Source organism: Streptomyces sp. NPDC026515 (assembly GCF_055567595.1).
In genome coordinates, this window is the sequence record NZ_JBVHQD010000005.1 from 112,616 (window position 1) to 222,971 (window position 110,356).

Sequence of the window (110,356 nt, forward strand, 5' to 3'; positions counted from 1 at the left end):
TCCGGGACCAACACGGTCGCCTTCCGCATCCAGCCCAACGATCCGGACAAGAACCTCACCATGGGCTGGATCGACTGGCTCCAGCCGCCGCCCGACCAGAACATGGGCATCGTCCGTGACGTCGTGGTCCGGCGCGGCGGATCGGTCGCGCTGCGCGACGCGCACGTGGTCACCGAGCTGGCGGTGCCCTCCCTGGCGACGGCCGACCTGACGGTGAAGGCCGAGGCCCGCAACGATTCGGACCGGCCGGTCACCGCCGAGGTCTCCGGCACGGTCGCCGGAGTGGCCGTGTCCAGGTCGGTCGCGCTCGCCGCGCACCAGACCAAGACCGTCACCTTCACCCCCGCCGACGTGCCGGGACTGCACCTCACCTCCCCGAAGGTGTGGTGGCCGGCCGGCATGGGCGGTCAGCCGCTGTACGACCTCGATCTCACCGCCTCGGTCGCCGGCACGGCCTCGGACACCGCGCACGAACGCTTCGGCGTCCGTGACGTGCGGGCACCGCTGAACTCCGACGGCGCACGCCAGTACTCGGTCAACGGCCGCAGGCTGCTGATCAAGGGCGGCGGCTGGTCACCGGACGAGTTCCTGCGCTGGGACCGGACCTATGCCGAGGACCGGCTGAAGTACGCGCTCGACCTCGGGCTCAACGCCATCCGGCTGGAAGGGCACATCGAGCCGGACGAGTTCTTCGACCTCGCCGACCGGTACGGCATCCTCACCCTGCCCGGCTGGGAGTGCTGCGACAAGTGGGAGGGGCAGGTCAACGGCGACGGCGAGCGCGGCGAGAAGTGGACGGCCGCCGACTACCCGGTCGCACAGGCCTCCATGGCCGCCGAAGCCGCCCGGCTGCGGGACCACCCGAGCGTCGTCTCCTTCCTGATCGGCAGCGACTTCGCACCCGACGCGAAGATCGAGAAGCTCTACCTGGACGCCTTGGACGCGGCCGACTGGTCCGTCCCGGTGATCTCCGCCGCCTCCGACAACTCCACTCCGCAGCTGGGCAGTTCAGGCATGAAGATGACCGGGCCCTACGACTGGATCCCGCCGAACTACTGGTACGCCAAGCGGGAGGGCGGCGCCACCGGCTTCAACTCCGAGACCAGCGCGGGCCCGGACATCCCCACCCTGGACACCCTGCGCCGCATGATGACCCCGGCCGAGCTCGACACCCTCTGGAAGAACCCGGACCTCAAGCAGTACCACCGCTCCCCGTCCCCGGTCTTCGGCACCCTCAAGGTCTACGACGACGCCCTCACCGGCCGGTACGGCGCCCCGAAGAGCCTCACCGACTACGTCCGCAAGGCGCAGCTCGCCCAGTACGAGAACGTCCGGGCCCAGTACGAGGCGTACGGACGCAACCAGACCGACGCCGCGGCGCCGTCCACGGGGGTCGTGTACTGGATGTTCAACAGCGGCTGGACGTCCCTGCACTGGCAACTGATGGACCGTTATCTCGATCAGGGCGGTGCCTACTTCGGCGCGAAGAAGGCCAACGAGCCGCTGCACGTGCAGTACTCCTACGACGACCGCACGGTGGCCGTGGTGAACAACCGGCACGCCGCGGCGTCCGGCCTCACCGCGCGAGTGACGCTCTTCGACCCCGACGGAACGCAGCGGTACGACAAGTCGGTCGCCGGTGTCTCGGTCAAGGGCGACGGCGCGCACACCACGGCGCTCACCCTGCCGGCGTCGGTGAGCGGACTGCCGTCCACGTACCTGGCGCGGCTGGTCCTGACCGACGCGGCCGGCCACGAGGTGAGCCGCAACGTCTACTGGCTCTCCACCAGGGCCGACTCCCTCGACTGGGCGAAGACCGACTGGTGGCACACCCCGACGACCGGCTACGCGGACCTGAAGGGGCTGGCGTCGATGGCCCGGGTGCCGGTCACGGCGACGGCGTCGACGACGCAGGCCGACGGCACGTCCACCACCACGGTCACCGTCCGCAACACGGGAACCGGGAGGACTCCGGCCCTGCTGACGGACGTCCATCTGGTCGACGCGGACGGCAGGCCCGTGCTGCCGGTCCGGTGGTCGGACAACGAGGTGAGCCTGTGGCCGGGCGAGTCGGCGACCGTGACGGCCACCTACCGCACAGCCGACCTGCACGGCTCGGATCCCCGGGTGCGGGTCTCCGGCTGGAACGCGCTGGAGCGGACGGTTCCGGCAGCCGCGCCGGAACCGTCCGCCGGGATCAGCTCACGTTGAGCGCGGTGTCGTCGACGACGAACGACGTCTGGAGGGTCGACCCCTCGGCACCGGAGAACTTGATGGTGGCCGTGGTGCCGGCCAGGGAGGAGACGTCGAAGCTCTTCAGGACGTATCCGGAAGCCGCGTTGAGATTGGAGTACGTGGCCAGGGTGGTGGATCCGGCGGTCACCGTCAGCTTGTCGTAGGCGGTGCTGGTGGTGGTCTCCGCGGTGTCCACGTGGAGATAGAAACTGAGCGTCGCGGAGCAGCCGGACGGGATGGTCACCGACTGGGACAGGGTGTCGGTGTGGGCCGATCCGTAACCGTCGAGCCAGGCCTTGTACGAGCCGGTGCGGGCGGTCTCGCCGCTGGAGTTGGTGATGACCCCGCTGCTGCCGGTCCAGGTGGTGTTGCCGGACTCGAAGCCGGGGTTGCCGAGCAGCTGGGCCGCGGTGCAGGTGCCGCCACCGCCTCCGCCGCCGCCACCGCTGCTGCCGCCCCCGGCGAGCCAGGCGGTGGCGTTCAGGGCGAGCGCCGCGTCGGTGGCGCCGCTGTCGTTCCAGCCGTCGTACAGCGTGTTGCCGGACTGGCCGGTGCCGTCGTCGACGGGTGAGGTGTCGCCCCAGAAGGCCACGCGTCCGCTGCCGAAGGTGCTGGTGGCGAAGAAGGCGCCGGTGTTGCCGGAGTAACCGCTGCGGTAGAGCAGGCCCTTGACGGCGGAGTTGTCCGACGGCTTCAGGGTCGCCGTCGTCCCGTCGGCGATCAGGCTCTTGGTGACGGTCCCGAAGGATCCGTGCAGCACCGGGTTGGTGCTGTCGCTGATCGCCGCCGGGTAGCCGGAGCTGATGTCGAGCGTGTCGATCGAGAAACCGAACGGGTCGGTCGAGTCGACGCTGTTGTTCGTCATCAGGTCGTTGAAGATCTCGACGGCGTCGTAGCCGTCGTTGTTGCGGTCGGCGCCGGTGTGGTCGGAGACCATGAACAGGCCCCCGCCGTTCTTCACGAAGTTCATGATGGCCGTCTTCTCGGCGGTCGTGAACAGCGTGTTGGGCTCGGGCAGCACCAGCGCGTCGAAGTTCGACAGGTCGGTGGTCGACGAACCGCCGTACGCCAGCGCGCTGGTGGCGGTCTTGAGGCTGTAGCTGCCGGTCTTCTGGAGGGCGACGCCCCAGGACGACAGGGCTCCGGTCCAGTCCGTCTCCGAGGAGGGCGAGGAGTCCTGGGAGAGCGGGTCGGGCTTGCTGGTGGAGATGATCCAGTCCGCGTTGCCGGCCTCCTCGGCGTGCCCGTCGTCGAACAGGACGCGGTAGGTGGTGGCCGCGTGGGCGGGGGCGGCCGCGGTGCCGATCTGGAGGGCGGCTCCCGCGGCGAACAGGGCGAACCCGGCCAGGGCGGTGGTGATTCTGTGGCGGGATCTGCTGGATCCGGACATCCGGCGAACCTCCATGAGGGGGTGGGGTTGAGGCGGTGGGGGCGCCAACTCTTCGCGCGTAGAACCTGGTTGAGATTTCTACACGCGTCGACTCATTGAAAGGTACATGGCATGTCTGATCGATGAACAGAAAACCGCTGTAACAACCGGAGGAGACTGCGCGTGCATCGAGCGGGCAGATTTGACTCAGCGGGGCATCGACGAAGAGGGGCGGACATGGAGATCTCGGGCATCATCAGTGCCATCATCATCGGTATCATCATCGGTGTGCTGGGGCGCCTGGTCGTCCCCGGCCGCCAGCACATCGGCATTCTGCTGACCATCGTCGTCGGTGTCGTGGCGGCGCTGCTGGGGTCGGCGATCGCGGCCGGTTTCGGCGTGGCGGACACCAAGGGGCCGGACTGGATCGAGTGGTTCATCCAGATCGCGCTGGCGGCAGTGGGAGTGGCGGCACTCGACCGGTCCAGGGGCCGCCGCTGAGCCCGGGGCTCCCCGCCTTCGGCCACGCACGCCCCGTCCTGCGGCCCGCCGCACAGCGAGCGGCGAGGCCGCGGCGGACACCGGAAGAACACTCCGGGGCGGCCGCGGGGACGACCCCTGCCGGTCGCCCCGCGGCCGCACCACCGCCAGGTACCCGACGAGGCGGTCCCGGTTGCGGGCCAGGCAGTCGATCCGGGCCTGGACGCGCTCGCGCTCGACGTGCCCGCTCAGCAGCGCGGCCGCCCCCGGGGTCACGCACTCGCGCGGCGGATGGATCTGCCCGGGCCCGGCGGGATACGGCAGGATCCGGGTCACCCGCCTTCCGGTCGACCGGTACCCGCGGGCCACGTTGCTCACCCCGCTGGCGCTGTTCGCCTCCGTACTGCTGGTGCTCGGCCGGTACGCCGGCACGCCCGTCGTGCTGGTCGGCGCCGTCGCCCCGTGGGGCGTGGCCTTCGGCGGGGCACCCACCCTGATCCAGACGGCGCTGCTGGGCGCCTCGGGACCCGCCGGCGCCGAGGCCGCGACCTCGCTGCAGACCACCGTCCACAACACGGGCGAGGCCGCCGGCTCCCTGGTCGGCGGCCTCGCCCTGGACCGGTTCGGCCCGGCAGCGCTGCCCTGGGCCGCGCTGCCGCCGGTCCCGGTCGCGCTCGCGGTCGTCGCGCTGGGCCGCCGGTACGCCTTCCCGGGCGGCCGGCCCGGAACGGCACGCGGCGGCACGTCGGTTCAGCCGAGTTCGAGCGTCGTCACCCCGAAGACCCGCTCCAGGGCGTAGTCGCGGACCGGGCCCGTGTACATCCGGGCGGTCTCGAAGGAGGGGGTGAATCCGGCCTCTTCGGCGAGGGCGACACCCACCGTGCTGGTCTCGGGCACGTCGACGGCGACCTGACGGCCGGCCGCCTCGGCCATGAGCGCGGTGAACAGGGCGCGGGCGTCCTCGGCGGTGTCGGCGAACAGGGGGCCGACGCGCAGACAGTCGTGGCCGGGGCGGATCACGCCGTAGCCGGTGAGGCGGTCGCCGTCGTGGCGGACGAAGGCCCGGTGGCCGGTGGCGGTCAGCCAGGCGGCCAGGAACCGCGGCCGGTCGGCCGGACAGCAGACGCCGTCGTACGCCGTGACGGCCGGCAGGTCGGCGGCGCGTGCCGGGCGGACCCCCGCGGGGATCCCGGCGACCGGGGCGCAACCCACGAACCGGGCGGTGCGGTAGGCCAGTTCGAAGCCCGACCGGCGGTAGTTGTCCTGCTGGGCCACCACCCCGTCGAGACCCACCGTACGAGTGCCGGCGTGCGCCAGGGCGGTCTTCCAGGTGGCAAGGCCGTGGCCCTGGCCGCGCAGGTCAGGGCGGACCAGGTACCAGCCGAGGAACGCGTAGTGGGCGTCGTAGTTGACGACGGAGACGGCCGACACCGGCGTGCCGTCGACCCGGCCGATGAAGAACCCTCCGGGGTCCTGGGCGAAGAAGGCGGGGAGGTCCGACAGCCCGGGATTCCAGCCCTCGTCCACGGCCCAGCCGCGGACCACGGGCCAGTCCTCGGGCATGGCCTGGGTGACGACGAGGTCCTGGGGGGCCGGGGAGGTCATCGACGGGCTCCGTTCTGAGGTGAGGGGGCGCACGGGCGCGGCAGGCGGCGCCGCGCCCGCAGCATCCTTCCCGATCACCGGGCCCGGCACCACGCCGGGATCAAGTCGTCCGAAGGCCCGGCGGGGCCCGTCGGCGGGCTTGTCGACGGGGGCGGTCCGCCAGGACGCGCGCACGGCACCGGCCCCACCGGTCGGGGTCCCGCGGGGCCCGCACGCACGGATCCCGGCGAGCCGCCTCGGCGGCTCGCCGGAGGGTCAGCGCGTGCGGCCCGTGCGGAAACGCCGGTGCAGGACGGTTCCTGCGACCAGCAGCGCCGCGCTGCCCGCGACGGCGGCACCCGTGAGGTCCGCCCCGGTGTGGGCCAGCGTGCCCGCCGCGACCGACGGTGCGGCGGAGGAGTCGGCCTTGGGACCGGGGTGGGTCTTGACCGGGGTGGGGGGCGGCGTGCTCGGCGGCTCCGTGGTCGGGGTCTCACCGGAGGTGTTCACGGAGGTGTTGCCGGTGGCCGGATTGAGCGCCCCGACCACGTTCACGCTGTTGCCGCTCACGTTCACCGGAAGGTCGACCGGCAACTGGACGCCGTTGCCGGAGAGCACCCCGGGCGAGTCCTCCTCGGCGCCCCGCGCCGAGGCGCCGCCGGTCGTGGGGCCACCGGTCGTGGCGCCACCGGTCGTGGCCGAGTCGCCGCCGATGTTCTCACAGGTGTTGCCGGCCGCCGGATTCAGGAGCCCCACCACGTTCACGGTGTTCCCGCACACGTTCACCGGGACGTGCACCGGCAGCTGAATGCCGTTGCCGGAGATCACTCCGGGCGAGCCGTCCGCGACGCCGTCCGCGCCGGCGTCGGCCCAGGACGGGGCCGCGAAGGCCATCGCACCGGAGGCGGCGGCGACGGCGATCACACCGTTTCGGGTAACCCGCTTCATAGGTTCCCTGCCTTCCAGACATTGTTGCGGGCGGTCGCCCGCACCTTCTAAAACGGGGATACGCCGTCCGAGTTATGGCTTATCTACATTTAACCCAATCGAGTGACATCGATATCGAACTCGGGGCAAAACCCTGTAGGGAACCTGAAGCCGATGATCATGCCCGGGTACGGCAGTCCGCTCCGGCCCGCTCGCCGGGAGGCGTACCCGCCAGGACCCGCTTATGGTCGTCGAAAGCCCTGATTCCGGTCCGCCACGGAGCGTCCCTGGAGGCCCTCGATGCCGGCCATGCCCCCTAACCGGCCCGCCGCGCGTCGCTGCGCCGGAGCCGGAGCCGTCGCGCTGGCCCTGATCGGCGCCGGGCTTCCCGCGACCGCCACGGCGATCGGCAACGAGCCGGACCTGAGCCGCTTCTACCGGCAGAAGGCCCACTGGACGGCGTGCGAGGACGGGGCGCTGCCCAAGGACATGCAGTGTGCCCGGGTGACCGTCCCGCTCGACTACGCGAAGCCGGCCGAGGGCACCATCGACCTGGCGCTGTCCCGTTACCGGGCGACCGGGAAGTCGCGGGGCTCGGTGCTGCTGAACTTCGGCGGCCCCGGCGGTTCGGGCGTCACCGGGCTCGGGCTCGACGGCAAGGACTTCCTGAGCCTGACCAACGGCTACGACGTGGTCGGCTTCGATCCGCGCGGGGTCGGCCGCTCCTCCCCCGTCAGCTGCGGCGACGGCCTCGACGACCCCTCGGCGGACGCCGGCGCCCAGAAGCTCCCCGACGTCGCCCATCCGCAGGCCCTGATGAAGACTCTCGAGCAGCTGACGGTCCGGTGCACCGAGCACTCCGGCCCCGTGCTGGCCCACATAGGCACCGTGAACGCCTCCCGGGACCTGGACGTCATCCGCCAGTCGCTCGGCGACAAGAAGCTGAACTATCTCGGGTTCTCCTACGGCACCAAGCTCGGCGCGGTGTACGCGGCACAGTTCCCGGACAAGGTGGGCCGCATGGCCCTGGACGGTGTGGACACGCTGACCGAGTCGATGGCCGAGCAGGGAGTGGCGGGCGCCCAGGGGCAGCAGACGGCGCTGGACGACTTCCTCGACTGGTGCGTCACCGACCTGGGGTGCCCGTTCGGGCAGGACCGGCGCAAGGCCGGGGAGGCGGTGGTGGAACTGGTGCGCTCGCTGGACGAGAACCCGGTGCCGTCCGACTTCGGCGGTCCCTTCACCGGTCAGGACCTGGTGGGCGCCATCGTCCAGGCACTGTACAGCAGGGACCAGTGGTCGCTGCTGCAGCGGGCGCTGGCCTCCCTGATCGAGGACGGTGACACCCGGGGGGCGCAGAACATCGCGTCGGGCGGCTACGCCCTGCCGGTCGGGCAGCCGCGCGGCAGCGGGCCGGTCGGCAGCGCCGGCATCCCCGTGGACAACCTGTCGGCCGCACTGATGGCGATCACCTGCGCCGACGACCCCGATCGGCCGAGCGCCCGGCAGGTCGCCCGGGACGTCGACCGGCTCCGCGAGGAGTACCAGCAGGCCTCCCCGGTCTTCGGCCGGTTCCGCCTCACCCAGGTACTGCTCTGCTACGGACGGCCGCGTGGCACGGACTTCATCCGCGACGAGGTGAAGGACGTGCCGACGGCCCCGATCCTGCTGGTGGGCACGCGCGGCGACCCGGCGACGCCGTACCGCTGGGCGGTCGAGACGGCGAAGCGCCTCGGGCCGTCGGCCGTGGTGCTGGACAACAGGAGCGACGGCCACACCGGCTACACGTCCTCCACCTGCGTGCACGGCAAGGTCGACGACTTCCTGCTGTACGGCACGCTGCCGGCCGACGGCAGCTCCTGCCCGGCGGACGGCACCCGCGCCGGCTCGTCGGGCTGAGCCTCAGGACAGGGTGAGGTCGGGGGCGTAGAGGTCGAGCCAGTGGGCCAGGTCGAGGGTGCGTTCCAGGCCGCGCCGGGCGCCCTGTCCGTTGAGCCCGGTCCGGTGGGCCGCGCGGTCCGCCTTCTCGCGGTCGACGAGGTCGAAGACCCGGTGGCCGGGCTGGGCCAGCAGGTCCTTGACCTGGTCCTGGAGGGCACGGCCGTACTCCGGGTCCTGGGTGGACGGGTAGGGGCTCTTGACCCGGTCGTACACGGACTGCGGCAGGACGTCCCTGGTGGCCTCGCGCAGCAGGGTCTTCTCACGGCCGTCGAAGGACTTCAGTGCCCAGGGCGCGTTGTAGACGTACTCGACCAGCCGGTGATCGCAGAACGGCACCCGGACCTCCAGGCCGACGGCCATGCTCATCCGGTCCTTGCGGTCGAGCAGCATGCGGACGAAACGGGTGAGGTGCAGATAGCTCATCCGGCGCATCCGGAACTCGAAGTCGCTCTCGCCGTCGAGGCGTTGGACGCCGGTGACGGCGGAGCGGTAGCCGTCGGCGATGTACGACTCCAGATCGAGGGACTTGGTGAGGTCCGTGCGCAGTACGTCGGTGTCGTCGCCGAAGTGCCGGCCGGCCAGGTAGAGCCAGGGGAAGGTGTCGGCCGTGCGGGCGTCCTCGTCGAAGAACTGCAGGTAGCCACCGAACACCTCGTCGGCGGACTCTCCGGACAGCGCGACGGTGGACTGGTCGCGGACGGCCCGGAAGAGCAGCAGGAGCGAGGCGTCCATGTCCCCGAACCCGGCCGGCAGGTCACGGGCCTGGATCACCCGCTCGCGGACGGCGGGGTCGGCGAGGCTGTTCACATCCAGGACGATGTCCTGGTGGTCGGTGCGGGCGAGCCGTGCCACGTCGTGCACGAACGGCGTGTCGGGGGTGGAGCGCAGCTCGTCGGCGACGAAGTTGTCGGTCTGGCCGACGAAGTCGACGGCGAAACTGCGGACCTTCTCGCCCTGCACGGCGAGCTGTTGGGCGGCCAGCGCGGTCATGGCGGAGGAGTCGAGGCCGCCGGAGAGCAGGGTGCAGCGGGGCACGTCGGCGACCAGCTGGCGGCGCACGACGTCGTCGAGGAGCTCGCGGACGGTGGCGACGGTGGTGTCACGGTCGTCGGCGTGCGGACGCGTCTCCAGCCGCCAGTAGGTCCGGGTGCGCAGTCCGCGCCGGTCGACGGTGACGACGGTGCCGGGCTCCACCTCGCGCATGCCCTCCCACACGGCGTGCCCGGGGGTCTTGACCATGGTGAACAGTTCACGCAGCCCGTCCAGGCCGACCCGGGGGCGGATCAGCGGGTTGGCCAGGATCGCCTTCGGCTCGGAGCCGAACAGGACGCCGTCCGGGGTCGGGTAGAGGTAGAACGGCTTGATGCCCATGCGGTCGCGGATCATCACGAGCTTGTCGTGCCGGCCGTCCCAGACCGCGAAGGCGTACATGCCGTTCAGCCGCTCGGCGACGGCGTCCCCCCACTCCACGTAGCCCCGCAGTACCACCTCGGTGTCGGAGTCGGTGGTGAACCGGTGTCCGCGGTCGGCGAGTTCGCGGCGCAGCTCGGTGAAGTTGTAGGCCTCGCCGGAGTAGACCATCGCGACGGTGCCGTCCGGGGTGCGGACGGTCATGGGCTGGCGGCCGCCGGGCAGGTCGATGATCGCGAGCCGGCGGTGGCCCAGAGCGGCGGGGCCCTCGCTCCAGGTACCCCGGTCGTCGGGGCCGCGACAGGCCATGGTCTCCGTCATTGCATCCAATGCGTGCGTCTCGGTGGTGAGGTCACGGTCGAAGGAGACCCAGCCGGTGATGCCACACATGCGTTACCTCCTGCTGCCGGTCTGCCGGGCGACATGCGCCAACCTGCGATTCCGCGGCGGAGCCGATTGCCCGAGCGAACCACTTGTATTCAGCACCTATATATCGAGCGTGCGCCCCGCACCCGGCCCGGTCAACCTCGCCGTAACACGGACGGCTGCCCCTGCTCACCCTTTCGGCCGCGCTTTGCCCGCCCGAGGCCCGCGACGGCGCTCCGCACCGGGCTCCGGCCGCAAGAACAGGCCAACTGCAAAATGTTCGCCAAACGGAACCGGCGCCCCGGTTTTCACCGGGGCGCCGGTCATCGGCCGTCGTCGCGTCCTCGCGTCACTCCGCCGTCGTCACGAACCGGTCCAGCACCGCCGTCAGCTCGGCCGGCCGCTCCACGGGGAGCTCATGGCCCGCGTCGATGATCCGGACCTCGGCGTCCGGGCAGGCCTTGGCCATCCGCAGCATCTGTCCGACCGGCAACTGGATGTCGTGATAGCCGTGCACCATCAGGGTGGGCGCGGTGATCTCCGGCGCCCGGTCCAGGACGTCGAAGGCCCGCATGGCGCCGTACAGCGTCATCACCACCTCTCGCGGGGTGTCCGCCGACGCGCGGACGTATGCGCGGATCTCGTCACGCGGGTGGCCGGGGGCGAAGGCGCGCTGGATGTTGGCCGCGACGAACAGCTTGAAGGGGACCAGGGTGGAGGCCGCCATCAGCAGACCGCGGCCGCGGCTGTACGTCATCCGGCCGATGGAGTTGACCAGCACCATCCGCTCGATCCGCCCGGGGTGGGTGAGCGCGAGGGTCTGGGAGATCATGCCGCCCATGGAGTGGCCGACGGGGACGAAACGATCCACTCCGAGATGGTCGAGCAGGGCGACGACGTCCTGGGAGAGTGCCTCGATCGTCTTCACCCCCGCTCCCGTGCTCTCGCCGTGACCGCGAAGGTCGAGGCGTATCACCCGGCGGCTCTCGCCGAAGTGGGCCATCTGGTGGTCCCAGCGGTGCCGGTCGGCGGTCCAGCCGTGGATGAACACCAGGGGCGCGGCGGCGCCGTCCCGGGGGCCCTCGTCGTCGTACGTCAGCGTCGCTCCGTCGACTTCGAGCTGCGGCATGGGGCCTCCTGGGGCGCGATCCGGTTACTGGCCGGTACGGTAACCGGAGCCCCCGGCCGCCGTCATCGGGCAGCCGGCCTCAACACGGTTACGGCGTGCGTTTGATGGCCGCCACGGCCGCGTCGGCGTCGGCCGCGGACACCGCGAGCCGGGCGAAGGGGGCGGACGGCTCCAGGTCGACCAGGACGACCGGGCCGTGTTCGTGGACGGCGACGAAGTCCGTCCCGCCCGGGTACCGCCAGGCGCCGACGCAGAACCGGTCGGGCCGGAAGTGACCGGGGTGCGGTTCGCCGCGCAGCACCCGCCACCAGTCGGGCTCCACCGAGGCCCCGCGCACCTGTGCGAGCGGCACCCGCACTCCGCGGCGGTGGGCGAGCAGCCGCTCCCACCCTCCCAGACGCACGACCACCTCGTCACCGTCGACGCTCAGCCGGGCCATCGCGCTCACCTCCGGGTGAATCCCACTGAGGCTTATTACCCCAAATGCCGCAATGGCGAATCGGTCCTATGGTGCTGGTATGGAGCACGCACTCAGTCCTTCGACCCTCGCCGAGCTGCGCCGCCCGCGCCCCTACCCCGCCGTCTCGGTGCTGACGCCGACGCACCGCCGCGAGCCCGACAACGCACAGGATCCGGTCCGGCTGCGCAATGTCGTGGCCGAGGCGAAGAAGCAGCTGGAGACCGATCCCGCGGTCACCCGGGAGCGGCGCAGCGACGTCTTCGACCAGCTCGACCGGGCCCTCGCCGAGATCGATCTGGCGCACGCCGAGGACGGTCTGGTGATCTTCGCCGCGCCAGGTGAGCACCAGGTGTGGTCGCTGGCCCGCAGTGTGCCCGAGCGCGTGGTGCTCTCGGACACCTTCCTCACCCGCAACCTGGTCTCGGCCCGGGCCGCCGAGCGGCCGTTCTGGGTGCTGTCGATCTCGGCCGACCGCGTCACGCTGTGGAACGGCGGGGTCGACCGGGTCACCGAGAGCCGGGCCGGCGGCTTCCCGTTGTCCCGCGGCCAGGAGAACTTCGACGCCGAGCGGCTGCAGCGCATCGGCGACACGCCCAGCATCTTCCGCGACGAGGACACCAAGCGTTTCCTGCGGGACGCGGACACCCTGATGGCCGCCCTGCTGCGGGAGGAGCCGCGGCGCCTCTACATCACCGGTGAGCAGGCCGCGCTGTCCCTGTGGGAGGAGTTCGGCAACGTCGCCAGGCACAGCATCCCCGTGCAGCACGGTGGCCTCACGCACGCCGGCCCGGAGGCCGTGTGGCAGGTGATAGGGCCTCTGCTGGACGCGGACTCGCGCCGCAACACCGCTTCGGTGACCCGGGAACTGGAATCGGCACGCGGTCACAAGACGTTCGCGGCCGGCGTCGACGAGGTCTGGCAGAGCGCCCGCGAGGGCCGTGTCCGGCTCCTGGCCGTCGAGGAGAACTACCGCACGACCGTCCGCGACGACGGCGACCACCTGGTCCCGGCCGCGAGCGGCGACCTCGACTCCCGCGACGACATCGTGGACGAGATCGTCGAGCAGTGCCTGGAGACCGGTGCCGACGTCCGCTTCGTGCCGGACGGCACCCTGGACGACGAGAACGGCATCGCCGGGGTGCTCCGCTACTGACGCTCCGGTACTGACGGTCCCGCTCCCCCGGCCGACGTCTACGCTCTACAGCGTGATCGTCGGCCGAGAGGGAGTGAAGGCGTGGCTGAGCTGCTGGGCGTCGCGGTGCTGGGTGCCGGACACATGGGTGCCGACCACATACGCCGACTCGACCAAGTGGTCAGTGGCGCACGGGTGGCTGCTGTCGCGGATCCCGACCTGGACCGCGCCAAGGAAGCGGTGGCCGGTCTGGACGGGGTCACCGTCCACGCCGATCCGCTGGCCGCCCTGGACGCACCCGGTGTCGAGGCCGTGCTGATCGCCTCGCCCGGCCCGGCGCACGAGGAGCCGCTGCTCGCGGCCTTCGGCCGCGGGCTGCCGGTGCTGTGCGAGAAGCCCATGGTGCCGGACTCCACCGGTGCGCTCCGGGTCGTGGAGGCCGAAGCAGGGCTCGGCCGACGACTGGCGCAGATCGGGTTCATGCGCCGCTACGACGCCGAGTACCGGCGCCTGAAAGCACTGCTGGACGGCGGCGGCCTGGGGCGGCCGCTGATGCTGCACTGCACGCACCGCAACGTGTCCTCGCCGCCCGGCTTCACCAGCGCCATGCTGATCAACAGCTCGGTCTCGCACGAGATCGACGCGGCCCGCTGGCTGCTCGGCCAGGAGCTGACCGCGGTGACCGTGCTGCGGCCGCGGCCCTCCGCCGGTGCCCCCGAGGGGCTCATCGACCCGCAGCTGGTGCTCTTCGAGACCGACGGCGGTGCCCTCGTCGACGTCGAGGTGTTCGTCAACTGCGGCTTCGGCTACCAGGTGCGCTGCGAGGCGGTCTGCGAGCGGGGCAGCGCCCGCATCGGCGAGGACCACACCATGCTGGTCACCTCGGCGGGCGCCGCCCGCGAGGAGGTGCCCCAGGACTATCTGGTGCGGTTCGCCGACGCCTACGACCGCGAGGTGCAGTCCTGGGTGGACGCCACCCGGCAGGGCCGGGTCACCGGCCCGAGCGTCTGGGACGGCTACGCGTCCTCCGTGGTCGCCGAGGCCGGGGTCCGGGCGCTGGAGTCCGGCGGCCGTACGGCCGTCGAACTCGCCCCACGCCCGGACCTGTACGCCGGGGACGTCAGCCGCTGACGCTCGCCGAGCCCGTCTCCAGGTGGCCGGTGAACCGGCGCGACCAGGTCGCGTCGGAGTCCACCGTGACGGTGAAGTCGTACCAGCCGTCCTGGTGGGCAACCGCGTTGAAGTAGTCCTCGGCCGAGGCACCGGCGGCCACCTGGTAGGTCCAGGGGCCGTCGGTGCGGTAGTTGTTCGCGGTGATGGTGAACCTCACCGACGCGGAGCCCGAGTTGGTCATCTTGAACCAGACCGCGAGTTTGCCGGTCCCGGGCTCCACGGTGTAACGGGTGCTCACCTCGGCCGACTTGCCGGCCTTGGTGGCATCACCCTGGAAGCGGCGCAGGAAGCGGTTGGGACCGACCATGCTCAGGTCGTACTTCCCGGCGCCGTACCCCGTGCCGATGTTGAAGGAGTCGGAGGCGGTGCCGCCCGCGGCCACCGTGTACTGCCAGGGCGTGGTGTCCCGGTAGGCGTTCGGGTGGATGGAGAAGTGCGCGGAGCGGGTCGCCGGGGTGCCCTGGTTGGCCATGGTGAACCAGGCGAGGATCTTGCCGGCGGTGCCGAACTCCAGGTGGTCCAGGTATCCGTTGGGCTGGTAGGGCAGCGCACGGGCCGGGCGGGTGCCGGGCTCCTGGGCGGGCAGGGCGTTGGTGGTGGGTACCGGGTTGGGCAGCGGACCGCAGGTGGAGAGGCCGATGACGCCGGTCGCGGGCAGCGTCACGGCGCCGGGGACCGGGTGGGCGAAGTCGAAGACGCCGGTCAGGTCGCCGCTCACCGAGCGCCGCCAGTCGCTGATGTTGGGGCACTTCGCGGGCTTGCCGAGGGCGGTGGTCCAGGTCTCCAGGAAGCGCAGCACCGAGGTGTGCTCGAAGACCTCGGAGGAGACCCAGCCGCCCCGCGTCCAGGGCGAGACGACGATCATCGGAACGCGGAAACCGAAGCCGTACGGCACCCCGTTCAGGAACTCACCGGCCGTGCCGGCCGGCGGCGACGGGGGTGGTACGTGGTCGAAGAAGCCGTCGTTCTCGTCGTAGTTGAGGAACAGGACGGTCGAGTCGAAGACGTCCTCGTCGGCGGCGAGCGCCTGGTAGACCAGGTTGACGAAGTGGGCCCCGTCGCCGGGCGGGGCGTAGGGGTGCTCGGAGAAGGCCTGGTCGGCGACCACCCACGAGACCTGCGGGAGGGTACCCGCGAGGACGTCGGCCTTGATGGCGGCGGCGATGTCGTCGGGGGTGGAGCCCGTCACCTTCGGGACCGAGGCCATGCCCCGGTCGTACAGCGGGTTGCCCGCCTTGGCGCCCGCGAAGTTCTTGAAGTAGGCGCAGCCGTTGTCCCCGTAGTTGTCCTGGGCGTTCTGGTAGACCTTCCAGGTCACTCCGGCGTTCTGCAGGGCCTCGGCGTAGTTCTGCCAGGTCAGCCCGGACTCGTCGCCGCCGTCGTAGCTGGCGGAGTCGACCTTGCCGCTCCACAGGTAGGTGCGGTTGGGGCCGGTGGCGCTGAGGGTGGAGCAGAAGTAGGCGTCGCAGACCGTGTAGTTGTCGGCGAGCGCGTAGTGGAAGGGGATGTCGGACCGGTCCAGGTAGCCGAGGGACCGTACGTTGCCGACTCCCGCGACCCAGTTGTCGAGGCGGCCCTTGTTCCAGGCGGAGTGCTGGGAGGACCAGGAGTGCGGCAGGTCGCCGTTGCACTGGGCCAGGGTCTCGCCGGTCTGGCCGCCGGCGGCGGGGGTGGCGCTGAGCTTCCAGGGATACTGGCGGCCCGGCCCGTTGGGCTGGTTGAAGACCGGGTAACCGCCGCTCAGGGTGACGCCGCTGCGGTCCGCGAAGCCGCGGACGCCCTTGAGCCGCCCGAAGTAGTGGTCGAAACTGCGGTTCTCCTGCATCAGGACGACCACGTGCCGTACGTCCGAGATCGTGCCGGTCGCCGCGCTCTGGGCCGCGGCCGCCGTCCGTGGGCCGGCGGCGCCGACCGCCATGCCCGCCGCCACGGAAGCGCCCAGCCCCACGAAGCCTCTTCGGCTGATCGGTGTCATTCGCCCCGTCCTCGTCACGGGTGTGCTCCGGTGGCACACCACGCGCCAGGGTGCACGGGGTATCCGTCAGGCTCCGTTCCGGGGCGGTGAGGCGGGAGTGAACAACACAGGAAGGACGTGCCGTCTGAGCCGGATCCGGCTCACACACCGCCGAACAACGCGCTCAGACCCCGCTCCACGACCGCGTCGACGTCCTCCTCCCCCGGCGCCACCACCTCGTGGCTGCGCTGCAGAAAACGCACGAGCGCCTGAGTGTCGAACTGGAGCAGGGCGAGCCCGTGCGGCGAGTGGAACTCCACGGCCGTACGGCCCCGGCCGCAGGGCCAGATGTGCACGTCCCCGCGCCCGGCGGGGACATCGAGACCCTGGTCCAGCAGCGAGCGCGCGAAGGTCCAGGTGACCTCCTCGCCCCCGAGGGTGACCTCGGCCGGGAAGTCGATGAACACGGCGAGCGGATCACCGGAGGTGTACCGGAGCGTGGCGGGCACCGGCACCTCCTGGTCCTCGGCGGTGATCAGCCGGGCGCGAGCGGGTTGCTCGAAAGTGATGTCCATGCCTGTAGGACTCCACAGGTGCCCCTCGCATGACGCGAAATCCGGACAGAGTTGCCGCGGGTGGCCGAGACCGCGACACTGTGCACGCCGACGCGTCGAACAGTCGCCCGAGCGCGATACGCAGGCCCCCCGAAGTAGGCCAAGTCGCGTAGTCGTCCTACGCCTTGCGCCACCAGGTCGCGTACACCTTTCATAGTGGTCCACCAGGCAGTGGGGACTCTGACATATGCCAGAAGCACCACCGTATCGGGTGTTGCCAAATCCCTTACGGGGCGTCGCAGGCTGTGCCACAGTCGTAACCGGTCCCCCGCCCGCTCTGGCCGTACCGTCCCCGCATCGGAGTGCGTCATGCCGTCCCATGTCTCCGCGGACCGCCCCGCCGCCCAGCCGCCCGGGCGCGGCTCGGTCGAGGCGTTGATATCGCAGACGCGGCGGCTCAGGGGTGACGTGGACGCCGTGCGGCGGGACACCCGCGGCGACGGTTCGGACCCCCGCGACCGCTGGCAGCGCGCACTGTACGACCTGGCGCTCCATCAGCTCAACGACCTGGACGAGCACTTGGCGCAGCTGCGGGACGGCCCCGCGCCGCCACCACCCGTCCCGGACGCCGCGCCGGAGCACCGGTCCGCTCCCGCCGATCTCCCGCACGGTTCGCTGCTCAGCCGGGTCGGCAGCGCGGAGTGGAACCTCCTGACGGACGAGGCCAGTTGGTCCGGTGAGCTCTACCAGATCCTCGGCCGCGACCCGGCCGCGCCCGCGCTCACCCTCGACGAACTGCCCGCCGTGGTCCTGGACGAGGACCGGCCCGGGCTGACCGAGATGGTGACCGCCTGCCTGGTCGACGCCAAGCCGATCGACGGCGAGTTCCGCGTCCTGCGGCCCGACGGAACCGTGCGGACCGTGCACATGATGGGCGAGCCCGTCCTCGGCGGCGACGGCAGCACCGCCTCGATGTGGGCGGTGCTACGGGACGTCAGCGAACTGCGCCGCAGCCAGCGCACGGTGCGCGAGACCCGCGACTCGCTGCGTCGACACCACCCGGTGGACCGGAACCAGCAGCGGCTCGCGACCGAGCTTCGGGTGGCCGTGGTACCGGCGGGACGCGGTGCGCCGCGGCCGCCACGCCATGCGACGGGCGCTCTCGACGTCGCCGGCCGCCACCTGCCGGCCGGGGCCGGCGCTCAGCTCGGTGGCGACTGGTACGACGCGCTGGACCTGTCCGACGGCGACACGCTGCTCAGCGTCGGTGACCTCACCGGGCACGGTGTCGCCGTCGCCTCGGGCATGACGATGCTGTTGGGCGCCGTACGCGGCATGGCGATGGCCGGCACCCAGCCGGGACAACTCATGTCCCTGTTGAACCAGTTGCTCGACACGACCGTGCAACCCGCACTCGGCAGCGCCGTCTGCTGCCGCTACCGCCCCGAGACCCGCACCCTGGCCTGGGCACAGGCAGGACACCCCGCCCCGCTGCTGTTCCGCGACGGGACGGGGTGCGTGCTGAACGCGCCGGACGGCGTCCTGCTCGGCGCCACCTCGGGAGCCGGCTACGGGCAGGCCGAAGTGACCCTGGAACCGGGCGACCTGCTCCTGCTGCACACCGACGGGCTGTTGCCCGGGCACAGTGCGGCGGACTCCCTGGACCGTCTCCTCGGCCTGTCCCCGCGGTTCGGGCAGGCACCCACCGCCCAGGACTGTGTCAGGGCCGTGCTCGAGGAGTTCGGCGAGACCGAGCGCGAGGACGAGGCCTGCGTGCTCATCGCCAAGGTGAGTGAATAAGGTAAGGGCGGTCGGCCACCCCGGATCAACCAGTGTCCGGTCGCGCACCGGCCCCTATGCCTGTGCGCTGTTGTTCGTCCCCCTGTTCCTGGGCTTGGGCAGCGCGAGCTTGATCTCGTCCCGCAGGTCCTGGATCCGCGGGTAGCTGGAGTACTCGGCGGTGAGCCGGTACATCTGCCGCAGCCGGTCCCAGGTGCGGTGCGAGGAGTTCGATCCCATCGACACCAGGGCCAACCGGGCGTAGTGGCCGGCCTGCTCGGGGTCGTCCGCGATGAAGCAGGCGGAGGCCATGGAGAGGAAGTCGAAGATCTTCGACCGCTCCTGCTTGCTGTCGGCCCTGAGGGCCAGGGCCTTCTCCGCGTAGTGCCGGGCGTGCACGGCCGCGCTCGGGTCGTGGTCGGCCAGCGTGCGGTAGGCCAGAGCCTGCATACCGTACAGATCCGCCTCGTTGAACATCTGCATCCAGCTCGGCGGCGGCACGTCGCTGCGGTCCGAGACGAACAGGCTCTCCGCCTGGCCGAGGGTACGGCGCATCGCCTGGCCCTTGCCCATCGACGCCTGCGCCCACGCCTCGATGGTGTGGAACATCGCCTGGGTGCGCGGCAGCACCTCCTGACCCGAGCCCGACTGGGCGAGTTTCATCAGGTCGAGTGCCTCGTCGGGCCGGCCGATGTGCACCATCTGGCGAGCCGCTCTGGAGAGCGCCTCCCCGGCACGCGGCCGGTCACCGCCCTCACGGGCCGCGTGGGCGGCGATGACGAAGTACTTCTGGGCCGTGGGTTCCAGGCCGATGTCGTGCGACATCCAGCCGGCGAGCACGGCGAGGTTGGCGGCGACGCCCCACAGGCGCCGCTGGAGATGGTCGGGGTGACGGTAGGCGAGCATGCCGCCCACCTCGTTGAGCTGTCCCACCACGGCCTTGCGCTGCAGCCCGCCACCGCGGGCCGCGTCCCAGGCACGGAACACCTCTACGGAGCGCTCCAGTTCCTCGATCTCCTCGGATCCGATGGGGGCGGCCTCGTAGCGGTCGAACCCAGCGGGGTCGGCGTGCAGGGGGTCGTCGAGGACGGGGGCGTCGGCCTTCAGGGTGGGGTCGGTGTGCAGCCAGTCGTACATGGCGCTGCTGAGTACGGATCCCGCGGTGAGCGCGGCACCCGCGCCCACCAAGCCGCGTCGGTTGAGCATGAGGTCCATTCCCGTGAATTCGGTGAGGACCGCGGCGGTTCGTTCGGGCGCCCACGGCATGCCGTCGGGATGTTCCGCCATCCCGCCGTCCGGCCGTTTTCCCGTACGCCCGTGCCGTACCAGACCGAGGTCCTCGATGGTCACGACACGGCCGAGACGCTCGGTGAACAGGACCGCCAGCACCCGCGGCACCGGATCGCGCGGGATCTCTCCCGTGTCGATCCACCGCCGCACCCGGGAGGTGTCGGTCGACAGCTGGGGGTGGCCCATGGCCGCCGCCTGCCGGTTGACCAGCCTCGCGAGTTCGCCCTTGGACCAGCCGGCCAGGCCGAACAGGTCCGAGAGACGGGTGTTGGATTGTCCGCTCACGTCAAGCCCCCAGGTTCTCGGCTGAGTTGACAGTAGCCCCGGGCAGGTTGCCGGGCGACTATTCGCCACGGTTCGCCAGGGTGCGCCAGATGGTGTGCCACTGGGCGACGGGTGTCAGGTAGGAACGCGCCATCCCGACCCGGTCGCCACTCCACGGGCTCACTCCCCAGGGTGTGTCCGGGCGGCCGGGACGGGTGGGCGCCGAGGACCTCTCGCAGGACTTCTCAGGCAGGCACCGCAGGTACACGAAGGGATCTGTATCGCCCATGTACGCAGCATCGTCCTCCGTGTCCGCTCCGCCCCGGACGCTGCGCCCCCGCCCGGCGGGCAGCGGACCCTATCTCGACCCCGCGCGCACCGGGGCCGCCGTACCGGTCGTGGGCCGGCCACGGCGCGTCCCGGTTCCGGGCACCCAACCGCTCAGCGGGAGGCTGGACTTGTCCGGTCCCCAGGGCGCACAGCTGCGCACCGCCATCGCGTCGGTGCACCGGATCTGCCCGGAGTTCGCTCCGGTGCAGGTGCTGCGCCGCTCCGGACGGTCCGTGATCCTCGTCGGGACGACGGGGCGCAGCACGGCCGTGGCCAAGTGTCTACTGGACCACTCCCCCGCCTGGGCGGAGCGGAGCCGTCACGAAATAGCCGCATACCGTTCGTTCGTCCGGCAGCGGCCTCCGATCCGGGTGCCGCGGCTGATCGCGGCGGACCCGGACAACTGCACGCTGGTGATCGAGCGGATGCCCGGCCGGGTGGCGGCGGTCCAGCGGCACCCGGTGGAGGCTCCGCCCCGGGCGGACATCCGGGCCGCCCTGGGCGCGATCTGCCGGCTGAACGCCTGGCGGCCCCCGGCGGGCACCTTCGGCGCCCCCGTGGACTACGCGGCCCGTATCTCCCGGTACCACGAGCTGGGTCTGCTCACCGACCGCGACATGGGTGACCTGCAGAAGCTGGTGCACGGCATCGCGGTCGCGGCGGGCCGGCAGGGTATGGGCCAGTTCTGCCACGGCGACGCCCTGCTGTCGAACATCCTGCTGTCGCCGGCCGGTCCGGTGCTGGTGGACTGGGAGCACGCGGGCTGGTACCTGCCGGGGTACGACCTGGCGACGCTCTGGTCGGTTCTCGGGGACGCTCCGGTGGCGCGTCGTCAGATCAGTCAGATCGCCCAGTCGGCGGGGCCCGCGTCCCGGGACGCCTTCCTGGTGAACCTGATGCTGGTCCTCACCCGGGAGATCCGGACCTACGAGACCGCCGTGCAGCGTTCGATGCACGAGACGGCCCCGGCGGCACCGGGTTCGGCCCACCCGGGTGCCGCGCCGACCGGCGAGGAACAGCGGCTGCTGCTCCGGCGGCTGCACGACGACTGCCAGCTGGCCCGCCGGGCCGTGCGCGCGGCGGTCGGCACTCGCTGACGGGGACGAGGATCCGCGGTGCGCTCAGGACAATCGCGCACCGCGGATTTCTCGGACGGTCGTACCGTTCACTGGTGTACGCCACTGACGCCGCGCAGGCCGGGAGCCTCCGGCGCGAAACTCCCACGGTCATCGCATGACATGGGAATTCTCCGCCTTCTGGGCATGATTGACGGATCGTCGGCAAGCCGGTACCACTGAGCCACGCTCAGCCCCGCACGCCCCGCCGCGCTCGATCGCCCCAGGAGGCCGCATTGCGAGGATCCGTCACCGACCCAGCGCCCACCCACGGCGGCAGACATACGCGCAGGGCGGCGGCCGCAGCCGTCGGCTCCGCCGCCCTGCTGCTGCCGTTGCTGGGTGCCGCTCCGCCACCCGGCGAGAGCGCGTCGTCCGTCGGCCTGCTCCAGCGTGCGTTCGCGTCCGCCGCCACCGAGTACCACGTGCCGCCGAACGTTCTGCTGGCCGTCTCCTATCTCCAGTCCCGCTGGGACACCCACGGCGGCGCACCGAGTGTGACGGGCGGTTACGGCCCCATGCACCTCACCGACGCGCACACCGCGCTGGCCACCACCACCGAGCACTTCGCGGACGGCACCGAGGACGCGCGCGGCGACAGCGCCCGCCCGGCCCTGCACCCCGGCGTCAAGGTGCCGGCGAACTCCGCGCTCCCGGCGCGCCTGAAGACCCTCGTCCGGGCCGCCGGGCTGACCGGAATCCCGGCGGCGCGACTGCGCACCGACCCGGCCGCGAACGTGGCCGGCGGCGCCGCGCTGCTCGCGTCCGCGCAGCGGTCCCTGCACCAGCCGCTCAGCGCCGACCCGGCCGACTGGTACGGCGCGATCGCCCGTTTCTCCGGCGCCGACGACGCGGCGACCGCGGCGGCGTACGCCAACGACGTGTTCGACGTCCTCCACACCGGCGAGCAGCGCGTCACGGACGAGGGTCAGGTCGTCGCCCTCGCCGCCCGGCCGGATCTGAAGGCCGACACCGCACAGCTGAAGCTGACCGGGCTGCGCACCGTGGCGGCGGACGACACCGAATGCCCGACAACGGTGTCGTGCGAATGGATTCCGGCGCCCTACGAGGAGTTCGGGGACAACGACTACGGCAACCACGACCTCGGGGACCGGCCGGCCGCGCAGAGCATCAGGTACATCGTCATCCATGACACGGAGGGCGCCTGGGACGGGACCATCAACCTGATCCAGGACCCGACCTATGTGTCCTGGAACTACACCATCCGTTCGACCGACGGTCTGATCGCCCAGCACGTCAAGGCGAAGGACGTGGCCTGGCACGCGGGTAACTGGTACATCAACGCCAAGTCGATCGGCATCGAGCACGAGGGCTTCCTCGCGGCGCCGGACTCCTGGTACACGGAGGCGATGTACCGGTCGTCGGCCCGGCTGGTGAAGTACCTGACCACCGAGTACGGCATCCCGCTGGACCGGCAGCACATCCTCGGCCACGACACCGTGCCCGGGCCGACCACCTCCACGATCCCCGGGATGCACACCGACCCCGGCCCGTTCTGGGACTGGCGGCACTACTTCGAGCTGCTGGACCACCCCTTCAAGCGCACGGCGGGCAAGAAGGGCGGTGTGGTGACGATCCTGCCGGACTACGCCACCAACCAGCCGGTGTACACCGGCTGCGTCACCAGCGGCCAGCCGTGCGCCGCGCACGGTTCCAGTGAGGTGCGGCTGTACTCCGACCACGACGAGAACTCGGCCCTGATCGAGGACATCGGCCTCGGCAGGACTCCGACGGCCGACGTGAACGATCTCTCCTCGCGGGTCTCCACCGGTCAGCAGTACGCGGTGGCGGACACCTGGGGCGACTGGACGGCGATCTGGTACCTCGGGCAGAAGGCCTGGTTCAGGAACCCGGCGAAGGCGCCGACGGCGGTGACCGCCACGGGGCTGGTCGTGACGCCGAAGGCGGGCCTGACGAGCGTCCCGGTGTACGGCCGCGCCTATCCGGAGGCGGCCGCCTACCCCTCCGGGGTACCCGCGCAGGCGGTGTCGCCGCTGCCGTACACCATCCCGGCGGGCCAGGAGTACGTGGTCGGTGACGTGCTGCGGGGCGAGTACTACTACGCGGTCACGATCGACACCGCCTCGCACCGGGTCGTGGTCGGCAAGGACCTGTACTACGAGATCCAGTACGGCCACCGGATCGAGTTCGTCCGCGCGGCCGACGTGACCGTGGCGCCGGCCAGCCGGTGGGCACGGAGGTAACCCTCGTCAGCCCTGCTGGAACAGCTCCGCCGGGAGCGGTTTCAGCAGGGCGTACAGGTCGTCCGTGATCGGGCGGTCCCAGGCGGCGATGGTCACGAGGACGCCGTCGCTGCGGTCGAACTGGACGCAGGAGATCCGGCTCTCGGAGAGCTTGAGGCGGCGCACGATCAGCAGGTTGTCGCCCTGCAGCACCGGCATGTCCTCGGTGCCGGCGACGGTGACGTCCTCGTCGTTCTCCAGCGCGAGCAGGAGCTGGCCGACCTCGAAGGGGACCTCGTCCTCCGCGACCTCGCGGGCCGGCGAGCCCTCCGGGAGGTTGCCGATGATCATCGCGGGGCCACGGCCGCCGAAGAGGTCGTAACGCAGGAAGACGCCCTGGCAGGTGCCGTCGGGGGCGGGCAGCAGCCCGGCGCCGAGGTTGCCGGGCCAGTCGCCCGGGTCCATGGCCAGAACGTCGAAGTCGGGGCCGGCGGGAGTGGCGCTGCGGCGACGGAGGAACGACATGCGGTCCATGGTACGGGGCCGCGGGGCTTTCCCGGCCGCCGCGCGTCCTCGGGCCGTCAGGAGAAGTGGACGTCGCCCCGACCGATGCTCACCGTGACGTGATCATGATCGGGTCGTCCGTCGGTCCCGCTTGGCACGCGCGGCGCCCGACCGGGAACTTGATGCCGTCCGACTCCTCGATGCCGGTGGCGTACGCGGCGGCCGCGAGGCCGCCGGCGATGTCCACGTGGTGGTCGTGCCGCCTGCGGGGCAGGTCGTCCCCGAAGCAGAAGTCCTGGACCGTGCGGTGGCTCGCGACGGCGTCCGGGAACGTGGCCCGCGGACCGCGCCGCCGCTCGGCCGGCGATTCGGCCCAGGGCCCCTCGTCCTCCACGGCCACGCCGTCCGTGATCACGAAGAAGGGTGTGGTCAGGTGCGTCCACGGCGCGGAGCCGTTGAAGCAGGCGCGGTCCAGCGGAACCCGGGGGGTGTCCAGGACGTGCCCGGACGACGATGTGCGCGGGTCGAGGCGCTCGGCCACGACCGTGCCGCCGCTCCGCGTGATCGCCACCCGGCCGGTCGCGAAGTCGGTGTGCGGTCCGGTCGAGCCGAAGGGTTCACCGACGCCCGTTCCTCACGCAGGCCGACCGTCGTCCGGCGCGGCCGCAGGTCCTGGGGAGGATCCTTGGACGCGAAGAGTCCGCCCTCGCTGACGAGGCTGGCGGTCGCGGTCGTCAGCCGCTCCCAGCACCGCACGCCGCTGTGCGCGTCGAGAACCTCCGCGAGCGGACCGCTCGTGCTCCCTCCTCGACCCCCAGGCGGACACGACCACGTTCCGACGAAACGCACCGTCCCGCGTTCCGCGCCGCCCGCGGACGGCGCGGAGCACCAGGACCCGTCCGGCGGATCACGTCGCGGACGCGGGGCCCGCCGCGCCCTCCCCCGGAGGGGACCCCCGGCGGCGTTGCCGTCGGTCGCCGACGTCCTGCGGCCTTCGGCCGGGAGGTGCCCCCACCGCGCTGCCGCCCTCCTCAACCCTGCAGCCGGCCGCGCCGGGCCCCGCTCACCGGCGCTGACGAAGCAGCGTCGACCTCCCGCGACCTGATCCGCCGGACAGGCCCTGGTTCTAGAGTGCCGCCGTCTCCGTCGCCGCAAGTTCGGCTCGTGCCTCGTCCGCCAGGCCGTCCGCATGGCATCGCTCGGCCGTCTCCAGGCCCCTGCGGAGGTGGCCGGCGTCGCGGAGTTCCCGGCCCAGGGACACCTGCGCGCAAGCAAGTTCGTAGGCCGCCGGGGACCGTTCCAGGTGAGCCACCGCTTCCTTCAGGTAGGCCAGGCGTGCCGGGCCACTCGTGACCTCCGCGGCGGTGCGCAGGGCCTGGCCGATCGCCGACGGGGCGCCGAACTGGCGGGCGCGGCCGACCGCTTCCAGGGCCGTGGCCAAGGCACGGTCGGGTGCGTCGTGGCTCTCGGCGCGGGCCAGGTGGAGCTGCCAGGGGCACCACGCGGGGTTGCGGATCCCGCGTGGTTCCAGGCGGCGGCCCGCTGCCGAGAGCTCGGCGGCGGCGTCCCGGGTGAGGCCACGCGCGAGAAGCAGTTCCCCGTAGACCGTCTGGGCGTCGGGGAAGACCACCGCGGCCGGGAACGGCTCGTGGAAGGAGTGGTCCTCGGCGACCCGGGTGGCCTCGTCGGTGCGGCCGCGGGCGAGCAGGGTCTGTACGAGGGTGCCGACCGCGTACCAGAGGGCGGGGGCGCCGGGGCCGACGCGTTCGGCGAGGCGCAGTCCGGAGCGGACCAGGTCCTCGGCCTCGGCGAGGCGGCCGCGCCGGTAGCGGACGTAGCCGTGAAGCGTGTAGCCGAAGGAGAGGTGCGCCCCGCGCCAGCCCTGGCGTTCGAAGTCGGCGGTGCCGGTGGCGAAGAGTTCCTCGGTGCGATCGGGCCGGTCGGCGTACATGAAGGCGAGGGCGACCAGCACGGGCACCTCGAAACCGCGGTCCGACTCGGCCCAGCCGAGACCGCCCGCGAGGGCGCGCTCGGCGTGGTGGAGCGCGACGTCGGCGGGTTCGCCGCGCTGCACCGCGTCCCAGGTGCGCAGGCCGATGATGTACCGCTCGGTGAGGTCGCGGCCCTGGAGCCGGTCGGCGAGCCGGGCCAGCCGCCGGGAGCGGGAGGGGTGGTCGGGTTCGTCGGCGCGGAAGGCGTCCCACATGAACTGTTCGGAGAGCATCCGCAGCCGGACCCGGGCGTCGCCGGTCAATCGGATCTCACGGGCCAGGGTCTCGGAGGCATCGGCGAGCCGGTCGCTGTGGGCGAGGACCTGGGAGAGCCGGTAGACGATGTTCTGGCGCAGCCCGGGTTCGGCGATGGGTTCGGCGAGGGCCGCGCGCAGGTGGTTGACGGTGGTGGCGGGTTCGGTCAGCAGGGAGGCGCTGCCGAGTTCGTAGAGGACGGCGGCACGGTCCTTGGCGGCCGGGGGCTCTCGCAGGGCCCGGGCGAGGAAGCGGCAGGCGGCGTCGGGGGCGCCGGCCCGCAGGGTCTCGCCGGCGGCGGCACGCAGCCGCTGGACGACCCAGGGGTCGCCCTCGGGGTGGGTCTCCAGGAGGTGCCGGGCGGCGGTGGCCGCGGCCTGGCCGTCGTCGGTGACGCACCAGGCGGCCTGGCCGTGCAGGGCGACCCGGACGCCGGGCGGGATGGCCCGGTAGACGGCGGTGGCGATCAGCGGGTGGACGAACTCCAGGGTCTCGACGCCGGTCAGGACGCGGACGCCGCGCAGGGCGTCGGCGGCGTCGGCGGCCTCTTCCTGGCCGAGGCCGGCCACGGCGGCGGCGAGTACGGGATGGATCTCGGTGCCGAGCACGGCGCAGGCCCAGGCGAACCGGACGGTGGAGGGGCCGAGGCGTTCCAGCCGCGCGATCAGCCCGCTTCCCTTGACGGCGGCGGCGAGGTCGCGCAGCAGGGGTGCGCCCGCCTCGGTGGGGTCGAGGCCGCGGTCGTGGACCTTGGCCGTCAGTTCGACGGCCTCGAAGGGGTTACCGGCGGTGACGGCCCAGCACTCGTGGCAGAAGGCGTCGTCGGCGTCCGCGCCGAGGCTCTCGCGGACCAGTCCGGCCACGGCGTCGGCGCTGAGCGGTTCCAGGTCGTGCGGGCGGCCGCCGGCCCGGCCGGGCAGTCCCCGCAACAACTCGGCGTGGTCGGGGAGTTCGTCTGGCCGGTAGGCGACGACGACGAGCAGCGGGAGCTGCTCGGCGCGGGGCGCGAACGCGGCGAGCCAGCCGAGGGATTCGGGGTCGGCCCAGTGTGCGTCGTCGAGGACCAGGACCACCGGCGCCTGGCGCACCACGAGGTGGGTGAGCACCCAGTCAAGGCCGTCGCGCAGGCCCTGCAGGTCCGGCGGGGCACCCTCGGTGGGGGCGCACAGGCCCAGGGCGGGGCCGACGATGTCGTACCAACTGCCCAGTGAGGCGCGGAGTTCGGCCTCCGGTGCGCCGGCGAGGCGGGGCTGCAGGAGCTGGCGGGCGACATGGAAGGCGACGCGCTGCTCCTGGTCGCCGCCGCGGGCGGAGAGCACGGTGCAGCCCTGTGCGGCCGCACGGCGGCGGACCTCGGTGAGGAGCGTGGTCTTGCCGATGCCGGCCCGCCCGGCGAAGGCGAGCAGCGCGCCGAGCGGCCGGTCGACCGGATCCGCGCCGTCCGCGCCCAGGCCGGTGAGTTCGGCCAACGCCTCGTCGACGACAGCGAGTTCGCTCTCACGTTCGTAGAGCGTCCGCTGGTTCCGAAGCATCCGCTGTCCCATGACCACCCCCCGCCACGGTGATGCGCGAGCGCGGGGAGCGGGCGCGCACCGTGGCTTGCAGGCAGCTCAGCGTACGCCTGATGAGCGTGATCCGCTCCCTACTGACGGTTACTGACCCAGGGGCTTGACAGGACACTTCAGGACCCTTCGGACGGCGCCGGGGGGATCACCGCGATCGGGCTCGCCGCGTGCAGGAGGACGGCCTGCGTGACCGAACCCAGCATGCGGGCGGGTGCCGACAGGCGCCGTCGATGCCGCCCCACGACGACCAGTTCGGCGTCCTTCGAAGCGGCGACCAGAGCCCCGGCCGCGTCGCCGGGGAGCGCGAGGGCCTCGGCGGACACGTCCGGGTGCTCCTTGAGGTACGGGGCGAGGAAGCCCTCGGCGAGCGTGCGGGTCTCCTGCTCGACCTCGTCCTGGTCGACGGCCGACGGGGCGAGTTCCCCGGCCGTGGCCCAGAACCGGACCGGCCACGGGTAGGCGGCGACCACCTGGAGACGGGCGCCGTGCCGGGCGGCCTCCGCGAAGGCGAACGCGAGGGTGGCGTCGTCGGGGCTGTCCACGTCCACGCCGACCACGACCCGGGGCCCGGACCGGGCGGGGAACTCGTCGGGGACCTCGCGCCCCGGCCGGGGCACCACGACCACCGGGCACCGGGCGTCGCGGGCGGCGGCCATGCCGTTGGAGCCCAGGATGAGGCTGGCGAAGCCGCCTCGGCCCCGGGATCCCAGCACCAGCAGCTGGGCGTCGGCGCCCAGTTCGGGCAGCAGTGCGGTGGGGGCGCCCTCCATGGCGACGTACTCGGCGGCCGGTCCCGCGCTCCCGGCGGCCAGCCGGTCGCGGACCTGGTCGAGGACGGGGTCGCCGGCCTCGTCGGGCTCTCCGGCGACCATGACGTCCGGCTGTCCCCAGGCGGCGTACTGGCGCACGTGCACCACCCGCAGGGGCACGTCCCGTCGCCGGGCCGCGTCGCGGGCCCAGTCCAGGGCGCGCAGGCTGTCGTCCGAACCGTCCACCGCGGCGATGACCGGCGCAGTGCTCATCGTTGCTCACCTCCGGAATGCGACCTTCCCTGTCCGGGGCCAGCCTGTCTCAGGCGGCGGCCCCGGAAGGGCGCTGCTGGTCACGTGTCCGGAAATCCTTGCGGAACACCCCCCGGTTCACCTCTCTGCCGCGGAACCGGGGGCGGCGCTCAGGTCAGGTCGAACTCGCCCTCCCGGGCCCCCGACACGAAGGCGCCCCATTCGGCGGGGGTGAAGATGAGGGAAGGGCTCTGCGGGCGGCCGCTGTTGCGCATCGCGATGAATCCCTCGACAAAGGCGATCTGGACATCCCCCAGGCCACGGCTGCTGGACTGCCACTCGGCCCCGCTGAGGTCCAGCTCCGGCTTCTCCCAGCCCAGTACCGGCTGCTGCTGGATGGTGCTCTCGGCCACGTCCGTGCTCCTCCCGAATACGTCGTCCGCGGCCAGCCTAGCTTTCGGTTCCGGCACTCAACAGGCCACGTGAGGGGGTCCTTTCAGGAGTCGGGCGCCACGGCGCCTACCAGCCACATCGAGAAGAACTGGGAGCCGCCGCCGTAGGCGTGCCCGAGCACCTTGCGGGCCCCGTCCACCTGGTGTTCTCCGGCAAGGCCGCGGACCTGGAGGGCGGCCTCGGCGAAGCGGATCATGCCGGAGGCACCGATCGGATTGGTGGAGAGCACTCCGCCCGACATGTTGACGGGGAGGTCCCCGTCGAGTTCGGTGACACCCGATTCGGTGAGTTTCCAGCCTTCGCCCTCCTCGGCGAAGCCGAGGTTCTCCAGCCACATCGGCTCGTACCAGGAGAACGGTACGTACATCTCGACGGCGTCGATGTCCCGGCGCGGGTCGGCGACACCGGCCTGGCGGTAGACGTCGGCCGCGCAGTCCTTCCCGGCCTGCGGCGAGACGGCGTCCTTGCCCGCGAACAGGGTGGGTTCGCTGCGCATGGCGCCGCCCAGCATCCAGGCGGGTGGCTTCGGCGAGCGCGCCGCGCCGGCCCGGTCGGTGAGGACCATGGCGCAGGCCCCGTCCGAGGAGGGGCAGGTCTCCGAGTAGCGGATGGGGTCCCACAGCATGGGGGACGCCTGGACCTTCTCCAGGGTGATGTCGTGTTCGTGGAGGTGGGCGTAGGGGTTCTTGAGCGCGTTGCGGCGGTCCTTGTAGGCGACCAGCGAGCCGACGGTGTCGGGGGCGCCGCTGCGCCGCATGTAGGCCCGCACGTGGGGGGCGAAGAAACCGCCCGCGCCCGCCAGCAGCGGCTGCTGGAAGGGGATGGGCAGGGACAGCCCCCACATGGCGTTGGACTCGGACTGCTTTTCGAAGGCGAGGGTGAGGACGGTGGAGTGGACGCGGGCGGCGACGAGGTTGGCGGCGACCAGTGCCGTGGAGCCGCCGACGGACCCCGCTGTGTGGACCCGCAACATGGGTTTGCCGACCGCCCCGAGCGCGTCCGCCAGGTACAGCTCGGGCATCATCACGCCCTCGAAGAAGTCGGGCGCCTTGCCTATGACGACGGCATCGATGTCGGCCCAGTCCAGTCCGGCGTCGTCGAGGGCGCGTCGCGCGGCCTCCCGGACGAGCCCGGCGATCGACACGTCCCGCCGGGCCGCCACGTGTTTGGTCTGGCCGACCCCTACGACGGCCACGGGCTCCTTGCTCATCGCGGTTCCCCTTCGAGTACGGCGACCAGGTTCTGCTGCAGACAGGGCCCGGAGGTGGCATGCGCGAGGGCACGGTCGGAGTCGCCGCGGTGGATGCGGGCGGCGGCCTCGCCGATCCGGACCAGCCCCGCGGCCATGATCGGGTTGGCGGCGAGGGCCCCGCCGGACGGGTTCACCCGTACCTCGTCGCCGAGCCGCAGCGCCTTGCGGAGCACCACCTCCTGCGAGCTGAACGGCGCGTGCAGCTCCGCGGTGTCGACGGGCCGTCGGAAGGCGCCGGCCCGCTCGGCGGCGAGCCGCACCGAGGGGGCGTCGGTCAGGTCGCGGACGCCGAGGCCGTGCGCCTCGATCCGGTGGTCGATGCCCCGGATCCAGGCGGGCCGGGAGCACAGCTGACGGGCCCGCTCCCCGGCCGCGAGGATCACCGCGGCGGCCCCGTCACCGATGGGCGGGCAGTCGCCGGTGCGCAGCGGCCGGACCAGGTAGTCCCCCTGCGGTACCGAACCCCGCAGCTGGGCGTGGGGGTTGGCCTCGGCGTCCGCCCGGCTGCGGGCGCCGACCGCGGCCAGCGCCGGCTCGTCGGTCTCGCCCGCGTCGATGAGGGCCTGCGCCTGGAGCGCGGCGAGGGCGACGGAGTCCGGCCAGAGCGGGGCCAGGTAGTAGGGGTCGAGCTGGCGGGTGAGGACGTCCCGGACCGAGCCGGGTGAGGACTTGCCGTACGAGTAGACGAGCGCGGTGTCCGCGTCCCCGGTGAGCAGCTTGGTCCACGCCTCGTACAGCGCCCAGGCGCCGTCCATCTCGACGTGCGACTCGGAGATCGGCGGCCACGCGCCGACGCCGTCGAGGGCGAGGGTGAAGGAGAAGGCGCGGCCGGCCAGGTAGTCGCTGGAGCCGGAGCAGGTGAAGCCGATGTCGGCGGTGCGCAGGCCGGTCTGTTCGAGTACGTCGTGCAGCACCGGCATGAGCATCTCCACCTCGGAGAGCTCCTCGCTGGTGCGCCGGTGGCCGGTCTGCGCGAAGGCGACGACCGCGATGTCCCGGACGCCGGTTGCTTCCTCCCAGGTCACAGCAGCTCCCTGTAGGTGTCGTAGTCGGCGTCGGGTTCGCCGGTGGGCCGGTAGTGGTCGGGGTAGCGGGCTCCCTCGGTCCACACCGGTTCGACCCTGAGGCCCATCCGCACCTGGTCGTAGGGGATGCCGCCGATCCGGCCGTGCAGGGCGAGGCCTGCGCCGTCGAGGGCGATGTGGCCGTAGACGTAGGGCACCTCGATGTCGAGGTTCTTGGCCTTGATGTTGACGATGCAGAACGTGGTGACGGTGCCGCGGGGACCCACTTCGACCTGTTCCGTCGTGGCCACCCCGCAGGTGGGGCAGGCACCCCTGGGCGGGACGTACACCTTCGCGCAGGAGGGGCAGCGTTCGCCGTAGGTCCGCCGGGTGGACAGTGCCTCGATGTAGGCGGCCTGGGCGCGGCCCGGCGAGTAGGTGTAGTCGAGCCGGGCGTGGGCGACGATGCCGTGCACGGCGTCCTCGAACTCGCCGCCGTGCCCGGCCGGTTCGGCGGCCTCGCCGTCATGGGGCTCGAAGCAGGCGATGTCGGTGATGGCGCCCGACCGCTCCCCGGCCCAGCGGACGCGGACCCGCATGCCGGTGCGGACGGCCTCGGGGCCCGGGGCGTCCAGGGCGTGCAGCAGGGCGGTGTCGGCGCCGTCGAGGCGGACCAGGACCCAGGCGAAGGGGGTGTCCAGGGGCTGGCCGCGGCGGGGTTCGTGGTTCCAGGCCCAGGTGGTGACCGTGCCGGTGGGCGCGACCTCGACCAGGTCGCGGATCTCCTCGGCGGTGACCGGGTCGTACTCGACGGGCGGGACGAGGACGCGGCCGTCGCCGGTCCGCACGCCGAGGACGACGCGTTCGCGCAGTCCGGTGAGGAAGGCGCTCTGGACCGGGCCGAGGGAGCGGGTGAAGGGGAACTCGACGACGAGGGGGGCTCTGAGGACTTCGGGCATCGGGGCTGCCTCCTTGACGGGGTCGGTGTGCGGCGCCCTCGAAAGGGGCGCGGGGCTGCACCACGTGCGGCGCGGCCGGCCACGGGCGGCCCGCGGTGTCCGGACCGCCGCACCCGGCACGGCTCTACGCGCGCTTGTACTCAGGTGTCCGCTTCTCCGCGAACGCCCGCGCGCCCTCCTTCGCGTCCGCGGTGTCGAACACCGGCCAGCCCCGCGTCAGCTCCGCGGCGAGTCCGTCGGTCTCCGTCATCTCCGCCGTCTCGTACACCGACGCCTTGACCGCCTCTACCGCCAGCGGCCCGCACGCGTTGATCTGTTCGGCGATCTCCAGGGCCTTGCCGAGGGCGCCGCCGTCCGGGACGACATGGCCGACGAGCCCGATGGCTGCGGCCTCGCGGGCGGTGTACGGCCGTCCGGTGAGCAGCATCTCCAGGGCATGGGTGCGTGGGATCTGGCGTTGCAGCCGGACCGTGGAGCCGCCGATCGGGAAGAGACCGCGTCTCACCTCGAACAGGCCGAAGGTCGCGGACTCCCCCGCGACCCGGATGTCGGTGCCCTGGAGGATCTCGGTGCCGCCGGCCACGCAGTAGCCCTCGACGGCGGCGATCACCGGTTTGCGCGGGCGATGATGGCGCAGCATCGCCTTCCAGTGCAGGTCCGGGTCGGCCTTGAGCCGGTCGCGGTGCCCCTCGCCCGCCATGCCCGCTCCGGCCAGCGCCTTGAGGTCCATTCCGGCGCAGAAGGCGCCACCGGCTCCGGTGAGCACGACGGAGCGGACCGTGTCGTCCTCGTCGGCCTCGATCCAGCCGTCGTACAGGCCCACGAGCATGGAGATCGAGAGCGCGTTCTTGGCCTCGGGCCTGTCGAGCGTGAGCACCAGTGTGGCGCCCTCGCGCCGTACGGTGAGGTGTTCTGTCCCACCCATGGACCTCTCCCCTCTGCCGGAACGAGAACAGGTTGCAGTAGGGCGGGAGGCACTTCAAGGGTTTTCTGACAGACAGTCAGATTTCTTCGCGCGAACCCTTCCCACTTGCCGCACCCTTTGCTCTGATGACCGGCGAACCGACAAGTGCGCCTTTCTTCGCCATGGTTGCCGGGGTCAGGAGGAGCGGTGGAGTACAACCTTGCCGATCTGTTCGAGTCGGTCGTCGACGTGGCCGCGGACCGCGAGGCGCTCGTGTACCTCGACCACCCCGGCACCGGCGCGGAGCGCCGGCTGACCTACGCGGAGCTGGACGCGGCCGCCAACCGGATCGGCCACCATCTGGCCGACAGCGGGATCCGCCCCGGCGAGCATCTCGGACTGCACCTCTACAACGGGGTCGAGTACCTCCAGACGGTGCTCGGGTGCCTGAAGGCGCGGATCGTGCCGGTCAATGTCAACTACCGTTACGTCGAGGAGGAGTTGGCGTACCTCTATCAGGATGCCGACCTGGTCGCGCTGGTCTTCGACGCGGAGTTCGACGACCGGGTGGCGGCGGCGCTGCCGCGGGCGCCGAAGCTGCGGCACCTGGTGCGGGTGGGCGAGTCGGAATCGGGCCCCAAGGCCGTGTCCTTCGCGGAGGCAGAGGCGGCGGGGTCGCCCGAACGGGGGTTCCCGGCGCGTTCGGCGGACGACCAGTTCATCATCTACACCGGCGGCACGACCGGGCTGCCCAAGGGCGTGATGTGGCGTCAGGAGGACCTTTTCTTCGCCGGGCTGGGAGGCGGTGCGCCGACCGGTGAGCCGGTGCGGCGGCCCGAGGAGCTGGCGGAGCGGGTCGCGGCGGGTGGCACGGGGATCACCTTCTTCCCCACTCCCCCGCTGATGCACGGCACGTCGACGCTCACCACCTTCATCGGATTCAACTTCGGGCAACGGGTGGTCATCCACCGCAAGTTCGTGCCCGAGGAGGTGCTGCGGACCGTTGAGAGGGAGAAGGTCACCAGCATGTCGCTGGTCGGCGACGCGATGCTGCGCCCGCTGATCGACGCCCTGAAGGGGCCGCTGAAGGGTACCGACTGCTCCTCCATGTTCAGTGTCTCCTCCTCCGGCGCGATCCTCTCCGAGACGGTGCGCCGGCAGTTCAGCGAACTCGTCCCGAACTGCATGCTGCTGAACAACTTCGGGTCCTCCGAGTCCGGCTTCAACGGCACCGCGACGAACGACTCCGGAGCCGGCAGCCGGTTCCGGGTCCGGGTGAACTCCTGTACGCAGGTGGTCGATCCGGTGACCCGCGAGCCGGTGGCGGCGGGCGAGACCGGCCGGGTCGCACAGTGCGGCCATGTTCCGCTCGGCTACTACAACGACCCGCGGAAAACGGCCGAGACCTTCTTCGAGAAGGACGGCCGGCGCTGGGTGCTCCTCGGCGACATGGGCACGGTCGACGCGGACGGCGTCGTCACGGTGCTCGGCCGGGGCTCGCAGTGCATCAACACCGGGGGCGAGAAGGTGTACCCGGAGGAGGTCGAGCAGGCGCTGAAGTCCCACCCGGACGTGTACGACGCGTTGGTGGCCGGGGTCCCGGACGCCCAGTGGGGCAACCACGTGGCGGCCGTGGTGCAGCTGCGCGAGGGCGCAGGCCGGCCCTCCCTCACGGACATCCAGACCCACTGCCGCACCCAGCTGGCCGGATACAAGATCCCCCGCCAGCTGGTGATCGCCGAGTCCATCCAGCGGTCGCCCAGCGGCAAGGCGGACTACCGGTGGGCGCGGGAGGTGGCGGTGGCCGCCGACCGGTAGGACGCGGAGCACCGCCGGAGGCCGAGGGCGGGCTCTTGAGGGCGGCCGGCCGGGCAGGTGAGCACGGCTCAGGCGTCCAGGAAGCCGACGGTACGGCGGACGAACTCCTCGGGGTCGTCGAGCCAGGGGTAGTGCGCGGCCCCGGGCTGCACGGTGACCTCGGCGTCCGGGAAGGCCTCGGCGGCACGCCGGACCAGTGCGGGGCTGGGCCCGCCGTCGAGTTCGCCCGCGTACAGCAGGACGGGGGCGGTGAGGGCGCGCAGGGCGGTCCGGGTGGCGTCGGGTGTGAAGCCTCCGTCGGCGAAGAAGCGGTCTCCGGCCGCGTCGTTGGTCTGTTCCGCGGCGGCCGCGTCATGGGCCCGGGCGATGTCGTCCCAGCGGCCGTAGAAGAAGGGCATGAACGCCTCGTCGAAGTCGCCGGTGCCGTGCAGCCAGGCCTCCAGACCCGGGTACGCCGTGCCGAACCAGGGCTCCCGGGCCCGCAGCCGGGCTGCCGCCAGCCGTTCCTCCGGGGTGGTCCGCAGGCCGAGGGCCGAGGGGTTGCCGGTGATCAGCGCGAGCCGCCGTACCCGGTGCGGCCGGGCCGCCGCGTACAGGATCGCCAGGCTCGCACCCGCCGAGTGCGACAGTACGTCCATGTGGTCGAGCCCCATGTGGACGCGCAACATCTCCACGTCGTCGACCTGTTGGTCGCAGCGGTAGGACGCCGGGTCGGCGGGCACCGCGGAGTCGCCGGTCCCGCGCAGATCGAGCAGGATCAGCCTGCGGTGGGCTGTCAGCCCGCCCAGCTCCCCGAGGTAGGCGGAGGCGCGCATGGGCCCGCCGGGCAGCACGACGAGTGGTTCGCCCTCGCCTCGGACGTGGTACGCGAGGCGGGTCCCGTCCCCCGCGGTGAAGCTGGGCATGACACTGATCATGGGGTACGGCGGTGCCGTGCCGCAACGGGGTCCGGCCGGCGGCGGCCGGGGAGCGGCCGGGTCAGACGGACGCGGCCGGCTTGGTCACCCGGAACGCGAACTGGCCGCAGAACGTGAGCTTGCGCAGGTTCACCAGGGCCGTGTGCCGCCCGCTCTTGCGTCCCCAGGTGTCGATCTCCGTGTTGAGCGGCGACTCCTCCTGCCAGAAGCGGCCGTACTCCTTTTTCCGAGCGGATTGGTAGGTGCGCATGATCAGGGTCACGCCGTCCAGCGAGGGCCGGATCTCCTCCATGGCCAGCCCGGCCTCCTCCACCAGCACCCGGAAGCCGTACGGCGTGTAGTTCCACAGGCTGAAGGAGTGGTAGGGCTCGAACTGGGAGGTGCTGCCGATGAACAGTCCGCCGGGACGCAGTACCCGGCCCACCTCCGCGAGCAGCTCCCGGGGACGGGCGACGTGCTCGAAGACCTGGTGCGAGTAGACCAGCGGCACGGCGCCGGAGCGGAACGGCATGTTGACGCCGTCGAAGTACACCACCGGGTCGCCGCCGGGCGAGCGCTGTGCGGCCTCCGGGGAGTCCCGGATGTCGAGCCCCACCCACCGCACGTGGGGGGCGTGCCGGCGGAAGAGCCCGGCGGAGGTGCCGCGCCCGCACCCGAGGTCGACCACCCGGTCCGGGGCCCGTGGCGAGCTCATGGCCTCGTCGAGGTAGTAGCGGGAGGTGACCTGGCGGGCGTGGTCGTCGGGGATGCAGTCGTGCATGAGTTCCCAGAGGGTCGACATGCACCCACGCTACGGAGGCGGCGTGGCCCGGGCCACATCCGGGCGGGGGTTCGGCGCGGCCGTCATCCCTTGGGACGAACGCGGCGGCGCGGACGGCTGTGCCGGGCGGCTGATACCGGACAGGTCACGGACGGCCACGCTGTTGCGGTCGGCGACGGTACGGCCGAGCGCGTGGTACGGCCACAGCCCGCCGGCCTGCCGTCGGCTGCGCTCGTTCCACTCCAGGGCCTCGGTGTGACGGGCCCGGAAGAAGTTGAGGGCGTAGCCGCCGGAGTGGATCCGCAGCAGGAAGAACCCGCCGGGGTACTCCCTCGCGGCACCGACCTCCTGCAGGGTCACCTGGGGTGCGCGGGCCACGTGGGTACGCTTGTTGCGGTGGGTGTGGCCGGCATGGTGGAGGAACACACCCGGGGCCGCGGCGTAGGCCCGCAGGATCGCACGGGCCTGGCGGCGGTCGAGACGCTGTCCGGGGCTCACCGGGAAGAGGGCGTCCCGGACGGTGAGCGGATGGTGTCCGAAGACCACGGTGGGCTGTTCCCGGCGGGCCCGCAGCCGGCGCCGGAACCAGGACAGTTGCTCGGCGCCGAGACCGCCCGCGTCACCCCCCGTTCCCGCGTTTGTCGTAGGTGTCGAGACCGGTGATCCGCAGCCCGCCCACCTCGTGCTCGAAGTAGCCGGGACCGTCCGGCGGGCCGAAGGCACGGTTGAAGGTGTCGCCCTCCTCGGTGGTGCGGTCGTGGTTGCCGCGGACCACGAAGTAGTCCCGCCGATGGCTGCCGAAACCGTCCAGGATCCGTCTGGCCTCCGCCAGGCCGGCCGGTCCGCCGCCGGCGGAGATGTCACCGGCGGCCAGCAGCAGTTGGGCGCCGCGGCTGTGGGCCTCGTCGAGCACGGCGCCGGTCATGAGCGCCGGGTGGGCGGTGAGCCCGGCCCGCTGGGCAACTCCGCGCAGGAAGGGCGCGCCGGCCACCAGCCCGGCGACGGTCTCGCCGATGTGCAGGTCGTTGCAGAGGGCGACGGACAGCAGGTGGCGGCCGGGCGGCGGCTGCGGGGTGGTGAAGGAGTAGGGGCCGCCGGGCGAGCCGAGGCCGTGCCGGGAGGTGCCGGCCGCGTTGCCGCGCACCAGGTGCAGCGCGGTGGGGGGGCGGGCACGCCTCGGGAGCGGGCCTGGTAATAGTACGTCTGGCCCGGCTCCAGGCCGGTGAGTTCGACATGGTGGTGCGCGGTGGGGCGGTCCTCGCCCGCGGTGCGGTTCAGGTGCGCGGGGTGGGTGCCGTAGCGGACCTCGCCCTCCGTGACGGCGGGCAGCATGCGGCCGGTGCCGTCGTCGGTGCCGGGCAGGGCGGTGTGCCAGGTGATAACGGCGCGGTCCTCGGTGAGGGTGACCAGTTCCAGGTGGACGGCGGCGAGGGAACGGTGGCGGACCCGAGCAGGGCGGGTGCGAGCAGCAGAGCGGAGCGCAGCATCTCGCAGGGGCCAAGAACGCCCGCGAGTGCGCCGAGGGGGACGGGGAGACAGCAGCGCATGTCTGCCAGGGCGTGTTGCGAAAGTCCCGTCGTTCGCCCGAAGGGCGGGCCGTGCGGCGTCAGGCGCGTGCTCCCGGCGTGCCGGGCGGAAGTCCTCGTACGGGATGTACTCGGGCTTTCGCCCGGTGCGGCGAGCGGGCGTGCACGGCGTCGCACGGCAGACGGGACTTTCGCAACACGCCCTAGGTGCACGCCACCGGTGAACGGCGGAGGTGGTGCAGGAGGCCGCGCGAGGTGGGGAACCGGACGTCTTGGGTGCTCACGAGGCCTCACCGAACCGCTGCCGCAGCTCCCGCTTCAGGATCTTCCCGCTGGCGTTGCGGGGCAGCGCGTCCACGAACACCACTCGCTTGGGCGCCTTGAAGGCGGGGATCTTCTCCCGCACGTGGGCGATCAGCTCGGCCTCGCCGACCTCGCCGCGGGCCACGACGACCGCCGTGACCGCCTCGATCCACCGCTCGTCGGGCAGGCCGATCACCGCGGCCTCGGCGACGGCCTCGTGGGTGTAGAGCGCGTCCTCGACCTGCCGGGAGGCGACCAGTACGCCACCGGAGTTGATGACGTCCTTCACCCGGTCGACGATGGTGAGGAAGCCGTGGGCGTCGCGCACGGCGAGGTCGCCGGAGTGGAACCAGCCGTCGCGGAAGGCCTCCTGGGTCTCCTCGGGCTTCTCCCAGTACCCCTCGCACAACTGCGGGGACCGGTAGACGATTTCGCCGGGCGTGCCGTCGGGCACGTCCTGCCCGTCCTCACCGACCACCCGCGCCTCCACGAACAGCACGGTACGGCCGCAGGAGTCCAGCCGCCCCTTGTGCTCCTCGGGCGCCAGGACGGTGGCCAGCGGCCCGATCTCGCTCTGCCCGAAGCAGTTGAACAGGGCCAGTTGCGGCAGCCGTTCGCGCAGCCGCTCCAGGACCGGCACCGGCATGATCGACGCACCGTAGTAGGCCTTGCGCAGTCCGCCCAGGTCGCGGGAGCCGAAGTCGGGCCGGTTGGACAGCCCGATCCACACGGTGGGAGGCGCGAAGAGGCTGTCCACCCGCCCGGTCTCGATCAGGTCGAAGAGGGTGTCACCGTCCGGGCCGTCCAGGACGATGTTGGTCGCGCCGACCGCCAGGTAGGGCAGCAGGAACACGTGCATCTGGGCGGAGTGGTAGAGCGGCAGCGCGTGCGCGGGACGGTCCCCGGCGCTCAGGTCGAGGGCGGCGATCGCGCTCAGGTACTCGTGCACCAGCGCCCGGTGGGTCATCATGGCGCCCTTGGGCAGCGCCGTGGTGCCCGAGGTGTAGAGCAACTGCACCAGGTCCTCGGTACGCGGTTCGGGACCGTCGTACGGCGGCGCGTCGGCGAGCCGGGCGAGGAGCGAGCCCTCGGCGTCCCGCAGCGGCAGCACCCGTGCCCCGTCCGGGAGCCGTCCGGCGAGGTCGGGGTCGGCGAGCACCAGTGAGCTGCCCGACTGGCCCACGATGTAGGCGAGGTCGTCACCGGTCAGGTTCTGGTTGACCGGCACGTGCACGAGGCCGGCCCGGGCGCAGGCGAGGAACGTGATCAGGTAGGCGTCCGAGTTGTGCCCGTAGGTACCGACCCGGTCGCCGCGGGTGAGGCCCTGGCCGAGCAGGACGCTCGCCGCCCGCGAGACGGCGTCGTCGAGTTCCCCGTACGTCCACCGGCGGTCGCCGTACTCCAGCGCCACCCGTGCGGGGGTGCGCCGGGCGCTGCGCCGCAGCACCCCGTCAACCGTGCTGCCCTGTCCCTGCGTCATGACTCATGATCCTCGGTCCGTCACCGGGAGAGGTCAAGCACCGTCGCACCCCGCACGCCCGCAGCCGGGCCCAACCGCTCCGTACGGCAACGACGTTGGGAGACACATTGCGCACCACCCGCGCGAGACGGCTGCTCGTCGCAGCCGTCGCCCTGCTCACCGCCTCGGCCGCGTTACCGGCCGCGGCGGCCGATCGGCCCGCCCGTCAGGACCGTCCCTCGCACGGCTCCCTGTCCGCCGTCATCCGCTACACCGAGTACGGCATCCCGCACATCCTCGCCGGGGACTACGCCGCCCTGGGCTTCGGCACCGGCTGGGCGCAGGCGGGCGACCAGGTCCGCACCCTCGCCAACGGCTTCGCGACCGTGCGCGGCGACCGCTCGCGCTTCTTCGGTGCCACCGCGGCCACCGACCTGTCGCTCTCCTCGGCCGGGGACAACCTCTCCAGCGACCTTCCGGGGCGTACGGCAGTCCGGCACGGTGGAGGGGCTGCTCACCGGACCGGCGCCGCTGGGCCCGAGCCGGCAGGTGAAGGACCTGATGCGGGGATTCGCCGCCGGGTACAACACCTGGCTGGCGCGGCACCGGATCACCGACCCGGCCTGCGCGGGCGCCGCCTGGGTGCGGCCGGTCACCACGCTGGACGTGGCCACCCGTTACTACGCACTCTCCGTGCTGGGCGGCCAGGGCGGCGCCGTGGACGAGATCACCGCCGCGGCGCCGCCCACCGGCGCGGTGCCCGAACGGGGAGTGGACGCCAAGGCCCTGATCAAGGCCGTACAGGACCGTTCCGCGACCTCCGACATGGGATCGAACGCGGTCGCCTTCGGCGGCGCCACCACCGCGAACGGCCGTGGTCTGCTGCTGGGCAACCCGCACTACCCGTGGCAGGGCGGACGCCGGTGCTGGCAGTCGCAGCAGACCATCCCGGGCGAACTGAACGTGGCCGACGCGTCCCCGCGAGCCGGCCTCGCCGGATTCCTGGAGGACCATTCGCGCCGGCATCTCTGAGGCCGTCGGCCGGCGCGGTGCTCACACCGGGCGGGTGCGGCCCTGCCAGTACGGGTCGCGCAGACGCCGCTTGTACAGCTTGCCGTTGGGGTCGCGGGGCATCTCCGTGATGAAGTCGACGGTCCTGGGCCGCTTGTAGCCGGCGAGCTGTTCCGCGCAGTGGGCGAGGAGGGCGGCGGCCAGTTCCGGGCCGGGTTCGTGTCCCGGGGCGGCTTCCACCACGGCCTTGACCTCCTCGCCCCAGTCGTCGTGCGGGATGCCGAAGGCGGCCGCGTCGGCGACGGCGGGATGGGAGAGGAGCGCCGACTCGATCTCGGCGGGGTAGATGTTGACGCCACCGGAGATGATCATGTCGATCTTGCGGTCGCGCAGGAAGAGGTAACCGTCCTCGTCGAGGTAGCCGAGGTCACCGACGGTGAAGAAGTCGCCGATGCGGTTCTTCTCCGTCTTGGCCTCGTCCTTGTGGTAGGAGAAGCCGCCGGTGTTCATCTTCATGTAGACGGTGCCGAGTTCACCGGGCGGCAGCCGGTTGCCGTCGTCGTCGAAGACCGCGAGCTCGCTGATCGGCCAGGCCTTGCCGACCGTACCCGGCTTCTTCAGCCAGTCCTCGGCCGTGGCGAAGGCGCCGCCGCCCTCGCTGGCCGCGTAGTACTCCTCGACGCTGGGTCCCCACCAGTCGAGCATCGCCCGTTTGACGTGGTACGGGCAGGGAGCGGCGCCGTGGATGGCGTGCCGCATGGAGGAGACGTCGTAGCGGGCGCGTACCTGTTCGGGGAGGGCGAGCAGGCGGTGGAACTGGGTGGGGACCATATGGGTGTGGGTGCAGCGGTGTGCGTCGATCAGGCGGAGCATCTCCTCGGGGGTCCACTTGTCCATGAGGACCAGGCGGTGGCCGATGTGGAGGGACGCGCCCGCGAACTGCAGGACGGCCGTGTGGTAGAGCGGCGAGCAGACCAGGTGGACGTTGTCGCCGAAGGGCTGGATGCCGAAGATGCCGAGGAAGCCGCCGAGGTAGGCCGCCTCGGGGAGCCGGCCGGGCAGCGGGCGGCGGATGCCGCGGGGGCGGCCGGTGGTGCCCGAGGTGTAGTTCATGACCCAGCCGAGCTCGCGGTCGGCGGGGGCCGACTCGGGCTGCCCGTCGAGGAGTTCGGCGTAGGGCCGGAAGCCCTCGATCGCGCCGACGGCGTAACGACGGGTGCCGGGGAGGCCGGCCTCGTCGGCGGCCTGGCGGACGGGGCCGGCGAAGCGTTCGTGGGCGAGCAGCACCTTGGCGCCGGAGTCCGCGACGATCCAGGCGATCTCGGGGCCGACGAAGTGGTGGTTGACGGGGACGAGGTAGAGACCTGCCTGGCTGGCGGCCAGGTAGGCGGCGAAGAACTCGGGCCCGTTGGGCAGGACGACCGCGAAGGCGTCGCCGCGCTCCAGGCCCGCGGCACGCAGCCCGTGGACGAGTCGGTTGGCTGCGGCGTGCAGGCGGCCGGCGGTCCATTCCTCGCCGTCGGGTGCGACGAGCACGGTGCGGTCGGGCTCGCCGGTGGCCTGGGCCCAGAATCCGGCGGGGGGCGTGCTGGTCACTTGGCGCTCCTTCCGGCGATGCGGTTGATGCGGTCGACGGCCCGCTCGAAGCCGCGGGTGAGGTCGTCGAAGACGGCCTGGACGCTGCGCTCGCTGGTCATGCGGCCGACGATCTGGCCGACGGGGGTGCCCAGCAGGGGCTCGACCTCGTACTTCTGGATGCGGGAGACGGCCTCGGCGACCAGCAGGCCCTGGAGCGGCATGGGGAGGGTGCCGGGGCCGGCCGGGTCGTCCCAGGCGTCGGTCCACTCGGTGCGCAGCTGGCGTGCGGGTTTCCCGGTCAGGGCGCGGGAGCGGACCGTGTCCCCGGAGCCGGCGGCGAGCAGTTTGCGGGTCACGGCGGGCGAGGAGAGGTCGGCCTCCGTGACCGTCAGCCATAGGGAGCCCAGCCACACACCCTGGGCGCCGAGGCTCAGTGCGGCAGCCACCTGCCGGCCGCTGCCGATGCCGCCCGCGGCCAGCACGGGCAGGGGTGCGACGGCGTCGACGACCTCCGGGGTGAGCACCATGGTGGCGATCTCGCCGGTGTGGCCGCCGGCCTCGTAGCCCTGTGCCACGACGACGTCGATGCCGGCGTCGCGGTGCTTGACGGCGTGCCGGGCGCTGCCCGCGAGCGCGGCGACCAGGACGTCCCTGTCGTGGGCGCGGTCGACGACGTCGGCGGGCGGGGAGCCGAGGGCGTTGGCGAGCAGCCGGATCGGGTAGTCGAAAGCGACGTCGAGCTGGGTGCGGGCGACCTGCTCCATCCAGCCGGTGATCCGCCACCCGGAGGCCTCGCCGTCGGCCAGTTGGGGCACCCCGTACTTGGCGAGGGTGTCCCGCACGAACTGCCTGTGCCCGTCCGGGATCATCGCCTCGACGTCGGCCTCGCTGACGTTCTCCACCTTCTTGGCGGGCATCACGACATCGAGCCCGTACGGCTTGCCGTCGACGTGCGCCTCGATCCAGTCGAGGTCGCGTTTGAGGTCGTCGGGGGCGGTGTAGCGGACCGCGCCGAGCACTCCGAACCCGCCGGCCCGGCTGATGGCCGCGGCGACGGCGGGGAACGGCGTGAAGCCGAAGACGGCGTGCTCGACTCCCAGGGTCTTGCTCAGCTCCGTCTGCATGGGCGCAGGATGCCGCAGTCGACCGCCCGACGGAAGAGCTTTTCTGATGCTCCGTCAGATTTCTGTCACGCCGGATTGCCGCACGGTCCGCGGTTCGGGCGGGGCGCCCCTCACTCCGCCTCCAGCACCGCCATCGCCGCGTTGTGTCCGGGCACCCCGCTCACCCCTCCCCCGCGTACCGCGCCCGCCCCGCACAGCAGGACGTTGGCGTGCCGGGTCTCCACTCCCCAGCGGCCGGAGCCCTCTTGCAGGTAGGGCCAGGAGAGGTCGCGGTGGAAGATGTTGCCGCCGGGCAGACGCAGGTCGCGTTCGAGGTCGAGGGGGGTCTTCGCCTCGATGCAGGGGCGGCCGTCCGCGTCGAGGGCCAGACAGTCGACGAGGGGTTCGGCGAGATGGGCGTCGAGCTGGGCGACGGTGGACTTCAGGAGTTCCGCGCGCACCCCGTCGTTGTCGGCGGCGAAGAGCCGGGCGGGAGTGTGCAGGCCGAAGAGGGTGAGCGTCTGGTAGCCGCGTTCGACCAGGTCGCGGCCGAGGATCGTGGGGTCCGTCAGGGAGTGGCAGTAGATCTCCGAGGGCGGTGCGCTGGGGAGCCGGCCGGCCGCCGCCTCGGCGTGGGCGGTGGCCAGCTGCTCATAGCCCTCGGCGATGTGGAAGGTGCCGGAGAACGCCTCGCGCGGGTCCACGGCGGTGTCGCGCAGCCGGGGCAGCCGCTTCAGCAGCATGTTCACCTTGAGCTGAGCGCCCTCGGCGGGCTCCGGGGCCGGGTCGCCGGTGAGGGCGGCGAGCTCCTGCGGGGCGGCGTTGACCAGGACGTGCCGGGCGGCGACGACGCCCTCGCCGTCGGCGGTGCGGTAGGCGATCTCGGCGGACCGGCCGTCCGTCTCGATCCGTACCGCCTCGTGTCCGGTGGCGAGCACCGCGCCCGCCGAGCGCGCGGCCCCGGCCAGTGCGTCGGTGAGGGCGCCCATGCCACCGACCGGCACGTCCCAGGCGCCCGTGCCACCGCCGATGACGTGGTAGAGGAAGCAGCGGTTCTGCCGCAGCGAGGGGTCATGGGCGTCGGCGAACGTGCCGATCAGCGCGTCGGTGAGCACCACCCCGCGCACCAGGTCGTCCGTGAAGTTCTCCTCGACGGCGACCCCGATCGGCTCCTCGAACAGGGCCTTCCAGGCCGCCTCGTCGTCGATCCGGCGGCGCAGCTCCTCGCGCGAGGGCAGCGGATCGGTGAGTGTCGGGAAGACGCGCTCGGCGACCCGGCCGGTCATGCCGTAGAACCGCTGCCAGGCCTGGTACTCCTGCTTGCCGCCGGTCAGCCGTCCGAACGCCTCACGGATGCGCCGTTCGCCGCCGCCGATCAGCAGTCCGGTGGGCCGGCCGGCGCGCTCCACCGGGGTGTACGACGAGATGGTGCGGCCGCGGACCCGGAAGTCCAGGCCCAGGTCGCGGACGATCTTCCTGGGCAGCAGGCTGACGAGGTAGGAGTAGCGCGACAACCGCGCGTCGACGCCGGCGAAGGGGCGGGTCGAGACGGCGGCGCCCCCGGTGCGGGCCAGTCGCTCCAGCACCAGTACGGTACGCCCGGCCCGGGCCAGATAGGCCGCCGCGACCAGGCCGTTGTGGCCGCCGCCGACGATGACGGTGTCGTAGGTCCTGGATGGTTCGGTGGCTGGGGGCATGGTTCTTCGTAACACATGATGATCTAGCCAGGTAAGAGGCGTGCCGGTTCGCCCCGCCCGGAGGGCCGTTCGGACAGTACGGGTGGGTGCGCGGCCGGTCGAGCCGACGCGGTGGATCCGCACACCGGCGGGGCGCCGAGTTCCTCGCCTCGGGTCACATCTGTCCGCTCGAAGCCCGCTGTTGTCTCAGTACCGCGACCCTCCGGTACAGCCGCACCGCCTCCGCGCCCCGCCCCAACTGCTCCAGACAGTGTGCCTCGTCGTTCCTGCTGGCCAGGGTGTCCGGGTGGTCCGGGCCGAGGACGCGTTCGCGTGCGCCGGCCACGCGCCGGTACTCGGTCAGTGCGTCCGCCCAGCGTCCCAGCCAGCCCAGGCCGACCGCGACCTCCCGGCGGCTGACCAGGGTGTCGGGGTGGTCGGGGCCGAGGACCTGTTCCCGGATCGCACACACGTCCCGGGATTCCGCGAGGGCCTCCTCCCAGCGCGCGAGCCGGCCCAGGTTGACGCCGAGACCGTGGCGGGCGCGCAGGGTCTCAGGGTGGGCGGGACCCTGGACACGGGTACGGTCGTCGATCAGCGCACGGTAGAGGGTGAGCGCGTCGGCGCTGCGGCCCAGGCGGCCGAGACTGATGCCCACCTCGTAGCGGGCGGCGAGGGTGTCGGGGTGATCGGGGCCAAGGGCCCGTGAGCGTGCCTCGGCAACCTCGCGGTAGGTCCCGAGCGCTTCTTCCCATCGCCCCAACTGACCCAGCGTGTGGGCGACTTCGTGACGGGTGACCAGGGTGTCGGGGTGCTGCGGGCCGAGGACCCGCGCCCGGGCGAGGGCCACGTCGTGGGCCATGCGGTACGAGTCTTCCGGGCGGCCCAGTCTGCTCAGGTTGAAGGCGAGGTTGTGACGGCAGCGCAGGGTGTCGGGATGGTCCGGGCCCATCAGCCGCCGCCGGTCGGCGAGTACGGCCGTGTATGCCTGGTGGGCTTCGAAGTGACGGCCCAACTGTCCCAGCACGTAGCCGATTTCCTGGCGGGCGGCGAGAGTGTCGGGGTGGTCGGCGCCGAGGCCGCGCTCCCGGGCGCGGGCGACCTCGGTGTACTCGCGCAGGGCGTCGGCGGCGCGGCCGGTGCGGCTGAGGGCGAAGGCGGTCTCGTAGCGGCTGGCGAGGGTGTCAGGGTGGTCGGGGCCGAGGAGGCGGGCGCGCTCGGCGGCGACCGCGCGGTGCACCTCACCGGCCTCGGTCCAGCGCCCGAGCCGCCCGAGACTGAGTCCGGCGTTGTGCCGGGCGGCCAGGGCGGTGACGGCCTCCGGTCCGGGAGCCGGGTGCACGGGGAGGGGATCGGGGGTGACTGCCGCCGGGCGGGTCGTCCACACACCCCTGAGCCCGGCCGCGGGATCGGGCGGGGTGGTGCGCAGGCCGGTGCCGGCCGCCTTGTGGCCGGTGGTCATGGAGCGGGTCCAGGACGGCAGCCGGGGCTCGCGGAACCCCGTGTCCGGGGGCCGGAGCCGGGGCTGTGCGGTGACGACGGTGGGGACGTACGTGGGCGTCGTACGCCCGGAGGTGATTCGCAGGCCCAACTCCTTCGCGTCGCAAGGCCGTTGTTCGGGGCGTTTGGCCAGCAGGTCCAGGACGACCTGCTCGAACCAGCCGGGCAGTTCGGCACGGTGGTCACGGGGCGGCGCGGGTGGGGTGTCGCGGTGGCCGATCAGGATCGCCCAGGCGTCGGCGAGGTCGAACGGCGGGGCCCCGGTGGCGATCTCGTACAGCACGCAGCCCAGGGAGTACAGGTCGCTGCGCTGGTCGACCTCGGTGCCGCCGATCTGTTCCGGTGACATGTAGTGCGGGGTGCCCATCGCGATGCCGGTGCCGGTCAGCCGGGAGGTGAGGCCGATGTCGTGGCCGAGGCGGGCGATGCCGAAGTCGCAGAGCTTCACCGTGCCGTCGGTGAGCCGCATGATGTTGGCGGGTTTCAGGTCCCGGTGCACGATGCCCTGTTGGTGGGTGTGGGCGAGGGCGGCGGCGACCTGCTCGGCGATGTCGACGACGTCGCCGACGGGCAGCGGATGGTGCTTGTTGTCCTCCAGGAGCTGGCTCAGGTTGCGGCCGTCCAGCAGCTCCATCACGAGGTAGAGGATGCCGTCGTGATCGCCGAAGTCGTGGACGACGGTCACCCCGCGGTGGGAAAGGGCGGCGGCCACTCTCGCCTCGCGGCGGAACCGTTCACGCAGGACGCGGGCGAACGCCTGGTCGTGGTGCGGGCCCAGCGGCTTGAGGCACTTGAGGGCGACCTGCCGCCCGAGGGACTCGTCACGGGCCCGCCACACCTCGCCCATCCCGCCCCGCCCGATCAGGTCGAGCAGCCGGTACCGCCCGTGGACCAGCCTGGTGTCAGCCATCGCGTGCCGCCGCCCCCCGTCGCTACAGCTCCGCCCTCCTTCGGGGGACGCCGTCAAGGTGCGGCCGCGCCGAACCGGGCCGTTCCGTGACACACCCCCCGGTCGTCCAGTATGGCGGGCTAATGCCCGACTTTGTATGGTGCCGGGCGCGCGTCCGGGCCGAGCCTCGCCATGGCGCGCAGGATGTGTTTGGGCGGCAGTTGCCAGCGCAGACGTGCGGGAACACAGCGCAGCAGGGTGCCGGCGGCGCGCAGCCGCCGGGTCACGACGGCGGGTTCGGGGGCCGGTCTGCCGTACAGCTCGTGGGCGTACGGCGGCAGAGAGGCGTACGCCAGGTGGGCCACGCGCCGCCACAGCACCTCACGCGCGGGCATCAGGAGGGGGTGCGTCGGCGGGCGGAGCAGGAAGTCGTCCACGGCGCGTGCGTCCGCTCCGGCGGCGAGCAGCGGCCGTGCGGTGAGGAAGTAGGCGGCCATGTCCGCCCGGTCGGCCGGTACGGCCGCGGGGTCCAGGCCCACCAGGCGGGCGCTGACCCGGTGCTCGGCGAGGTAGCGGTCGGCCTGGGCGTCGGTGAGGGGAAAGCCGGAGCGGCGCAGGACGTGCAGGTACGAGTCGATCTCCGCGCAGTGCACCCACAGCAGCAGCTCGGGGTCGTCGACGCCGTACCGCTCGCCGGTCTCCGGGTCGGTCGCGCCCAGCATGCTGTGGATCTTCCGGACCCGGGCCCCGGCCCGTTCGGCGGCCTCCGTCGTGCCGTAGGTCGTCGTGCCGACGAAGTCCGCGGTCCGCAGCAGCCGGCCCCAGGCGTCCTTGCGGAAGTCGGAGTTCGCCATCACGCCGCGCACCGCGCGCGGGTGCAGGGCCTGGAGGTAGAGCGCGCGGATGCCGGCGACCCACATCATCGGATCGCCGTGCACCTGCCAGGTCACGGAGTCCGAGGTGAACAGCCCGGGATCGGCCTCCATGACCGCAGACTAACGCCGGACCCGCGGCATCCCCAGTCCGATCCACGAGATGATCTCCCGCTGGATCTCGTTGTTGCCGCCGCCGAAGGTGAAGATGACCGCCGAGCGGTAGCCGCGTTCCAGGTCGCCGTGGAGGACCGCGCCGGCCGAGCCCTCCTTCAGCGGGCCCGCCGCACCGGCGATCTCCATCAGCCAGGCGTAGGCGTCGCGGCGGGCCTCGGAGCCGTAGACCTTGACGGCGGAGGCGTCCTGCGGGGTGAGAGTGCCCTCCTGGACGGCGGTCACCATCTGCCAGTTCAGCAGCTTCATGGCGTCGAGGCGGGCGTGGGTGCGGGCGAGGTTGCGGCGCACCCAGGGCAGGTCGACGACGCGGCGGCCGTCGGCGAGCTTGGTCTCCATGGCCCAGCGCTGGACGTCGTGCAGGGCGCGGATGGCCATGGTGCCGTGGGCGGCGAGGGTGACCCGCTCGTGGTTGAGCTGGTTGGTGATCAGCCGCCAGCCCTGGTTCTCCTCGCCGACCCGGCGGGAGACGGGGACCCGGATGTTCTCGTAGTAGCTGGCGGTGGTGTCGTGCGAGGCGAGGGTGTTGATCACGGTGCAGGAGTAGCCGGGGTCGGAGGTCGGCACCAGGAGCATGGTGATGCCCTTGTGCGGCGGGGCCCCGGGGTCGGTACGGGTGGCCAGCCAGACCCAGTCGGCGGTGTCGCCGTTGGTGGTCCAGATCTTCTGGCCGTCGACCACGTACTGGTCGCCGTCCCGGACGGCCCGGGTCTTCAACGCGGCCAGGTCGGTGCCGGCGTCGGGCTCGCTGTAGCCGATGGCGAAGTCGATCTCGCCGGACAGGATACGCGGCAGGAAGTACGCCTTCTGCTCGTCCGTGCCGTACCGCATGATCGTCGGGCCGACCGTGTTCAGCGCCATCAGCGGGAGGGGTACGCCCGCCTGGGCGGCCTCGTCGAAGAAGATGAACTGTTCCATCGCGGTCAGCCCACGGCCGCCGTACTCCTTCGGCCAGCCGACGCCGAGCCAGCCGTCCGTGCCCAGCCGGCGGACCGTCTCCCGGTAGAAGCGTTTCTGCGCGGCCGGGTCGGCATAGCGGGCGTAGGCGTTGTCCGGCACCAGGCCGGCGAAGTAGGCGCGCAGTTCGGTGCGCAGCCGCTGCTGCTCGGGCGTGTGGTCGAGGTGCACGGCGCCTCCAGGCTCCCCACGGGCGGTCCTGACGGCGCACACCGTAGAACGTGTTCCAGAAATTGGGAATGGCGACGCCGTGCGTGACGCGGTCCGTGCGCGTCGGCCGCGGCGGACTCCCGCCCCGCCCCGGCTCCGTACGCCGCTCGGGGGCGCAGACGAGGGCCCCGATCCGGGAGGTGCCCCGGGCGCTACGCTGTGCCAGGTCCGTCGAGGAAGCGAAGCAGTACGGCGGCCTCGGCGCGGAGCCGCGCGGCCCGGTCGGCGTGCGCGGGTACCGTCAACCGCGCCGCGACCGAGAGACGTTCGGCGGCCTCGGCGCGCACGACGTCCTCCACACCGCGCTCGCTGAGTTCACACCGGACGGCTTCGGTGGCGCCGGCGCCGACGGGCGACTGCTCAAGGGCCACGCCACGGAGTGCGGCCTCGTCCACGGGCACCGCCTCGGCGTTGTCCAGCGCCGCCAGCGTCGCGCGCAGAGCGCTCACCGCGACCCTGTCACGGGCGCGCATCGCTTCCGGCAGTGCTTGACGCATACGAAGACGCAAAGACATGCCGGTGACCCTATGGCCGCACCCATGGAGCCACAACGCGACGTGTGCGCGGCACCGCACCGGCCGCCCGGCCGAGGGCTACACCTGCGAACCGCGGTGAGCCGCCGTCGGTTCGGTCAGCGACTTGAACATGTGCACGTCCGCATGTCCGCCGGGGATGCCCAGCGTGCGGCCGGTCTCGGCGTAACCGTGGCGCTGGTAGAAACCGGGGGCCTGGAACGTGAAGGAGGACACGGCCACGCGATCGCAGCCGCGCCGCCGGGCTTCCTCCTCGGCGGCCCTGAGGATCTTGCCGCCCCAGCCGTCCTCGCGGCTGTCCTCGCGCACCCACAGCATCGCGATCCCGCACAGCCCGCCCCAGGCCGTTCCCTGCTCGGTCACCCCCGTGGCGGCCGCGTTGAACGCGGTGAGCCCCTCGTCCAGCCGCTTGTTGAGCTCGGTGTCACGCTCACCGACGGTCAGGGCCGGGCCACTTCCATGATCATCAATCATGGCGCGGAGTATGCCAGTCCGCCCGGCTCCGCGTCCGTCCCCGGCACGGGCGGCCACCCACGCGCGCTTCGACGGCAGGCCCGCGGGTGCATCACCCCCTTCGCGGCAGCCTCCAGCCGTTCCGTCAACTGCGCAGGTCACGCGAGGAATCCCGTGAGCCGGCCGGAGACCGGAGCCGGCTCCACGGCACCGGCGGACCTGCGCCTGCCGGAGTCCGTCGAGGCCGCCGCGCTCCGTCACGCGATCTTCCGGGTGCCCGTCTGCACCGCGTGCCGGCCGGCCAGCTCCCGCGCCGGGTGGGCCTCCACCGGGCCAGGAGCTGGTCATGACGCAACCGTGGGACCGGAGCCCGCAGCGGCAGACCGACCTCGTCCGGCTGCTCGGCCCGGACGCCGCCACCACGACCCGTACCGTCCGGCGGCGGGAGAACGCCGGCTTCGTGCGCCGGTGTCCCTGTTCCGAGGCCGGCGGCCCACCGTCATCGAGCCGACGGCGCCCGGCAACGCCCTGCGCGGTGAGGTGGAGAAGGTCCGGACGGACCTGGAGGCCGGCGTCGCCGAAGGCATGACGACGGCCCGGCAGGCGGAGGCCGTCGGCGTCCTGGACCGCATCGAGGCGAGTCTCGTCCGCGCCTGGCCGCAGCAGGGCCGTCCAGGCTCGGCGCGCACGCCGCGGCGTGGACGGGCGGCCTCCGACGGTGGGGGGACCCGCCGTCGGCGTGCCCGTCAGCGTGCGAACGCGAGGTCCGCGGTGGCGGCCGGCGTACGGCGGGCGGCGACGCGGTCCAGTACGTACTGGACCGCGAGGCACCCCAGACCCCAGGCGGCCAGGGTCGCGACGGCACCGGTGAGATGCGCGTCGTGGAAGTAGGCGGCGCCCCGGAGTCCGCGTACCGCCGCGGCCGGCGGCAGGATCGAGGCGAGCGGGGAGAGCCAGGAGGGCAGGAAGGTGGTCGGCAGGATGCCGCCGGAGGTGGCGTTGCCGAGGATCAGCAGCACCACGGAGGCGACCGGCATGCCGAGCGGCCCGAACACCCGCAGCAGCACTCCGGCGGCCGCGGCGGCCGCCCAGGCCAGCAGGCCCACCACGAGGGTGACCACCGCGAACGGGGCGGGCAGCGCGCTCAGGGCGGTGTGCGCGATCAGCGCCACCATCAGGCCGGAGGCGGCCGCGAAGACCAGCATCGAGGCGACGCGGACGGCCAGCCGCAGGCGTGGTGCGATCTGGTACGAGGAGACGGCGAAGAGGAAGCCCGCGAGTACGACGCCGAAGGCGGCGTAGAACACCGACAGTCCGCGGGAGTCCCCCGCCACCAGGGGCAGTACGTCCTTGACGGGAAGCGGCCTGCCGACCGCACCGGTCAGCGCCATGTCGAGGCTGGAGACCGTCGACGGCCCCTCCGCGCCGGCGACCAGCAGGCGGGTGCCCCGGCCGTCGGCGACCAGGGCGGCCGGCACCTCGTCGTGGGTGACGGCCCGGCGGGCGGCCGCCGCGTCCGGATAACGGTAGAAGGTGTATCCGTCCGGGGCCTCGTTGTTGAGGGCGAGTTCGGTGTGCGCGGCCACCTTGTCGGAGGCGGCGATGCCCACGGGCTGGTGGCGGGCCGAGGGGGCGTGGAAGGCCGCGAGGTACACGGCGACGAATACGGTGCCTATCGCCAGCGCGGTGAGCACCGGCACGAGTACCGCCTTCCGGGCGCCGGCCGCCGCCGCGAGCACCGGGACGGGCAGGCCGGGTTCGGTGTCGACCAGCGCGTGCCTGGCGTGCCGTACGTGATCGACGGCGGGCTTGGTGGGCGGGGCGTACGGGGCCGCCGGGGGCGGCATGCTGACGGAGGGCTGGATGCCGTGGTGCATGGAACGAGCTTTCCGGGATCGGGCGGGACGCGGGAGCTTCGCGGCCTGCGGCGGACGTGGTCGGTGTGCGGGGCGGATTCGTCGGTGTCGCTTCGGGCTGCCGTCCGCCTGGGGCATCCCGCCGTCCTGGAAGCTGGAGGAAGGTCAGCCGGCTAGAACATCCCGCCGTCGAGCCGCAGCGTGCGGCCCGTCATGTAGGCCGCGTCGGCGGAGGCCAGGAAGGCGTATCCGGCGGCGATCTCGGAGGGCTCCGCCAGCCGCCGCAGCGCGACGCCGACCTTGAGCCACTCGGACAGATCCTGCTTCCCGGCCAGGTCGGGGTGCAGGTAGTTCGCGCCGTTCTCGCGTGCCATGTCCGTGGCGGTGCCGCCCGGCGCGATGGCGTTGACGGCGATGCCCCTGCGTCCGAGTTCCGCGGAGAGGTTCAGGACCATCGACTCCACCGCCGCCTTGCTCGCGGCGTACAGCGTGTGCCCGAAGAACGCCTTCGACGCGCTCACCGACGAGGTCAGCACGATCCGGCCGCCTTCGCCCAGGTGGGCGGCGGCGTGCTGGACGGCGAACAGCTGCCCGCGGGTGTTGACCGCGAAGATCCGGTCGAAGTCCGCGGGCGTGATGTTCTCCAGCGCGTCGAAGTGCTCGACACCGGCGCAGGACGCGAGCACGTCCAGCCGGCCGAAGTCGGCGACCGCCCGCTCGATCAGCGCCGCGGTCTGCTCCGGGTCGGCGACGTCGGCCCGGACGGCGACGGCCGGGCCACCGCCGTCGACCAGCTCGGCGACCAGGGCGGCCGCGGCCTCCTCGTGCCCCCGGTAGCCGATGGCCACCGCCGCGCCCTCGCGCACCAGTCGCCTGGCGACAGCGGCGCCGATGCCACGGCTGCCGCCGGTGACGACCGCCACCTTGCCTTCGAATCGTGCCTTCTGCGCGGGTGACACCACTGCTCTTCTCCCAGGGAAAGGGGGCGGCTGTCTCAGTGGGCGACGGCCGTACCGCCCGGGCCCGGCGGGAGGCATGCACCGCGCCCGGGGCGTACGCGTCCGGCCGCCGCCGGTCTGCGACGGCATCACCACCGTAACATCAAGTGCAGTAAATCCTTCGTTTAATGCCTCACAGGAGTCCGCCTGACGTAACCTCGACGCGTCGGCCCGTAATGATCAAGGCCGGTCGGTACGGCCAGGAAAGGACGGGCTCACGGTGGCTCCCCGCACCCCAGGCGACCGCACCGGACCGCGACTGCGGGCGGACGCGGCCCGCAACCGGGCACAGATCCTGGCCGCCGCACGGACCGCCTTCCGCGAACTGGGCACCGCGGCACCCCTGGACGAGATCGCCCGCCGGGCCGGCGTGAACATCGCCACGCTCTACCGCCGCTTCCCCGATCGTGACGCCCTCGTCCAGCAGGTCGTCCTCGACGGATTCGCGGCGGTGGCCGAGGCCGCCCGCCGCGCCCTGGAAACCGCCCCGCAGGATCCCCTGGCGGCCGTCGAGGGGTTCCTGCTCCGCCTGGTCGACGAACGCGACACCCTCGTCCTCCCCCTGATCGGCGGACCGGTCGCCACCAGCCCCGAAGCGGTCGACCTCCAGGGCCGGATCGCCCCGCTCCTCGACGAGGTGCTCGCTCACGCCCGCTCCAGGGGAGCGATCCGGCCCGACGTCACGCACATGGACCTGATCACCACCGGGGCGCTGGTCTGCCGCCCCATGCCGTACCTGCCCGCGGAGCAGGCCAAGGCCCTGGCCACCCGCCATGTGCGCATCTTCGTCGACGGCCTGCGCCCGAGCGACGCCCGCCCGTTGCCGCCCACACCCACGCACCAGGACATCACCGTCCATCTTCACCGGGACACGAAGGGCCGCTGAGCCCCTCGCCGGCCCGGACCTGCCCACCCGCCCGCCAAGGGCCTTCGCGCCCGGGATCGACGGCGGGTCCCCGCATTAAGGTCAGGGGCATGACGCCACTTCTCGCCGGCAGTGCCTTCGACTCGCTCCGCCTCGACGCCGTGCCCGACCAGGAGGCGTTGCGCCGGGTGTACGACCACCCCAGCGACGCGGCCGTACGCAAACAGATGACCGAACTCACCGAACCGACCCGGCAGTTGATCGGCCTGTCGTCGCTGGTCCTGGTCGCCAGCGCGGATGCCGGGGGCAACTGTGACGTCTCCCCGCGCGGCGGTCCCGCCGGTTTCGTCGCCGTCCTTGACGCACGGACGGTGGCGATACCGGACGCGACCGGCAACAAGCGTCTGGACACCCTGCAGAACGTCGTCGCCACCGGGCGGGCCGGGCTGCTGTTCGTCATCCCGGGGCGCACCACGACACTCCGGGTCAACGGCCGGGCCTGCGTCTCCACCCGCCCGGAGCTGCTGTCGCAGCTGACCGCCGTGGGCAGGCCGCCGGCCAGCGCGCTGGTGGTGGGTATCAAGGAGGTCTACCCGCACTGCCCCAAGTCACTGCTGCGCGGCGGGGTCTGGAAGCCGGAACAGTGGCTCCCGGCGGACGCCCAGCCGACCTCGGCCGAGGTGACACTGGCTCAGCTGCGGATGCCGGAACTGACGATCGCGGACATCGAACAGACGGAGGCGGATTCGCTCAAGTACCGGTACGAGTGACGGACCGACCGGCGAGCGCCTGGATTCAGGCCAGTACCGCCATGAACTCCGTGCAGGCCACGGCGCATGCCCGGCACGCGGCCGCACTCTTCTCGGCCCCGGGGCGGGCGTCGAAGGCCTGCGCGCACTGGAGGCAGATCGTCCGGCACCACTCCAGCTGGACGCGCAGGCCCACCTCGTCCTGGACGTTCTCCTCGGCCAGCGCCCGGCAGGTCGCGTCGCACACCTCGGCGCACATGATGCCCGTACGGCGCACCCGCTCCAGCTCGACCGTTCCCTCCGGATCGAACACGCTGGCACCCAGCGCGCACAGCCGAGCACACTCCGTGCACGCCTGCGCGCACGCGAAACGGTCCTCAAGGTATCCGTACAGCTCCTGCTGGGAAGTCGTCGGCGTCATGCACTGCGAGTTGCCCCGGCCCGGACCGGCAAACCCGGCACCGCACGGCGCGGGAACGCCGGGACGAACGGCCGAGCGGCGGCCAGGGGCCTCGTCCAACGCCCCCGCGGGGTCGGGCCGTGACGGTCCGGGTCGTGTCCGCCCGCACCGTGTCCGTCCATGCCGTGAGCGAGGACACATCCCGGAATTCGAGGGGCCCCTCATGTTAGCCTTGACGCATGAGTCACCAGCACGTCCTGTCCGCCTCCCAGGCGCCGGCGAAGCCGCTGCGCCGGGACGCGCAGCGCAACAGGGACGCGATCGTGGCCGCCGCCCGCAAGGCGTTCGCCGAACAGGGACTGGAAGCGTCCCTCGAAGGTGTCGCCCGCGAGGCGGGCGTCGCGATCGGGACGCTCTACCGGCACTTCCCCCGCAGACTCGACCTGGTCGAGGAGCTCTTCACCGCGAAGTTCACGGATCTGCTGGCCTCAGCCGAAGAGGCCGCGGCCATGGACGACGCCTGGGAAGGGTTCTGCCACTACCTGGAGAAGCTCTGCGAACTGCAGGCCTGCAACCGCGCCTTCAACGACCTGGCCTCGGCCCGGCTGCCGGTTCACGCCCTCGGCCGGGGGATGTTCGAGCGCGCCCAGGAGCTGGGCGCCCAGATCTTCCGCAACGCCCAGGAGCAGGACCTCCTGCGCGAGGACGTCACCCCGGAGGACATCGCCTTCGTGATCTGGTCCCAGGCCGGGATCATCCGGGCCACCCGGGCCGTCGCCCCCAACGCCTGGCGACGCCACCTCCATCTGCTGCTCGACGGGTTCCGCGCCCAGTGTGCCCACGCGCTGCCGGAGCCTCCGCTGACCCCCCGGCAGATCGACCAGACCCTCACCACCGTCGAGTGTCCCGAAGAGGAGTGCCGCGAGTGCCAGGAGGAGACCTGAGCCGCGGCGGCTGAGGCCGCCGGCCGACAGGGACGACACGAAGCGGGCCCGGTGCCGAAGTCGGCACCGGGCCCGCTCTCGCCCCAAGGAGGCGGTCAGCTTCCCGCCAGCATTTGGGCCAGCTCCGCGTCCAGGTCGAACCGGTCCGCCTCGGACCCCGGCAGCACCACGGACCACGTCTCGCGCAGGAAGGACTGCACGTCCCGCGCGGGGAACGTGAGCAGGGCCGATCCCGCGGGTGCCCGCAGGGCGACGAACACCACCTCGCGGCCCGAGGCGACGGCCGGCCACATGTGCACGTCTCCGCACTGCCCCGTGCGCTCGCTCAGGGCCTGCGCCAGCATGTCGCGGCTGAAGAACCACTCGACCGTCCCGTCCTGGCCCGGCGGGTGGAAGACGGTGCGGACGGCGTAGGGGTCGTCCGTCTCGTAGCGCAGTGCCGCGCGCATCGACACCGACACGTCGTGTGACAGAACGAGCTCCACGGGCACCTCGTACGCCACGGTTCTGACCGATCTCACTGTCCCTCTCTCCCGCGTCCGGCTCGCCCGGCACCGCGATGGTCCCCCCAGCGCTTCGGAGCCGGTCCGGCGCCGGCCCGGCGTGCGGTCGGTTTGACGCGTCGCAACGACGGGCCCCCGGCCACGGCGTTGCGGCCCGTCAAACCGACCGTGTCGGCCTGCGGCCGCATCAGTGCTGGTGCAGGGTCCAGGCGACCTGGTCCAGGTACCAGCGCTCGGCGCTGATGCCGGTCCGCGCCGTCGCCTGCTCCTGCAGGCGGTGGCGCCCCCCGCCGTATCCGTCCTCGCGGTGGCTGACACGGTCGCCGCCGGCGGCGAAGGCCACAGCCGCGGACTGCGCGTGCCGCGAGGGTTCCGAGGCCGCCGCCGACGCCGGACCGACGGCTGCTCCGAGAACGGCTCCGCCGGCCAGGGCCGTAGAAGCGACTGCGATCGAGACGCGCTTGATCCACGTGTTCATGGTCGTTCCTTGTCATTGTCCGTGCTGCGCGGCGCTTCCGAGGGGGTGGCCGCCGCGGTCTTTCGCCGAGCTGGGAGAGAAATCCTGAGGGGGTCCTCATGTTCGGCGTTGCCCAGCGTACTCGAGGGGGGCCTCATGTTTGCGGTGAAGCCCGTCACAGCGGCGACCGGCCGATACGGCCGTCACACAATGCGTCCGGTTCATACCGTTATGGGTGGGGTATCCCTCTGCTATGAGCACCGTATCGATGGAGCAGCTGGCCGCTCCGAGCGGCCTTTTGAGTCTTGGGCTGTTCGTGGTGGCCGTGGCCGTACTGGCGATGCTCGCCGGCGGCTTCTGGCTGGGCAACCGCGTCAAGTACCACGAGTCGCCCCGCCCGCGCCCCGATGAGCAGCCGAAACTGCCACCGGAGGGCGCGGTCCACGAGATCCGGGAGAACCGCGAGTCGGAGGAGATCCCCCGGATGCCCAAGGGCGGCCGTCCACTCACTCCCTACGAGCTGAGCAATCAGCAGACCAGGCCGAGCACGTCGACGGACCGACCGCGCTGGAGCAAGGGCAGCAGCGGCTCGTTCGGCGGTGGCGGGCTCGGCGCCCACTGACTGCGCGCCCCCTGAGCGAACGGCTCAACGGCCCGCGTCGAGACGTCCGACGTGGGCCACGTTGCGCAGATCCTCGGCGTCCTGGCTCGGCGTCGCCGTGAACCAGGCGTCGAGGATCTCCTTGAGCACCGGCTGCGAGATCAGGCGCAGGCTCAGGGCGAGGACATTGGCGTCGTTCCAGCGGCGGGCGCCGTCGGCGGTGTACGCGTCCGCGCACAGGGCGGCGCGGACGCCCGCCACCTTGTTCGCGGCGATCGAGGCACCCGTGCCGGTCCAGCAGCAGACGACCGCCTGGTCGGCAGCGCCGGCGGCGACATCGCGGGCGGCCGTCTCCGAGCACACCGCCCACTGCGGGTCGGCCGCCGGATCGAGGGCGCCGTACACGCGCACCTCGTGACCACGGTGGCGCAGCTCCTCGACGAGGAGACGCGCGACGGGTTCGTCCATGTCGGAGGAGACGGAGATCCGCATGCCCGCAGCCTAGGGCCTGTCCGGGGCGGAGTCCGTGCGGGCCTCGATCGCGGTGAGGACCGAGGACATGTCCAGACGTCCGTTGCCCAGCCGTACGCTCTCGCCGTAGAGCTCGCTGCTGAGGTCGAGGAGCGGGGTGGCGATGCCGGCCGCGCGGGCCGCGTCGGCGATCAGCCGGGTGCTGGCGTGGGCGTCCGAGGTGGCGGCCTGCACGGTGAAGTCGTGTGCGGCGAGCATCGGGACCTTGACCCGGGTCACGCCGCTGGCGAGCTGGCCGGAGTCCAGGACGGCTCGGAACATCTCCAGGTCCAGGTCCTGCCGCCGGGCGAAGTGCACGGCCTCGGCCAGCGCCGCGATCGTCGTGTTCAGGTAGAGGTTGACGGCCAGTTTCATCAGCAGGCCGGTGCCGGCGCCCCCGCAGTGGACGGTCTCCCGGCACATCGGGGCGAGCAGCGGCCGTACCTCCTCCACCGTGTCCCGGTCGCCGCCGAGCATCGCGACCAGTTCGCCCGCCTCGGCCGGCCGGCGTGATCCGGACACCGGGGCCTCCACGAAGCGGCCGCCGGCGGCGTGGACGTCGGCGGCGAGCCCGCGCGCGTACTCGGGTGCCGTCGAGCCCATCGACACGACGACGCGTCCCTCGACGAGTTTCCCGAACGCCGGGCCGCCGCGCCCGAGGACCGTGTCCGTCACCGTCTCGTCCAGGAGCATGACGATCACGACACGGGCGCGTGCGAAGACGTCCTCGACGCTCGCCGCGACCTGCGCCCCGGCCGCGCGCAGCGGCTCGGCACGGTCGGCCGTCCGGTTCCACACCACGAGCGGGGTGCCGGCCCGGGCGAGATTGAGCGCCATGGGCTGCCCCATCACGCCGAGCCCCACGAAGCCGTACAGGGGGGCGCCGGGGCTGCCGGTCGCTTGCGTCATCGTCGTAACTCCTTTTCGGCGCGCGGAAGGTGAGGGCCATCGGCACTGTACGGCGCGCGGGCGTGGCCGCCCACGACGGGTGAGGCCGATCGGGTAGGGCGCGGCGCGCCTCGGGGATGCGGGCGGCCGTCGGTGCAGGATCGGTGGTGCGGCCGCCTCGGGACGGGCCGCACCACCACGTGCAGAGGCCCGGTCATGAGAGTCTTCGACTGCCTGTTGTTCCGACGGCCCGACCGCTGCTGTCGCGACGGCCGCCCCGGCGGCACCGCGGCGGCGGCATGACCATCGCCGCGGGCGGCGGCCGCTACGGCGAGGACGTCTTCCGTCCCGATCAGGCGGGCGAGGGCGAGCGCATCGACCTCGGCGCCCTCGTCTTCGACGACCTCACGATGGCCCGGCTGCGGGAACTCGGGGTCGGCCCGGGCTGGCGCTGTCTCGATGTGGGCGCCGGTACGGGCACGGTCTCTGGCCGGCTCCTGGACGAGGCCGGGGTGGCGAGCGTGCTCGCCGTGGACCGGGACGTACGCTTCCTCACCGCTCGGCCCGGACTCGACGTCCTGGAGGCCGACATCACCGCCGCCCCGGACGCGGTCCGCGGCCCGTTCCGGCTCGTCCACGCGCGCTTCGTGCTGATGCACCTGTCCGAACACGACCGCCTGGTCACCGCGTTGGCGGGGCTCGTGGAGCCCGGCGGGGTGCTGGTGCTCAGCGACGCGGTCGACCTGACGAGTGACCGGACGCCCGACACCCCGTACACGACGGTGATGCGGGCCATGTGGGAAGGGCTGCGGGCGACCATCGGTACCGACGTCTCCTGGGTGCCGTCCTACCCACAACTGCTGCGGGGCGCGGGCCTGGTGTCCGTCGCCGCCGAGATCCATGTGCCGCCGCTGGTGCCGGGCGGTCCCGTCAGCCGGTTCTGGGCGGACACCTGGGAACGGAGCCGGGCCGCGATGCTGGCCACCGGCCTGGTCGACGACGCGGCCGTGGACGCGGCGGTCCGCTACCTGGCCTCCGACGAGTGCGCCGCGCTGTCGGCCGGCATGCTGACCACCTGGGGACGCAAGCCCGAGGCGGGGACCGCGGCCTGACGGCCGCCGACCACGGCGGGCGGCGACCAGCGCCGCCGGAAGGCCGGCCGGGCGGCCGGGCGGGCCGGGCCGGAAAAGCAGCCGCGCACGACTCCCTGCCGAGACCGCCGTACGCGCCGGAGCCCGGGAATCCTGCGCGGGTACGACGGTCCGCCGCGGTCCGTCCGGCCGGCCCCGTCCGGTCACTGCGCGTATCGGCCGTGTCGACGTGGCGCATCTGCGCAGAAACGGCACACAGGCTGCACACTGCCTGGCCAAAGGCTCGCTACCGTTCAGGCCGTTCGATCCCACGTGTGATCGAGATCAGGCCACGGCCGAGGACGCCGCTGGCGCAGTCGAGTCAGGAAGACCCCCGATGGACTACTGCTCCTCGTGCCGTCGGCACCTCAACGGTGCCCTGGCGTGCCCTGGTTGCGGCGCCTACGCCCCGGACATCGCGCCCCGTGTCGTGGTGACGCCGTGGCGAGCCCCGGCGGACAACGCCCGGCACGACGACACCGATCAGGGGGAAGAGGCGGCCGGGGCTTCCCGCGACGGCTCCCACGCCGGGTCCGCCGCGCCGGCCGGGCGGGCGGCCCGGCGCCGTCAGCGGGCCCGCTGGAAGAAGACCCAGCGACGTGCCCTGGTGGCCACCGCCGTCGCTCTGGTCGGCGGCGGACTGACCGTCGCCTCGCTGGACCGGCAGTCCACGGACCAGACACAGGCGGCCAGCGCCCCGGACAACAGGGCGATGGGAGTCGCGGACGCGGAGGCCACGCTGCCGACGCCGTCCGCGTCGGTACCGACCGGCCGTCACCGGGCCCCCGACCGCACCCCCTCCGCCCGTTCGGCGGCCACCGCGAACGCACCGCGGGAACAGACCGCCGGCGCACCCGTCGCGACCCCGGCATCCCGTCGGCTCCCCCTCGTGCCGGTGCCGTCCACGGCGTCGTCCGCCACCCGGTCCCAGGGAGCGGCCGCAGCCCCCTCCACCGCTTCCGGCACCACCACCGCCGCCCCCCAGTCGCAGCCGACGGCCACGGCCACGCCCGCTTCCACCGCGGGCGACAGCACACCGGCACCGCCGGCGACCACCGCCCCGGCCACGACCCCGCCCTCGCAGCTCTGCCTGCTGGTCATCTGCCTCGGCTGAGTCGTTCGCCCGCCCGAGGACGCGTGGCCGGGTCCGGAGTGCCGTGGTCCGTGCACATCCCGAGGAGTCGCCGGTGAGCGCCACGGGCACAGTGAGGGAGGACCAGCTGCGACGAAGACGGACGGGAACCACGACCGGGTCCCGTCCTCGGCGAACGGAGACCTCTCGTGACGACGAATCCCGCTACCGACGCGACGGCGGATCTGTCACTCGCCCCGCTCGAACGCCTCGACGAGGAGATCATCGCGCTTCTCGCCCGCCGTCGCGCCATGGCCCAGGAACTCGCGCCCCCGGCCCGCGCCCGCGCCGCCGACCCTGCCTTCGCGGAGACCGTGAGCGGCACCACGGACCGCTACCGCCAGGAACTGGGCGGCGCCGGTGAACTCGTCGCCCGCGCGGTCATAGTGCTGTGCGACCCCCGTCGCGCGTCCTGAAGAAAGCTTCCTCCGGGCCCGGGGCGCGCAGCCGCCGGGCCCGTTCGGGGCCCCCGGGAACACCCCGGAAGCCCGCGTCCGTCCGGACGCGGGCTTCTCGCGGTTCACCAGGCCAGCGGGCCGTTGACGTCGAAGTAGCCGCCGGTCGGTCCGTCCGGACCGAGCTGTGCCATCCGGACGATGATCTCGGCACCCTCCGCCACGGTCTGCGTGCCGGTGTTGCCGTTCAGGTCGGTCTTGGTGAAGCCGGGCTCGACGGAGTTGATCCGCATGTCCGGGAACGCCTTCGCGAACTGCACGGTGAGCATGTTCAAGGCCGTCTTGGAGGTCGGGTACGCGATGCCCGGGTAGAAGTGGGCGGGGTGGTCGGGGTCGGAGAGCGCCGTCAGCGAGGCCAGACCACTGCTGACGTTGACCACGACCGGCGCCGCCGAACGCCGCAGCAGCGGCAGGAAGGCGTGCAGGACACGGACCACACCGAAGACGTTGGTCTCGAAGGTGTTCCGCATCTGGTCCGCGGTCACGGTCTCGGCGGTCGGCACGCCGTTGTCCGCGGTCCGGGTCTCGATCGCGGCGTTGTTGATCAGCACGTCCAGTCCGCCGTCGGCCTCGACGGTCTTGGCCGCGGCATCGACGGAGGCGTCGTCGGTGACGTCGAGGAGGACGAACCGGGCGCCCAGCTCCTCGGCGGCCCGGCGGCCCCGCTCGGCGTCCCTGGCTCCCACGTACACGGTGTGACCCGCGGCGATGAGCCGGCGGGCGGTCTCGTACCCGATGCCCTTGTTGGCTCCGGTGATCAGTGTTGTCGTCATGCGTCCAGCCTGCCCCCCGGCCACCGGGCCAGCCAGCAGACCCTTCTTCCTGGGACTGCCGGTACCAGGCACAGCCGCGACCGGCGGTGTTGACTGGGGGCATGACGGCGACGGAACTCGGGCGGGCACTGCGACGTTGGCGCGATCGGGTGGCCCCGGACGCGGCGGGGCTGCCGGCCGGCGGTCAGCGGCGTGCGGCCGGGCTGCGGCGCGAGGAGCTGGCGCTGCTGGCCGGGATCTCGGTCGACTACATCACGCGCCTCGAACAGGGCCGGGCGGTCAATCCGTCGGTGCCGGTCGTCGAGGCACTGGCGCGGGCACTGCGGCTGTCCGCGGACGAACGGATCTATCTGTTCGGCCTGGCAGGGCTGGTGCCGCCGGGGCCGGACGTCGTTCCCGGGTATCTCACGCCCAGCGTGCAGCGGCTGCTGGACCGGCTGTCCGGCACCCCGGTCGCGGTCTCCGACGCGGCCATGACGCTCCTGGTGACCAACCCGCTGTACGCGGCGCTGATGGGCGACCCGTCCGGTCTGCGCGGCTTCGAACGCAACGGTGTGTGGCGCAACTTCCTCGGCCGGCCAAGCCGCGTGCGGCACGCTCCCGAGGAGCGGCGCGCCTTCGAGGTCGGCATGGTCGCCGAGCTGCGCTCGACGGCCGCCCGCTATCCGGCCGACCGTCAGCTCCAGCGCATGATCGCGGAGTTGCGGGCCGGGAGCGAGCGGTTCGCGGAGCTGTGGGACGCGGGGGTCGTCGGCCGGCTGGAGGCGTCGCGCAAGACCATCGAGCATCCTCAGGTGGGCCTGCTCACTCTGGACTGCGACCAACTGCGGGTCGAGCAGCACGACCTGCACATCCTCGTGTACTCGGCCGAGCCGGGCACCGAGGCCGCGGAGAAACTGAGGCTGATCTCGGTGCTCGGCACCCAGAGCCTGACGGGGCAGCCCGGCTAGGGCCTGTCCGGCGGTCAGGGCGGGGGAAGTCGACGGCGTCTCGTCAGCGCCGGTGAGAGGTCCGGTGCGTCCCACCGCGAGGCGGAGGAGGGCGGCGACGCGGCGCGCGCACCTCCCGGCCGAAGGCCGGGGGGCGGCCACGACCGACGACAGCGCCGCTGGGGTCCCCCTGTGGGGAAGGGCGTGGCGGACCCCGCGGTCCGCGGCATGATCCGCCGGACGGGCCCCACAAGGCCCGCCAACGCCGCGACGTCGTGATGCGGGCCGTGACGACCTGCTCGTATCGTGGGAGGACAGAGCGACGCGGTAAGCAGGAAAACCATGGCAGAACCGGCGGTCGACTACGCGGCGGTGTTCCAGGCCCTTCCCGGCGCGGTGGCGCTGGTGACTCCGCAGCTGATCGTCGCGGACGCCAACGCCGAGTTCCTGCGTCTTCGGGGCCTCCCCCGCGAGCGGGTGGTCAACAGCTTCATCCCCGAGGACCTTCCCGACAACGACTCCGCCGAGCCCCTCCTGCTCAAGGTCCTGGCGTCGCTGCGCAGGTCCGCGGACACCGGTGAGCGTACCGTCGTGGCGGTGCAGCACTTCGAGATGAAGGATCCCGACCAGCCCGGGGTGTGGCACGAGCGGTACTACACCGTGACCAACGTTCCCGTGTTCGGGGCCGACGGGCGGGTGGCGCTGCTGCTGCAGCGGCTGGAGGACGTCACCGAGCTCATCAGGGCCCGTGAAGTCGCGCTGACCCTGCAGGAAGCCATGCTGCCCACCCCTCGCCCGGTCTGCCGGCATCCGACGGCCGTGCGGTACCGGCCGGCCGCCGAGGCGCTCAATGTGGCCGGCGACTGGTACGACCTGGTCGACCTGCCCGGCGATCGGGTCGCCGTCGCCGTCGGTGACGTCGTCGGTCACGGCCTGGCCGCGGCATGCGTGATGGGACAGCTGCGCAGCGCCCTCACGGCCGCTTCCCTCGTCCCCGAAGGCCCCGCCCGCGCCCTGGAGGTCCTCGGGCTGTACGCCCGTACCATCGACGGCGCCGAGAACACCACGGTGGCCACGGCCTTCGTCGACTGGGAGAACGACACCATCACCTACAGCAGCGCCGGCCACCCTCCGCCGGCGCTGCTGCGGAGCGACGGGAGGGTCGGCTTCCTGGACCAGGCGACCGATCCGCCACTGGCCGCCCGCCCTCAGCACGGCCCCCGGACCCAGGCCGTCGCGCCCTTCCGCGAGGGCTCCGTCCTCGTGCTCTACACCGACGGTCTGATCGAACGCCGCGGCGAGGACATCGACACGGGCCTCGCCCGACTCGCCGACTCCCTGACCCGCCACCGCGGGGAGGACCCGCAGGCCCTCGCCGACGCCGTACTCGGCGACCTGCTCCCGCCCGGTGACGCCACCGACGACACCGCCCTGGTCGTCGTGGGCCTGTGAACCGGTCGCGCCGCGGTGCCGGTTCCCGGTCCTCGGTCGGGACGACGTGGTCACGTCGGCAGGGACCGCGCCTGGGCGTCAGCCGAGTTTGCGGCGCAGTTGCAGGACGTAGAGCAGCAGGAGCGACGGCGCGACCAGGACCGCCGCCACGCAGGAGACCACGAACAGCTGCCACAGGGTGGCCGACGGGGAGGCCGCCTGCTGGATGGTCAGGTGCGTGCCCAGGAGGTACGGGTACTGCGCGACTCCCCAGCCCGCCACCACCGCGGCGATCGCGACGGCCGCGAGCGCGCGGACGACGGGCGGGCTGCCCCTGCGCAGCAGCACCAGCGCGGCCAGACCGCACACGGCGGAGACGATCAGCAGCGGCAAGCCGACCCGGCTCAGCTGGTGGAACAGCCGGGGAGCGTCCGCTCGCAGCACGAACACGCCTGCCAGCGCCACCAGTCCCGCAACGACGCCGGCGCCGACGGCCCGGTGGCGGAACGCCCTTTCCAGGGAGGACTGCGCCCGGCGCCCCGCCTGCCCGGTGAGGAAGACGGCGGCGAGATAGGCGCAGACGGTCACGGCCAGTACACCGCCGAGTACGGACGTCGGATTGAGCCAGCTGGACAGCGGGTCACCGTGCCCCGCCGCGGGGACACGGCCGGAGGCGATGCCGCCGGCGACGGTGCCGAAGAAGAACGGCGTGACCACCGACGAGGAGGCGAAGGCGATACCTGCCGCCGCCTCGCCCCGGCCGCCGGACAGCGCGTGGCGGAAGGCGAAGCCGGCGCCCCGCGCCACGATGCCCAGCGCCGCCAGGCCCAGGGGAATGTAGAGCGTGGTGGTGATGGCTGTGTACGCCGGCGGGAATCCCGTCCAGATCATCACCAGGATGAAGACCAGCCACGTGTGATTGGCCTCCCACACCGGGCTGATGGAAAGGTTGATCAGCTCCCGCACGGGGCGGCCGTGCCGGCGGCCGCCGGCTGCCATGTCCCAGAATCCGGCGCCGTAGTCGGCACCCCCGAACAGGGCGTAGGCGATCACGCCGACGAACAGGACCACCGCGGTCAGGGTGCTCATACGTCCTCCGCTCCGAACCCGCGCTCGCTCGCGGCCGGCACCGGCGCCGGCGGCGGCTCGGGGCCGTACGGGACCGCGACGGCCTCGGTCCCCTCACGCAGCCAGCGGCGGTGCATCGCCCGCAGGACCAGCACCGCGCCCACCCCCACACAGAGGTAGATCGCGAGGACCGTGGCGAACAGCGGCCACAGGTTGCCGACCGTGGTGACCGCGTCCCGCGTCAGCAGGAGCCCCACCACCGTCCACGGCTGCCGGCCGACCTCCGTCACCACCCAGCCGCTCCACAACGACAGGAGCGCGACCGGTCCGCACACCGACGCGGCACGCAGGAACCAGCGGTTCACCGGGACCTCGCGGCGTCGCCACCACAGCCAGCCGAACCACAGCGCCATCAGCAACAGCAGCGAGGCGGTTCCGACCATGACGTCGAACGCGAGGTGCACAAAACTCACCACCCTGTCATCGGGGCGTACGGCCGGCGGGATCGCGTCGATGCCCTGGATCGTGGTGGACGGGCTGAAGGCGGCGAGGACGGATGCCACGTCCGGAACGGGGAGCCCGTAACGGACCTTGCCGTCGACGAAGATGCCGCCGAGCGTCTCAGGGATGTGGTCACCGGTCCTGGGGACCATCTCGATGGCCGCGAACTTGGCGGGCTCCCTCTCGAAGACCTGGCGGGCGATCGTGTCACCGACCAGGAACTGCAAGGGTATGGCGATCGACGCGACGGTGAAGGGCACCAGGAACCCGAGCCGGTGGTAGCGGTCCCGGCGGCCTTTGAGCAGACCCCACGCGTACACCCCCGCGACCATGAACCCGGCGACGATGTACGCCGCCAGGAACATGTGCACCATCTCCCACCAGAACGCGCCGTTGAAGAACACCTTGGACGGGAACACCTGGACGACACGCCCGTGGCTGAGGACGATGCCCGCGGGCTGGTTCATCCAGCTGTTCGCCGCGATCACGGAGGCCGTTCCGCCGACACTCGCCAGGGTCACCGCCACGCCGGTGCAGAAGTGCGGCCACGGGGGAAGCCTCTTCCAGCCGTAGATGTAGATGGCCACGAACACGGCTTCCAGAAAGAAGAAGAGCCCTTCGTAGGCGAACGGGAACCCGAACGCCGCCCCGTACCTGCCCATGAGCCCGGGCCACAGCAGCCCCAGCTCGAAGGAGAGCACCGTCCCCGACACCGCCCCCACCGCGAACAGCACGGCGGCCACCTTCGACCATCGTTGCGCGAGGAGCAGCGCCTCGTGATCGTCACGGCGCAGCGCCCGGTAGTGGCAGACAAGCATCATGAAGGTGAAGGCGACGCCGAAGGGCACCAGAACGATGTGGAAGCCCAAAGTGAACGCCATCTGCTCACGCGCGGGCAGAAGCTGCGGCGGGTCGACGGCTGCCAGCAGCGCGGACAACGGCATGGATTCTCTTTCCGGCTCGGACAGCGGCGAACGACGCTCCTGGGCGGGTCCGCATCGCAGGAGGTCGGATCTCGCGCATGCTAGTCAGCGCCCGGTTGCCGGCTCGCCATGACGGTCGGCGGCACCGCCGATTCCCCCTTTGGTGCCATCTCCCGAGTGCCAAGTAGACGAAACGGCTCGGACGGCGGGCGGAGGGCCGCCCGTGTGAGCTCCGGGTCTCCCGGTCTGATCAGCGGTTCCGGCGGTCAGCGGTTCCGCCGTTCCGTGGTTCCGCGGCGGCGGAGGCGCCTGCGTGGTAGCGGGCGAGGAGACCGCGCAGGGCCTGGACCTCCCCCGCGGCCCAGCCCTCGGTGCGGGCGTCGACCTCCCGGTACATCAGGGCGTCGGCACGGGCGAGGAGTTCCCGGCCGCGGTCGCCGGGGCGGAGCAGCTGGGCCCGGTGGTCGTGCGGATCAGCCTCGCGTACCACCTGGCCGGCACGCTTCAGGGCGGTGACCTGGCGGCTGATCGTGGACTTGTTGAGGCCGTAGAGGCCGACCAGGTCCGTCGCGCGAGCTCCGTCGCGCGCGTCCGTCTCGGACAGCAGGGAGTAGTCGACGAAGCTCAGGTCCGGGCGGAGCCGTTCGGTGCTGCCCCGGAGGCGCCGGGAGAGGGTCACCGGCTCCCGGACGAGTCCGCGGAGCGCTGTCTCGTCGTCGGCCACGTGCGTGTCCTTCGCTACGGCCCGGCCTGCCGCTCGGAGTTTCATTTTGCAACAGACGGCGGACGGTTCTCCGGACGGTTCTCCAGTGGGAATGTCGCATTGGGCGACCGACCGTCGAGGCCACACCGCCTCCACCGGGCACCCGGCACACCCGGGACACCCGACCGTGGGCGGCGTACATCGTTTCGTCCCTTTAATGTCTTTATGTCAATCATGGGGATGTGAGAGGCGGGCGAGAGCCATGCGCGTCGAGGACGTCGTCCACGCACCGAGCACACCACTGGACGCCCCGGCCTTTCCGGCCGGTCCGTACCGGTTCACCGACCGCGAGTATCTGACCATCACCTACCGGACGGATCCGGCGGCCCTGGAGCGGGTCGTCCCGGAGCCGCTGCGGGTGACGGACCCGCTGGTCCGGTTCGAGGTCATGCGGATGCCGGACGTCACCGGGCTGGGCGACTACACGGAGTCGGGCCAGCTCGCCGTCGTCGAGTACGAGGGCGAGACGGGCGAGTACAGCCTGTCGATGTACGTGGACAACTTCCCCGCGATCGCCAGTGGGCGGGAGATCGGCGCCTTCCCGAAGAAGCTCGGACGGCCCCGGCTCCATGTCGACCAGGACACCCTCGTCGGCACCCTGGACTACGGCTCGCTGCCCGTGGCCCGCGGGACGATGGGCTACAAGCACCGGCCGCTGGCCACCGAGGATGCCCGCGCGCAGCTGACGCTGCCGACATTCATGCTCAAGAAGCTTCCGCACTACGACGGCACACCGCGCATCTGCGAACTCGTCCGTAGCCAGACCGTCGACCTCACGGTCAAGGGTGCCTGGAGCGGGCCCGCCCGGCTGCAGCTGCTGGCCCACGCGCTGGCGCCGCTCGCCGACCTGCCGGTCCTGGAGGTCGTCTCCGCCTCGCACATCCTCACCGACCTGACCCTGGGCCGCGCCCGGATCGTCCACGACTACCTGGCCTGACCGTTCCCCCCTCCCCCTCCGCTTCCACCGCCTCGCCCCGCCCCGAGGCAAAGCAGGTGTCCCGCAGGTCCGAGAACGAGAACGACGGCATCTCCGGAATCCGCACGGTCACCGTGGTCGGAGGAGGGGTCATCGGTGCCTCCTGGGCCGCGCTCTTCCTGGCCCGCGGCCTGTCCGTCACCGGTCGGCGACCCGCAGCCCGGCACCGACGAGGCCGCGCGCACGTATGTCGCCCAGGCCGCGCCCGCGTTGAAGGCACTCGGCCTGGACACCTCGTCCCTCACCGCGCGGCTGTCCTTCGCACCGGACCTGGCCACCGCGGCCCGTGAGACGGACCTGGTGCAGGAGAACGGCCCGGAGGGGCTGGAGCTCAAGCACGAGATGTGGGGGACCGCTGCAGTCGGCGATCTTCCGCGAGTGCGTGTACCGGGTCAGCGAGGGCGTCGTCACCGTGCGGGAGCTCGACTCCATCGTCAGCTCGTCGATCGGCCGGCGCTGAGCCGTCGCCGGGCGCTTCCGCTCCTTCCACCTCGGCGGCGGGGAGCGCGGGCCGGTCCACCCCATGAGCCATCTCGGTGTCGGCATGGAGCGGCGCTGGGCCGACATGGCCCGCGAGAAGGTGGCCTTCGACGAGCCCACCAGGCAGCTGCTGACCCACCAGATCGCGGACTTCGGCGGCACCGTCGACGAACTCGCCGCCGAACGGGACCGCAGACGGATCGCCCTGATACGGGCGCTCGGCGAGACCTTCGGGGCCGACCCGCACGCACCACCCCGACCTCCCGGCGGCAGCTACCGCGTCACCCTCAGCCTCACCCGCATCGCCACCTGGATCCTCAGCCTCGGCGTCTTCGAACGCGACTACGCCCAGGCGACCGCCCTCGCCCCCTGCCCCGGCTCCCCGCACGCCAGGCCACTTCCCCGACATCCTCCTCCCCCGCGGCAGCAGCGCCCCGCGGTGGCTCCCCCACCGCAGCTGAACGCCGTCGGCCCCGGCCCCGGCGGGCGATCTCACGTCCCGGTCGGGCCGGGCTTCCCGGCGACGGACTCCTGACAGACGTCCGCGTAGGTGCGCGAGTCCTTGATCAGGTCGTCGCAGAAAGCGGCGACGTCCTCGCCGACAAGTTCCAGAACTCCCGTGCCGGCCGCGACGCCCTCCTCGAAGAAATCGACGATTCCCGGGAGCAGGGTGCCGTCGGACAGGTCGACCGGTCCGACCTTGAAGAAGTACTTCTGCATCTCCCGGTAGACGATCTGATAGTCCGGGGGCAGCGCCTTGACCCGCGCCACGTGCGCCCGCCACTGCTTCTTGCCTTCGATGATGTCCTGGATGCCCACGTCAGCCTCCCAGCCTGCCCAGTTTTCTGGCGACGTTCCGGTTCAACTGCTCGCGCCACCGGTCGCGATGGCTGCGAGCCCCTTCTCCGCCGGCCAGCGCCGCGCAGAAGCCCGCGATGTCGTCGCCCAGCACCTCGTGAACGCTCTGCCCGTCCGCGGCCGTTTCCTCCAGCAGCCCGAGGGCACCGTCGAGGATCGGCATCAGGTTGCGGCCCGTGAAGTCCCCGTAGGGGAAGAGGTGTGCCTTGACCTGTTCCCACGCCGCCCGGTGGTCGGCCGGCAGGGCCTCGGCCCTGACCTCGAACGCCTTCCACTCCCGGGTGAGGTCACCGCCGGTGACGGTCTCCCAGAAATTCATCTCCCGCCCTCCTTGAGCCTGTCGATCCGTGCGGAGAGGTACTCCCATTTCTTCCAGAACCTCTCCAGCTCTTGGCGCCCCGCGTCGTTGAGTGCGTAGAACTTGCGCGGCGGACCCACCCCGGACGGCCGTTTCGTCACCTCGACGAGCCGGTTCTTCTCCAGTCGCAGCAGGATGGTGTAAACGGTCCCCTCGATGACGTCGGCGAAGCCGAGTTCATTGAGCCGCCGTGTGATGGCGTACCCGTAGGTCTCCTCACTGTCGATGATCTCGAGCACGCAGCCCTCGAGCGTGCCCTTCAGCATCTCCGTCAGGTCGTCCATGACGGGTCTCCCCTTCGATCCCCCAGTACTGCGTAGCACCGAGTACCACTATACGGTATCACCGAGTAGTCCGTCGCGGCTCCCGCTGCGCCACACTGGCAGGAGGGCCATGGCCGTCGGACGACACGGCTGAAGGAAGCACGACATGGTCGACGACTCGGCGCCGGCGCCGGTTTCGGTCTTCCCCGGTACAGCGCAGGAGCGGCCCGCTGGAGTGGTGCGCAGCGCGTTCGCGCTCGTACGTGCGCTCAGCGAGGCGCCGGGCCCCCTCGGCGTCACCGATCTCGCCTCGGCCGTGGGCATTCCGAAGACGACCGCGCACAGACTCCTGGATCACTGGATTCCGTGTGCTGCGCGCAGGGAGCGCTGCCGTCTCCCCTGGTCCCCGCGTCGGAGCAGCGACCGGCGGTGCTGCACCCGGCCGCCGCCCTCTAGAGGGCCCTCGCTTCCGGGCAGGTGGCGGCCGAGTACCGGGAGGCGCACCCGGGATGCGTCTGTATCGCCGCTCCCGCCCTGCTTCCGTCGGGCGGGACGGTCGTCGCCTCTCTCGCCCGGCCGGAGCACCGCGAGGTGGAGTCCCTCAAGCGTCCCCTGGAGGGGGTCGTCTCCCTGATCCGGGCTGTCAAGCCGGCCCCGCGGTCGGCTCGTGCCGTCGGTCACGGGGTTCGGCACGGACGTGCCCTTCCGGTTTCACCTCCGGCGCCGGCCCTGAAATCCCTCTGAAACCGCGCTGAACGGGGGTTCGGCCACGCTCCGCGGCATGACGACGACGGCCCCGTCGGGGCCGGCTGCCCTGGAGGGGATCACCATGAACGGCCTGCGACGGATGCGTCGGCACGCGGCGGCCTTCGGGCGCTTCGCCGGACTGGGCGGAGCGGTCACCCTGGCGTCCTCGGCGGCCCTGGTCCTGCTTGGGCAGTGGATTCCGTGGATGGCGGCGAACGCGCTGACCACCGTCGCTTCCACCGTGGTCGCGACCGAACTGCACGCTCGTGTCTCCTTCGGCCACGGGCGGCCGGGACTGGCCGGCCATCTGCGGAGCGCGGCCACCACCGCCGCCGGATGGCTGGTCACGTCCGCGGCGGTCGGCGCGCTGGCCGCGCTTCGCCCCGGCGCCGGACTCGTCCTGCAGCAGACGGTGTACCTGTCGGCCACCGCGCTCGTCGGCATCGGCCGGTATCTCGTGCTGCGTCTCGGTGTGTTCGCCCCGCGCACCCCTCGGCCCCGGACCGACGGCGCGCGGTTGCGGGCCGCGTACCGCCCCGCGCTGTGAGGGCCGACCGGACGGACGTCCGCCTCCTGGGTCGACGGCGACCCACGCCGGACGGGCAGGTCGGGCAGTCAGGCGGTTGCCGCGTGGGTCCAGAAGTCGCGCATCCAGGAGGGGAAGGCGGGGCCGCGCAGCCCGCGGGGGGTGAGGAGGATGGTGACCGTGCCGGTGGCGGGGAGGATGTGGGCGGCGGTGCCGGTGCCGCCCACCCACCCGTAGCGGCCGGGGACGTTCCACGGCTCCGCCGAGGTGACGTCGACAGATCCGCCGTAACCCCAGCCCTGGCCCTGCAGGAAGAGGGAGCCTTCTTCGCGCTGCGCGGCGGTCAGGTGATCCGTCGTCATGAGGCGTACGGACTCCGGCGAGAGCACGGTACCGCCGCCGGCCAGCAGCATACGGCCGAAGGCGAGCCAGTCCGCGGCAGTGGCCACCAGACCGCCCGCCCCCGAGGGAAACACGGGCGGGGTGGACCATGCGCCGTCAGGGGCGTCGGCGAAGATCAGGGAGCCGTCGGGGCCGCTCCGGTAGTAGGGGGTCAGCCGGTGCCGCGCCACGGCCGGTACGGCGAAACCGGTGTCCGCCATCCCGAGCGGCTCGAAGATCCGCTCGGCCAGGAACTCCGGCAGCGGGCGCCCCGCCGCCCGTGCGACGAGTACTCCCTGGAGATCGGAACTGGCGTTGTAGAGAAACGCCTCTCCGGGCTGGCGCAGCAGCGGGACGCCGGCGAGCGCCGCGACCCACTCGTCCGGACTCGCCGTCGGACGCGGCCCGCCGCTGTACACGGCCACGTCCGCGAAGAGCGGTTGAAGGGCCGGCGCGGCGAAATCCGCCCCGAAGCCCCACCCCGAGCGCGACGACAGGACGTCTTCCACGGTAATGGGACGGGCGGCCGGCACCAGGTCGTCCAGCCCGCTCACGGGGGTGCGGACGACCACCGGGGACGCCAGCTCCGGCAGCCAGCGTGCGATCGGCGCGTCCAGGGTGAGCACGCCGTCGTCGACCAGCGCCAGCACGGCGGCGGCGGTCACGGGCTTGGTGACCGAGGAGAGCCGGAACAACGCGTCAGCCTCCAACGGAGCCGAACCGCCGGGCTCTGCCGATCCCACGGCCGTGACCTCCACGTCGCCCGCGCGGTCCACCAGGGCCACCGCCCCGGGAAGGACCCCTTCGGCGACGTACTTCTCCAGCATCGCGGTCAGGTCGCTCATCAGGCTCAGCCTCTCGTTCGCCGGCACCGGGTACGACCCTAGGACCCGTCATCGGCCCGGAACTCATCGGCGCCGGCCCGCGCGCCTCGCTTCGCCGGCGTCCTTACCCTCCCCGTCCCCCTCTGTCTCCCCTTGCCCGGGCGCCCCGGCCGGTTCAGTCGGCGAGGTCGGGGAGCTCGGTGGCCAACAGGTGCACGGCGCCGCCTTCGGGGGCTCGGGCCGTCTCGGCCGAGCGGGGAAGCATGGCGACGAACTCGCCGACCTGGCCATGGCCCTGGCCGGCAGCACGACCCCGCTGGGCGAGGACGACCTGCGCGATCTCGAGGCCCTCGCCGAGCGGTGCGCGCTCGGTCCCCAGCCGAAGGCGATCCCGGTCCGGGAGAACCCGGCGGTCGTCAACGAGGCCCGGCTCCGCGCCGGGGCGGACCTCCTCCTCGGCACCGTCACCGATGTGCTGCGGCTGGCCTGCGCGCTGTCGGCGGCGAGGTGACGCTGCGGGAGCCGACCCGGTTCCGGGCGCTGTCGCGGCCGCTGCGCCGGGGACTGCCCGAAGGTCTCGACGCCGTGGTCGCGGCGAATCCCGCGAAACTCGCCGACGTGCACGCCCACCGGGAGCCCTTCAAGCGGCTCGGCGAGCGTCTGCACCCGCACGAGTACCCGCGCCGGCCGCACGCCGCCGACGTGTTCGCGGTCGCGCGGGGCGAGAAGGAGGCACGGTCCTTCGACAGCCGGACCGAGCAGCTGCTCGACGCGTACGACGTCCGCGGGGCGGTGAGACTGCTGGAGTCGGCGCCCGGCAAGCTGCTCCGCGCCCTGGACCTGCTGCTGCGCGCCGAGGGCCCCACTCCTCACCGTACGGGCCCCTGAGCCGGGGGGCGTCGCATCCCGTACGGCAGGTTCGAGGCGTCTCGGCCGGCACCCAGGACGTCGACGTCGCCCTGATCGCAGGGCCCGCCCGGCAGGTCGTCATCCCTTCGTCGTCAGCCGCAGGTCGACCTCCTGCTCCTGGTCTCCCGACGCCCTGCCCCGCTCGTCCACGGCGAACGCGACACCCAGGGCGTCGCAGAGCCGATCCACAGCGACGTAGTCGCCTTGCAGGGTCGCGGAGACCGAGCCCCGCAGCGGGACGGGACCGGTCGGGATCCACTCCTGCGTCGGCTCGAACTCCGCGCTCCACACGGTGGTTCGGCCGCCAGGCTGATCCTGGGGCAGATCGTCCGGTGAACGGTCGGTCGGGAACGCGGTGCGCAGGACCCCGAAGACGGTGGCGGCGTCCTGCCGGGACGTTCCGGTGAGGGACACGGTGGCCATCAGTTTCACTCTCCTTCGATGCGACGGGACGAACGAAGGGCGGGCGCCGGCAGAACGCCGGCACCCGCCCCGTGCACGTGGCCTGACGATCAGGCTCCGAGGTCTCCGTAGTAGCCGCCGACCTGCTCGTGGTAGCCGGGGTCGCCGACGTGCTTGTCCTTGTCGAACTCGGGGGCGTTCTTGATCTCGTTCTTGGTACGACCGACGTGGACCGTCCGCTCCGCGATGTCGATGGCCGAGATGACACCGGCAGGAAGCAGAACCTGCTTGCCGAAGATCCACACTCCGGTGTCGACGACGATGTACGCGGCTCCGACGTCCTCCGAGTGCTTGTCGACCTTGCCGATCGAGCCGTCGCTCGCCTCGACCTTGAATCCGGTCAGGTCAGTCCCGGCCTGGTGGCCCGACTCAACCTGGTAGCCCCACATGCTGTCCGACATACGAAAACCTCCCCTTGTAGAACGTGAATCCCGGAACGCCCGTCCCATAAATTCCTGGGCGCCCCTCGGAGGGCCGAGTGCCCACCGCCCTCCCTCTCACACTCCTCATTTCTCGGTGTGCGCGTCTCCACGGAATGTGAACGGTGAATTCGGCGCCGCCCGATATCACGACGACCGGCACGACGACCAGAAGTGCAGGATTCAAGGATCCGGGTGGCCTCCCTTCTCCGGGAGGCCGTAGTGCCTGTTGGGAGACGTGCGACACGGGTCACCCGGGTCAGCGCCGCAGCATCATGACGACAACGACGATGACAATGATGATGACGATGGTCCCCAGACCTATGTACACGATTTTCTCTTTCCGTGAGGGGGCGGCACTCATCGGTGCGTGCCGCAGAGAGCCGAGTGCCCCCGTCGACGACTTTCACCCTGATCCGGCGAGTCCGCCGCCCCGCTGCCGCATGGGATCGAAAGAACTCACCTCGCCATCGCATGAGTGGCCTCGATCAGCGCACGGTCGTGCCGACCGGAATGACCTCGGTCCAGCCGTGACCCGGCCGAGACGTTTGTCCGGGCGCGATCGGTGCACACGATGAGCTGACACAGCCTTTGTTTCGAGGAAGCGAGACGCACCATGGGCATCATCGCGTGGATCATCATCGGCCTGCTCGCCGGCGCCATCGCCAAGGCCCTGATGCCGGGCAAGGACCCCGGCGGCATCATCGTCACCATGCTCATAGGCATCGTCGGCGGTCTGCTGGGCGGCTGGCTCGGCAAGGTGATCTTCGGCGTCGACTCCATCGACGGATTCTTCGACCTGTCCACCTGGATCGCCGCGATCGTCGGCTCCCTCATCCTGCTCGTCCTCTACCGCCTCGTCACCGGCAACCGGCGCTCGCATCGTCACGCGTGACGCACTGACGGCACCGTGACCCGCTGGAGGCACACGGCTACGCCCATCTGGACGACTCCCATTCCTGCGCGCAGGACGGGAGCCGTCAGGTTGTCCGGCGCCTGCGGCGTCCACCGCGGCCGATCGCGGCAGTGCGACGCACATGACCTCCGCCGCCGCAAGGCCGATACTGGTGGGCAAGAGTCCGTCCGCGCCCCATGGACAACTCCACAGATCGCGCCCTGAACAGGACAGACACCGGTCAGAGAGTCACCTGCCAAACCTCTCAGGAGACAGCCGTGAAGATGCTGATCAACGTCCCGGAAACCGTGGTGGCGGATGCGCTGCGGGGTCTGGCGGCCGCCCATCCCGATCTCATCGTCGACGTGGAGAACCGGGTGATCGTGCGGCGGGGCGCTCCCGTCGCCGGGCAGGTCGGGCTCGTGTCGGGCGGGGGGTCCGGGCACGAACCGCTGCACGGCGGATTCGTGGGCCCCGGGATGCTGTCGGCGGCCTGTCCCGGTGAAGTGTTCACCTCTCCCGTTCCGGACCAGATGGCCCGGGCCGCGGCGGCCGTGGACAGCGGCGCCGGCGTCCTGTTCATCGTGAAGAACTACACGGGCGACGTGCTCAACTTCGACATGGCCGCGGAACTCGCCGAGGACGAGGGCATCCAGGTCGGGAAGGTCCTCGTCAACGACGACGTCGCCGTCACCGACAGCCTCTACACCGCCGGCCGGCGCGGCACCGGCGCCACCCTGTTCGTGGAGAAGATCGCCGGCGCCGCCGCGGCCGAGGGTCAGCCGCTGGAGCGGGTGGAGGCCATCGGGCGCCAGGTGAACGAGAACTCCCGCAGTTTCGGCGTGGCGCTGAGCGCCGGCACCACCCCCGCCAAGGGCACCCCGACCTTCGATCTGCCGTCGGGCGAGCTGGAGTTGGGGATCGGCATCCACGGTGAGCCGGGCCGCGAGCGGCGGGCCATGATGACCTCGGGCGAGATCGCCGACTTCGCGGTCAACGCCGTCGTGGAGGACCTGCCGCCGCGCAACCCGGTGCTCGTCCTGGTCAACGGCATGGGTGCCACCCCGCTCCTGGAGCTGTACGGCTTCAACGCCGAGGTCCAGCGTGTGCTGGCCGAGCGCGGTGTCACCGTCGCCCGCACCCTGGTCGGCAACTACGTCACCTCCCTCGACATGGCCGGCGCCTCGGTCACCCTCTGCCAGGTCGACGAGGAGCTGCTGCGGCTGTGGGACGCCCCGGTGAGCACACCGGCCCTGCGCTGGGGCATGTGAGCGAGAGACAGCGACCACCCGCGCCCGTACCGCAACGCAAGGAGATCCCGTGCTCGACGCCGACTTCTTCCGCCGCTGGATGGCGGCGACCGCTTCCTCCGTCGACCGCGAGGCGGACCGGCTCACCGCCCTCGACTCCCCCATCGGGGACGCCGACCACGGCAGCAACCTCCAGCGCGGGTTCAAGGCCGTGGTGGCCGCGCTGGAGAAGGACGCGCCCGATACCCCGGGTGCCGTGCTGACGCTGGCCGGGAGCCGGCTGATATCCACCGTCGGCGGCGCGTCCGGCCCGCTGTACGGCACGCTGCTGCGCAGTACGGGCAAGGCGCTCGGCGACGCGGCCGAGGTCGACGAGGCGCAGCTCGCCGAGGCGCTGCGGGCCGGGGTGGACAAGGTCATGGCGCTCGGCGGGGCCGCGCCCGGCGACAAGACGATGATCGACGCCCTGGTGCCGGCCGTGGACGCGCTCGGCGGCGGCTTCGGCGCGGCGCGGGCCGCCGCCGAGGAGGGCGCGCTGGCGACCACACCGCTGCAGGCCCGCAAGGGCCGGGCGAGCTACCTCGGGGAACGCAGCATCGGTCACCAGGACCCTGGCGCCACCTCGTCGGCGCTGCTCGTCGCGGGACTCGAGGAGGCGGCCGGTGAGTGACGACAAGGTGGTCGGGATCGTGCTGGTGTCGCACAGCGCGGAGGTCGCCGCCTCCGTCGCCGAGCTGGCCAAGGGCCTCGCGGGCGGCGGCACGGCGGTACCGGTCGCGGCGGCGGGCGGCACCGAGGGCGGCGGGCTCGGCACCAGCGCCGAGCTGATCGCGGGTGCCGCCGCATCCGTGGACCGGGGGGCGGGCGTAGCCGTCCTCACCGATCTGGGCAGCGCGGTGCTCACGGTGAAGGCGCTGCTCGCCGAAGGCGACGAACTCCCGGACGGCACCCGCCTGGTGGACGCCCCGTTCGTCGAGGGCGCGGTGGCCGCGGTGGTCACGGCGGCCACCGGCGCGGACCTGGGCGCCGTGGAGGCGGCCGCAGCGGAGGCGTACTCCTACCGCAAGGTCTGACAACCCCCGGGGCCTCCGGGCCGCCGGCCCGGCACGAAGGCCCCGACACACTCCCGGGCCGGCCCGAGACCGCCCCGGGACATGCCCCAGGGCATGTCCCGGGGGTCATGCGGCAGACGTAGTGTCTGCCGGCCTCCCTCAGAGGGGACCCCGGCGGCGTTGCCCTCGGTTGTCGACGCCCCCCGCCTTCGCCCGGGAGGTGCCCCACCACGTCGCCGCCCACCGGCGCTGACGACGCACCGTCGGCTCCTTTCGACCTGATCCGCCGGACAGGCCCTAGGTGTATTGATCACGAGCGTTGTCGACACCGGCCGGGCTTGATCATGGCGAAGACCGACGGGGCCGCCCACATCAACGGCGCGATCCTGCCGGTGGACAACGGCTGGGCGGCCGTCTGAACCCGGCGCCGCCCGCTCCCCGCCGAGGGCGGCCGGTCAGCCGCCCTCGGTGAACAGCGCGGCCAGTCGCTCACCTTCGGCCTGCGCCGCTTCGCCGTCTTCGATGGGTTTGACCTCGGAGTCCTTGAAGACGATGTAGGTCACACCGGACGGCACCCCGCCGACGAGCGGGTCGGGGTCCACACCCAGCCCCTTCGCGGTGGCGTACGACGCCTCGCCGATGATGTCGCTCGGTCCGGTGTCGCCGACGACGGCGTACTGGACCCGGTCCTGGTAGATCACGGCGGCGACCGCGCCGCCCCGGATGCCGGACGCCCGGTAGTCCCAGCGGCTGCTGGGGCCCGGTACGACGACGTAGGGCAGGGTCTCGGCATTGAGCTGGCGGCCGTCGGACTGCTGGAAGGCGGTGGCGGCGGAGAACGCCGGGTCGGCGGTGCGGTTGCAGTGGGTGGTGACCTGGCCGTCGCAGTCGATGTCGAGGTCGGCCTCCCAGAAGACGGCCTGCTCGGTGCCGCACACGGGGACGGTGGCGGCGGTTCCGGCGTCGGTGCGGTAGCGGCCCTTGGAGATCTCGGTGCAGTCACGCACCCGGGCCAGCAGGTCGGGGGCGGTGATCCGGTGCCGCGCTCCGGGGGCGGTGAGCGAGGCGGCGGGGGCGAGCAGGGCGGTCGGGGCGAGCAGGGCGGCGCCGGCGGTGGCCAGAGTCAGCGTCTGGAGACGCACGATGAGAGACCCTCTCCGTGGGGGACATGGAGTCAACCGGTCCAATGTGGTGGGGTCAGGGCGGCCGGGCCAGGAAGAGGGGGCCTTACAGGGCCGTTCGGAGCAAGGAACTGACACTCCGTGAGATTCCGTCAGGGGCCGGGGCGTCGGGCCGGCGGTGTCGGCCCAGTCACCCCGGCCACCCGCGTCGGCGCGGGATCAGCGACGACAGCGTTCCGCGCCACGGGCGCGAACTCCCCTTCTGTCTCGGGAAGTTCGGCCGTAGAGCCCTCAGCATACGTAACTCTCCCCCGCTGTCTGCAATACGGCCCTCTTGATGTCCGCATCCCGGGCAGGTCATATTGGTCCGGACCTTTGCCGTGCTGCCGTCCCCGGGAGGCGGAACCGTGCGCCGAGTTGTCGTCCTGGTCTGCGCACTGCTGTTCATGACGTCCTGCGGATGGGGCGGGACCTCCGACGGCGACAGCGGCCGGCTGCCCGGCGCCCCGTCGGGGGTCACCGCGGCGGCCGGGAGCGCGACGAGCGTGCATGTGATGTGGAACGCGTTGCCGGCCGGCTCGGGGGTCCGCGGTTACGAGGTGTATCGCGGCACCACGAAGGTCGGTGATGTGCCGGGTTCGCAGCACATGGTGGACGTCACCAGGCTCAGGCCGTCCACCCTGTATGCGTTCACCGTCCGGGCCCGGGGCGACGACGGCAGCCTCGGTCCGCGCAGCCGCGCGGTGCGGGCGACGACCCCGGCGGCGGTCGCGGCGGACCGCTCGGCGCCGGCCCGGCCGGCGCACCCGAGCGGCCGGGCCGTGGGCAGCCGAGCGGTCCAGCTGTCCTGGGACGCCGCGAAGGACGACCGGGCGGTGGTGTCGTACGACATTTTCCAGGGCGATGCGAAGATCCACAGCGTGGGCGGGAACCAGACCGCGACCGTGGTCACGGGACTGCGGCCGGGCACCCGCTACGTGTTCACGGTCCGGGCCCGGGACGCGGCCGACAACCTCTCGCCGGCCGCCGCGGCGGTGCGCCTGACCACACCGGGCAGCGACGACGGCCGGGACACCGCGCCGACCGGGTTCACGGCCGGGAGCCATGCGGAGAGCGGGGCGTACTACCTCGACCTGGCCTGGGACCCGCCGCGCGTGGACGGGGTGATCACGGAATACCAGATCCGGCTCGACGGCGCTACGACGACCTCGCTGGTCTGGGGCGGCACCCCGCCCACAGGCCACTCGACCTACAGCTTCTATGTGGGGCGGGGCCAGGGGGTGGTGCATCATGTGCGGCTGCGGGCACGGCTGCCGGACGGTACCTGGGGCGGGTGGTCGGCACAGCGGGCCGTCACGACCGGGGCGTGAACCGCATCCAGCTCTGGACCGGACGGAGGAACAGATCACCTGGACGGCCTCCCCCGGGTGCGGCACGGGCCGCCGCCGCTTTGGCTGAGCCCTGAGGCAGCACGGGAGTCTCCCGATCCTCGGCGGCGCAAGGGACGTTCCGCCTACCGTGCCGCCGGAGGGCAGCCACATGCGCAACTCACGACTTCTCCTCCGCTCCGGCCTGACCCTGGCGGCCGCCGCCGCGCTTCCGACCTGGCTCGCGGGCCCGTCCGCCGCCGTCACCGGCATCTCGGTGAGCACCACCGGCACCACGGTCTCGGTGGTCACCAGTGCCTGCACGCAGAGCGGTGGCAGCTGGGGCAACGCCTCGCTGCTCAACAGCGGCCAGACCTCCTTCGCCCAGGGGCGGCAGGCGGCCCTGGCGGGCACCACGGTGAGCCAGTCCGCCGCCTGGTCGGGCGTGTCGCCCGGCACCTACACGGTGGTCGTCGTCTGCTCCAACGGCGGTACGGCGGGCACCCAGTCGGTGATCGTGTCCGCATCCGCCGCGGCACCGCCGACCGCCGCGGCACCGCCGACGACCCCCTCCACCGGCAGGTCGGCCGCACCGTCCCGGGGCGTGATGGGCGGCCTGGGCGGTGCCGCCCGCGACTACGGTCCGCTCACGCTGGGCGTCGGCGCGGCGCTGGTCGGCTCGGGCGTCATCGCCACCGGCTGGTACCTGCGCAAGCGGTCGAAGCCGTACCGGCTCTGAACCCCCGTCAGCCCCCGGGAAGTCCGCCGAACTCCCGCAGGGCCTGGTCGAGCCACCCCGTCCAGAAGGACTCCAGGTCGATGCCGGCCCGCAGCACCAGGTGCCGCAGCCGGTCCTCGGGAGCGTCCTTGCCCGGCGGGAAGTCGCGCCGCTCGATCTCCTCGTACTCGGCCAACTGCCTTCGGTGCAGCTCCAGATGGCGGCGCAGGTCGGCTTCGAGCCCGTCGGTGCCGACCACCGCCGCCGCGCGCAGCCGCAGCAGCAGCACGTCCCGCTGCGGCTTGGGGTCCTGGGCGGTGGCGGTCCAGCGGGCCAGTTCGGCACGGCCCGCGGGCAGCACCTCGTAGCTCTTCTTCTGCCCGCGGGCCGGCTGCTCGGTGGGCAGGGTGCGGATGTAGCCCTCGGCCTCCAGCTTTCCCAGCTCGCGGTAGATCTGCTGGTGCGTGGCCGACCAGAAGTAGCCGATCGACCGGTCGAACCTGCGGGTCAGCTCCAGCCCCGACGACGGCTTCTCCAGCAGGGCGGTGAGGATGGCGTGCGGGAGTGACATGGGCCCATCCTAGGGACGGCCCCTACAGGACGGCCGCCAGCTCGGTGCCCTGCTTGATGGCCCGCTTGGCGTCCAGTTCGGCGGCGACGTCGGCGCCTCCGATGAGATGCGCGCTGCGGCCGGCGGCGACCAGCTCCTCGTACAGGTCCCGGCGCGGTTCCTGCCCGGTGCACAGCACGACGGTGTCGACCTCCAGGACGGTGCTCTCCCCGTCGACGGTGACATGCAGTCCGGCGTCGTCGATCAGGTCGTACCGCACGCCCGGGACCATGGTGACGCCCCGGTGCTTGAGTTCGGCACGGTGGATCCATCCGGTGGTCTTGCCGAGTCCGGCGCCGACCTTGCCGGTCCGGCGCTGGAGCAGGTGGACGGTGCGCGGGGGCGCGGGGCGCTCGGGCACGGCGAGGCCGCCGGCGCTCCGGTAGTCCGTGTCGACGCCCCAGTGCCGGAAGTACGTCGCCGGGTCCTCGCTCGCCTTGTCGCCGCCGTCGGTGAGGTATTCGGCGACGTCGAAGCCGATACCGCCGGCACCGAGGATCGCGACCCGGTCGCCGACGGGAGCGCCGTCGCGCAGCACGTCGAGGTAGCCGAGGACGCGGGGGTGGTCGACGCCCGGGATGTCGGGGGTGCGCGGGGTGACGCCGGTGGCGACCACGACCTCGTCGAAGCCGGTCACGTCCCCGGGCTCGACGGTCGTGTTCAGGCGTACGTCCACGCCGTGGGCGTCGAGCTGGTGGCGGAAGTAGCGCAGCGTCTCGTCGAACTCCTGCTTGCCGGGGACCTTGCGGGCCACGTTCAGCTGGCCGCCGATCTCGGCCGCCGCGTCGAACAGGGTCACCCGGTGGCCGCGTTCGGCGGCCGAGACCGCGCAGGCCAGGCCGGCCGGTCCCGCGCCGACGACCGCGACCTTCTTGCGCCGCCTGGTCGGTGCGAGGACCAGTTCGGTCTCGTGGCAGGCACGCGGGTTGACCAGGCAGGAGGTGATCCTGCCGCTGAAGGTGTGGTCGAGGCAGGCCTGGTTGCAGCCGATGCAGGTGTTGATCGCCTCGGGCGTGCCGGCCGCGGCCTTCGCGACGAAGTCGGGGTCGGCGAGCATCGGCCGGGCCACGGAGACCATGTCCGCGGTGCCGTCGGCGAGCAGTTCCTCGGCGAGTTCGGGGGTGTTGATGCGGTTGGTGGTGACCAGGGGGACGGCGACCTCGCCCATCAGCCGTTTGGTGACCCAGGTGTAGGCGCCCCGCGGCACCGAGGTGGCGATGGTGGGGATCCGGGCCTCGTGCCAGCCGATGCCGGTGTTGATGAGGGTCGCCCCGGCGGCCTCGACGGCCTTGGCGAGGGTGATCACCTCGGCCAGGGAGGAGCCGCCCGGGACCAGGTCCAGCATGGACAGCCGGTAGACGATGATGAAGTCCGTGCCGACGGCCTCGCGCACCCGCCGGACGATCTCGACGGGGAACCGCATCCGGTTCTCGTACGACCCGCCCCAGCGGTCGGTGCGGCGGTTGGTCCCGGCGGCGATGAACTCGTTGACGAGGTAGCCCTCGGAGCCCATGATCTCGACGCCGTCGTAGCCGGCCCGCCGGGCGAGGCGGGCGGTGCGGACGTAGTCGTCGATGGTCCGCTCGACGTCCTCGTCGGTGAGTTCACGGGGCGCGAAGGGGCTGATCGGGGCCTGGAGCGCGCTGGGCGCGACGAGGTCCTGGTGGTAGGCGTAGCGGCCGAAGTGCAGGATCTGCAGCGCGATCCGGCCGCCCTCGCGGTGCACGGCCCCGGTGACGGTCCGGTGCTGTGCGGCCTCCTCCTCCGTGGTGAGCTTGGCGCCGCCCTCGTAGGGCCGGCCCTCCTCGTTGGGTGCGATGCCGCCGGTGACGATGAGGCCCACTCCGCCGCGGGCCCGGGCAGCGTAGAACTCCGCCATCCGCTCGAAGCCGCGCTCGGCCTCCTCCAGGCCCACGTGCATGGAGCCCATGAGCACGCGGTTGGGCAGCGTGGTGAAGCCCAGGTCGAGGGGTTTCAACAGGTGCGGGTACGGGCTCATCGGAACCTCCGTGCGCGGTGTCTTCACAGCAGTTCTAGAGGACCGCGCACGAATTATGCAACTAGTTGCACAAAGGCTCCGGTGTGACGTGTCTCAGATCACCGGTCACCGGCTTTCCAGCAGGACGTGCAGCTCCCTCTCCTGGTCGCCCGAGACGGAGGACAGGTTGCGGACCGTGAACAGGGAGTCGAGGGTCGTACGGAGCCGGTCGATCGCCCAGTAACCGCCCTGCGCGTCGGCCTCGACCGAGGCCGCGAGCCGGGGCGGCGGGGTGCACTCGTGGGCGTCGGTGACCTCGAACGTGCCGAGCCACACCATGGGGCGGCTCTCGTGGAGCTGCTGGGGCACGTCCTCGGCCTCACGGTCGGACTCGAAGCACTGGCACAGCGCGTCGAACACGATCCGGGCGTCTTCCTTGCTGCACCCGCTGATCTCAAGCGAGACGGGTTCCTCGTGCAGTCGCTCAGGACCCATGGCGATCGCTCCTCTCATGGCGATGGCGCGGTCACCCGGGTTCCCCCGCGAACCGCGCCATGCCAACAGAAAAGCACCGATTGCCAGGTGGTGCATCACCCGGCGCACCGCCCGGGCGGGGAAGTCAGCCCCGCGTGAACCTGTACGTCTTGCTGTCCGTGAGGATGCAGAACCCGGGCGACATCACGATGACGCGCAGGGTGCCCGTGCGCCGGTCGAAGTCGACACCCTCGGCCTCGAAGGTGCCCGAGCAGGAACTGCGCAGCGGGAGCTGGCGCAGGGCGGTGACGTGGCCGCTGACGCCACCCGTGCCGGGCTGGGCGGACAGGTCGATCTGCAGCAGCGGCTTGGCGTACCCGAAGAGGCTGCCGTCCGGGTCGTCCGAGGAGCACAGCAGCGTGGTCGCGCCGGAGAAGTCGCAGCCCTGGACGTCACGCACCGCGTGGTCCAGGCTGACGACGGAGGCCAGCGGGAGGTTCGCGGACGGCGAGGTGGCCTTGTTGACACCCGGCGTGGGGAAGACCAGGAAGCGGGTCATCGTGCCGTACTCGCCGGAGAGCATGTACTGGCCGTCGGGCGAGATCGCGTCCCAGGAGTTGTTGAGGGCCTCTCCGGTGGCGAGCGTGTGCACGTACTCGGACCAGGCGCCGCCGGGGGCCTGCACCCGGTACATCTTGGCGGTGCCGGAGTCCGCCTGGTAGGGCTCGACGTAGTAGCCGTCGTAGGACTCGTCGGGATCGCCGACGTGGTTCCAGCCTCGACCGGAGACGCCGATCGGGATGGTGCCGATGCCGGTGTAGCGGTTGGCGCTGTTGGCGGGGACCTCGACCGAGGTCAGCCCCTGGCTCTCGGTGAGCGGGTCGGCGCGGTCGGAGCCGGTCTCGGTCCAGGTGTCGGCGGCGGACGCCGGGCCGGTCGACAGGGCGAAGGCCGCGGCCAGGGCGACCAGGGCGGTCAGGCCTGCGCGACAACGTTGCCGGGTGGACGCGGGCATGGAAGCCTACTCCTCGGTTCGGGGGGTGGGACGCGCGTTCGGCGGTCAGTCTGGCGTGCACCTGACAGACATGTACAGACCGGCGACGGAACGGGAAGGTGAACTCGGGCCCGTGCCGCCCCGGTGCCGGTTTCGCCGCACGGACGCCGCCGTGTTGAGAGATGGTGGAAAAGTCGGCGGCGGCGTCGGAGAGTCGGGAGTGAACGCGATAGAACAAGGAGAGTCGGCACGGGGGACGGCGTGCCGTGCGCAGGTTCGAAGGCGGTGCGTGCAATGAGTCCAGCCGAGGCGTCGGGACCCGGGGGCCTGGAGCCCGTGCGCGGCCCCGTGCGTCCGGGCGGGCTGCTCGACGTCCTGCGCGTGGCCTCGGTCGTGCTGGACTCCAGGGGACGCATCGCGCTGTGGAGCCCCCAGGCCGAGGAGTTGTTCGGCTACTCGGCCCACGAGGCGCTCGGGCAGTACGCGGCCCGGCTGATGGTGGACGAACGCCACATCGAACTGGTCGGCAAGCTGTTCGCGGACGTGATGCGTACCGGGCAGAGCTGGGCGGGCGGCTTCCCGATCCTGCACAAGGACGGCACCACCCATGTGGTGGAGTTCCGCAACATGCGGCTCACCGACGACAACGGCGACGTGTTCGCGCTGGGTCTGGCCGCCGACCAGTCGACGGTGCGCCGCCTGGAACAGGACCTGGCGCTGTCCGAGCGGATCGTGAAGCAGTCACCGATCGGGCTGGCCGTCCTCGACACGGAGCTGCGGTTCGTCTCGGTCAACCCCGCGCTGGAGCGGATCAACGGGGTCCCGGTCGAGGAACATCTGGGGCGGACGCTGCGTGAGGTGGTGCCGCTCCTGGACGCCGACGCCCTGGAGTCGGCGTACCTGCGGGTGCTGCGGACCGGTGAGCCGCTGATCGACCAGTCGATCGTGGGCAGGACGCCGGCCGACCCGGACGAGGAGCACATCTGGTCCCTGTCGGTCTACCGGCTGGAGGACGCGCTGGACAACGTCCTGGGCGTGGCCATCTCGGTGGTGGACATCACCGAGCCCTACCGGGCCGGCGTCGAGGCCGAGAACGCGCGCCGGCGCCTGGCCGTGATCGCCGACGCCTCGACCCGGATCGGCACCACGCTCGACCTGGAGCGCACGGCCGCCGAGCTGGCCGACGTCGCCGTACCGGAGCTGGCCGACGTGGCGGCCGTGGACCTGCTGGACACCGTGGTCGAAGGCCGGCGCAGCACGCTCGGCCCGGCCGAGCCGGCCGTGCTCCGCGCGCTCGCCGTGCGCGCCGAGCGGGGAGCGGACGCGGTGCGGGCGGCCGACGTGCCGGGCACGGTCGCCCGGTACGCCCCCGACCGGCTGGTCACCGAGTGCGTACGGACCGGCGAGGCGGTCCTGGTGCGGCAGGTCCGGGACGAGGACCTGCCGAGGATCGCCCGCTCCCCCGAGGCGGCCGCGCTGCTGGCGCGGGCCGGGCTGCACTCGTACCTGGCCGTGCCGCTGATCGCCCGCGGCGAGGTGCTGGGCGCCCTCGACCTCAAGCGCACCGCCAGTCACCCGGCGCCCTTCGACGACGACGATCTGCTGCTGGCCCGCGAGCTGGCGGCCCGAGCGGCCGTGCAGATCGACAACGCCCGCTGGTACCAGAACGCCCGCACCACCGCGCTCACCCTCCAGCGCAGCCTGCTTCCCACCCACCCCCGGGTCACCAACGGTCTGGAGGTCGCCTCCCGCTACCAGCCGGCCGGCGCCACCGTCGAGGTGGGCGGCGACTGGTTCGACGTCATCCCGCTGGACGGAGGCAGAACGGCCCTCGTCGTGGGCGACGTGATGGGCAGCGGCATCAACGCGGCCGCGACGATGGGCCGGCTGCGCACCGCGACCAACACCCTGGCCTCCCTCGGTCTCGACCCGGCCGTCCTGCTGGAGCACCTGGACAAGACCACCTCCGGCCTCGACCACTCCATCGCGACCTGCGTGTACGCGGTGCACGACCCGCTGCTGCGGCAGTGCTGGATCGCCAACGCCGGCCATCTGCCGCCGGTCCGGGTCCGTCCCGGCCGGCCGCCGGAACTGCTCGACCTGCCCACCGGGGTCCCGCTGGGCGTCGGCGGGATCCCCTTCGCCACCACCGCGGTCGACTTCGAGCCCGGTGACGAGCTGGTGTTCTACACCGACGGTCTGGTGGAGACCCGCAGCCACTCGCTGGACGAGCGGCTGGACGCGCTGCTGGCCCTCCTGGGCGACCCCGCCCGGCCGCTGGAGGAGGTCTGCGACCTGCTGCTGCGGGAGCTGCATCACCCCGACAACCACGACGACGTGGCGCTGCTCATCGCACGGGTGCAGGAACCGCTGCCCTAGCCGGGGGGGTGGGGGCGGCCCCCGGGCCGCCCGACAGCGGTTGCATCGCGTTCACAGGGACTCGTTACCGAATTCTTATCGGCGAACCCGGACAATTCACAGACAGGCATGCCTCGCTTTGCCGCGTGCCGTTCGCCGATGGGAGCGAGCCGTGACGCACGAACCGGAGCAGGAACACCGCCGTGACGGCGGCGGAACCGACCCGTCGGTCCCGCCGGTGCCGGACCATCCCCCGCAGGCCGACCCGCACCGGGAAGTGCTCGCCGCACCCGGACCGGACCGTGACCCGGGCCGGCGGGTACGCGATCTGTGGCGCCGGCAGCCGGCCCGCGCGCGTGCCGTGACCGTGGCCTTCGTCGCCGGGGCTCTGGCCCTGGGCGGCACCGTGGCGTTCGCCGCCGGATCCGGCGCGAGCGGCTCCGGCGCACCGCCCGCCGCCTCGGGCGCACCGTCGCCGCCCGCCGCCCCGGACGGGCACGGCCCCGGGCACGGCCGGTTCGGCATGGGCGGCCTGGGGGTGCACGGTGAGGCGACCGTCAAGGACCCCGACACCGGCAAGTACGTGGTACGCGTCTGGCAGCGGGGCACCGTCGAGAAGGTGGCCGACGACCAGGTCACGGTGAAGAGCGCCGACGGTGTGTCGTGGACGTGGACGGTGGGCTCGGGCGTCAAGGTGCGCGGCGACGACGGCTCGCTCAAGAAGGACGCGAAGGCGTTCCTGGTCGGCACCCGCGGCGACGACGGCAAGCTGACCGCCGCGGCCGCCTTCTCCGGTGACTTCAGGGGCATGGGCCGGGGCGGCATGCACGACCACCACGGGCCGTGGCAGCGTCCCGGTGACCGCTCGCCGTCACCGAGCCCCTCGGCGAGCGGGGCGACGACCTAACCCTGGTCCCGTACGCCCACCACGACGTTGGCGTACAGCTCCTCCGAGACCGCGAGCCGGGCCGTCAGGCCCGCGGCGGCGAACGCTTCGAGGGCCGCCGCCACCTGGCGTTCGCTGGTCTCGACGAGGACGCAGCCGCCGGGCGCGAGCCACTCGGGCGCTCCGGCGGCGACTCTGCGCAGCACGTCCAGGCCGTCGCCGCCGCCGTCCAGGGCGACCAGCGGCTCGTGGTCGCGGGCTTCGGCGGGCAGCAGGCCCACCTCGCCGCTGGGGACGTAGGGCACATTGGCCGCGAGGATGCCGATCCGGCCGCGCAGGGCGGCGGGCAGCGCGTCGAACAGGTCGCCCCGGTGGGCGTGGCCGCCGTAGGGGGCGATGTTGCGCCGGGCGCAGTCGACCGCGGCCGGTTCGATGTCGGCGGCGTGCAGTTCGGCGTCACCGAGGGCGGCGGCGAGGGCCGCGCCCACCGCGCCGGAGCCGCAGCACAGGTCCACCACCACGGACGCGTCCGGGGCCTGGGCCAGGGCCTGGTCGACCAGGAACTCGGTCCGGCGGCGGGGCACGAAGACGCCGGGCCCCACGAGCACCCGCAGCCCGTGGAAGCCGGCCCAGCCGAGGACGTGTTCGAGGGGCTGTCCGGCGGCTCGCCTGTCCACCATGGTGGCCAGCTCGTCCGGGGTACGGGCGGTGGCCAGGATCAGGTCCGCCTCGTCCTCGGCGAAGACACAGCCCGCGGCGCGCAGCGCGGAGACGACGGCGGTGGTGTCGGAGAGTGAGAGCATCGCCGAGAGTCTATCCGGCGGCCGCTCGGTCGATCACACGCCGACCGTCTCCTCTTCCTCGGTCACCGCGGCCGCCTCCGCCTCGTCCGCCCGCGCCCGTGCCGTGGGAGCGGCGGCCGAGGCCGGTGCGGCCGGACGCGCGGCCCGGGCCCTGGCCCGCTCGCGGAGGGCCGCGACCGCGGTGAGTACGAGGCCGGCCAGCAGCCAGACCGCGAGGGTCACGACCTCGCGGCGCAGGCCGTCGTCGCCGAAGTACAGCAGGCTGCGGACGCCCTCGACGAAGCCGGCGCCGTTCCAGAAGGCGTGCAGGGTGCCGAAGAAGCCGTTCTGCGGCTCGGGGCGGAACAACCCGCCGGAACTGGTGAAGTTGAGCATCACGAACAGCACCATCATGGCCAGCGTGGTCCACCGCCGCAGGAAGGTGCGCAGGCCGACGCCGATGAGCAGGATGCCCGCCGAGTAGAGCCAGGCCAGGTCCCAGACGCCGGCCAGGTCGTGGTGGGCGAGGTGGGACACCGGTCCGGCGAGCAGGGTGCCGATCCCGCCGACGACGGCGGAGACGCCGAGCGCGAGCAGGGCACGGATCCGCATGGGGAGCGTGCCGCCGGCCGCGCCGAGCGCGCCGACCGAAGCGTAGGAACCGATGCTCACCGCGATGAGCAGGAAGAACAGGCCCTGACCCGTGGGGTCTTCGGCGACCGGCCGGGCCACGTCGGTGACCTTGAGCGGAGCGCCCTCGTGGGCGGCGACGGAAGTGAAGGCCTTCTCGACGGCGGTGGCCTCGGTGTCGGCGGTGGCACCGGCGACGATCAGCTCGGGCGCCTCGGTGGCGGCACGTAGGCGCCGGCGACGGTACGGGACGTGAGCAGGTCGACGGCCGCGGCGCGGGACGGGACGGTTCGGACGTCGAGCCGGTCCCCCGCGGTGTCCTTGATGGTCTGCGCGAACCCCTTCGCCTTCGGGCCGGCACCGATCACGGCGACGGGCATGTGGTGGGGCTCCGGGTGGACGAACGCCTCCATGTAGGCGAGCCCCATGCCCAGGCACATCAGCAGCGGGGTGATCAGGTGCGTGAGCACATGGCGCGGCGCCGGTGACCTCACCGCGCACGACTTACAGACCTTCCGGGAAATTGGTTGGCATATACAACTCCTGATGAAGTTGTACTATGCAACTAGAATGTCGGAGGAGGTATTCCCATGAACGTGCCGACGGCCGGGGCGACGGCGGCCGAGGCGGCCGTCGAGACCATCCAGCACGAGATGACGGCCTTCGCGCGCCGGGCCCGGGCATCCGCCGGGCGCATGCATCCCGAGCTGTCACTGGTGTCGTACACGCTCCTCGGACATCTGGAGGAGCGCGGCGGCTGCCGGGCGACCGACCTGGCCGCGCACTACGCGCTGGACAAGTCGACGGTCAGCCGGCAGGTCGGGTCGCTGGAACGGGCCGGGCTGATCGAGCGGCGCCCGGACCCGGAGGACCACCGGGTCCAGGTACTGCATCTCACGGAGGCCGGGCAGGAGATCCTGGCCCAGGTCACGCGCAGCCGCCGGACCGCCTTCCGGGAGCGGTTGGCCGACTGGCCCGAGGAGGACCTGGCCAGGTTCGCCGGGTACCTGGAGCGCTACAACGCGGGGGCGTCCGCGGGGACCGGCGAGGACTGACCGACCGTCTGCGGCACCCGGGCCGCGAGGAACGCGGTACGACGGCGCAGCCGGAAGCCGAGGGACTCGTACAGCCGTATCGCGGTGGTGTTCCCGGCTCCGGTGTGCAGGAACGGGGTCTCGCCGCGGGCCCGGATGCCGTACGCGACCGCCCGGATCAGCCGGGTCGCCAGGCCTTCGCCCCGGTACGCCGGATCGGTGCAGACCGCGCTGATCTCGGTCCAGCCCGGCGGGTGCAGCCGCTCCCCCGCCATCGCGACCAGCCTCCCGTCCCGGCGGATGCCCAGGTACGTGCCGAGTTCGATGGTGCGGGGCAGGAACGGGCCCGGCCGGGTCCGCTCGATCAGGTCGAGGATCTCGGGTACGTCGGCCGGACCGAGGCGCACCGCCTGCGGCTCCGGTACGGCCTCCATGCCCTCGTCCACCAGCTGCACGCCCGGGATGTTCATGGTGAGTACCCAGCCGTCGGGGAGGTCACCGCGGTAGCCGGGCAGCCCGACCTCCGTGCCGGGCCCGGCCAGGGCGGCGAGATCGGCCCAGTCGTCGGCGTCGGGCTCGCCGGGCAGCGCCAGCCAGGGGGAGACGTCGACGGGGTAGCGCAGGATCCGTCCACGCCGTTCGGCGAAGAGGGCGTGCGGGCCGGTCAGCGAGGCGAGGGCGGGATTGTCCAGGACGTGCGGCGCGCCCTGGCGGGGACCAGGGACGCTCATGCGGCGACCTCGATCACGATCTTGCCGCGCGCATGCCCGTCCTCGACGGTGCGCAGCGCCTGGCCGGCCTCCTCGAGCGGGAAGGTCCGCGAGACGTAGGGGTCCAGCTCGCCGCCCACGACCAGTTCGGCCACCTCGTCGAGGACCGCCGCGGTACGGGCGCGTTCGACCCGGCTGCCGCCCAGCGCGGCCACGGTGTCCGGGGCGGCCCCCGCGGTGATCAGCTTGGCGCGGTCCTCGATCAGGCCGGCCGCCTCGGCGAGCACCTCACCGCCCACCAGGTCGTACACCGCGTCCACGCCCGCGGGCGCGGCGGCCCGCACCCGCTCGGCCAGGCCGGGGCCGGAGGGCACGTGCACCGCGCCGAGCCCCTCCACGAAGCCCTTCTTGGCCTCGCTCGCCACGCCCACTACCCGCAGCCCCCGGGCCCGGGCGATCTGCAGGGCCGCCGCGCCGACTCCACCGCCCGCACCGGTGACCAGCAGGGTCGCACCCTCGGGCAGGTCGAGCTGGCGCACCCCGTCGTAGGCGGTGGCGGCGGCGACCGGCAGGGTGGCGGCGTCGGTGAAGGACAGCGCGGCGGGCTTGTGCGCCGTCACGGACGCCGTCAGCAGGGCGTACTCGGCGAACGCACCGGCCGGTGTGTTGCCGAAGACCTCGTCGCCGACGGCGAACCCGGTCACCCCCGCGCCGATTTCCTCGACCACCCCGGCGGCCTCGCTGCCGAGCACGACCGGGAAGCGCGCCTCGCCCTCGCCCGGCCGGCGGAAGCCGTTTCGAAGCTTCCAGTCGACGGGGTTGACCCCCGCCGCCCGCACCGCGACCAGCAGCTCACCGGGGCCGGGAACGGGCCGGTCCACATCGGCGAAGGCCTCGGTCTCGGGCCCGCCGTGCCTGGTGTAGACGTACGCCTTGGGCATCGTTCTTCCTCGCTCTCAGATGCTGTCACCGGTTTCCCGGTACCGGCTCTCTGGGCCAAGGAGGATCGCCGGGACGCTATTCCCGCGCCCTCGAATCGTTCATACGGCCGCAATGATCGGGGCTCTGACCTGGGCGCACGCGGGCCGTGGCCGCCGAGCCGGCGGCCTTTCAGGCTGACAGTCCCGCGACGATTTCGTCGGTCGGGACGATGGCCCTCGCGTAGGAGGGCATGTTGAAGCGCAGTGACGCGTCCATCTCCGGGAACCCGAAGCTGCCGATGGCGTCCTTCACCACCGTGACCTCGTAGCCGAGTTCCGCCGCGAAGCGCACGGTGGATTCGATGCAGGTGTTGGCGCGCATGCCGATCAGGACGACTTTGCGGACGCCGTGCTTCTTGAGCTGCAGGTCGAGGTCCGTGTTGGCGAATCCGGACGACATCCAGTGCTCGTGCGCGACGACCTCGCCGGGACGCGGCTGGAAATCGGGGTGAAAGCTGCCGCCCCAGGTTCCGTCGGCGAAAATCCGCCCCTCGGCGGCGGACGCCTGAACGGGAGGAATCGTCTTCCAGTGGCTGTACGGATCGCTTTCCCGCCAGCGGTGGTGCGGGGCGATGAAGACCTGCGTTCCGGCCCCCCGAGCGGCGGCGAGGACCTGCCGCATGTGCTCGACGACATCGCGCCCCTCAAGGGTGGAACGGCTGCGTTCGTACAGCTTGCCGCCCTCCGACAGGAAGTCGTTGTAGGGATCGACGACGAGCAACCCCGTGAGTTCAGGTTCGTAAGCCTGCTCAGGTGTCGACATGACCAGTCCTCTCCCGGCTCGCCACGCCGAAGAGCCAAGCGCGCACCACGTGCATCTTCATGATGAAAGCCCCCGTCCTCCGGCGCCTTTCGGCGGAGAGGGCCGCCCTCGGTGCGGCGTGGCACGGAACGTACACGTCGGCCGCTTTCGCCCTGGTTACGCCGTCAGGTGGGCCCGCTGCGCCGTACGGGGTGGCACACCGTGTGGACGCTCGCGTGCAAGGGGGGCACGCTGGAGCTGCGGACCGGCTGTCCGGCCCTACGGCTCCCGTGGCGGCGAGGAGGTCGACATGCGTACCCGAGTGCGTGGCTGGCGCTGGCGGTACAACCCGCTGCGGCGCAAGTCCGACCAGGTGGAGGCATGGATCGCGCTGTCCGTCGCGGTCCTGCTGTGCATAGGTGCGCCCCTGGTGGGGGCGGTGGCGGGGCTGTGGGCCCATGATCAGGCGCGGTCGGTGGCCACGGCTCAGCGGGCCGAGCGGCACATGGTACGGGCGTCGGTCGTCGGGGACGCGCCGGAGCAGCTGCCGTCGGCGGAGGGCGGCGACCGGGAGCACGCCTACCAGACCGACGTCCGCTGGACCGAACCCGGCAAGGGGACGAGGACCGCGCTGGCCCGGGTACCGGCGGGGACCAGGACCGGTGACCGGGTCGAGGTGTGGTTCGACCGCCGGGGGCACAGTGTCGCCCCACCGCCCGACGAGGTCGCCGTCTGGCAGCACACGGTCACGGTGGGCCTGTGCGGGGCGGGCGGCGCCACGGCCGTGGTGCTGCTCGGTCACGGGGTCGTCCGCCGGGTCGCGCTGCGGCGCCGGCTCGCCGAGTGGGAACAGGAGTGGGCCCGCACCGGACCGGACTGGACCCGCGGCCGGACCTGAGGTCCCGCCCTCCGCTGCGCCGCGTCCACCGTGTCTGACCTCCTGTGACAGCGGCGGCGGAGGCCTGGCGACCCGTCCGGCCGCCCGCGTACGGTGTGATCACCGGCATGATCCCTGCGCCCAAAGGCGGTTGTTGATGGCCCTGTTCGACCTTCCCTTCGACGAACTCCGTGAGCACCGCAGCACGTCGGCGGCGCCCGAGGACTTCGACGCCTTCTGGTCCAGGACGCTCCAGGAGGCCCGCGGGCACGACCTCGACGCCCGCTTCGAACCGGTCGACACCGGGCTGTCCACGGTCGACGTGTACGACGTGACCTTCGCGGGGTTCGGCGGCCACCCGGTGAAGGGCTGGCTGCGGCTGCCTGCCAGGGCCACCGGACCGCTGCCGCTGATCGTGGAGTTCGTCGGCTACGGCGGCGGGCGCGGACTGGCGCACGAGAACCTGCTGTGGGCGTCCACCGGGCGGGCGCATTTCGTGATGGACACCCGGGGCCAGGGCAGCGCCTGGGGCGGCGGGGGCGGCACCGCCGACCCGGTGGGTGGCGGGCCGGCGTTCCCCGGGTTCATGACGCGCGGCATCGACGCGCCCGAGAACTACTACTACCGCCGGGTGTACACGGACGCGGTCCGGGCTGTCGAGGCGGCCCGCTCGCACCCGCTCACCGACTCGGCGCGGACGGTGGCGCTCGGCGCCAGCCAGGGCGGCGGGATCAGCATCGCGGTCGGCGGGCTGGTCCCGGACCTGGTGGCGGTGGCGCCGGACGTGCCGTTCCTCTGCGACTTCCCGCGCGCCGTCACCGTGACGGACCGCCATCCCTACCGCGAGATCGCCCTGTTCCTCAAGACGCACCGCGGCCGCTCGGCGGACGTGCAGCGCACCCTGTCCTACTTCGACGGTGTGCACTTCGCGGCGCGCGGCCGGGCCCCGGCGCTGTTCTCGGCGGCCCTGGAGGACCAGACCTGTCCGCCGTCCACGGTGTTCTCGGCCTTCAACGCCTGGGCGCACGAGGACAAGGCGATCGAGGTGTACGACTTCAACGACCACGAGGGCGGGGGCCCGTACCACGAGGCGGCGAAGCTGCGCTGGCTGCGCGCCCACGCCTGAGGGGACGTGGAACACCTGCTCCCGGACGGCTGTCGCACGTCACACCGGCCGGCCGATCGTCGCCGCGCCTCGCGAGCCGTCCGCCGAGAGGGTGGCCATGGTGTCGAGCGCCGTGTCGGCCACGGGGAGCAGATGCGCGTCCGCCCGCCGCCCTTCCCTCCAGTCCGACCAGTCGGTACGTTCGGAGTGCCCGGGCCGCGGCGTGGCGGTCCGGGTTTTCCGGCGTACGACGGAGGGCGCATGTCCGAGCACGAGCCGCTGGTCCACGGTCACTGCGAGCCGCGTTTCGCGGCGGTACGGGAGGCCTTCGAGGGGAACTTCCGGGACCGTGGGGAGCTGGGCGCCGCCGTGGCGGTGACGGTCGACGGCGAGACGGTCGTGGATCTGTGGGGCGGCTGGGCTGAGCCCGGACGCGCCCGGCCGTGGGAACGCGACACCCTGGTGAACGTCTGGTCGACGACGAAGGGCCCGGTAGCCCTCTGCGCGCACATCCTGGCCGACCGGGGGCTGCTCGACCTCGACGCGCCGGTGGCCGACTACTGGCCCGAGTTCGCGGCGGCGGGCAAGGAGCGGGTCCTCGTCCGGCATCTGCTCTCGCACCGGGCCGGACTGTCCGGGCTGCGGGAGCCGCACTCGCTCCAGCAGCTGTACGACTGGGAGTTGACGACCTCCCGGCTGGCGGCGACGGAGCCCTGGTGGGAGCCGGGTACACGGTCCGGATATCACGCGATCACCTACGGGTTCCTGGTCGGCGAGGTGGTGCGGCGGGTGTCGGGGCTGCTGCCGGGGGCGTTCCTGGAGCGGGAGGTGACCGGACCTCTGGGCATCGACTTCACCGTCGGGCTCCCGGAGAAGGAGACCGGACGGGCGGCGGTGCTGGACCATCCACGGGTCATGTCCGACAGCGAACAGGCTGCGATCTTCAGCCAGTTGGCACCGGCGGCGGTGGCGGCACTGGCCAACCCGGGAGTGGGCGCCGGCGCGGCGAACACGCCCGAGTGGCGGGCGGCCGAGATCCCGGCGGCCAACGGTCACGGCACGGCACGGGCGGTGGCCGCGCTGTACGGCGTGTTCGCGGGCCGCGGCGAGTTCGGCGGTCTGCGCCTGCTGTCGCCAAAGGCCGCCGAGCGGGTGCGCGAGGGGCAGGGCAGCTGCCGTGACCTGGTGCTGGGGGCGGGTTTCGAGCACGAGACCGAGGTGGCGCTCGGTCTGTGGCTGAGTGGGACGAACGGCTCCTACGGACCGAACCCACGGGCCTTCGGGCACGACGGCTTCGGCGGTTCGTGCGGGCTGGCCGATCCGGAGGCAGGGGTTTCGCTGGGGTACGTGATGAACCGCATGGGGCCGCGGATCGCGGACGACCCCCGGAAGACGGCCCTGGTGACCGCCCTCTACGCGAGCCTTTGAGGCCGGTTCGGTTTCGGCCGAACCTGTGAGCCGCCCTTCCCTGATGGTTTAGACCAATGCTAGATCTGGTCGCGCAATGAGCCCGCACGGCTACGTCTTGTCACCAACAGGAGGCGCGGCATGGTCCGCACCACCCACCACGACCACTCCGAGAACGAAGAGCAGCCCCTGTACGGGCGGATCGCGACACAGCTGCTCGGCGAGCTGCGCGCCGGAACCATCCCGCCGGGCGAACGACTGCCGGGGGAACGGCAGTTGGCACAGCACTTCGGCGTCAGCCGGGAGACCGTCCGGCAGGCGCTGGAGGTGCTGCGGCACAGCGGCCTGGTCGCCACCGACCGGCGGGGCAGTCACGCCACGCTGCACGGACGGCCGGTGGAGAGCCCGGTCTCCCTGGCGTTCCCGGTGGGCGCCGGAAGCACGGAGCACGGCGCGGTCGACCGCGCCACGGTGACCTGGGAGGAGCCGCCACCGGAGCACGCGGCGGCCCTGGGTCTGGCCCCGCACCGGCCGACCCTGGTCCACCGCTTCGAGTCGGCCGCACCCGACGGCCGCGCCCTGCGCACCGCGGTGACCTCCTTCTCCGCCGTCGCCCTGACCGAGGTCGAGGAACTGGGCCGCTACCGGGACCGGGCCGACGGCGCGGCCGCCGCCCAACTGCGGCGGGCCTACGACTGGATGCGCAAGGCCGGCCTCACGCTGCACCACCGGGACTCGATCAGCCAGATCGCGAACGCGGCCTCGGTCCTGGTGACCCGCCGGGTGCACGACCAGTACGCCCGTCCGTTGGAGATCACCGACCTCGTGGTGGACGCCCAGCAGGAGACACTGGTCTACGAGTTCACGGTCCCGGCCGCGGGCTGACCCGCGCCGGTCTTCCTGGCCACGACGAGCCGGGCGCGCGGGCTGCCGTCGTCACGCCGCCCGAACCCGGGCAGCGCGCACAGCTCCACCGAGAACCCTGCCCGCTCCAACTCCCCCAGCACGGACCCGAGTCGGAAGGCCCGGTAGTACATGACGAAGGGCGGCCGCCACAGGGCGTTGCGCACCCGCATCACCGCGTCGAAGCCGAGCAGGATCCAGAACCCGGGGCGCGTGGGGCGCGGCGGCGCCGGCACCGGGAAGGCGAAGACGCCGTCCGGCCGCAGGACCGAGTGGACCTGGCCGAAGAGTCCGGGCAGCTCCCGGGGCAGGAAGTGCCCGAACGCCCCGAAGCTGACCACCAGGTCGAAGACCGGCCCGAACGGCAGGGCCCGGGCGTCCGCGCGCACCCAGCGGACGTCCGGCCCGTCGGGCGGGGGCAGCCGCCGGGCGATGTCGAGCATGCCGGCGCTGAAGTCGACGCCGGTGACGCTGGTCGGGCACACCTGGGCCAGCACGTCCAGACCGGCGCCGGTGCCGCAGCACAGGTCGAGGCCGTCCGGATACGGGCCCAGCGGGGTGAGCGCCTTGGCGACCGACTCCAGGACCGAGTCCGGGGTCCGGAAGGGGGTGTGGTCGAACTTCGGGGCCAGCAGGTCGTAGCCGCACTCGACCGAGGACAGTGCCTGGACGGTGAGCTCGCGCAGACTCGGGCCATCGGGGCTGAACATCCGGCCAGCTTACGGGAGCGACCGGCAGCCGACCCGTCGCAGGCGCGGCCCGCGCGACGGGGCGCCCCTTCGCCGGGTCTGCTGAGCGTCAGTCCTTGAGCTGCTCCAGCGTGGACTTGGTGTCCGTCTTCAGCCAGCCCGTCACGTCGTCGAGGGTCGGCGGGTCGGTGTCGCTGTCGTACGACGAGAAGTAGGCGCTGTAGCTCATCGTGTACGTCATCCAGCCGTCCCGCACCGCGAGCGTGGCGTACCGCGAGCCGCTGGTGGTGGAGCCGCTGCTGGTGTCCTCGGTGACCAGGTAGGCCTCGTCGCCGATGCCCTGCACGGGGCTCACGTCGTAGTCGGTGTGGCTGTCGCCGTAGTTCTTCCAGGTGGCCGTGAACTCCGGCGCCGGGTCCGTCTTTTTGTGCAGGTCCACCTGCATCGAGAGGTAGGCGTCCGCGTAGCCGGACCCGGTCTTCTTGAGCGTGATGCTGCAGTAACTCTGGTCCAGGGCCGGGTCCTTCAGCGCGTTCTTCGTGGGGGCCGAGTCGGCGTCGGGGTACTCGTCCTTGAACGAGGAGTAGTCCGCGCCGGAGCAGAGGTTCGCGGGCGCCTGATAGCCGCGCAGGTCCGCGCTGCCGCCAAGACCACCGGTGAGGAGGAGGGCGGCCGCCCAGCCCGCGGAGGCCACCACCGCTCCCACGACCGCCCACAGCACGGCTCTTCCGGCCGCGTTCTGGCCGGCGGACGGCGGTCCGGCCGGCGGCGGGTAGCCGTAACCGGGCTGCACGGCGTAGGGGTTGCCCTGCTGCGGGGGCGGCACCGGCTGGTTGAGGAGGGCCGGCTGGGCGTAGGGGTTCTGCGGGGGCGGCGGCGACTGCGGGTCCGGATACGGATACGCGGTCGGCTGGGGCGCCGGAGCCGGCGGCTGGTCCGGCGGCTGTGCGGGCGGCGACGGCTGCTGCGGGGGCTGCTGAGGAGTCGACGGCGGCTGCTGCGGAGAGGACGGCGACTGCTCCGGTGGCGTGGACATGTCGTGAAGATAAGGCATTACGCGACATCAAGTCCCCTCCCGGCCATGACCGTTATGGATTGCGGACATTCGTTGCCGGCCCACGACTTCCCGGTGGCGCGGAGCCGACGACACGTCAGGCGGAGGCGGGCTGCCCGGGCGCCTGGGCCGCCACCCGCGCCGTGTTCCTGCGGACCGGCAGCACGGTGACCGGCGCGGAGGACGCCGCGCTCTTCGCGATGGTGCTGATGACGGCAGGTCCGAGGCCCTGCCCGGACGCGCGGCCGGTTCCGGCTCCCGTTCCCCTGATGAAGGCGGTTTTCCCGGCCACCCGACCCATGACTGCCGAGTCCCTCGTCCCGAGCCGCCGAAGTGGCGGCCACGTGGGTGGGGCTCGCGGCCACAACGACACATGCGTCAGGGAAGGGCCATCGGGGGTGGGCACGGCTGGTATGCGGCTCAGCCGCGAAGGCGCACCGGGAGGGCGTGGACGCTGTTGCCGACGAAGCTGGCCTCCCGGGCGAGCCCGCCCTCGGGCACGGCCAGGTCCAGGTCGGGAAAGCGGTCGAAGAGCCGCTCCAGGGCCACGGTGGCCTCCAGTCGGGCCAGCGGGGCGCCCAGGCAGTAGTGGGCGCCGTGGCCGAGAGAGAGATGACGGGCGGCGTCGGGGCGGGCGGGCCGGGTGACGTCGAACCGGTCGGCGTCCAGGCCGTACGCCGCCGGGTCCCGGCCGGCGGCGGAGTAGCCGGCCAGGACCGGGGTCCCGGCGGGGATCACCGTGCCGCCGAGGGCCAGGTCCCGCACGGGGTAGCGGAACGGGAAGTAACTGACCGGCGCGTCCCAGCGCAGTGTCTCCTCCACCACGTCCGCCCAGCCCGCCTCGCCCTCGCGCACCAGGTCGAGCTGGTCGCGGTGGCCGCACAGGGCGCGCACGGCGTTGGTGATCAGGTTGAGGGTGGTCTCGTGCCCGGCGATGATCATCAGAACCAGGGTGCCGATCAGCTCCTCCTGGCCCAGCCGGTCGCCGTCCTCGTCGCGTGCGGCGATCAGGGCGCTGGTGAGGTCGTCGCCGGGGTGCTCGGTCCGGTCCGCGGCCACGGCGGCCAGGACGGCGACCAGTTCCCGGTTCGCGGCGACCGCCTCGGCCGGTTCGATGCCGGTGGCCACGACCCGGCTGGACAGCTGGTGCAGCCGGTGGCGGAACCGGGCGTCCACTCCCAGGAGTTCACCGATCACGTCCATGGGCAGCGGCAGCGCGAAATGCCGGCGCAGATCGGCGACGCCGTCCACCGCGGCGCGCTCCAGCCCGTCGAGCAGTGATGCGGTCAACTCCTCGATCCGGGGCCTCAGTTCCTCTACCCGGCGCGGTGTGAAGGCACGGCTGACCAGTTGGCGCAGCCTGCGGTGGTCGTCACCGTCGGCGGTGGTCATGCCCCGGACGGCGGCGAAGGTCAGCAGGGGCCAGCCGGTGGCGATCCGGCCCTCCCGCAGCTCGGTGAAGTGCCGGGCGTCCTTGGCGACTTCCGGATGCTGGAGGAACTCCCTGAGCGCCTCGTGCCCGAGTACGGCCATGCCCGCGACACCGCCGGGCAGGACGACCGGCGTCACGGCGCCGCGCGCCAGCAGCCTGGCGTTGTCGGCGTGCGGACAGCCGCCGGCGGGGTCCAGGCGGTGCGGCACGGGCGAGGTCTCCACCGGGGCTCCTGACGCGTGGGGCAGGCGGGCACGGCCGATCCTAGGCGCCCGTGCCCCTGGGGAAGCCGCGTTTCCCGGCCAGTCGCGTCGGGCCCGGGGTGGCGGGCTGCCACCGAGGGCACCGAGGGCACCGAGGGGGCACCGAGGACGGGAATATCGGTGACCGGTGCCATGTTGAAGATGCCGGAACCCTGGGTATAGTGCGATCAGCACCTGTGGGCGCCCCCTGTCGGGCGCCGAGTGCCGGTTCCACCCCTCCAGCCGTATCGCCCGTCGTCTCCGACCGGCTCACCGGCTTCTCCGCACCACCTTGTGACCTGGGTCCTTCTGCCCTCCCCGAGGTGTCGTTCCCGCCGCACGGAGGCCTGTGCGCACGCCTCCCGCTCGCGGCCCACTCCCCCTTCTCCGCTGTCTTCCGTCCCCGAAAGGACCACCTCTCATGACCACCACACTCGAACCCCCCGTACAGCAGCAGGACCGGAACACCGTCCGGCCCGTCACCGGTGTCCTCGACGTCGACGCGGGCGGGAAGGGGCAGCTGCGGGCGACGAGCTGCCTGTCCTCCCCCGCCGACCCGCAGGTCTCCGCCGCACTGATCCGCCGTCACGGCCTGCGCGGGGGCGACCTCGTCGAGGGCCTCAGGGGCGGCCAGCGCGCCCTGACCGAGGTCACGCGCGTCAACGGCCGTAGGCCCGAAGAGCTGCGCGGCCGGCGTCACTTCCGCGAGCTGACCCCGCTGCACCCGTACGAGCGGATCCGCCTCGAGCACCCCGCCGCGGGGCTCGCCGGGCGGGTCACCGACCTGTTCGCCCCCGTCGGAAAGGGCCAGCGCGGACTGATCGTGGCCCCGCCGAAGACCGGCAAGACCGTGCTGCTCCAGCAGTACGCCGCCGCCGTCGCCGGCAACCACCCGGAGTGCCACCTCATGGTGCTGCTGCTCGACGAGCGCCCCGAGGAAGTCACCGACATGCGGCGTTCGGTCCGGGGCGAGGTGTACGCCTCCACCTTCGACCGGCCCGCCAAGGAGCACATCGCCCTCGCCGAACTCGTCGTCGAGCGCGCCAAGCGGCTCGTCGAGGACGGCCGGGACGTCGTCATCCTCCTGGACTCCCTGACCCGGCTGTGCCGGGCCCACAACAACGCGGCCGCCACCAACGGCCGTACCCTCAGCGGTGGCGTCGACGCGGGCGCGCTGCTCGGCCCCAAGCGGTTCTTCGGGGCCGCCCGCAAGGCGGAGGAGGGCGGCTCGCTCACCATCCTGGCCACCGTCCTGGTGGACACCGGCTCCCGTGCCGACGGCTACTTCTTCGAGGAGCTGAAGGGCACCGGCAACATGGAGCTGCGCCTGGACCGCGAAGTGGCCTCCCGGCGGGTCTTCCCGGCCGTGGACATCACCCCCTCCGGCACCCGGCGCGAGGAACTCCTGATCTCCCCCTCCGAGTTGACCGTCGTACGCGGACTGCGCCGGGCCCTGCAGAGCCGGGAGGGGGTCCCCTCCGGCCTGGAGACGCTCCTTGAGCGGATGCGCGGGACGCCGGACAACACCACCTTCCTGCGCCGTGTCCGGCCGACCCTGCCCACGGGCTGACACACGGCCGGGCGTGCGGCATCCGGGTTGCTCAGGACCCTCGTCCGGCCCAGGCTGCGCGCCGGAAACCGCCACTCTTCCTACGTTGATCGTATGACGATCGGATTCCCTGACCGATTTCCTCGCCGCGCGGCGGTGTCGGCCTGCGCCCTCTGCGTGGCGGGCCTGCTGACGCTGGCGTCCGGCACGGCCGCCCACGCCACCGCGGCGCCGGACCCGGCCCCGCCCCCGCGCGCGGCGGTGCCCGGGCCGTCCCTGCTCTACCACTCCGGGACACAGGTTCGGCCGCACGCCGGGGTGCCCGAGGTCCCGGACGTCTCGGCACTGTCCTGGCTGATCGCCGACGCGGCCAGCGGCCAGGTGCTGGCGGCGAACGAGGCGCACCACGCGCTGCCGCCCGCCAGCACCCTGAAGACCCTGTTCGCGCTCACCGTGCTGCCGGTCCTGCCGGGCGGTCTGGAACACCGGGTGACCCACCAGGAGCTGGCGGACGTCGAGGAGGGCAGCAGCCTGGTCGGCGTCGAGGAGGGCCGCACCTACCGGGTGTCCGACCTGTGGCGCGGGGTCTTCCTCAGCTCGGGCAACGACGCCGTGCACGTCCTGGCCGCACTCGACGGCGGCTGGGACCGCACCGTCTCCCTGATGCAGGCCAAGGCGCGTTCCCTGGGCGCCCTCGACACGCACGTCGAGTCCCCCGACGGGTACGACGCACCGGGTCAGGTCTCCTCGGCGTTCGACCTGGCGGTGTTCGGCCGGGCCGGGCTGCGCAACCAGGACTTCGCCCGGTACTGCTCCACGGCCTCGGCCCAGTTCCCCGCCGACGCCGGATGGTCCTTCGGCATCCAGAACACCAACCGGCTGCTGACAGGCGAGGACGGCGTGCCGCGCTATCCCGGCCTGATCGGGATCAAGAACGGCTACACCACCAACGCCGGCAACACCCTGGTCGCCGCCGCCGAGCGGGGCGGGCGCACCCTGATCGTGACGGTGATGAACCCTCAGGACGGCGGCGTGTACGACGAGGCCCGTCAGCTGCTCGACTGGGGTTTCGAGGCGGCCGGACGGGTCGACCCGGTGGGCTCGCTGGACGCCCTGCGGGCCAGGCCGCGGCCCCGGCCGGGACCGAGCACCGTCCCGGTGGCGGCGGCCACCGGGCCCGAGGAGGGCTCCGGCTGGTCCGAGGCCGGTGTCGCCGTGGGCGTCGCGGCGCTCGGCGCGGGCGCCGTCGCCTTCGCGCTGCGGCTCAGGGGCGCCCGGTCCGCGCGTGACTGACCGGTCGGCAGGCCCAGCAGCAGACCCAGCGTGATCCAGGTGTAGATGTTGCTGCCGAGGAACCCGTCGACGCCCGACGCGTCGTCGAACCACAGCCACACCACGCTGGTGCACATCACCGCGTACAGGGCGCCCGCGATCCGCGGGTACCCCGCGCGGGCCAGCAGCGCGAACGAGGGCAGCACCCAGACCAGGTGGTGCACCCAGGTGATCGGGCTGACCAGGCAGGCGGCGAGACCGGTCAGCGCGAAGGCGGCCGTCCAGTCCGCGGCCGCCACCGCCCTGCGGGTCCGCCACGCCCAGACGGCGAGCGTGATCAGCACGACCGACGCCCACAGCGGCTTGTCGGGATGGCCGAGCCTGGCCAGTACGCCCTGCAGCGACTGGTTGGACACGTAGTCGAGCCGGCCGACCCGGCTGGTGTCCCACAGCGCCTGCGTCCAGTAGAAGCGGGACGCCTTCGGATCGGCCCAGGCGGCGAGCCCGGTGGCGACGAACGCCACCGCCGTCGCGGTCGCCGCCGCCCGCCACCTGCGGGCCAGCAGCAGCATGCCGATGAAGAGCGCCGGCGTGAGCTTGACGGCCGCGGCGAGCCCGATCCCGACGCCGGCCCAGCGTCCCCGCCCGCTGCGCAGCAGGCAGCAGTCGGCGAGGACCAGGGCGAGCAGCACCAGGTTCACCTGGCCGAAGCTGAAGGTGTCCCGCAGCGGCTCGAACAGCGCCAGCGCGCACAGGGCCAGCGCCCAGCGGTACCAGCCCTGGCGCCGCCAGCCCGGCCCGGCCAGGATGCGCAGCACGACGGCCAGCGAGGCCAGGTTGACCAGCAGCGAGACCGCGATGGCCAGGCGCAGGCCGACCAGCGCCATGGGCAGCATGCCGACGGCGGCGAACGGCGGGTAGGTGAAGCCGTACGCCGTCCCGGGCACCCGGTAGTCGTAGATCCGCCCGCCGTGGTGCACCCAGGTGTGCACGGTCCCGTAGTAGACGCGCAGGTCGAACCAGTCGCGCAGCAGCGGCACGGTGGCCGTGAACACGCTCACGGCGGCGACGAGGACCAGGACGAGCAGCAGTCTCCCCCGGTCGGTACCCGGTCCCCTCATGCCGTACGTCCCACGGCCGGGGCCTGCGCGGTCTGGTGGGCCTGCCAGAGCACGACCACGCCCAGCACGCCGCCGGAGACGGCGAGGACGAGCTGCGCGGCGTCGGCCGGGCCGCCGCTGGGCAGCACGGCGAGCGCGAGCACTCCGGTGACGGCGGCCACCCGGTGCCGTACCGAGGTGCTGGGCGCCGCGGCCGCTATCAGGAACAGGCCCCAGATGGCGTACCAGGGCCGGATCGCGGGTCCGAAGGCGGCGACCGCGGCCAGGCTCAGTCCGAGGGCGTAGACCGGGCGGAGCCGCAGCCGGACCCATATCAGCAGCACGGTCACCGCGGTGAGCACGAGTCCGAGCAGGTGCCAGGCGGGTACGGCCAGCGGCGCCAGGTCGCTGCCGAGGTGTTCGAGGAGTGCGCCGGTGGCCCGGCCGAGGAGGCTGCTGAGGGCCCAGTTGTGCGCGGAGACCGGCGTGTCGAGCGCGCCTATCCACCCGTACCCGGTCCCCGCGACGGCGGTCGCGGCAACCGTCGTGGCGGCGGACGCGGCGGCCGTGAACAGGGTGGCCCCCACCGGGCTGCGGCCCTTGCGCGCCTGTACGACGATGATCGCCAGCAGCCCCAGTGCGGCCGGCGCCTTCACCAGCGCCGCCAGCGTGACGAGCACGGCGCCGAGGACCGGCCAGCGGCCGAGCGCGGCGACCAGGCCGAGGCCCAGCAGACCGAGCATGATCGCGTCGTTGTGGGCGCCCGCCACCAGGTGCAGCAGCACCAGCGGGTTGAGGGCGCCGAGCCAGAGCGCGGCGGCCGGGTCGGCCCCGCTGTGCCGGGCCAGCCGGGGCAGCGCGGCCGCCATCAGGCCGACGCCGAACAGGGCGACCAGCCGCATCCCGAAGAGCCCGGCCGGGAGTTCGCCCCGGGTCAGGCCGGACAGCAGCGAGGCCACACCCATGAACGCGGGGCCGTACGGCGCGGCGGTGTTCTGCCAGACCGGGGCGACCTCGTCCGCCAGCGGCCCGCCGAGCTGCGCGGGTCCCGCCGTGTAGACGTCCATGTGCGCGTCGACCATCGCGCCCTGCGCGAGATAGCTGTACACGTCCCGGCTGAACAGCGGGGGCGCGAGCAGCAGCGGGGCCGCCCAGACGGCGAGGACCAGCAACAGCCGGCGGGGGGTGGGCGGTTCGCCGCCGCGTACCAGGCGGCCCAGCAGCAGCCATGCCGCGATGAGGAGCACGACGCCGAAGTAGACCCCGACCAGACCGAACGCCGCCTGCGCGGAGCCCGGCGCGAGCAGGTCCTCCACGGGCAGGGCGCCGGCTGTCTCACCTCCCAGGGCGAGGAAGGCGGTACCGGCCAGGCCCAGGACCTGGCAGCGGCGAAGATCGACGGGAAAAGCCATGGCCAACACTGGGTCAGCGTGTCAAGGGCGGGTGGCCAGAAGGCGACGGGGCGTTTTCTTGGGAGCGGCCTGCTTGTTACCTGTGTGCGGTGGAGCGTGATCGGGGGCGCGGGAAGGGAGTTGAGCGCGCCCGCTGGCGAAGCCGCGCCGCGCCGACGGCTGCGCCTGGAGGACGACCGCGAGCATCGCCGCGCGGAGCGATCCGCCGATCCGCCGGTCCCCCCGTCCCGCCGGACCTAGAACACGGACAGACCGGTGAGGGTCGTGAATCTGTCCAGCGCGGCGACTCCCGCCACCGAATTGCCCCGCTCGTCCAGCCCCGGGCTCCACACGCAGAGCGCGCAACGCCCCGGTACCACGGCGACGATGCCGCCGCCCACCCCGCTCTTGCCGGGCAGCCCCACCCGGTACGCGAAGTCGCCCGCCGCGTCGTAGGTCCCGCATGTCAGCATCACCGCGTTGACCTGTTTCGCCTGGCTTCTGGTCAGCAGACGGCTGCCGTCGGCCCGGATGCCGTGGCGGGCCAGGAAGGTGGCCGCAAGGGCGAGGTCGGCACAGGAGGCGGCGACGGAACACTGACGGAAGTACTGGTCGAGCAGGACCGGGATCTCGTTGTCGATGTTGCCGTAGGACGCCATGAAGTGGGCCAGCGCGGCGTTGCGGTCGCCGTGCTGGGACTCGGAGGCGGCCACCTCCGTGTCGTATTCCAGCGTGGCGTTGCCGCTCTCGGCGCGCAGGAAGGCCAGCAGCTCGCCGGCCGCGTCTCCGGTACGGGTCTGGAGCCGGTCGGTGACGACGAGGGCGCCCGCGTTGATGAACGGGTTGCGCGGGATGCCCTGTTCGTACTCCAGCTGGACCAGGGAGTTGAAGGGGTTGCCGGACGGCTCCCGGCCGACGTGCTCCCAGAGTTCGTCGCCCTCGCGGGCCAGGTCGAGTGCGAGGGTGAAGACCTTGGTGATGGACTGGGTGGAGAAAGGCTGCCGCCAGTCGCCGACGCCGTAGACCGTGCCGTCCAGCTCGGCCACGGCCATGCCGAAGCGGCGGGGGTCGCAGGCGGCGAGCGCCGGGATGTAGTCGGCGGGCCGCCCGCGGCCGGGCGTCCGCTCGATCTCCTCGGCGATCCGCTCCAGGACCGGCAGAAAGGGCGGTGACGACGTCATTGCCATGATCGCCATTGTGCCCCGGGGCCGGTCCCGGCGCGTGTGCGCGGGTCGGGCGAGGGACCCTCCGCTGCCGGCGACGGCCTCGGGACACAGCGGGCCGGCGAGCCGCTCGGCGCGCAACAGACCCTTCTCCAGGACGAGTTCGACACGCCCCGGCCGGTGGCGACGACCTCGCCGGCGTTGATGTTCGTCGAGGTCCCGGGGAGGCGGAGATCGCCGTACCGGTGATGGGGAAGTTCTCGGTGGCCCGCAGGGTGTGCACACCCCGGCAGGCGTCGGCGGGCACGTCACGGTCGCCGAGCAGCGTGTGTCCGCTGCGAACGGTCACGGGTCCTGTTTCAAGAGAGTGAGGGTGAAGCGCCCCGCAAGGGGCGCGGGGAACTGCGCGACCGGCCACGGCCGACCCGCGGCCGCCGACCGACAACCCGGCCCGTCCCGCTAGGCGCGGGCCGAAACCGGAACCGGCTCCAGGGAACGAACGGGCCGCACACGCCCGACCTCCCTGCCACCGCCGAGCAGCGCCTCGCCGGCGAACCCGGTCAGCAGCTCCGGGTCGACCCCGGCCCTGGCCAGAGCGGCCGCGGCGACCGGCACCCGCGCCCGGTCGGCCCCGTCGGCGATCTTCACGGCGACGGCCCGGCCGTCCGGCAGCGCGGCGACCTGCACGCCCTCGAAGCCGTCCTTCGCCAGCAGCCCCGGCACGGCCGCCATCAGCGCGGCCACGTCACGCCCCGCACCGGACGCCATCTCCGGGTGCTGCCGCATCGAGTCGGCGACCCGTGCCTCCGGTGTCCCCGGCGCGGCGGTCACGATCCGCGACACCGCCCGGGCCAGCCCGTGCAGGGAGAGGGAGAACAGCGGCGCGCCGCACCCGTCCACGGTGGTGCGCGCGATGTGCTGCCCGGTCAGGTCCTCGACGATCTCGGCGATCGCCTGCTGGAGCGGGTGCTCCGGGTCCAGGTAGTCGTCGAGCGACCAGTCGTTCAGCTTCGCGGTCCACAGCATCGCCGCGTGCTTGCCGGAGCAGTTCTGGGCGAGCCGGGAGGGCTGCCGGCCCGCGCGGATCCAGGTGTCCCGGACCGCGGGGTCGTACGGCAGGTCGGGCACGTTGCGCAGGTCGGCTTCGGTCAGTGCGGCGAGGCCGAGGATCCGCCGGGCGCCGGCGAGG

General features: G+C 72.4%; 102 protein-coding genes and 5 pseudogenes (2 of these 107 cut by a window edge). 40 read left to right on the top strand and 67 right to left on the bottom strand.

Features of this window, described 5'->3' with window-relative positions:
- On the top strand, positions 1-2,211 hold the 3' portion of the coding sequence (locus ACZ4O3_RS11320) for a glycoside hydrolase family 2 protein (RefSeq protein ID WP_467721983.1). It extends 540 nt beyond the left edge of the window; only the last 2,211 of its 2,751 coding nucleotides appear in the window; its start codon lies off the left edge, out of view; the stop codon is at positions 2,209-2,211.
- Here the strand turns inward: ACZ4O3_RS11320 and ACZ4O3_RS11325 are convergent.
- Positions 2,198-3,625 (bottom strand): hydrolase, encoded by a 1,428-nt coding sequence (locus ACZ4O3_RS11325; RefSeq protein ID WP_467721984.1) that lies wholly within the window; start codon positions 3,623-3,625, stop codon positions 2,198-2,200. The two genes, ACZ4O3_RS11320 and ACZ4O3_RS11325, sit on opposite strands and share 14 nt — an antisense overlap.
- Positions 3,626-3,841: 216 nt before the next feature.
- On the opposite strand from ACZ4O3_RS11325, the gene ACZ4O3_RS11330 reads away from it, so the two are divergent.
- Positions 3,842-4,105: a GlsB/YeaQ/YmgE family stress response membrane protein gene (locus ACZ4O3_RS11330; RefSeq protein ID WP_384991562.1), complete on the top strand. Its 264-nt coding sequence runs from the start codon at positions 3,842-3,844 to the stop codon at positions 4,103-4,105.
- Between the two features lie 172 nt (positions 4,106-4,277).
- Positions 4,278-4,883, top strand: coding sequence for a hypothetical protein (locus ACZ4O3_RS11335; protein WP_467721985.1), 606 nt, complete (start codon positions 4,278-4,280; stop codon positions 4,881-4,883).
- Here ACZ4O3_RS11335 and ACZ4O3_RS11340 read toward each other — a convergent pair.
- Both ACZ4O3_RS11340 and ACZ4O3_RS11345 read right to left on the bottom strand, forming a co-directional pair.
- A complete protein-coding gene (locus ACZ4O3_RS11340; RefSeq protein ID WP_467721986.1) occupies positions 4,835-5,689 on the bottom strand; it encodes a GNAT family N-acetyltransferase in 855 nt (284 codons plus the stop codon). The genes ACZ4O3_RS11335 and ACZ4O3_RS11340 overlap by 49 nt on opposite strands.
- A 255-nt stretch (positions 5,690-5,944) precedes the next feature.
- Positions 5,945-6,616 (bottom strand): chaplin, encoded by a 672-nt coding sequence (locus ACZ4O3_RS11345; protein WP_467721987.1) that lies wholly within the window; start codon positions 6,614-6,616, stop codon positions 5,945-5,947.
- 279 nt (positions 6,617-6,895) lie between these two features.
- Between ACZ4O3_RS11345 and ACZ4O3_RS11350 the strand changes: the two genes are divergently transcribed.
- Positions 6,896-8,494, top strand: coding sequence for an alpha/beta hydrolase (locus tag ACZ4O3_RS11350; RefSeq protein WP_362723639.1), 1,599 nt, complete (start codon positions 6,896-6,898; stop codon positions 8,492-8,494).
- Between the two features lie 3 nt (positions 8,495-8,497).
- Here the strand turns inward: ACZ4O3_RS11350 and asnB are convergent, their stop codons facing one another.
- From asnB to ACZ4O3_RS11365, 3 genes are all read right to left on the bottom strand, one after another.
- Positions 8,498-10,336: an asparagine synthase (glutamine-hydrolyzing) gene (gene asnB, locus ACZ4O3_RS11355; RefSeq protein WP_467721988.1), complete on the bottom strand. Its 1,839-nt coding sequence runs from the start codon at positions 10,334-10,336 to the stop codon at positions 8,498-8,500.
- A gap of 325 nt (positions 10,337-10,661) precedes the next feature.
- Complete coding sequence (locus ACZ4O3_RS11360) at positions 10,662-11,441, bottom strand: alpha/beta fold hydrolase (protein ID WP_362723633.1); 780 nt, start codon at positions 11,439-11,441, stop codon at positions 10,662-10,664.
- A gap of 88 nt (positions 11,442-11,529) precedes the next feature.
- Complete coding sequence (locus ACZ4O3_RS11365; protein ID WP_467721989.1) at positions 11,530-11,880, bottom strand: hypothetical protein; 351 nt, start codon at positions 11,878-11,880, stop codon at positions 11,530-11,532.
- A gap of 79 nt (positions 11,881-11,959) precedes the next feature.
- Between ACZ4O3_RS11365 and ACZ4O3_RS11370 the strand changes: the two genes are divergently transcribed.
- Positions 11,960-13,054: a baeRF3 domain-containing protein gene (locus ACZ4O3_RS11370; RefSeq protein ID WP_362723627.1), complete on the top strand. Its 1,095-nt coding sequence runs from the start codon at positions 11,960-11,962 to the stop codon at positions 13,052-13,054.
- 81 nt (positions 13,055-13,135) lie between these two features.
- Positions 13,136-14,164 carry a Gfo/Idh/MocA family protein gene (locus ACZ4O3_RS11375; protein ID WP_384991584.1) on the top strand — a complete coding sequence of 343 codons (1,029 nt, stop codon included), beginning with the start codon at positions 13,136-13,138 and terminating at the stop codon, positions 14,162-14,164.
- On the opposite strand, the gene ACZ4O3_RS11380 is transcribed toward ACZ4O3_RS11375, so the two are convergent.
- Both ACZ4O3_RS11380 and ACZ4O3_RS11385 read right to left on the bottom strand, forming a co-directional pair.
- On the bottom strand, positions 14,154-16,181 hold the full coding sequence (locus ACZ4O3_RS11380) for a phosphocholine-specific phospholipase C (protein WP_467721990.1): 2,028 nt from the start codon (positions 16,179-16,181) through the stop codon (positions 14,154-14,156). The two genes, ACZ4O3_RS11375 and ACZ4O3_RS11380, sit on opposite strands and share 11 nt — an antisense overlap.
- A 140-nt stretch (positions 16,182-16,321) precedes the next feature.
- Positions 16,322-16,735, bottom strand: coding sequence for an SsgA family sporulation/cell division regulator (locus ACZ4O3_RS11385; protein WP_362723272.1), 414 nt, complete (start codon positions 16,733-16,735; stop codon positions 16,322-16,324).
- A gap of 348 nt (positions 16,736-17,083) precedes the next feature.
- Between ACZ4O3_RS11385 and ACZ4O3_RS11390 the strand changes: the two genes are divergently transcribed.
- Positions 17,084-18,514, top strand: a complete 1,431-nt coding sequence (locus ACZ4O3_RS11390) for a PP2C family protein-serine/threonine phosphatase (protein ID WP_467721991.1) — start codon at positions 17,084-17,086, stop codon at positions 18,512-18,514.
- Positions 18,515-18,568: 54 nt separating this feature from the next.
- Here the strand turns inward: ACZ4O3_RS11390 and ACZ4O3_RS11395 are convergent, their stop codons facing one another.
- The gene (locus ACZ4O3_RS11395; RefSeq protein ID WP_362723277.1) at positions 18,569-20,068 is read right to left on the bottom strand and encodes a DNA-binding protein NsdB; all 1,500 of its coding nucleotides are present in this window, start codon (positions 20,066-20,068) and stop codon (positions 18,569-18,571) included.
- 266 nt (positions 20,069-20,334) lie between these two features.
- Here ACZ4O3_RS11395 and ACZ4O3_RS11400 point away from each other — a divergent pair, with 266 nt between their 5' ends.
- Together ACZ4O3_RS11400 and ACZ4O3_RS11405 are read left to right on the top strand one after the other, a co-directional pair.
- Positions 20,335-21,474, top strand: coding sequence for an aminoglycoside phosphotransferase family protein (locus ACZ4O3_RS11400; protein WP_467721992.1), 1,140 nt, complete (start codon positions 20,335-20,337; stop codon positions 21,472-21,474).
- A gap of 254 nt (positions 21,475-21,728) precedes the next feature.
- Positions 21,729-23,717, top strand: coding sequence for an N-acetylmuramoyl-L-alanine amidase (locus tag ACZ4O3_RS11405; protein WP_467721993.1), 1,989 nt, complete (start codon positions 21,729-21,731; stop codon positions 23,715-23,717).
- A gap of 6 nt (positions 23,718-23,723) precedes the next feature.
- Here ACZ4O3_RS11405 and ACZ4O3_RS11410 read toward each other — a convergent pair whose 3' ends face one another.
- From ACZ4O3_RS11410 to ACZ4O3_RS11450, 9 genes are all read right to left on the bottom strand, one after another.
- Entirely contained in the window at positions 23,724-24,221 is a 498-nt protein-coding gene (locus ACZ4O3_RS11410) for a hypothetical protein (protein WP_362727862.1), read from the bottom strand.
- Between the two features lie 88 nt (positions 24,222-24,309).
- The gene (locus tag ACZ4O3_RS11415) at positions 24,310-24,771 is read right to left on the bottom strand and encodes a hypothetical protein (RefSeq protein ID WP_467721994.1); all 462 of its coding nucleotides are present in this window, start codon (positions 24,769-24,771) and stop codon (positions 24,310-24,312) included.
- A 555-nt stretch (positions 24,772-25,326) separates the two neighbouring features.
- A complete protein-coding gene (locus ACZ4O3_RS11420; protein ID WP_467721995.1) occupies positions 25,327-27,990 on the bottom strand; it encodes an ATP-binding protein in 2,664 nt (887 codons plus the stop codon).
- A 137-nt stretch (positions 27,991-28,127) separates the two neighbouring features.
- Entirely contained in the window at positions 28,128-29,033 is a 906-nt protein-coding gene (locus tag ACZ4O3_RS11425) for a universal stress protein (protein WP_467721996.1), read from the bottom strand.
- A 149-nt stretch (positions 29,034-29,182) separates the two neighbouring features.
- Entirely contained in the window at positions 29,183-29,425 is a 243-nt protein-coding gene (locus tag ACZ4O3_RS11430; RefSeq protein ID WP_362728633.1) for a DUF397 domain-containing protein, read from the bottom strand.
- An 83-nt stretch (positions 29,426-29,508) separates the two neighbouring features.
- The gene (locus tag ACZ4O3_RS11435; protein WP_362728631.1) at positions 29,509-30,675 is read right to left on the bottom strand and encodes a thiolase domain-containing protein; all 1,167 of its coding nucleotides are present in this window, start codon (positions 30,673-30,675) and stop codon (positions 29,509-29,511) included.
- Positions 30,672-31,742 (bottom strand): thiolase domain-containing protein, encoded by a 1,071-nt coding sequence (locus ACZ4O3_RS11440; protein ID WP_467721997.1) that lies wholly within the window; start codon positions 31,740-31,742, stop codon positions 30,672-30,674. The genes ACZ4O3_RS11435 and ACZ4O3_RS11440 overlap by 4 nt, the downstream gene beginning before the upstream one ends.
- Entirely contained in the window at positions 31,739-32,680 is a 942-nt protein-coding gene (locus tag ACZ4O3_RS11445) for a Zn-ribbon domain-containing OB-fold protein (RefSeq protein WP_467721998.1), read from the bottom strand. Before ACZ4O3_RS11445 ends, ACZ4O3_RS11440 begins: the two co-directional genes overlap by 4 nt.
- Before the next feature lie 124 nt (positions 32,681-32,804).
- Positions 32,805-33,605 (bottom strand): crotonase/enoyl-CoA hydratase family protein, encoded by an 801-nt coding sequence (locus tag ACZ4O3_RS11450; protein WP_362723298.1) that lies wholly within the window; start codon positions 33,603-33,605, stop codon positions 32,805-32,807.
- A 186-nt stretch (positions 33,606-33,791) separates the two neighbouring features.
- Here ACZ4O3_RS11450 and ACZ4O3_RS11455 point away from each other — a divergent pair, with 186 nt between their 5' ends.
- Positions 33,792-35,402, top strand: coding sequence for an acyl-CoA synthetase (locus ACZ4O3_RS11455; protein ID WP_467721999.1), 1,611 nt, complete (start codon positions 33,792-33,794; stop codon positions 35,400-35,402).
- Between the two features lie 68 nt (positions 35,403-35,470).
- On the opposite strand, the gene ACZ4O3_RS11460 is transcribed toward ACZ4O3_RS11455, so the two are convergent.
- The 6 genes and pseudogenes from ACZ4O3_RS11460 to ACZ4O3_RS11485 all read right to left on the bottom strand — a co-directional run bounded on the left by ACZ4O3_RS11460 (position 35,471) and on the right by ACZ4O3_RS11485 (position 40,388).
- A complete protein-coding gene (locus ACZ4O3_RS11460; protein ID WP_467722000.1) occupies positions 35,471-36,307 on the bottom strand; it encodes an alpha/beta fold hydrolase in 837 nt (278 codons plus the stop codon).
- Between the two features lie 73 nt (positions 36,308-36,380).
- Complete coding sequence (locus tag ACZ4O3_RS11465; RefSeq protein WP_467722001.1) at positions 36,381-37,100, bottom strand: class I SAM-dependent methyltransferase; 720 nt, start codon at positions 37,098-37,100, stop codon at positions 36,381-36,383.
- A gap of 9 nt (positions 37,101-37,109) precedes the next feature.
- The gene (locus ACZ4O3_RS11470; protein WP_467722002.1) at positions 37,110-37,625 is read right to left on the bottom strand and encodes a hypothetical protein; all 516 of its coding nucleotides are present in this window, start codon (positions 37,623-37,625) and stop codon (positions 37,110-37,112) included.
- 73 nt (positions 37,626-37,698) lie between these two features.
- On the bottom strand, positions 37,699-38,223 hold the full coding sequence (locus ACZ4O3_RS11475) for a metallophosphoesterase family protein (protein WP_467722003.1): 525 nt from the start codon (positions 38,221-38,223) through the stop codon (positions 37,699-37,701).
- Positions 38,224-38,312: 89 nt separating this feature from the next.
- Positions 38,313-38,732, bottom strand: a pseudogene (locus ACZ4O3_RS11480) (hypothetical protein); the annotation flags it as partial.
- Between the two features lie 153 nt (positions 38,733-38,885).
- Positions 38,886-40,388, bottom strand: coding sequence for an acyl-CoA synthetase (locus tag ACZ4O3_RS11485; protein ID WP_362728705.1), 1,503 nt, complete (start codon positions 40,386-40,388; stop codon positions 38,886-38,888).
- A gap of 107 nt (positions 40,389-40,495) precedes the next feature.
- Here ACZ4O3_RS11485 and ACZ4O3_RS11490 point away from each other — a divergent pair.
- A pseudogene (locus tag ACZ4O3_RS11490) lies at positions 40,496-41,345 on the top strand (penicillin acylase family protein); the annotation flags it as partial.
- Positions 41,346-41,420: 75 nt separating this feature from the next.
- Here the strand turns inward: ACZ4O3_RS11490 and ACZ4O3_RS11495 are convergent.
- From ACZ4O3_RS11495 to ACZ4O3_RS11540, 10 genes are all read right to left on the bottom strand, one after another.
- On the bottom strand, positions 41,421-42,974 hold the full coding sequence (locus tag ACZ4O3_RS11495) for an acyl-CoA synthetase (protein WP_467722004.1): 1,554 nt from the start codon (positions 42,972-42,974) through the stop codon (positions 41,421-41,423).
- On the bottom strand, positions 42,971-44,080 hold the full coding sequence (locus ACZ4O3_RS11500) for a nitronate monooxygenase (RefSeq protein WP_467722005.1): 1,110 nt from the start codon (positions 44,078-44,080) through the stop codon (positions 42,971-42,973). Before ACZ4O3_RS11500 ends, ACZ4O3_RS11495 begins: the two co-directional genes overlap by 4 nt.
- Positions 44,081-44,190: 110 nt before the next feature.
- Complete coding sequence (locus tag ACZ4O3_RS11505) at positions 44,191-45,756, bottom strand: phytoene desaturase family protein (RefSeq protein WP_467722006.1); 1,566 nt, start codon at positions 45,754-45,756, stop codon at positions 44,191-44,193.
- A gap of 154 nt (positions 45,757-45,910) precedes the next feature.
- Positions 45,911-48,145 (bottom strand): serine/threonine-protein kinase, encoded by a 2,235-nt coding sequence (locus ACZ4O3_RS11510; RefSeq protein ID WP_467722007.1) that lies wholly within the window; start codon positions 48,143-48,145, stop codon positions 45,911-45,913.
- A gap of 119 nt (positions 48,146-48,264) precedes the next feature.
- Positions 48,265-49,110: an oxygenase MpaB family protein gene (locus ACZ4O3_RS11515; protein WP_467722008.1), complete on the bottom strand. Its 846-nt coding sequence runs from the start codon at positions 49,108-49,110 to the stop codon at positions 48,265-48,267.
- 9 nt (positions 49,111-49,119) lie between these two features.
- Positions 49,120-50,298 (bottom strand): acyl-CoA dehydrogenase family protein, encoded by a 1,179-nt coding sequence (locus ACZ4O3_RS11520; protein ID WP_362727964.1) that lies wholly within the window; start codon positions 50,296-50,298, stop codon positions 49,120-49,122.
- Positions 50,299-50,489: 191 nt separating this feature from the next.
- On the bottom strand, positions 50,490-50,810 hold the full coding sequence (locus tag ACZ4O3_RS11525; protein ID WP_467722182.1) for a hypothetical protein: 321 nt from the start codon (positions 50,808-50,810) through the stop codon (positions 50,490-50,492).
- Positions 50,811-50,930: 120 nt separating this feature from the next.
- Positions 50,931-51,344 (bottom strand): GNAT family N-acetyltransferase, encoded by a 414-nt coding sequence (locus ACZ4O3_RS11530; RefSeq protein WP_467722009.1) that lies wholly within the window; start codon positions 51,342-51,344, stop codon positions 50,931-50,933.
- Positions 51,345-52,069: 725 nt separating this feature from the next.
- Entirely contained in the window at positions 52,070-53,200 is a 1,131-nt protein-coding gene (locus ACZ4O3_RS11535) for an ABC transporter permease (RefSeq protein WP_467722010.1), read from the bottom strand.
- A gap of 152 nt (positions 53,201-53,352) precedes the next feature.
- A complete protein-coding gene (locus tag ACZ4O3_RS11540) occupies positions 53,353-54,138 on the bottom strand; it encodes an SDR family NAD(P)-dependent oxidoreductase (protein ID WP_467722011.1) in 786 nt (261 codons plus the stop codon).
- Positions 54,139-54,397: 259 nt separating this feature from the next.
- Here ACZ4O3_RS11540 and ACZ4O3_RS11545 point away from each other — a divergent pair, with 259 nt between their 5' ends.
- Both ACZ4O3_RS11545 and ACZ4O3_RS11550 read left to right on the top strand, forming a co-directional pair.
- On the top strand, positions 54,398-55,063 hold the full coding sequence (locus ACZ4O3_RS11545) for a TetR/AcrR family transcriptional regulator (RefSeq protein ID WP_362729789.1): 666 nt from the start codon (positions 54,398-54,400) through the stop codon (positions 55,061-55,063).
- A gap of 89 nt (positions 55,064-55,152) precedes the next feature.
- Positions 55,153-55,812, top strand: a complete 660-nt coding sequence (locus tag ACZ4O3_RS11550; RefSeq protein WP_467722012.1) for an MSMEG_1061 family FMN-dependent PPOX-type flavoprotein — start codon at positions 55,153-55,155, stop codon at positions 55,810-55,812.
- Positions 55,813-55,837: 25 nt separating this feature from the next.
- On the opposite strand, the gene ACZ4O3_RS11555 is transcribed toward ACZ4O3_RS11550, so the two are convergent.
- Complete coding sequence (locus ACZ4O3_RS11555; RefSeq protein ID WP_467722013.1) at positions 55,838-56,212, bottom strand: four-helix bundle copper-binding protein; 375 nt, start codon at positions 56,210-56,212, stop codon at positions 55,838-55,840.
- A gap of 218 nt (positions 56,213-56,430) precedes the next feature.
- Between ACZ4O3_RS11555 and ACZ4O3_RS11560 the strand changes: the two genes are divergently transcribed.
- Complete coding sequence (locus tag ACZ4O3_RS11560) at positions 56,431-57,135, top strand: TetR/AcrR family transcriptional regulator (protein WP_467722014.1); 705 nt, start codon at positions 56,431-56,433, stop codon at positions 57,133-57,135.
- A gap of 95 nt (positions 57,136-57,230) precedes the next feature.
- On the opposite strand, the gene ACZ4O3_RS11565 is transcribed toward ACZ4O3_RS11560, so the two are convergent.
- Both ACZ4O3_RS11565 and ACZ4O3_RS11570 read right to left on the bottom strand, forming a co-directional pair.
- Positions 57,231-57,620 carry an SsgA family sporulation/cell division regulator gene (locus ACZ4O3_RS11565; protein WP_467722015.1) on the bottom strand — a complete coding sequence of 130 codons (390 nt, stop codon included), beginning with the start codon at positions 57,618-57,620 and terminating at the stop codon, positions 57,231-57,233.
- A 205-nt stretch (positions 57,621-57,825) separates the two neighbouring features.
- Complete coding sequence (locus ACZ4O3_RS11570; protein WP_467722016.1) at positions 57,826-58,116, bottom strand: hypothetical protein; 291 nt, start codon at positions 58,114-58,116, stop codon at positions 57,826-57,828.
- A 232-nt stretch (positions 58,117-58,348) separates the two neighbouring features.
- Between ACZ4O3_RS11570 and ACZ4O3_RS11575 the strand changes: the two genes are divergently transcribed.
- Positions 58,349-58,717, top strand: a complete 369-nt coding sequence (locus ACZ4O3_RS11575) for a DUF6479 family protein (protein ID WP_362729028.1) — start codon at positions 58,349-58,351, stop codon at positions 58,715-58,717.
- A 24-nt stretch (positions 58,718-58,741) separates the two neighbouring features.
- Here the strand turns inward: ACZ4O3_RS11575 and ACZ4O3_RS11580 are convergent, their stop codons facing one another.
- Both ACZ4O3_RS11580 and ACZ4O3_RS11585 read right to left on the bottom strand, forming a co-directional pair.
- Complete coding sequence (locus ACZ4O3_RS11580; protein WP_362729026.1) at positions 58,742-59,188, bottom strand: RpiB/LacA/LacB family sugar-phosphate isomerase; 447 nt, start codon at positions 59,186-59,188, stop codon at positions 58,742-58,744.
- 9 nt (positions 59,189-59,197) lie between these two features.
- A complete protein-coding gene (locus ACZ4O3_RS11585) occupies positions 59,198-60,115 on the bottom strand; it encodes an NAD(P)-dependent oxidoreductase (protein WP_467722017.1) in 918 nt (305 codons plus the stop codon).
- Positions 60,116-60,393: 278 nt separating this feature from the next.
- On the opposite strand from ACZ4O3_RS11585, the gene ACZ4O3_RS11590 reads away from it, so the two are divergent.
- From ACZ4O3_RS11590 to ACZ4O3_RS11600, 3 genes are all read left to right on the top strand, one after another.
- On the top strand, positions 60,394-61,206 hold the full coding sequence (locus tag ACZ4O3_RS11590; protein WP_467722018.1) for a class I SAM-dependent methyltransferase: 813 nt from the start codon (positions 60,394-60,396) through the stop codon (positions 61,204-61,206).
- A 355-nt stretch (positions 61,207-61,561) separates the two neighbouring features.
- A complete protein-coding gene (locus tag ACZ4O3_RS11595) occupies positions 61,562-62,338 on the top strand; it encodes an SCO2400 family protein (RefSeq protein ID WP_467722019.1) in 777 nt (258 codons plus the stop codon).
- Between the two features lie 167 nt (positions 62,339-62,505).
- Positions 62,506-62,772: a hypothetical protein gene (locus ACZ4O3_RS11600; protein ID WP_467722020.1), complete on the top strand. Its 267-nt coding sequence runs from the start codon at positions 62,506-62,508 to the stop codon at positions 62,770-62,772.
- A gap of 104 nt (positions 62,773-62,876) precedes the next feature.
- Here ACZ4O3_RS11600 and ACZ4O3_RS11605 read toward each other — a convergent pair whose 3' ends face one another.
- A complete protein-coding gene (locus ACZ4O3_RS11605) occupies positions 62,877-63,584 on the bottom strand; it encodes an SDR family oxidoreductase (RefSeq protein ID WP_467722021.1) in 708 nt (235 codons plus the stop codon).
- Between the two features lie 101 nt (positions 63,585-63,685).
- On the opposite strand from ACZ4O3_RS11605, the gene ACZ4O3_RS11610 reads away from it, so the two are divergent.
- Both ACZ4O3_RS11610 and ACZ4O3_RS11615 read left to right on the top strand, forming a co-directional pair.
- Positions 63,686-64,534, top strand: a complete 849-nt coding sequence (locus tag ACZ4O3_RS11610) for a helix-turn-helix domain-containing protein (protein WP_467722022.1) — start codon at positions 63,686-63,688, stop codon at positions 64,532-64,534.
- 321 nt (positions 64,535-64,855) lie between these two features.
- On the top strand, positions 64,856-65,965 hold the full coding sequence (locus tag ACZ4O3_RS11615) for a PP2C family protein-serine/threonine phosphatase (RefSeq protein WP_467722023.1): 1,110 nt from the start codon (positions 64,856-64,858) through the stop codon (positions 65,963-65,965).
- A gap of 78 nt (positions 65,966-66,043) precedes the next feature.
- On the opposite strand, the gene ACZ4O3_RS11620 is transcribed toward ACZ4O3_RS11615, so the two are convergent.
- The 3 genes from ACZ4O3_RS11620 to ACZ4O3_RS11630 all read right to left on the bottom strand — a co-directional run bounded on the left by ACZ4O3_RS11620 (position 66,044) and on the right by ACZ4O3_RS11630 (position 69,160).
- Positions 66,044-67,033, bottom strand: coding sequence for a cytochrome d ubiquinol oxidase subunit II (locus tag ACZ4O3_RS11620; protein WP_467722024.1), 990 nt, complete (start codon positions 67,031-67,033; stop codon positions 66,044-66,046).
- On the bottom strand, positions 67,030-68,457 hold the full coding sequence (locus tag ACZ4O3_RS11625; protein WP_467722025.1) for a cytochrome ubiquinol oxidase subunit I: 1,428 nt from the start codon (positions 68,455-68,457) through the stop codon (positions 67,030-67,032). The genes ACZ4O3_RS11620 and ACZ4O3_RS11625 overlap by 4 nt, the downstream gene beginning before the upstream one ends.
- 229 nt (positions 68,458-68,686) lie before the next feature.
- Complete coding sequence (locus ACZ4O3_RS11630) at positions 68,687-69,160, bottom strand: MarR family winged helix-turn-helix transcriptional regulator (RefSeq protein WP_467722026.1); 474 nt, start codon at positions 69,158-69,160, stop codon at positions 68,687-68,689.
- Between the two features lie 241 nt (positions 69,161-69,401).
- On the opposite strand from ACZ4O3_RS11630, the gene ACZ4O3_RS11635 reads away from it, so the two are divergent.
- Both ACZ4O3_RS11635 and ACZ4O3_RS11640 read left to right on the top strand, forming a co-directional pair.
- Positions 69,402-70,136: an acetoacetate decarboxylase gene (locus tag ACZ4O3_RS11635; RefSeq protein WP_467722027.1), complete on the top strand. Its 735-nt coding sequence runs from the start codon at positions 69,402-69,404 to the stop codon at positions 70,134-70,136.
- A 562-nt stretch (positions 70,137-70,698) separates the two neighbouring features.
- On the top strand, positions 70,699-71,190 hold the full coding sequence (locus tag ACZ4O3_RS11640) for a hypothetical protein (RefSeq protein ID WP_467722028.1): 492 nt from the start codon (positions 70,699-70,701) through the stop codon (positions 71,188-71,190).
- On the opposite strand, the gene ACZ4O3_RS11645 is transcribed toward ACZ4O3_RS11640, so the two are convergent.
- Genes ACZ4O3_RS11645 through ACZ4O3_RS11655 form a run of 3 tightly spaced genes read right to left on the bottom strand, consistent with a single transcriptional unit; the run spans position 71,148 to position 72,155 of the window.
- The gene (locus ACZ4O3_RS11645) at positions 71,148-71,474 is read right to left on the bottom strand and encodes a DUF1048 domain-containing protein (RefSeq protein ID WP_362721208.1); all 327 of its coding nucleotides are present in this window, start codon (positions 71,472-71,474) and stop codon (positions 71,148-71,150) included. The genes ACZ4O3_RS11640 and ACZ4O3_RS11645 overlap by 43 nt on opposite strands.
- A 1-nt stretch (position 71,475) precedes the next feature.
- The gene (locus ACZ4O3_RS11650) at positions 71,476-71,832 is read right to left on the bottom strand and encodes a DUF1048 domain-containing protein (protein ID WP_362721204.1); all 357 of its coding nucleotides are present in this window, start codon (positions 71,830-71,832) and stop codon (positions 71,476-71,478) included.
- Entirely contained in the window at positions 71,829-72,155 is a 327-nt protein-coding gene (locus ACZ4O3_RS11655) for a PadR family transcriptional regulator (protein WP_362721201.1), read from the bottom strand. The genes ACZ4O3_RS11650 and ACZ4O3_RS11655 overlap by 4 nt, the downstream gene beginning before the upstream one ends.
- A gap of 145 nt (positions 72,156-72,300) precedes the next feature.
- Here ACZ4O3_RS11655 and ACZ4O3_RS11660 point away from each other — a divergent pair, with 145 nt between their 5' ends.
- Together ACZ4O3_RS11660 and ACZ4O3_RS11665 are read left to right on the top strand one after the other, a co-directional pair.
- Entirely contained in the window at positions 72,301-72,768 is a 468-nt protein-coding gene (locus tag ACZ4O3_RS11660; protein WP_467722029.1) for a helix-turn-helix domain-containing protein, read from the top strand.
- A 195-nt stretch (positions 72,769-72,963) separates the two neighbouring features.
- Entirely contained in the window at positions 72,964-73,428 is a 465-nt protein-coding gene (locus ACZ4O3_RS11665; RefSeq protein ID WP_467722183.1) for a GtrA domain-containing protein, read from the top strand.
- A 68-nt stretch (positions 73,429-73,496) separates the two neighbouring features.
- Here ACZ4O3_RS11665 and ACZ4O3_RS11670 read toward each other — a convergent pair whose 3' ends face one another.
- Positions 73,497-74,633: a serine hydrolase domain-containing protein gene (locus ACZ4O3_RS11670; protein WP_362726353.1), complete on the bottom strand. Its 1,137-nt coding sequence runs from the start codon at positions 74,631-74,633 to the stop codon at positions 73,497-73,499.
- Positions 74,634-74,880: 247 nt separating this feature from the next.
- On the opposite strand from ACZ4O3_RS11670, the pseudogene ACZ4O3_RS11675 reads away from it, so the two are divergent.
- Positions 74,881-75,464, top strand: a pseudogene (locus ACZ4O3_RS11675) (hypothetical protein); the annotation flags it as partial.
- Between the two features lie 135 nt (positions 75,465-75,599).
- Here the strand turns inward: ACZ4O3_RS11675 and ACZ4O3_RS11680 are convergent.
- Positions 75,600-75,944, bottom strand: a complete 345-nt coding sequence (locus tag ACZ4O3_RS11680; RefSeq protein WP_362726350.1) for a hypothetical protein — start codon at positions 75,942-75,944, stop codon at positions 75,600-75,602.
- A gap of 89 nt (positions 75,945-76,033) precedes the next feature.
- A complete protein-coding gene (locus ACZ4O3_RS11685; protein WP_362726347.1) occupies positions 76,034-76,384 on the bottom strand; it encodes a PRC-barrel domain containing protein in 351 nt (116 codons plus the stop codon).
- Positions 76,385-77,018: 634 nt separating this feature from the next.
- Between ACZ4O3_RS11685 and ACZ4O3_RS11690 the strand changes: the two genes are divergently transcribed.
- The 4 genes from ACZ4O3_RS11690 to ACZ4O3_RS11705 all read left to right on the top strand — a co-directional run bounded on the left by ACZ4O3_RS11690 (position 77,019) and on the right by ACZ4O3_RS11705 (position 79,620).
- On the top strand, positions 77,019-77,297 hold the full coding sequence (locus ACZ4O3_RS11690) for a GlsB/YeaQ/YmgE family stress response membrane protein (protein ID WP_351663322.1): 279 nt from the start codon (positions 77,019-77,021) through the stop codon (positions 77,295-77,297).
- Positions 77,298-77,575: 278 nt separating this feature from the next.
- Positions 77,576-78,568, top strand: coding sequence for a dihydroxyacetone kinase subunit DhaK (gene dhaK, locus ACZ4O3_RS11695; protein WP_362726344.1), 993 nt, complete (start codon positions 77,576-77,578; stop codon positions 78,566-78,568).
- A gap of 49 nt (positions 78,569-78,617) precedes the next feature.
- The gene (gene dhaL, locus ACZ4O3_RS11700) at positions 78,618-79,217 is read left to right on the top strand and encodes a dihydroxyacetone kinase subunit DhaL (RefSeq protein WP_467722030.1); all 600 of its coding nucleotides are present in this window, start codon (positions 78,618-78,620) and stop codon (positions 79,215-79,217) included.
- The gene (locus tag ACZ4O3_RS11705; RefSeq protein ID WP_384991742.1) at positions 79,210-79,620 is read left to right on the top strand and encodes a PTS-dependent dihydroxyacetone kinase phosphotransferase subunit DhaM; all 411 of its coding nucleotides are present in this window, start codon (positions 79,210-79,212) and stop codon (positions 79,618-79,620) included. Before dhaL ends, ACZ4O3_RS11705 begins: the two co-directional genes overlap by 8 nt.
- Before the next feature lie 434 nt (positions 79,621-80,054).
- Here the strand turns inward: ACZ4O3_RS11705 and ACZ4O3_RS11710 are convergent, their stop codons facing one another.
- Entirely contained in the window at positions 80,055-80,741 is a 687-nt protein-coding gene (locus ACZ4O3_RS11710; RefSeq protein WP_467722031.1) for a glycoside hydrolase family 75 protein, read from the bottom strand.
- Positions 80,742-81,127: 386 nt separating this feature from the next.
- Between ACZ4O3_RS11710 and ACZ4O3_RS11715 the strand changes: the two genes are divergently transcribed.
- Positions 81,128-82,090 carry a fibronectin type III domain-containing protein gene (locus ACZ4O3_RS11715; protein WP_467722032.1) on the top strand — a complete coding sequence of 321 codons (963 nt, stop codon included), beginning with the start codon at positions 81,128-81,130 and terminating at the stop codon, positions 82,088-82,090.
- A 169-nt stretch (positions 82,091-82,259) separates the two neighbouring features.
- The gene (locus ACZ4O3_RS11720; RefSeq protein ID WP_362725056.1) at positions 82,260-82,826 is read left to right on the top strand and encodes a hypothetical protein; all 567 of its coding nucleotides are present in this window, start codon (positions 82,260-82,262) and stop codon (positions 82,824-82,826) included.
- A gap of 7 nt (positions 82,827-82,833) precedes the next feature.
- On the opposite strand, the gene ACZ4O3_RS11725 is transcribed toward ACZ4O3_RS11720, so the two are convergent.
- The 4 genes from ACZ4O3_RS11725 to ACZ4O3_RS11740 all read right to left on the bottom strand — a co-directional run bounded on the left by ACZ4O3_RS11725 (position 82,834) and on the right by ACZ4O3_RS11740 (position 86,882).
- On the bottom strand, positions 82,834-83,376 hold the full coding sequence (locus ACZ4O3_RS11725; RefSeq protein ID WP_362725053.1) for a PadR family transcriptional regulator: 543 nt from the start codon (positions 83,374-83,376) through the stop codon (positions 82,834-82,836).
- A gap of 22 nt (positions 83,377-83,398) precedes the next feature.
- Positions 83,399-85,414: an FAD-dependent oxidoreductase gene (locus ACZ4O3_RS11730; RefSeq protein WP_467722033.1), complete on the bottom strand. Its 2,016-nt coding sequence runs from the start codon at positions 85,412-85,414 to the stop codon at positions 83,399-83,401.
- 105 nt (positions 85,415-85,519) lie between these two features.
- Complete coding sequence (locus ACZ4O3_RS11735; RefSeq protein ID WP_362725048.1) at positions 85,520-85,888, bottom strand: hypothetical protein; 369 nt, start codon at positions 85,886-85,888, stop codon at positions 85,520-85,522.
- A gap of 124 nt (positions 85,889-86,012) precedes the next feature.
- The gene (locus ACZ4O3_RS11740) at positions 86,013-86,882 is read right to left on the bottom strand and encodes a hypothetical protein (RefSeq protein WP_362725045.1); all 870 of its coding nucleotides are present in this window, start codon (positions 86,880-86,882) and stop codon (positions 86,013-86,015) included.
- Positions 86,883-87,155: 273 nt separating this feature from the next.
- On the opposite strand from ACZ4O3_RS11740, the gene ACZ4O3_RS11745 reads away from it, so the two are divergent.
- On the top strand, positions 87,156-89,240 hold the full coding sequence (locus ACZ4O3_RS11745) for a SpoIIE family protein phosphatase (RefSeq protein ID WP_467722034.1): 2,085 nt from the start codon (positions 87,156-87,158) through the stop codon (positions 89,238-89,240).
- Between the two features lie 151 nt (positions 89,241-89,391).
- The gene (locus ACZ4O3_RS11750; RefSeq protein WP_467722035.1) at positions 89,392-90,126 is read left to right on the top strand and encodes a hypothetical protein; all 735 of its coding nucleotides are present in this window, start codon (positions 89,392-89,394) and stop codon (positions 90,124-90,126) included.
- Here ACZ4O3_RS11750 and ACZ4O3_RS11755 read toward each other — a convergent pair.
- Together ACZ4O3_RS11755 and ACZ4O3_RS11760 are read right to left on the bottom strand one after the other, a co-directional pair.
- Positions 90,123-90,908, bottom strand: coding sequence for a putative protein N(5)-glutamine methyltransferase (locus ACZ4O3_RS11755; protein ID WP_467722036.1), 786 nt, complete (start codon positions 90,906-90,908; stop codon positions 90,123-90,125). The genes ACZ4O3_RS11750 and ACZ4O3_RS11755 overlap by 4 nt on opposite strands.
- Positions 90,909-90,941: 33 nt before the next feature.
- Positions 90,942-92,011 (bottom strand): annotated as a pseudogene (locus ACZ4O3_RS11760) (ABC-2 transporter permease).
- Between the two features lie 96 nt (positions 92,012-92,107).
- On the opposite strand from ACZ4O3_RS11760, the gene ACZ4O3_RS11765 reads away from it, so the two are divergent.
- The gene (locus ACZ4O3_RS11765; protein ID WP_467722037.1) at positions 92,108-92,572 is read left to right on the top strand and encodes a MarR family winged helix-turn-helix transcriptional regulator; all 465 of its coding nucleotides are present in this window, start codon (positions 92,108-92,110) and stop codon (positions 92,570-92,572) included.
- Here the strand turns inward: ACZ4O3_RS11765 and ACZ4O3_RS11770 are convergent.
- From ACZ4O3_RS11770 to ACZ4O3_RS11780, 3 genes are all read right to left on the bottom strand, one after another.
- The gene (locus ACZ4O3_RS11770) at positions 92,533-93,282 is read right to left on the bottom strand and encodes a GNAT family N-acetyltransferase (RefSeq protein WP_467722038.1); all 750 of its coding nucleotides are present in this window, start codon (positions 93,280-93,282) and stop codon (positions 92,533-92,535) included. The genes ACZ4O3_RS11765 and ACZ4O3_RS11770 overlap by 40 nt on opposite strands.
- Positions 93,279-94,202, bottom strand: coding sequence for an NADP-dependent oxidoreductase (locus ACZ4O3_RS11775; RefSeq protein WP_467722039.1), 924 nt, complete (start codon positions 94,200-94,202; stop codon positions 93,279-93,281). Before ACZ4O3_RS11775 ends, ACZ4O3_RS11770 begins: the two co-directional genes overlap by 4 nt.
- A gap of 169 nt (positions 94,203-94,371) precedes the next feature.
- Entirely contained in the window at positions 94,372-94,962 is a 591-nt protein-coding gene (locus ACZ4O3_RS11780; RefSeq protein WP_467722040.1) for a cysteine hydrolase family protein, read from the bottom strand.
- A gap of 331 nt (positions 94,963-95,293) precedes the next feature.
- Between ACZ4O3_RS11780 and ACZ4O3_RS11785 the strand changes: the two genes are divergently transcribed.
- From ACZ4O3_RS11785 to ACZ4O3_RS11800, 4 genes are all read left to right on the top strand, one after another.
- Positions 95,294-95,881, top strand: coding sequence for a DUF3592 domain-containing protein (locus ACZ4O3_RS11785; RefSeq protein ID WP_362727396.1), 588 nt, complete (start codon positions 95,294-95,296; stop codon positions 95,879-95,881).
- 136 nt (positions 95,882-96,017) lie between these two features.
- On the top strand, positions 96,018-96,986 hold the full coding sequence (locus tag ACZ4O3_RS11790; protein WP_362727394.1) for an acetylxylan esterase: 969 nt from the start codon (positions 96,018-96,020) through the stop codon (positions 96,984-96,986).
- 240 nt (positions 96,987-97,226) lie between these two features.
- Entirely contained in the window at positions 97,227-98,393 is a 1,167-nt protein-coding gene (locus ACZ4O3_RS11795) for a serine hydrolase domain-containing protein (RefSeq protein ID WP_467722041.1), read from the top strand.
- A 120-nt stretch (positions 98,394-98,513) separates the two neighbouring features.
- Positions 98,514-99,257 (top strand): GntR family transcriptional regulator, encoded by a 744-nt coding sequence (locus ACZ4O3_RS11800; protein WP_467722042.1) that lies wholly within the window; start codon positions 98,514-98,516, stop codon positions 99,255-99,257.
- Here the strand turns inward: ACZ4O3_RS11800 and ACZ4O3_RS11805 are convergent.
- The 4 genes from ACZ4O3_RS11805 to ACZ4O3_RS11820 all read right to left on the bottom strand — a co-directional run bounded on the left by ACZ4O3_RS11805 (position 99,227) and on the right by ACZ4O3_RS11820 (position 102,674).
- Positions 99,227-99,985 carry a class I SAM-dependent methyltransferase gene (locus ACZ4O3_RS11805; protein WP_467722043.1) on the bottom strand — a complete coding sequence of 253 codons (759 nt, stop codon included), beginning with the start codon at positions 99,983-99,985 and terminating at the stop codon, positions 99,227-99,229. The two genes, ACZ4O3_RS11800 and ACZ4O3_RS11805, sit on opposite strands and share 31 nt — an antisense overlap.
- A gap of 88 nt (positions 99,986-100,073) precedes the next feature.
- Positions 100,074-101,000: a hypothetical protein gene (locus ACZ4O3_RS11810; RefSeq protein WP_467722044.1), complete on the bottom strand. Its 927-nt coding sequence runs from the start codon at positions 100,998-101,000 to the stop codon at positions 100,074-100,076.
- A gap of 115 nt (positions 101,001-101,115) precedes the next feature.
- The gene (locus ACZ4O3_RS11815) at positions 101,116-101,310 is read right to left on the bottom strand and encodes a hypothetical protein (RefSeq protein WP_467722045.1); all 195 of its coding nucleotides are present in this window, start codon (positions 101,308-101,310) and stop codon (positions 101,116-101,118) included.
- A gap of 128 nt (positions 101,311-101,438) precedes the next feature.
- Entirely contained in the window at positions 101,439-102,674 is a 1,236-nt protein-coding gene (locus ACZ4O3_RS11820; RefSeq protein WP_467722046.1) for a cytochrome P450 family protein, read from the bottom strand.
- A 439-nt stretch (positions 102,675-103,113) separates the two neighbouring features.
- Here ACZ4O3_RS11820 and rho point away from each other — a divergent pair, with 439 nt between their 5' ends.
- Together rho and ACZ4O3_RS11830 are read left to right on the top strand one after the other, a co-directional pair.
- Positions 103,114-104,262, top strand: coding sequence for a transcription termination factor Rho (gene rho, locus ACZ4O3_RS11825; RefSeq protein WP_467722047.1), 1,149 nt, complete (start codon positions 103,114-103,116; stop codon positions 104,260-104,262).
- A 93-nt stretch (positions 104,263-104,355) separates the two neighbouring features.
- A pseudogene (locus ACZ4O3_RS11830) lies at positions 104,356-105,201 on the top strand (D-alanyl-D-alanine carboxypeptidase family protein); the annotation flags it as partial.
- 89 nt (positions 105,202-105,290) lie between these two features.
- Here ACZ4O3_RS11830 and ACZ4O3_RS11835 read toward each other — a convergent pair.
- From ACZ4O3_RS11835 to ACZ4O3_RS11850, 4 genes are all read right to left on the bottom strand, one after another.
- Entirely contained in the window at positions 105,291-106,634 is a 1,344-nt protein-coding gene (locus tag ACZ4O3_RS11835; protein WP_467722048.1) for a glycosyltransferase family 87 protein, read from the bottom strand.
- Positions 106,631-108,025, bottom strand: coding sequence for a polyprenol phosphomannose-dependent alpha 1,6 mannosyltransferase MptB (gene mptB, locus ACZ4O3_RS11840; protein ID WP_467722049.1), 1,395 nt, complete (start codon positions 108,023-108,025; stop codon positions 106,631-106,633). Before mptB ends, ACZ4O3_RS11835 begins: the two co-directional genes overlap by 4 nt.
- Positions 108,026-108,261: 236 nt before the next feature.
- On the bottom strand, positions 108,262-109,200 hold the full coding sequence (locus tag ACZ4O3_RS11845) for a glutaminase (protein WP_362731121.1): 939 nt from the start codon (positions 109,198-109,200) through the stop codon (positions 108,262-108,264).
- 426 nt (positions 109,201-109,626) lie between these two features.
- Positions 109,627-110,356, bottom strand: partial view of an asparaginase gene (locus ACZ4O3_RS11850; RefSeq protein WP_467722050.1) — the 3' portion only. The gene runs 287 nt beyond the window's last position; the window shows 730 of its 1,017 coding nt (coding positions 288-1,017); its start codon lies off the right edge, out of view; its stop codon occupies positions 109,627-109,629.

Coding starts and splice junctions, on each gene's coding strand:
- ACZ4O3_RS11325 (WP_467721984.1), bottom strand. CDS start 3,625: ATGTCCGGATCCAGCAGATCCCGCCACAGAATCACCACCGCCCTGGCC.
- ACZ4O3_RS11330 (WP_384991562.1), top strand. CDS start 3,842: ATGGAGATCTCGGGCATCATCAGTGCCATCATCATCGGTATCATCATC.
- ACZ4O3_RS11340 (WP_467721986.1), bottom strand. CDS start 5,689: ATGACCTCCCCGGCCCCCCAGGACCTCGTCGTCACCCAGGCCATGCCC.
- ACZ4O3_RS11345 (WP_467721987.1), bottom strand. CDS start 6,616: ATGAAGCGGGTTACCCGAAACGGTGTGATCGCCGTCGCCGCCGCCTCC.
- ACZ4O3_RS11350 (WP_362723639.1), top strand. CDS start 6,896: ATGCCGGCCATGCCCCCTAACCGGCCCGCCGCGCGTCGCTGCGCCGGA.
- asnB (WP_467721988.1), bottom strand. CDS start 10,336: ATGTGTGGCATCACCGGCTGGGTCTCCTTCGACCGTGACCTCACCACC.
- ACZ4O3_RS11360 (WP_362723633.1), bottom strand. CDS start 11,441: ATGCCGCAGCTCGAAGTCGACGGAGCGACGCTGACGTACGACGACGAG.
- ACZ4O3_RS11365 (WP_467721989.1), bottom strand. CDS start 11,880: ATGGCCCGGCTGAGCGTCGACGGTGACGAGGTGGTCGTGCGTCTGGGA.
- ACZ4O3_RS11370 (WP_362723627.1), top strand. CDS start 11,960: ATGGAGCACGCACTCAGTCCTTCGACCCTCGCCGAGCTGCGCCGCCCG.
- ACZ4O3_RS11380 (WP_467721990.1), bottom strand. CDS start 16,181: ATGACACCGATCAGCCGAAGAGGCTTCGTGGGGCTGGGCGCTTCCGTG.
- ACZ4O3_RS11385 (WP_362723272.1), bottom strand. CDS start 16,735: ATGGACATCACTTTCGAGCAACCCGCTCGCGCCCGGCTGATCACCGCC.
- ACZ4O3_RS11390 (WP_467721991.1), top strand. CDS start 17,084: ATGCCGTCCCATGTCTCCGCGGACCGCCCCGCCGCCCAGCCGCCCGGG.
- ACZ4O3_RS11400 (WP_467721992.1), top strand. CDS start 20,335: ATGTACGCAGCATCGTCCTCCGTGTCCGCTCCGCCCCGGACGCTGCGC.
- ACZ4O3_RS11410 (WP_362727862.1), bottom strand. CDS start 24,221: ATGTCGTTCCTCCGTCGCCGCAGCGCCACTCCCGCCGGCCCCGACTTC.
- ACZ4O3_RS11420 (WP_467721995.1), bottom strand. CDS start 27,990: ATGGGACAGCGGATGCTTCGGAACCAGCGGACGCTCTACGAACGTGAG.
- ACZ4O3_RS11425 (WP_467721996.1), bottom strand. CDS start 29,033: ATGAGCACTGCGCCGGTCATCGCCGCGGTGGACGGTTCGGACGACAGC.
- ACZ4O3_RS11435 (WP_362728631.1), bottom strand. CDS start 30,675: ATGAGCAAGGAGCCCGTGGCCGTCGTAGGGGTCGGCCAGACCAAACAC.
- ACZ4O3_RS11445 (WP_467721998.1), bottom strand. CDS start 32,680: ATGCCCGAAGTCCTCAGAGCCCCCCTCGTCGTCGAGTTCCCCTTCACC.
- ACZ4O3_RS11450 (WP_362723298.1), bottom strand. CDS start 33,605: ATGGGTGGGACAGAACACCTCACCGTACGGCGCGAGGGCGCCACACTG.
- ACZ4O3_RS11460 (WP_467722000.1), bottom strand. CDS start 36,307: ATGCCCAGCTTCACCGCGGGGGACGGGACCCGCCTCGCGTACCACGTC.
- ACZ4O3_RS11465 (WP_467722001.1), bottom strand. CDS start 37,100: ATGTCGACCCTCTGGGAACTCATGCACGACTGCATCCCCGACGACCAC.
- ACZ4O3_RS11485 (WP_362728705.1), bottom strand. CDS start 40,388: ATGACGCAGGGACAGGGCAGCACGGTTGACGGGGTGCTGCGGCGCAGC.
- ACZ4O3_RS11500 (WP_467722005.1), bottom strand. CDS start 44,080: ATGCAGACGGAGCTGAGCAAGACCCTGGGAGTCGAGCACGCCGTCTTC.
- ACZ4O3_RS11505 (WP_467722006.1), bottom strand. CDS start 45,756: ATGCCCCCAGCCACCGAACCATCCAGGACCTACGACACCGTCATCGTC.
- ACZ4O3_RS11510 (WP_467722007.1), bottom strand. CDS start 48,145: ATGGCTGACACCAGGCTGGTCCACGGGCGGTACCGGCTGCTCGACCTG.
- ACZ4O3_RS11515 (WP_467722008.1), bottom strand. CDS start 49,110: ATGGAGGCCGATCCCGGGCTGTTCACCTCGGACTCCGTGACCTGGCAG.
- ACZ4O3_RS11525 (WP_467722182.1), bottom strand. CDS start 50,810: ATGCGCGCCCGTGACAGGGTCGCGGTGAGCGCTCTGCGCGCGACGCTG.
- ACZ4O3_RS11530 (WP_467722009.1), bottom strand. CDS start 51,344: ATGATTGATGATCATGGAAGTGGCCCGGCCCTGACCGTCGGTGAGCGT.
- ACZ4O3_RS11535 (WP_467722010.1), bottom strand. CDS start 53,200: ATGCACCACGGCATCCAGCCCTCCGTCAGCATGCCGCCCCCGGCGGCC.
- ACZ4O3_RS11550 (WP_467722012.1), top strand. CDS start 55,153: ATGACGCCACTTCTCGCCGGCAGTGCCTTCGACTCGCTCCGCCTCGAC.
- ACZ4O3_RS11555 (WP_467722013.1), bottom strand. CDS start 56,212: ATGACGCCGACGACTTCCCAGCAGGAGCTGTACGGATACCTTGAGGAC.
- ACZ4O3_RS11560 (WP_467722014.1), top strand. CDS start 56,431: ATGAGTCACCAGCACGTCCTGTCCGCCTCCCAGGCGCCGGCGAAGCCG.
- ACZ4O3_RS11570 (WP_467722016.1), bottom strand. CDS start 58,116: ATGAACACGTGGATCAAGCGCGTCTCGATCGCAGTCGCTTCTACGGCC.
- ACZ4O3_RS11575 (WP_362729028.1), top strand. CDS start 58,349: ATGAGCACCGTATCGATGGAGCAGCTGGCCGCTCCGAGCGGCCTTTTG.
- ACZ4O3_RS11580 (WP_362729026.1), bottom strand. CDS start 59,188: ATGCGGATCTCCGTCTCCTCCGACATGGACGAACCCGTCGCGCGTCTC.
- ACZ4O3_RS11585 (WP_467722017.1), bottom strand. CDS start 60,115: ATGACGCAAGCGACCGGCAGCCCCGGCGCCCCCCTGTACGGCTTCGTG.
- ACZ4O3_RS11590 (WP_467722018.1), top strand. CDS start 60,394: ATGACCATCGCCGCGGGCGGCGGCCGCTACGGCGAGGACGTCTTCCGT.
- ACZ4O3_RS11595 (WP_467722019.1), top strand. CDS start 61,562: ATGGACTACTGCTCCTCGTGCCGTCGGCACCTCAACGGTGCCCTGGCG.
- ACZ4O3_RS11605 (WP_467722021.1), bottom strand. CDS start 63,584: ATGACGACAACACTGATCACCGGAGCCAACAAGGGCATCGGGTACGAG.
- ACZ4O3_RS11610 (WP_467722022.1), top strand. CDS start 63,686: ATGACGGCGACGGAACTCGGGCGGGCACTGCGACGTTGGCGCGATCGG.
- ACZ4O3_RS11615 (WP_467722023.1), top strand. CDS start 64,856: ATGGCAGAACCGGCGGTCGACTACGCGGCGGTGTTCCAGGCCCTTCCC.
- ACZ4O3_RS11620 (WP_467722024.1), bottom strand. CDS start 67,033: ATGAGCACCCTGACCGCGGTGGTCCTGTTCGTCGGCGTGATCGCCTAC.
- ACZ4O3_RS11625 (WP_467722025.1), bottom strand. CDS start 68,457: ATGCCGTTGTCCGCGCTGCTGGCAGCCGTCGACCCGCCGCAGCTTCTG.
- ACZ4O3_RS11635 (WP_467722027.1), top strand. CDS start 69,402: ATGCGCGTCGAGGACGTCGTCCACGCACCGAGCACACCACTGGACGCC.
- ACZ4O3_RS11640 (WP_467722028.1), top strand. CDS start 70,699: ATGAGCCATCTCGGTGTCGGCATGGAGCGGCGCTGGGCCGACATGGCC.
- ACZ4O3_RS11650 (WP_362721204.1), bottom strand. CDS start 71,832: ATGAATTTCTGGGAGACCGTCACCGGCGGTGACCTCACCCGGGAGTGG.
- ACZ4O3_RS11655 (WP_362721201.1), bottom strand. CDS start 72,155: ATGGACGACCTGACGGAGATGCTGAAGGGCACGCTCGAGGGCTGCGTG.
- ACZ4O3_RS11660 (WP_467722029.1), top strand. CDS start 72,301: ATGGTCGACGACTCGGCGCCGGCGCCGGTTTCGGTCTTCCCCGGTACA.
- ACZ4O3_RS11665 (WP_467722183.1), top strand. CDS start 72,964: ATGAACGGCCTGCGACGGATGCGTCGGCACGCGGCGGCCTTCGGGCGC.
- ACZ4O3_RS11670 (WP_362726353.1), bottom strand. CDS start 74,633: ATGAGCGACCTGACCGCGATGCTGGAGAAGTACGTCGCCGAAGGGGTC.
- ACZ4O3_RS11680 (WP_362726350.1), bottom strand. CDS start 75,944: ATGGCCACCGTGTCCCTCACCGGAACGTCCCGGCAGGACGCCGCCACC.
- ACZ4O3_RS11685 (WP_362726347.1), bottom strand. CDS start 76,384: ATGTCGGACAGCATGTGGGGCTACCAGGTTGAGTCGGGCCACCAGGCC.
- ACZ4O3_RS11690 (WP_351663322.1), top strand. CDS start 77,019: ATGGGCATCATCGCGTGGATCATCATCGGCCTGCTCGCCGGCGCCATC.
- ACZ4O3_RS11720 (WP_362725056.1), top strand. CDS start 82,260: ATGCGCAACTCACGACTTCTCCTCCGCTCCGGCCTGACCCTGGCGGCC.
- ACZ4O3_RS11725 (WP_362725053.1), bottom strand. CDS start 83,376: ATGTCACTCCCGCACGCCATCCTCACCGCCCTGCTGGAGAAGCCGTCG.
- ACZ4O3_RS11730 (WP_467722033.1), bottom strand. CDS start 85,414: ATGAGCCCGTACCCGCACCTGTTGAAACCCCTCGACCTGGGCTTCACC.
- ACZ4O3_RS11735 (WP_362725048.1), bottom strand. CDS start 85,888: ATGGGTCCTGAGCGACTGCACGAGGAACCCGTCTCGCTTGAGATCAGC.
- ACZ4O3_RS11740 (WP_362725045.1), bottom strand. CDS start 86,882: ATGCCCGCGTCCACCCGGCAACGTTGTCGCGCAGGCCTGACCGCCCTG.
- ACZ4O3_RS11745 (WP_467722034.1), top strand. CDS start 87,156: ATGAGTCCAGCCGAGGCGTCGGGACCCGGGGGCCTGGAGCCCGTGCGC.
- ACZ4O3_RS11755 (WP_467722036.1), bottom strand. CDS start 90,908: ATGCTCTCACTCTCCGACACCACCGCCGTCGTCTCCGCGCTGCGCGCC.
- ACZ4O3_RS11765 (WP_467722037.1), top strand. CDS start 92,108: ATGAACGTGCCGACGGCCGGGGCGACGGCGGCCGAGGCGGCCGTCGAG.
- ACZ4O3_RS11770 (WP_467722038.1), bottom strand. CDS start 93,282: ATGAGCGTCCCTGGTCCCCGCCAGGGCGCGCCGCACGTCCTGGACAAT.
- ACZ4O3_RS11775 (WP_467722039.1), bottom strand. CDS start 94,202: ATGCCCAAGGCGTACGTCTACACCAGGCACGGCGGGCCCGAGACCGAG.
- ACZ4O3_RS11785 (WP_362727396.1), top strand. CDS start 95,294: ATGCGTACCCGAGTGCGTGGCTGGCGCTGGCGGTACAACCCGCTGCGG.
- ACZ4O3_RS11790 (WP_362727394.1), top strand. CDS start 96,018: ATGGCCCTGTTCGACCTTCCCTTCGACGAACTCCGTGAGCACCGCAGC.
- ACZ4O3_RS11795 (WP_467722041.1), top strand. CDS start 97,227: ATGTCCGAGCACGAGCCGCTGGTCCACGGTCACTGCGAGCCGCGTTTC.
- ACZ4O3_RS11800 (WP_467722042.1), top strand. CDS start 98,514: ATGGTCCGCACCACCCACCACGACCACTCCGAGAACGAAGAGCAGCCC.
- ACZ4O3_RS11805 (WP_467722043.1), bottom strand. CDS start 99,985: ATGTTCAGCCCCGATGGCCCGAGTCTGCGCGAGCTCACCGTCCAGGCA.
- ACZ4O3_RS11810 (WP_467722044.1), bottom strand. CDS start 101,000: ATGTCCACGCCACCGGAGCAGTCGCCGTCCTCTCCGCAGCAGCCGCCG.
- rho (WP_467722047.1), top strand. CDS start 103,114: ATGACCACCACACTCGAACCCCCCGTACAGCAGCAGGACCGGAACACC.
- ACZ4O3_RS11835 (WP_467722048.1), bottom strand. CDS start 106,634: ATGAGGGGACCGGGTACCGACCGGGGGAGACTGCTGCTCGTCCTGGTC.
- mptB (WP_467722049.1), bottom strand. CDS start 108,025: ATGGCTTTTCCCGTCGATCTTCGCCGCTGCCAGGTCCTGGGCCTGGCC.
- ACZ4O3_RS11845 (WP_362731121.1), bottom strand. CDS start 109,200: ATGGCGATCATGGCAATGACGTCGTCACCGCCCTTTCTGCCGGTCCTG.